At 65.4% G+C, this 110,390-nt stretch carries 114 protein-coding genes, 5 tRNA genes and 1 pseudogene (1 of these 120 running past the window's edge); 50 read left to right on the top strand and 70 right to left on the bottom strand.

What is annotated here, in order from left to right; translation table 11 throughout:
* On the top strand, positions 1-526 hold the 3' portion of the coding sequence (locus L8F96_RS00595) for an SDR family NAD(P)-dependent oxidoreductase (RefSeq protein WP_334654529.1). Its footprint begins 269 nt before the window's first position; only the last 526 of its 795 coding nucleotides appear in the window; its start codon lies off the left edge, out of view; its stop codon occupies positions 524-526.
* Between the two features lie 78 nt (positions 527-604).
* On the opposite strand, the gene L8F96_RS00590 is transcribed toward L8F96_RS00595, so the two are convergent.
* From L8F96_RS00590 to L8F96_RS00555, 8 genes are all read right to left on the bottom strand, one after another.
* Positions 605-2,449, bottom strand: coding sequence for a DUF885 domain-containing protein (locus L8F96_RS00590; RefSeq protein WP_334654527.1), 1,845 nt, complete (start codon positions 2,447-2,449; stop codon positions 605-607).
* A gap of 81 nt (positions 2,450-2,530) precedes the next feature.
* Entirely contained in the window at positions 2,531-3,460 is a 930-nt protein-coding gene (locus L8F96_RS00585) for an acyl-CoA thioesterase (RefSeq protein ID WP_334654525.1), read from the bottom strand.
* 134 nt (positions 3,461-3,594) lie between these two features.
* Positions 3,595-4,722 (bottom strand): acyl-CoA dehydrogenase family protein, encoded by a 1,128-nt coding sequence (locus L8F96_RS00580; protein ID WP_046410323.1) that lies wholly within the window; start codon positions 4,720-4,722, stop codon positions 3,595-3,597.
* Between the two features lie 137 nt (positions 4,723-4,859).
* Positions 4,860-6,044, bottom strand: coding sequence for an acyl-CoA dehydrogenase family protein (locus tag L8F96_RS00575; protein WP_046410324.1), 1,185 nt, complete (start codon positions 6,042-6,044; stop codon positions 4,860-4,862).
* Positions 6,041-6,445: a VOC family protein gene (locus L8F96_RS00570; RefSeq protein WP_334654521.1), complete on the bottom strand. Its 405-nt coding sequence runs from the start codon at positions 6,443-6,445 to the stop codon at positions 6,041-6,043. Before L8F96_RS00570 ends, L8F96_RS00575 begins: the two co-directional genes overlap by 4 nt.
* Positions 6,445-7,764, bottom strand: coding sequence for an amidase family protein (locus tag L8F96_RS00565; protein WP_145118885.1), 1,320 nt, complete (start codon positions 7,762-7,764; stop codon positions 6,445-6,447). Before L8F96_RS00565 ends, L8F96_RS00570 begins: the two co-directional genes overlap by 1 nt.
* Before the next feature lie 105 nt (positions 7,765-7,869).
* Positions 7,870-9,900 (bottom strand): 3-hydroxyacyl-CoA dehydrogenase NAD-binding domain-containing protein, encoded by a 2,031-nt coding sequence (locus tag L8F96_RS00560; protein ID WP_334654520.1) that lies wholly within the window; start codon positions 9,898-9,900, stop codon positions 7,870-7,872.
* Between the two features lie 61 nt (positions 9,901-9,961).
* Positions 9,962-11,185 (bottom strand): serine hydrolase domain-containing protein, encoded by a 1,224-nt coding sequence (locus tag L8F96_RS00555; protein WP_334654518.1) that lies wholly within the window; start codon positions 11,183-11,185, stop codon positions 9,962-9,964.
* Positions 11,186-11,299: 114 nt separating this feature from the next.
* Here L8F96_RS00555 and L8F96_RS00550 point away from each other — a divergent pair, with 114 nt between their 5' ends.
* The 6 genes from L8F96_RS00550 to L8F96_RS00525 all read left to right on the top strand — a co-directional run bounded on the left by L8F96_RS00550 (position 11,300) and on the right by L8F96_RS00525 (position 17,006).
* Positions 11,300-13,030 carry a class I adenylate-forming enzyme family protein gene (locus L8F96_RS00550; protein ID WP_334654516.1) on the top strand — a complete coding sequence of 577 codons (1,731 nt, stop codon included), beginning with the start codon at positions 11,300-11,302 and terminating at the stop codon, positions 13,028-13,030.
* A gap of 32 nt (positions 13,031-13,062) precedes the next feature.
* Positions 13,063-13,788: a Crp/Fnr family transcriptional regulator gene (locus tag L8F96_RS00545; protein ID WP_046410329.1), complete on the top strand. Its 726-nt coding sequence runs from the start codon at positions 13,063-13,065 to the stop codon at positions 13,786-13,788.
* A 134-nt stretch (positions 13,789-13,922) separates the two neighbouring features.
* Positions 13,923-15,164, top strand: a complete 1,242-nt coding sequence (locus L8F96_RS00540; protein ID WP_125944547.1) for an AI-2E family transporter — start codon at positions 13,923-13,925, stop codon at positions 15,162-15,164.
* Between the two features lie 24 nt (positions 15,165-15,188).
* A tRNA-Asp gene (locus L8F96_RS00535) sits at positions 15,189-15,265 on the top strand.
* 127 nt (positions 15,266-15,392) lie between these two features.
* A tRNA-Asp gene (locus tag L8F96_RS00530) sits at positions 15,393-15,469 on the top strand.
* A 187-nt stretch (positions 15,470-15,656) separates the two neighbouring features.
* Positions 15,657-17,006 (top strand): AmpG family muropeptide MFS transporter, encoded by a 1,350-nt coding sequence (locus tag L8F96_RS00525; RefSeq protein ID WP_125944548.1) that lies wholly within the window; start codon positions 15,657-15,659, stop codon positions 17,004-17,006.
* Between the two features lie 10 nt (positions 17,007-17,016).
* Here L8F96_RS00525 and L8F96_RS00520 read toward each other — a convergent pair whose 3' ends face one another.
* From L8F96_RS00520 to L8F96_RS00435, 18 genes are all read right to left on the bottom strand, one after another.
* Positions 17,017-17,463, bottom strand: a complete 447-nt coding sequence (locus L8F96_RS00520; RefSeq protein WP_334654511.1) for a DUF6628 family protein — start codon at positions 17,461-17,463, stop codon at positions 17,017-17,019.
* Between the two features lie 65 nt (positions 17,464-17,528).
* On the bottom strand, positions 17,529-18,872 hold the full coding sequence (locus tag L8F96_RS00515; protein ID WP_334654509.1) for a bifunctional folylpolyglutamate synthase/dihydrofolate synthase: 1,344 nt from the start codon (positions 18,870-18,872) through the stop codon (positions 17,529-17,531).
* Positions 18,873-18,986: 114 nt separating this feature from the next.
* Positions 18,987-19,847 carry an acetyl-CoA carboxylase, carboxyltransferase subunit beta gene (gene accD, locus L8F96_RS00510; protein ID WP_145118893.1) on the bottom strand — a complete coding sequence of 287 codons (861 nt, stop codon included), beginning with the start codon at positions 19,845-19,847 and terminating at the stop codon, positions 18,987-18,989.
* Positions 19,844-20,638 (bottom strand): tryptophan synthase subunit alpha, encoded by a 795-nt coding sequence (gene trpA / locus L8F96_RS00505; RefSeq protein ID WP_145118895.1) that lies wholly within the window; start codon positions 20,636-20,638, stop codon positions 19,844-19,846. Before trpA ends, accD begins: the two co-directional genes overlap by 4 nt.
* Positions 20,635-21,864 (bottom strand): tryptophan synthase subunit beta, encoded by a 1,230-nt coding sequence (trpB, locus tag L8F96_RS00500; RefSeq protein ID WP_145118897.1) that lies wholly within the window; start codon positions 21,862-21,864, stop codon positions 20,635-20,637. The genes trpA and trpB overlap by 4 nt, the downstream gene beginning before the upstream one ends.
* Positions 21,861-22,493, bottom strand: coding sequence for a phosphoribosylanthranilate isomerase (locus tag L8F96_RS00495; protein ID WP_334654504.1), 633 nt, complete (start codon positions 22,491-22,493; stop codon positions 21,861-21,863). The genes trpB and L8F96_RS00495 overlap by 4 nt, the downstream gene beginning before the upstream one ends.
* A 77-nt stretch (positions 22,494-22,570) precedes the next feature.
* A complete protein-coding gene (locus L8F96_RS00490; protein WP_145118901.1) occupies positions 22,571-22,921 on the bottom strand; it encodes a GFA family protein in 351 nt (116 codons plus the stop codon).
* 11 nt (positions 22,922-22,932) lie between these two features.
* Positions 22,933-23,607 (bottom strand): orotidine-5'-phosphate decarboxylase, encoded by a 675-nt coding sequence (gene pyrF / locus L8F96_RS00485; protein ID WP_334654502.1) that lies wholly within the window; start codon positions 23,605-23,607, stop codon positions 22,933-22,935.
* Positions 23,608-23,610: 3 nt separating this feature from the next.
* Entirely contained in the window at positions 23,611-23,961 is a 351-nt protein-coding gene (locus L8F96_RS00480; protein WP_046410340.1) for a lipopolysaccharide assembly protein LapA domain-containing protein, read from the bottom strand.
* A 55-nt stretch (positions 23,962-24,016) separates the two neighbouring features.
* Positions 24,017-26,302, bottom strand: coding sequence for a patatin-like protein (locus tag L8F96_RS00475; protein WP_334654499.1), 2,286 nt, complete (start codon positions 26,300-26,302; stop codon positions 24,017-24,019).
* Positions 26,299-26,997 (bottom strand): endonuclease/exonuclease/phosphatase family protein, encoded by a 699-nt coding sequence (locus tag L8F96_RS00470; RefSeq protein WP_046411687.1) that lies wholly within the window; start codon positions 26,995-26,997, stop codon positions 26,299-26,301. Before L8F96_RS00470 ends, L8F96_RS00475 begins: the two co-directional genes overlap by 4 nt.
* Before the next feature lie 45 nt (positions 26,998-27,042).
* Positions 27,043-27,118, bottom strand: a tRNA-Thr gene (locus L8F96_RS00465).
* An 18-nt stretch (positions 27,119-27,136) separates the two neighbouring features.
* Positions 27,137-27,985, bottom strand: a complete 849-nt coding sequence (locus tag L8F96_RS00460; protein ID WP_334655611.1) for a hypothetical protein — start codon at positions 27,983-27,985, stop codon at positions 27,137-27,139.
* A 31-nt stretch (positions 27,986-28,016) separates the two neighbouring features.
* Positions 28,017-29,492 (bottom strand): serine hydrolase domain-containing protein, encoded by a 1,476-nt coding sequence (locus L8F96_RS00455; protein ID WP_334654494.1) that lies wholly within the window; start codon positions 29,490-29,492, stop codon positions 28,017-28,019.
* A 42-nt stretch (positions 29,493-29,534) separates the two neighbouring features.
* Positions 29,535-30,848 carry a replication-associated recombination protein A gene (locus L8F96_RS00450; RefSeq protein ID WP_136451634.1) on the bottom strand — a complete coding sequence of 438 codons (1,314 nt, stop codon included), beginning with the start codon at positions 30,846-30,848 and terminating at the stop codon, positions 29,535-29,537.
* 162 nt (positions 30,849-31,010) lie between these two features.
* Entirely contained in the window at positions 31,011-31,622 is a 612-nt protein-coding gene (locus L8F96_RS00445; protein ID WP_125944557.1) for a septation protein A, read from the bottom strand.
* 74 nt (positions 31,623-31,696) lie between these two features.
* Complete coding sequence (ftsY, locus tag L8F96_RS00440; RefSeq protein ID WP_046410349.1) at positions 31,697-32,629, bottom strand: signal recognition particle-docking protein FtsY; 933 nt, start codon at positions 32,627-32,629, stop codon at positions 31,697-31,699.
* Positions 32,626-33,801: a MiaB/RimO family radical SAM methylthiotransferase gene (locus tag L8F96_RS00435; protein WP_145118913.1), complete on the bottom strand. Its 1,176-nt coding sequence runs from the start codon at positions 33,799-33,801 to the stop codon at positions 32,626-32,628. The genes ftsY and L8F96_RS00435 overlap by 4 nt, the downstream gene beginning before the upstream one ends.
* Between L8F96_RS00435 and L8F96_RS00430 the strand changes: the two genes are divergently transcribed.
* Positions 33,800-34,387, top strand: a complete 588-nt coding sequence (locus tag L8F96_RS00430; protein ID WP_334654488.1) for a DUF924 family protein — start codon at positions 33,800-33,802, stop codon at positions 34,385-34,387. The two genes, L8F96_RS00435 and L8F96_RS00430, sit on opposite strands and share 2 nt — an antisense overlap.
* Positions 34,388-34,405: 18 nt before the next feature.
* On the opposite strand, the gene L8F96_RS00425 is transcribed toward L8F96_RS00430, so the two are convergent.
* Genes L8F96_RS00425 through L8F96_RS00415 form a run of 3 tightly spaced genes read right to left on the bottom strand, consistent with a single transcriptional unit; the run spans position 34,406 to position 37,336 of the window.
* A complete protein-coding gene (locus L8F96_RS00425; protein WP_301090242.1) occupies positions 34,406-35,203 on the bottom strand; it encodes a crotonase/enoyl-CoA hydratase family protein in 798 nt (265 codons plus the stop codon).
* A 19-nt stretch (positions 35,204-35,222) separates the two neighbouring features.
* The gene (locus L8F96_RS00420; protein ID WP_145118917.1) at positions 35,223-36,374 is read right to left on the bottom strand and encodes an acyl-CoA dehydrogenase family protein; all 1,152 of its coding nucleotides are present in this window, start codon (positions 36,372-36,374) and stop codon (positions 35,223-35,225) included.
* Positions 36,371-37,336, bottom strand: a complete 966-nt coding sequence (locus tag L8F96_RS00415; RefSeq protein ID WP_334654486.1) for an acyl-CoA dehydrogenase family protein — start codon at positions 37,334-37,336, stop codon at positions 36,371-36,373. Before L8F96_RS00415 ends, L8F96_RS00420 begins: the two co-directional genes overlap by 4 nt.
* Positions 37,337-37,487: 151 nt before the next feature.
* Here L8F96_RS00415 and modA point away from each other — a divergent pair, with 151 nt between their 5' ends.
* The 3 genes from modA to L8F96_RS00400 are packed head-to-tail and all read left to right on the top strand — an operon-like array spanning position 37,488 to position 39,521.
* Positions 37,488-38,246, top strand: a complete 759-nt coding sequence (gene modA, locus L8F96_RS00410) for a molybdate ABC transporter substrate-binding protein (protein WP_417158916.1) — start codon at positions 37,488-37,490, stop codon at positions 38,244-38,246.
* Positions 38,243-38,929, top strand: coding sequence for a molybdate ABC transporter permease subunit (gene modB / locus L8F96_RS00405; RefSeq protein WP_334654484.1), 687 nt, complete (start codon positions 38,243-38,245; stop codon positions 38,927-38,929). The genes modA and modB overlap by 4 nt, the downstream gene beginning before the upstream one ends.
* Positions 38,919-39,521, top strand: coding sequence for an ATP-binding cassette domain-containing protein (locus L8F96_RS00400; protein WP_136451628.1), 603 nt, complete (start codon positions 38,919-38,921; stop codon positions 39,519-39,521). The genes modB and L8F96_RS00400 overlap by 11 nt, the downstream gene beginning before the upstream one ends.
* Here the strand turns inward: L8F96_RS00400 and L8F96_RS00395 are convergent.
* The 5 genes from L8F96_RS00395 to L8F96_RS00375 all read right to left on the bottom strand — a co-directional run bounded on the left by L8F96_RS00395 (position 39,508) and on the right by L8F96_RS00375 (position 46,436).
* The gene (locus L8F96_RS00395; RefSeq protein WP_334654480.1) at positions 39,508-40,137 is read right to left on the bottom strand and encodes a retropepsin-like aspartic protease family protein; all 630 of its coding nucleotides are present in this window, start codon (positions 40,135-40,137) and stop codon (positions 39,508-39,510) included. The two genes, L8F96_RS00400 and L8F96_RS00395, sit on opposite strands and share 14 nt — an antisense overlap.
* A 174-nt stretch (positions 40,138-40,311) precedes the next feature.
* Positions 40,312-40,860, bottom strand: a complete 549-nt coding sequence (rpsI, locus tag L8F96_RS00390; protein ID WP_082103079.1) for a 30S ribosomal protein S9 — start codon at positions 40,858-40,860, stop codon at positions 40,312-40,314.
* Complete coding sequence (rplM, locus tag L8F96_RS00385; protein ID WP_046410361.1) at positions 40,860-41,339, bottom strand: 50S ribosomal protein L13; 480 nt, start codon at positions 41,337-41,339, stop codon at positions 40,860-40,862. Before rplM ends, rpsI begins: the two co-directional genes overlap by 1 nt.
* A gap of 139 nt (positions 41,340-41,478) precedes the next feature.
* The gene (locus L8F96_RS00380; protein ID WP_334654477.1) at positions 41,479-43,965 is read right to left on the bottom strand and encodes a TonB-dependent receptor plug domain-containing protein; all 2,487 of its coding nucleotides are present in this window, start codon (positions 43,963-43,965) and stop codon (positions 41,479-41,481) included.
* A 194-nt stretch (positions 43,966-44,159) separates the two neighbouring features.
* On the bottom strand, positions 44,160-46,436 hold the full coding sequence (locus tag L8F96_RS00375) for an FdhF/YdeP family oxidoreductase (protein WP_334654475.1): 2,277 nt from the start codon (positions 46,434-46,436) through the stop codon (positions 44,160-44,162).
* Positions 46,437-46,562: 126 nt separating this feature from the next.
* On the opposite strand from L8F96_RS00375, the gene L8F96_RS00370 reads away from it, so the two are divergent.
* Entirely contained in the window at positions 46,563-47,216 is a 654-nt protein-coding gene (locus L8F96_RS00370) for a sulfite oxidase-like oxidoreductase (protein WP_334654473.1), read from the top strand.
* Between the two features lie 12 nt (positions 47,217-47,228).
* Here L8F96_RS00370 and L8F96_RS00365 read toward each other — a convergent pair whose 3' ends face one another.
* Positions 47,229-48,269, bottom strand: coding sequence for a COX15/CtaA family protein (locus L8F96_RS00365; RefSeq protein WP_186314009.1), 1,041 nt, complete (start codon positions 48,267-48,269; stop codon positions 47,229-47,231).
* A gap of 158 nt (positions 48,270-48,427) precedes the next feature.
* Here L8F96_RS00365 and L8F96_RS00360 point away from each other — a divergent pair, with 158 nt between their 5' ends.
* Entirely contained in the window at positions 48,428-48,817 is a 390-nt protein-coding gene (locus L8F96_RS00360; RefSeq protein ID WP_046411695.1) for a MerC domain-containing protein, read from the top strand.
* A gap of 15 nt (positions 48,818-48,832) precedes the next feature.
* Here the strand turns inward: L8F96_RS00360 and L8F96_RS00355 are convergent, their stop codons facing one another.
* Entirely contained in the window at positions 48,833-49,669 is an 837-nt protein-coding gene (locus L8F96_RS00355; RefSeq protein WP_334654472.1) for a class I SAM-dependent methyltransferase, read from the bottom strand.
* A 45-nt stretch (positions 49,670-49,714) separates the two neighbouring features.
* Here L8F96_RS00355 and L8F96_RS00350 point away from each other — a divergent pair.
* The 5 genes and pseudogenes from L8F96_RS00350 to L8F96_RS00330 all read left to right on the top strand — a co-directional run.
* Positions 49,715-49,906: pseudogene (locus L8F96_RS00350) on the top strand (double zinc ribbon domain-containing protein); the annotation flags it as partial.
* 75 nt (positions 49,907-49,981) lie between these two features.
* Positions 49,982-50,440, top strand: coding sequence for a ComF family protein (locus tag L8F96_RS00345; RefSeq protein ID WP_334655644.1), 459 nt, complete (start codon positions 49,982-49,984; stop codon positions 50,438-50,440).
* Between the two features lie 31 nt (positions 50,441-50,471).
* Positions 50,472-50,729, top strand: a complete 258-nt coding sequence (gene grxC / locus L8F96_RS00340; RefSeq protein ID WP_046410369.1) for a glutaredoxin 3 — start codon at positions 50,472-50,474, stop codon at positions 50,727-50,729.
* Positions 50,730-50,731: 2 nt separating this feature from the next.
* Positions 50,732-51,556 (top strand): carbon-nitrogen hydrolase family protein, encoded by an 825-nt coding sequence (locus tag L8F96_RS00335; RefSeq protein ID WP_125944572.1) that lies wholly within the window; start codon positions 50,732-50,734, stop codon positions 51,554-51,556.
* Positions 51,553-51,996, top strand: a complete 444-nt coding sequence (locus L8F96_RS00330) for a DUF1178 family protein (RefSeq protein ID WP_334654465.1) — start codon at positions 51,553-51,555, stop codon at positions 51,994-51,996. Before L8F96_RS00335 ends, L8F96_RS00330 begins: the two co-directional genes overlap by 4 nt.
* Positions 51,997-52,194: 198 nt before the next feature.
* On the opposite strand, the gene L8F96_RS18575 is transcribed toward L8F96_RS00330, so the two are convergent.
* The 3 genes from L8F96_RS18575 to L8F96_RS00320 form a co-directional block, all read right to left on the bottom strand.
* On the bottom strand, positions 52,195-52,530 hold the full coding sequence (locus tag L8F96_RS18575; RefSeq protein ID WP_417158935.1) for a tyrosine-type recombinase/integrase: 336 nt from the start codon (positions 52,528-52,530) through the stop codon (positions 52,195-52,197).
* Between the two features lie 22 nt (positions 52,531-52,552).
* The gene (locus L8F96_RS00325) at positions 52,553-53,287 is read right to left on the bottom strand and encodes a tyrosine-type recombinase/integrase (RefSeq protein ID WP_334654463.1); all 735 of its coding nucleotides are present in this window, start codon (positions 53,285-53,287) and stop codon (positions 52,553-52,555) included.
* A gap of 472 nt (positions 53,288-53,759) precedes the next feature.
* Positions 53,760-54,278, bottom strand: coding sequence for a hypothetical protein (locus tag L8F96_RS00320; RefSeq protein WP_334654461.1), 519 nt, complete (start codon positions 54,276-54,278; stop codon positions 53,760-53,762).
* 648 nt (positions 54,279-54,926) lie between these two features.
* Between L8F96_RS00320 and L8F96_RS00315 the strand changes: the two genes are divergently transcribed.
* Positions 54,927-55,895 carry a hypothetical protein gene (locus L8F96_RS00315; RefSeq protein ID WP_334654459.1) on the top strand — a complete coding sequence of 323 codons (969 nt, stop codon included), beginning with the start codon at positions 54,927-54,929 and terminating at the stop codon, positions 55,893-55,895.
* Between the two features lie 255 nt (positions 55,896-56,150).
* Here L8F96_RS00315 and L8F96_RS00310 read toward each other — a convergent pair whose 3' ends face one another.
* Entirely contained in the window at positions 56,151-56,264 is a 114-nt protein-coding gene (locus tag L8F96_RS00310) for an HIRAN domain-containing protein (protein ID WP_145118935.1), read from the bottom strand.
* A gap of 136 nt (positions 56,265-56,400) precedes the next feature.
* Here L8F96_RS00310 and L8F96_RS00305 point away from each other — a divergent pair, with 136 nt between their 5' ends.
* From L8F96_RS00305 to L8F96_RS00290, 4 genes are all read left to right on the top strand, one after another.
* Positions 56,401-56,670 carry a hypothetical protein gene (locus tag L8F96_RS00305; RefSeq protein ID WP_334654458.1) on the top strand — a complete coding sequence of 90 codons (270 nt, stop codon included), beginning with the start codon at positions 56,401-56,403 and terminating at the stop codon, positions 56,668-56,670.
* Positions 56,671-56,743: 73 nt separating this feature from the next.
* Positions 56,744-56,935, top strand: a complete 192-nt coding sequence (locus tag L8F96_RS00300) for a hypothetical protein (RefSeq protein WP_125946660.1) — start codon at positions 56,744-56,746, stop codon at positions 56,933-56,935.
* 562 nt (positions 56,936-57,497) lie between these two features.
* Positions 57,498-58,955, top strand: coding sequence for a sensor histidine kinase (locus tag L8F96_RS00295; protein ID WP_334654456.1), 1,458 nt, complete (start codon positions 57,498-57,500; stop codon positions 58,953-58,955).
* Complete coding sequence (locus L8F96_RS00290) at positions 58,921-59,541, top strand: response regulator transcription factor (protein WP_145118941.1); 621 nt, start codon at positions 58,921-58,923, stop codon at positions 59,539-59,541. Before L8F96_RS00295 ends, L8F96_RS00290 begins: the two co-directional genes overlap by 35 nt.
* On the opposite strand, the gene L8F96_RS00285 is transcribed toward L8F96_RS00290, so the two are convergent.
* The gene (locus L8F96_RS00285; RefSeq protein WP_334654453.1) at positions 59,509-60,297 is read right to left on the bottom strand and encodes an HWE histidine kinase domain-containing protein; all 789 of its coding nucleotides are present in this window, start codon (positions 60,295-60,297) and stop codon (positions 59,509-59,511) included. The two genes, L8F96_RS00290 and L8F96_RS00285, sit on opposite strands and share 33 nt — an antisense overlap.
* 648 nt (positions 60,298-60,945) lie before the next feature.
* Between L8F96_RS00285 and L8F96_RS00280 the strand changes: the two genes are divergently transcribed.
* The 3 genes from L8F96_RS00280 to L8F96_RS00270 are packed head-to-tail and all read left to right on the top strand — an operon-like array spanning position 60,946 to position 62,242.
* Positions 60,946-61,365: a hypothetical protein gene (locus L8F96_RS00280; RefSeq protein WP_334654451.1), complete on the top strand. Its 420-nt coding sequence runs from the start codon at positions 60,946-60,948 to the stop codon at positions 61,363-61,365.
* On the top strand, positions 61,353-61,523 hold the full coding sequence (locus L8F96_RS00275; protein ID WP_334654449.1) for a hypothetical protein: 171 nt from the start codon (positions 61,353-61,355) through the stop codon (positions 61,521-61,523). The genes L8F96_RS00280 and L8F96_RS00275 overlap by 13 nt, the downstream gene beginning before the upstream one ends.
* A gap of 53 nt (positions 61,524-61,576) precedes the next feature.
* Positions 61,577-62,242 (top strand): hypothetical protein, encoded by a 666-nt coding sequence (locus L8F96_RS00270; RefSeq protein ID WP_241212745.1) that lies wholly within the window; start codon positions 61,577-61,579, stop codon positions 62,240-62,242.
* A gap of 426 nt (positions 62,243-62,668) precedes the next feature.
* Here L8F96_RS00270 and L8F96_RS00265 read toward each other — a convergent pair whose 3' ends face one another.
* Positions 62,669-63,754, bottom strand: coding sequence for a hypothetical protein (locus L8F96_RS00265; protein WP_334654445.1), 1,086 nt, complete (start codon positions 63,752-63,754; stop codon positions 62,669-62,671).
* Positions 63,755-64,421: 667 nt separating this feature from the next.
* Between L8F96_RS00265 and L8F96_RS00260 the strand changes: the two genes are divergently transcribed.
* A tRNA-Arg gene (locus L8F96_RS00260) sits at positions 64,422-64,498 on the top strand.
* An 88-nt stretch (positions 64,499-64,586) separates the two neighbouring features.
* Here L8F96_RS00260 and L8F96_RS00255 read toward each other — a convergent pair.
* Positions 64,587-64,868 (bottom strand): SWIB/MDM2 domain-containing protein, encoded by a 282-nt coding sequence (locus L8F96_RS00255; RefSeq protein WP_046410374.1) that lies wholly within the window; start codon positions 64,866-64,868, stop codon positions 64,587-64,589.
* 217 nt (positions 64,869-65,085) lie between these two features.
* Between L8F96_RS00255 and fghA the strand changes: the two genes are divergently transcribed.
* Positions 65,086-65,919 carry an S-formylglutathione hydrolase gene (gene fghA, locus L8F96_RS00250; protein ID WP_334654439.1) on the top strand — a complete coding sequence of 278 codons (834 nt, stop codon included), beginning with the start codon at positions 65,086-65,088 and terminating at the stop codon, positions 65,917-65,919.
* A gap of 103 nt (positions 65,920-66,022) precedes the next feature.
* On the opposite strand, the gene L8F96_RS00245 is transcribed toward fghA, so the two are convergent.
* Entirely contained in the window at positions 66,023-69,055 is a 3,033-nt protein-coding gene (locus L8F96_RS00245) for a TonB-dependent receptor (protein ID WP_334654437.1), read from the bottom strand.
* A 253-nt stretch (positions 69,056-69,308) separates the two neighbouring features.
* Here L8F96_RS00245 and folE point away from each other — a divergent pair, with 253 nt between their 5' ends.
* The 3 genes from folE to L8F96_RS00230 are packed head-to-tail and all read left to right on the top strand — an operon-like array spanning position 69,309 to position 71,012.
* Positions 69,309-69,905, top strand: coding sequence for a GTP cyclohydrolase I FolE (gene folE, locus L8F96_RS00240; RefSeq protein ID WP_334654435.1), 597 nt, complete (start codon positions 69,309-69,311; stop codon positions 69,903-69,905).
* Positions 69,902-70,660, top strand: coding sequence for an SDR family oxidoreductase (locus L8F96_RS00235; protein WP_334654433.1), 759 nt, complete (start codon positions 69,902-69,904; stop codon positions 70,658-70,660). The genes folE and L8F96_RS00235 overlap by 4 nt, the downstream gene beginning before the upstream one ends.
* Complete coding sequence (locus tag L8F96_RS00230; protein WP_334654431.1) at positions 70,653-71,012, top strand: dihydroneopterin aldolase; 360 nt, start codon at positions 70,653-70,655, stop codon at positions 71,010-71,012. Before L8F96_RS00235 ends, L8F96_RS00230 begins: the two co-directional genes overlap by 8 nt.
* 11 nt (positions 71,013-71,023) lie before the next feature.
* Here the strand turns inward: L8F96_RS00230 and L8F96_RS00225 are convergent, their stop codons facing one another.
* Together L8F96_RS00225 and leuA are read right to left on the bottom strand one after the other, a co-directional pair.
* Positions 71,024-72,154 carry a hypothetical protein gene (locus L8F96_RS00225; protein ID WP_145118957.1) on the bottom strand — a complete coding sequence of 377 codons (1,131 nt, stop codon included), beginning with the start codon at positions 72,152-72,154 and terminating at the stop codon, positions 71,024-71,026.
* A gap of 88 nt (positions 72,155-72,242) precedes the next feature.
* A complete protein-coding gene (gene leuA, locus L8F96_RS00220; protein WP_334654429.1) occupies positions 72,243-73,901 on the bottom strand; it encodes a 2-isopropylmalate synthase in 1,659 nt (552 codons plus the stop codon).
* A gap of 311 nt (positions 73,902-74,212) precedes the next feature.
* On the opposite strand from leuA, the gene L8F96_RS00215 reads away from it, so the two are divergent.
* Positions 74,213-74,608, top strand: coding sequence for a BLUF domain-containing protein (locus L8F96_RS00215; protein WP_046410387.1), 396 nt, complete (start codon positions 74,213-74,215; stop codon positions 74,606-74,608).
* Positions 74,609-74,672: 64 nt separating this feature from the next.
* Here the strand turns inward: L8F96_RS00215 and L8F96_RS00210 are convergent, their stop codons facing one another.
* From L8F96_RS00210 to miaA, 6 genes are all read right to left on the bottom strand, one after another.
* Complete coding sequence (locus tag L8F96_RS00210; protein WP_046410388.1) at positions 74,673-75,317, bottom strand: YceI family protein; 645 nt, start codon at positions 75,315-75,317, stop codon at positions 74,673-74,675.
* A 100-nt stretch (positions 75,318-75,417) separates the two neighbouring features.
* A complete protein-coding gene (locus L8F96_RS00205; protein WP_334654426.1) occupies positions 75,418-76,173 on the bottom strand; it encodes a hypothetical protein in 756 nt (251 codons plus the stop codon).
* 77 nt (positions 76,174-76,250) lie between these two features.
* Entirely contained in the window at positions 76,251-77,270 is a 1,020-nt protein-coding gene (gene ilvC / locus L8F96_RS00200) for a ketol-acid reductoisomerase (protein ID WP_046410391.1), read from the bottom strand.
* An 85-nt stretch (positions 77,271-77,355) separates the two neighbouring features.
* Entirely contained in the window at positions 77,356-77,871 is a 516-nt protein-coding gene (ilvN, locus tag L8F96_RS00195; RefSeq protein WP_046410393.1) for an acetolactate synthase small subunit, read from the bottom strand.
* Between the two features lie 86 nt (positions 77,872-77,957).
* Complete coding sequence (locus L8F96_RS00190; protein ID WP_136451093.1) at positions 77,958-79,703, bottom strand: acetolactate synthase 3 large subunit; 1,746 nt, start codon at positions 79,701-79,703, stop codon at positions 77,958-77,960.
* 74 nt (positions 79,704-79,777) lie between these two features.
* Positions 79,778-80,704, bottom strand: a complete 927-nt coding sequence (gene miaA / locus L8F96_RS00185; RefSeq protein WP_296219100.1) for a tRNA (adenosine(37)-N6)-dimethylallyltransferase MiaA — start codon at positions 80,702-80,704, stop codon at positions 79,778-79,780.
* On the opposite strand from miaA, the gene serB reads away from it, so the two are divergent.
* Entirely contained in the window at positions 80,697-81,578 is an 882-nt protein-coding gene (serB, locus tag L8F96_RS00180) for a phosphoserine phosphatase SerB (protein WP_136451094.1), read from the top strand. The two genes, miaA and serB, sit on opposite strands and share 8 nt — an antisense overlap.
* Positions 81,579-81,653: 75 nt before the next feature.
* A complete protein-coding gene (locus L8F96_RS00175) occupies positions 81,654-82,853 on the top strand; it encodes a cation:proton antiporter (RefSeq protein ID WP_145118965.1) in 1,200 nt (399 codons plus the stop codon).
* Positions 82,854-82,916: 63 nt separating this feature from the next.
* Here the strand turns inward: L8F96_RS00175 and L8F96_RS00170 are convergent, their stop codons facing one another.
* On the bottom strand, positions 82,917-85,196 hold the full coding sequence (locus tag L8F96_RS00170) for a glycoside hydrolase family 3 N-terminal domain-containing protein (protein WP_334654414.1): 2,280 nt from the start codon (positions 85,194-85,196) through the stop codon (positions 82,917-82,919).
* Positions 85,197-85,341: 145 nt separating this feature from the next.
* Between L8F96_RS00170 and L8F96_RS00165 the strand changes: the two genes are divergently transcribed.
* The 3 genes from L8F96_RS00165 to L8F96_RS00155 all read left to right on the top strand — a co-directional run bounded on the left by L8F96_RS00165 (position 85,342) and on the right by L8F96_RS00155 (position 88,634).
* Positions 85,342-86,325 (top strand): LacI family DNA-binding transcriptional regulator, encoded by a 984-nt coding sequence (locus L8F96_RS00165; RefSeq protein WP_046410402.1) that lies wholly within the window; start codon positions 85,342-85,344, stop codon positions 86,323-86,325.
* A complete protein-coding gene (locus L8F96_RS00160; RefSeq protein WP_046410403.1) occupies positions 86,326-87,759 on the top strand; it encodes a glucoamylase family protein in 1,434 nt (477 codons plus the stop codon).
* A gap of 95 nt (positions 87,760-87,854) precedes the next feature.
* Complete coding sequence (locus L8F96_RS00155; protein ID WP_046411700.1) at positions 87,855-88,634, top strand: SDR family NAD(P)-dependent oxidoreductase; 780 nt, start codon at positions 87,855-87,857, stop codon at positions 88,632-88,634.
* A gap of 576 nt (positions 88,635-89,210) precedes the next feature.
* On the opposite strand, the gene L8F96_RS00150 is transcribed toward L8F96_RS00155, so the two are convergent.
* The 3 genes from L8F96_RS00150 to L8F96_RS00140 all read right to left on the bottom strand — a co-directional run bounded on the left by L8F96_RS00150 (position 89,211) and on the right by L8F96_RS00140 (position 93,615).
* Positions 89,211-89,642 (bottom strand): PaaI family thioesterase, encoded by a 432-nt coding sequence (locus L8F96_RS00150; protein WP_046410405.1) that lies wholly within the window; start codon positions 89,640-89,642, stop codon positions 89,211-89,213.
* Positions 89,643-89,754: 112 nt separating this feature from the next.
* Positions 89,755-91,518 carry a sensor domain-containing diguanylate cyclase gene (locus L8F96_RS00145; protein WP_334654408.1) on the bottom strand — a complete coding sequence of 588 codons (1,764 nt, stop codon included), beginning with the start codon at positions 91,516-91,518 and terminating at the stop codon, positions 89,755-89,757.
* A 51-nt stretch (positions 91,519-91,569) separates the two neighbouring features.
* On the bottom strand, positions 91,570-93,615 hold the full coding sequence (locus L8F96_RS00140) for an NAD(+) synthase (protein ID WP_334654406.1): 2,046 nt from the start codon (positions 93,613-93,615) through the stop codon (positions 91,570-91,572).
* A 78-nt stretch (positions 93,616-93,693) separates the two neighbouring features.
* Here L8F96_RS00140 and L8F96_RS00135 point away from each other — a divergent pair, with 78 nt between their 5' ends.
* A complete protein-coding gene (locus tag L8F96_RS00135; protein WP_334654405.1) occupies positions 93,694-96,243 on the top strand; it encodes a PAS domain-containing protein in 2,550 nt (849 codons plus the stop codon).
* Positions 96,244-96,254: 11 nt separating this feature from the next.
* The gene (locus L8F96_RS00130; protein WP_334654404.1) at positions 96,255-97,160 is read left to right on the top strand and encodes a fructose bisphosphate aldolase; all 906 of its coding nucleotides are present in this window, start codon (positions 96,255-96,257) and stop codon (positions 97,158-97,160) included.
* 165 nt (positions 97,161-97,325) lie between these two features.
* Here L8F96_RS00130 and L8F96_RS00125 read toward each other — a convergent pair.
* The 3 genes from L8F96_RS00125 to L8F96_RS00115 all read right to left on the bottom strand — a co-directional run bounded on the left by L8F96_RS00125 (position 97,326) and on the right by L8F96_RS00115 (position 98,183).
* Positions 97,326-97,399 (bottom strand) — tRNA-Gly (locus L8F96_RS00125).
* 121 nt (positions 97,400-97,520) lie between these two features.
* Complete coding sequence (locus L8F96_RS00120; protein ID WP_168770683.1) at positions 97,521-97,682, bottom strand: hypothetical protein; 162 nt, start codon at positions 97,680-97,682, stop codon at positions 97,521-97,523.
* Between the two features lie 81 nt (positions 97,683-97,763).
* Complete coding sequence (locus tag L8F96_RS00115) at positions 97,764-98,183, bottom strand: BLUF domain-containing protein (protein WP_145118979.1); 420 nt, start codon at positions 98,181-98,183, stop codon at positions 97,764-97,766.
* 118 nt (positions 98,184-98,301) lie between these two features.
* Between L8F96_RS00115 and L8F96_RS00110 the strand changes: the two genes are divergently transcribed.
* Complete coding sequence (locus L8F96_RS00110) at positions 98,302-99,039, top strand: Crp/Fnr family transcriptional regulator (protein WP_334654399.1); 738 nt, start codon at positions 98,302-98,304, stop codon at positions 99,037-99,039.
* An 82-nt stretch (positions 99,040-99,121) separates the two neighbouring features.
* On the opposite strand, the gene L8F96_RS00105 is transcribed toward L8F96_RS00110, so the two are convergent.
* The 8 genes from L8F96_RS00105 to L8F96_RS00070 form a co-directional block, all read right to left on the bottom strand.
* Entirely contained in the window at positions 99,122-99,415 is a 294-nt protein-coding gene (locus L8F96_RS00105) for a hypothetical protein (protein WP_334654398.1), read from the bottom strand.
* Positions 99,416-99,663: 248 nt separating this feature from the next.
* Positions 99,664-99,843 (bottom strand): helix-turn-helix transcriptional regulator, encoded by a 180-nt coding sequence (locus L8F96_RS00100; RefSeq protein ID WP_245995324.1) that lies wholly within the window; start codon positions 99,841-99,843, stop codon positions 99,664-99,666.
* 101 nt (positions 99,844-99,944) lie between these two features.
* The gene (locus L8F96_RS00095) at positions 99,945-100,748 is read right to left on the bottom strand and encodes a hypothetical protein (protein ID WP_334654394.1); all 804 of its coding nucleotides are present in this window, start codon (positions 100,746-100,748) and stop codon (positions 99,945-99,947) included.
* Between the two features lie 35 nt (positions 100,749-100,783).
* Entirely contained in the window at positions 100,784-101,050 is a 267-nt protein-coding gene (locus L8F96_RS00090; protein ID WP_301090204.1) for a DUF2312 domain-containing protein, read from the bottom strand.
* Positions 101,050-101,265 (bottom strand): hypothetical protein, encoded by a 216-nt coding sequence (locus L8F96_RS00085; protein ID WP_334654392.1) that lies wholly within the window; start codon positions 101,263-101,265, stop codon positions 101,050-101,052. The genes L8F96_RS00090 and L8F96_RS00085 overlap by 1 nt, the downstream gene beginning before the upstream one ends.
* The gene (locus tag L8F96_RS00080) at positions 101,262-101,447 is read right to left on the bottom strand and encodes a hypothetical protein (RefSeq protein ID WP_186313937.1); all 186 of its coding nucleotides are present in this window, start codon (positions 101,445-101,447) and stop codon (positions 101,262-101,264) included. Before L8F96_RS00080 ends, L8F96_RS00085 begins: the two co-directional genes overlap by 4 nt.
* On the bottom strand, positions 101,444-101,878 hold the full coding sequence (locus tag L8F96_RS00075) for a helix-turn-helix transcriptional regulator (protein WP_334654387.1): 435 nt from the start codon (positions 101,876-101,878) through the stop codon (positions 101,444-101,446). Before L8F96_RS00075 ends, L8F96_RS00080 begins: the two co-directional genes overlap by 4 nt.
* 114 nt (positions 101,879-101,992) lie before the next feature.
* The gene (locus L8F96_RS00070; RefSeq protein ID WP_334654386.1) at positions 101,993-102,484 is read right to left on the bottom strand and encodes a hypothetical protein; all 492 of its coding nucleotides are present in this window, start codon (positions 102,482-102,484) and stop codon (positions 101,993-101,995) included.
* A 325-nt stretch (positions 102,485-102,809) separates the two neighbouring features.
* Between L8F96_RS00070 and L8F96_RS00065 the strand changes: the two genes are divergently transcribed.
* A complete protein-coding gene (locus L8F96_RS00065) occupies positions 102,810-102,995 on the top strand; it encodes a hypothetical protein (protein WP_334654385.1) in 186 nt (61 codons plus the stop codon).
* 4 nt (positions 102,996-102,999) lie between these two features.
* On the opposite strand, the gene L8F96_RS00060 is transcribed toward L8F96_RS00065, so the two are convergent.
* Positions 103,000-103,380 (bottom strand): hypothetical protein, encoded by a 381-nt coding sequence (locus L8F96_RS00060; RefSeq protein WP_334654383.1) that lies wholly within the window; start codon positions 103,378-103,380, stop codon positions 103,000-103,002.
* On the bottom strand, positions 103,377-103,613 hold the full coding sequence (locus L8F96_RS00055; RefSeq protein WP_334654382.1) for a transcriptional regulator: 237 nt from the start codon (positions 103,611-103,613) through the stop codon (positions 103,377-103,379). Before L8F96_RS00055 ends, L8F96_RS00060 begins: the two co-directional genes overlap by 4 nt.
* Positions 103,614-103,698: 85 nt before the next feature.
* Between L8F96_RS00055 and L8F96_RS00050 the strand changes: the two genes are divergently transcribed.
* The 4 genes from L8F96_RS00050 to L8F96_RS00035 all read left to right on the top strand — a co-directional run bounded on the left by L8F96_RS00050 (position 103,699) and on the right by L8F96_RS00035 (position 105,854).
* Entirely contained in the window at positions 103,699-104,172 is a 474-nt protein-coding gene (locus L8F96_RS00050; RefSeq protein ID WP_334654381.1) for a helix-turn-helix domain-containing protein, read from the top strand.
* 236 nt (positions 104,173-104,408) lie between these two features.
* A complete protein-coding gene (locus L8F96_RS00045; RefSeq protein ID WP_301090198.1) occupies positions 104,409-104,609 on the top strand; it encodes a hypothetical protein in 201 nt (66 codons plus the stop codon).
* Between the two features lie 152 nt (positions 104,610-104,761).
* Complete coding sequence (locus tag L8F96_RS00040) at positions 104,762-105,442, top strand: Crp/Fnr family transcriptional regulator (protein WP_334654379.1); 681 nt, start codon at positions 104,762-104,764, stop codon at positions 105,440-105,442.
* A 7-nt stretch (positions 105,443-105,449) separates the two neighbouring features.
* A complete protein-coding gene (locus tag L8F96_RS00035; RefSeq protein WP_334654378.1) occupies positions 105,450-105,854 on the top strand; it encodes a hypothetical protein in 405 nt (134 codons plus the stop codon).
* 279 nt (positions 105,855-106,133) lie between these two features.
* Here the strand turns inward: L8F96_RS00035 and L8F96_RS00030 are convergent, their stop codons facing one another.
* The gene (locus tag L8F96_RS00030) at positions 106,134-106,520 is read right to left on the bottom strand and encodes a DNA translocase FtsK (protein WP_168770687.1); all 387 of its coding nucleotides are present in this window, start codon (positions 106,518-106,520) and stop codon (positions 106,134-106,136) included.
* 755 nt (positions 106,521-107,275) lie between these two features.
* Between L8F96_RS00030 and L8F96_RS00025 the strand changes: the two genes are divergently transcribed.
* The 5 genes from L8F96_RS00025 to L8F96_RS00005 form a co-directional block, all read left to right on the top strand.
* The gene (locus tag L8F96_RS00025; protein WP_334654377.1) at positions 107,276-107,695 is read left to right on the top strand and encodes a GNAT family N-acetyltransferase; all 420 of its coding nucleotides are present in this window, start codon (positions 107,276-107,278) and stop codon (positions 107,693-107,695) included.
* 178 nt (positions 107,696-107,873) lie between these two features.
* Positions 107,874-108,200, top strand: a complete 327-nt coding sequence (locus L8F96_RS00020) for a hypothetical protein (protein WP_334654375.1) — start codon at positions 107,874-107,876, stop codon at positions 108,198-108,200.
* Positions 108,193-108,537 (top strand): helix-turn-helix domain-containing protein, encoded by a 345-nt coding sequence (locus L8F96_RS00015; protein WP_334654374.1) that lies wholly within the window; start codon positions 108,193-108,195, stop codon positions 108,535-108,537. The genes L8F96_RS00020 and L8F96_RS00015 overlap by 8 nt, the downstream gene beginning before the upstream one ends.
* A gap of 68 nt (positions 108,538-108,605) precedes the next feature.
* Positions 108,606-109,535 (top strand): ImmA/IrrE family metallo-endopeptidase, encoded by a 930-nt coding sequence (locus tag L8F96_RS00010; protein ID WP_334655609.1) that lies wholly within the window; start codon positions 108,606-108,608, stop codon positions 109,533-109,535.
* Positions 109,513-110,390: thymidylate synthase family protein (locus L8F96_RS00005; RefSeq protein WP_334654373.1), on the top strand; the 878-nt coding region annotated here is incomplete at its 3' end. The genes L8F96_RS00010 and L8F96_RS00005, both read left to right, overlap by 23 nt.

The raw sequence follows: 110,390 nt of genomic DNA, 5'->3' as shown, positions 1-110,390 counted from the left end.
CTCGGGCGGGATGGCGAACATCTTCAATACCGACGTCAGCCTGTTTAGCGAGGTGCTGCGCGTCAACCTGATCGGACCGTTCCTGGCGATCAAGCATGGCGCCCCCCGCATTGCCGAGCGGGGAGGCGGCGCGATCATCCTGACGGCAAGCGTGGCCGGTATTCGCTCGGGCGCGGGGTCGCCGGCATATTCCGCGTCCAAGGCGGGCGTCATCAACCTCGCACAGGTTTCGGCACAGCAGCTGTCGGGATCCAACGTTCGCGTCAACGCGATCTGCCCCGGCCTGACCGAGACCGGCATGACGCAATCGGTGTTCGATTATGCGCGTGAGGCAGGCAAGATCGATCGCGTGGGCCGCCTCAATCCGCTGCGACGCGGCGCGCAGCCGGAGGAACTGGCCAAGGTGGCGCTGTTCCTTGCCTCGGATGATGCAAGCTATGTCAACGGGCAGGCGGTGGCGGTGGATGGCGGGCTGTCGTCCAGCCATCCGGTGACCAAGCAGGAATATGGGCGCACCAGCGCCTGAGCGAGCAGGTTCCAGCGCCTCCGGAAGCGGTTGAACCACGTCTCCGGAGACGCTGCGGACCAGCAAACTGCTGATCGATCAGGCCGGTACGGTCTTACACCAGCGGTCGACCACCTTGCCGAGTACGCCGAGCGGCATCCCGCCGGCCTGAACCACCGCATCATTGAAGCCACGTACGTCGAAGCGCGGGCCGAGCTTCTGCCTGGCGGCGTCGCGCAGGCGGTTGATCTCATTGTGGCCGGTCTTGTAGCCCAGCGCCTGACCCGGCCACACGCAATAACGGTTGATCTCTGACCGTGCCCGGCTCTCGGTATAGCCGGTCGCCGCCATCAGCCAGCGTACCGCCTGATCGACTGACCAGCGTTTATGATGCAGGCCGGTGTCGACCACCAGGCGCGCGGCGCGGAAGTTCATCGACTGCAGATAGCCGATCCTACCGAGGGGATCGTCGTCATAATAGCCAAGCTCCGCTCCGATCTGCTCGGCATACAGGCCCCAGCCTTCGGAATAGGCGTTGAAGGCGAGCAGCGTTCGGATCAGCGGCAGGTCAAAGGTATATTCGCCCTGCCAGATGTGCCCCGGGATGCCTTCGTGGAATGTGAGCGTAGCAAGTTCGAAGCGCGGCCAGTTCGCGGTATCGCGCAGGTTGATGTAGTAGATGCCGGGCGTCGAGCCATCCAGCGCGCCGGGGCCGGCGTAGCCGTTGGGCGCGCCATTCTCGATCGCTGGCGGCACCCGCTTGATGACCAGATTGCCGCGGACGAGCTTGCCGAAGGCCTGCGGCAGACCCGGGCGGAGGCGGTCGACCACAGTGTTGAGATAGGCGAGAAGCTCGGCACGGCCCGCGTCGTTGTTCGCGAACAGGAGGTCCGGGCGCTTGCCGAGCGCGGCGAGCCGCTCCCCGGGCGTGCCCTGGGTTAGCCCCTGTGCGCGGAGCAACGGGTCCAGCTCGGCAGCGTAGGCGCGGCACTGCTCGAGGCCGGATGCATGGATCTCGTCCGGCGTGCGCTTCGTCGTAGTGGCGGCCTCGGCGAGCCATGCGTAGCGATTCTCCGCGTCGGGCATCCGCCACATGCCGCCATCCTCCGGTGCGCGCGAGCGGAACGAGGCCAGCGTGTCGGCCTGCTGTACGAGGGCGGGCGCGATCCGGCGGTCGACGATGGCGGTGGCGCGGGTGGTCCAGTCGCCGGTCAGGCCCGCCTTGGCGACCTTGTCGGCGAAGGTGCGGATCATCCCCTGTTCGGCCGCAGGCTGCGCGGCGCCGGCGCGCAATTGCGCGGCCGTAATGTCGTTGAAGGGGGCCGGCAGCAGAACGTTCTGGCCCGCATCGGCCTGTATCCGGCGCGTTTCGGCCTCGAGCTGACCGGCATAGGCCTCCAGCCGCGCAAGGTATGCCTCGGCATCCGCGCGACTTGCGACCTGATGCTTGTTCTCGAGCAAATCCGGCGTGTCGACGAACGCGCCATTGCCCTGAGTCACCACATAGGGAGTCGAACGATAGTTGTTGTTCGACAGAAAGGCCATGTCGCCGACTGGCATCCGCTGCCAGCCGTCGAGCGCGATCTCATGCGCCGCGATCACGGTTTCGACATGGGTTGCGACGGCCGGCGTCAGGGCGGTGCGATCGATCCGCTGCAGGCGGGCGAGCCGCTGCGCGGCGTCGCTGCGACGGGCGGCTTCCGCATCGGCGCTGCGATCAGTGAGCCTGGCCTTCAGCGCCAGCCGCTTGCCCTGGTCGAGCCCGAGATACGCCGCGCCGTCGGGATAGGCGGTGAGAAGTGCGTCGGCCTGCTGATCGAGCAGCGCGAGGGCAGCCGCGTCAGCGTCCGCCACTGGGGCCTGCGCCAGCGCCGGCGGGGCGAGGGCGGTGCTCGCGGCAAGCGCGGCGGTGCCGAAGAGAAAATCGCGGCGATCGATGGTCATGGATGGATCCTGGAGGACAGGAGGGTGTGCCCCTCAACCAGCATGCGGGCGGGAGCAGAAGCAGGAAGCGGCCATCAGCCGCTATTCGGCGCGGGGCGTGCGCTGGCGGATCAGCCCTTCCTGCGCCACCGTTGCGACGAGGCGGCCATCCTGGGTGAAGACCTGCCCGCGGTTCATGCCGCGCGCGTGGCCAGCCCAGGGGCTGTCGGTGGCGTAGAGCAGCCATTCGTCGGCGCGAAAATCCTCGTGCAGCCAGATCGAGTGATCGAGACTGGCGCTCTGGAACCCGGGGGTCGTCCAGTTGACGCCGTGCGGCAGCATGCAGGTGCCGAGCAGCGCCATATCCGACGCATAGGACAGCACCGCTCGGTGCATCGCGGGATCATCCCCGATTGGCGCGATGACCCGGAACCAGCTGTGCTGGATCGGTTCGCTGGGGATGGGATTGAACCATTTGCGCGGAAACACCGGCCGCATCTCGATCGGGCGCGGGCGGGTGACCATGCGCCGCTGCTTTTCGGGGAGGTGCACGGCGTCGCGGGCGCGAAGCTCCGCCTCGGTCGGCAACGATTCCGGCGGCGGCACGTCGGGCATCGCATCCTGATGATGGAAGCCTTCCTCCGGCACCTGCAGCGAGCAGGCAAGGTTGAGGATCGGAGCGCCGCGCTGCATCGCGATGACGCGGCGGGTGGCGAAGCTGCGCCCTTCGAAGTCGCGCACGACGCGGTAGACGATGGGGAAATTTTCGTCGCCCGGCCGCATGAAATAGGCGTGGAGCGAATGGGCGATCTTGGGCGCATCGGTCGAGCGCTGCGCGGCCTGGAGCGCCTGCGCGATTACCTGACCACCGAAGACGCGGCCCACGCCGCCCTTGGACCGGCGGCCACGGTAGAGATCGGTATCGATCTCCTCGACGTCGAGCAGGTCGACGAGATCGGCGGCGAGCGATTCAGGCGTAGGAGTGGGCCGGGTATCGGTAGGGGGAGGCGTGCTGTCGGAGGTGTCGCTCATCTATTCCAATCCCTGGGCCTGAAACGACAGGGCCAAGGACGGTCGCGCCACGTGGAAGTGCCACCATGCGTCGCCGATTGCCTTGCCCCCCGGATGTCGTTCCCCTCCCTCCTGCTGGAAGGAGGGGAAAAGCGTCAATAGCCGGCCGCGCGCGCGAGGCGATCGGCGTGGAAGTTCGCGTCGCCGAACAGTTCGGCCAGGACGCGCTGGCGCTTCATGTAGAAGCCGATGTCATATTCATCGGTCATGCCGATGCCGCCGTGCATCTGAATGCCCTCCTGCACGCTGAGCATCGTGGCGAGGCCGGTCATCGCCTTGGCGACCGAGACGGCAGCGTCCGCCTTCTCATCACCGGCGTCGAGCAGCTGCTGTGCCTTCAGCACGGCGGCGCGGGCCACTTCCATCTCGCTGTAGAGATGCGATGCGCGGTGCTGCAGCGCCTGGAAGCTGCCGATCAGCACGCCGAACTGCTTGCGCTCCTTGAGGTAGTTCACCGTCATGTCCATCGCGCCAGCGCCGACACCGAGCATTTCGGCAGCGGCAGCCGCACGGCCCGCGCGCAGCAGGCGATCGAGCGGCGTGCGGCCGGCGTCAACCTCGCCGATCACGGCGTCGGCATCGACCTCGACACCGTCGAACTCGATCCGCGCCGCGAGGCTGGCGTCGGTCAGACGCTCGGCCTTGGCGGTCATGCCAGCGGCATCCTTGGGCACGGCGAACAGCGTGACGCCGTCCTGATCATCGGCCGAGCCGGCCGTGCGCGCGGCGACGATCACCACGTCAGCAACATGGCCGTGGTGGACGAACTGCTTGGCGCCGGTGAGCTTGAAGCCGTTGCCGGCGCGCTCCGCCTTCATGGCAACCGACGAGCGGTGCTTCGCGCCTTCGTCGATCGCGAGCGCGGCAACCGTCTCACCAGCGAGAATGCCGGGGAACCAGCGATCCGCGTGCGGCGTGCCCTTCATCGCCTCGACCGCGGCGACGGCGGTCTGAAGGAAGGGCGAGGGCGACAGGTTGCGACCGATTTCTTCGAGCACGACGCCCGCCTCGACATGGCCGAGGCCAAGGCCGCCCTGTGCCTCGTCGATGAGGATGCCGGTGAAGCCCATGTCGGCGAACTGCTTCCACAGGTCGCGCGAGAAGCCGGTCTGGTCATTGTCGTCGCGCAGCTTGCGCATGTGACTGACGGGGGCGGAATCGGCCACGAAATCGCGCGCGGTGTCGCGCAGCATGGTCTGATCTTCGTTCAGGAAAAGAGGCATCGTTCGTCCCTATTACGCCCCGGCGCGCATGAGCGCCGGAGGAGGTGGGAAGCGGCGGCAGGCCCGTGGCCGCGCCACCCGCTTCCCGTAGATGGTCTGGCGAGCGCGCCCTTCCCGCGAGGGGAAGGGCGACCCGATCACGCGCCCGGCAGCTCCAGGATGCGCTTCGAGATGATGTTGAGCTGCACCTCGCTGGTGCCGCCCTCGATCGAGTTCGCCTTGGTGCGCAGCCAGTCGCGTGCCGGCGCACCGCCGCGCGACCGCTCGCTTTCCCATTCCAGATTGTCCGAGCCGCCCGAGGCCATCAGCAGTTCGTGGCGCGCCTTGTTCAGCTCCGTGCCGTAATATTTCATCATCGACGGCTGGGCGGGGTGCGCGCGACCGGCCTTTAGCTCGTCAATGAAGCGTTCGGACTGGGCGGCGAACGCCTTGGAGCGGACCTCGAACTCGGCGATCTTGGCGCGCAGCAGCGGATCAGCGAGGCGACCGTCATGATCGAGGCCGATGGTGGCGATCGCGCCCTCGATCAGCGGGTTCCTGCCACCGCCGCCGAGGCCCATGTTCGAGATCATCTCACGCTCATGGCCGAGCAGGTATTTCGCGACGTCCCAGCCCTTGTTGAGCTCTCCGACGAGGTTCTCCTTCGGCACCTTCACATTGTCGAAGAAGGTTTCGCAGAAGGGCGAATAGCCGCTGATCAAGAGGATCGGCTTGGTCGAGACGCCGGGCGTCTGCATGTCGAACAGGACGAAGCTGATGCCCTTGTGCTTGTTCGTCTTGTCGGTGCGCACGAGGCAGAAGATCCAGTCCGCGTAATTCGCGTAGCTGGTCCAGATCTTCTGGCCGTTGATGAGGAAGTGATCGCCCTTGTCCTCCGCCGAGGTGGCGAGGCTGGCGAGGTCGGACCCGGCGTTCGGCTCCGAATAGCCCTGGCACCAGCGGATCTCGCCGCGCGCGATCTTGGGCAGATGCTCCTTCTTCTGCTCCTCGGTGCCGTATTTCAGCAGCGCCGGTCCGAGCATCGAAATGCCGAAGGAGGACAGCGGGTTGCGCGCACGGATGCGGGCCATTTCCTCGCGCAGGATCTTGGTTTCGGCCGCCGAGAGGCCGCCGCCGCCATATTCCTTGGGCCAATCGGGCACGGTCCAGCCCTTGGCACCCATGGCGTCCATCCATTGCTTCTGCGCCGGGGTCATGGCGCTTTGGTCGCGGCCACCCCAGACGCTGTCTTTCTCGCTGCGGATCGGCTCGCGCATCTCGGGCGGGCAATTCGCCTCGAGCCACGCGCGCGTCTCGGCGCGGAACTGATCAAGATCGGTCATTCGCTTGCTCCTTCGCGGGTCTTCTCGCGCAGATATTGGATGAGTTCGATGGTGTGGCCTTCCGGATCATCGAGGAAGGCGATGCGCATGCCGGGGAGATCCTCCGGCGGGCGAACGGCAGTGGCACCGGCGGCGATCGCGCGTTCCCAGGCGGCCTGGATGTCGCGGGTCGACAGGCCGAGCGGCCCGTGATTGTCCCCGCGCACCAGCGCGCGGCCGTCGGTGTGATGATAGAGGACGAGGGTGAAGGGATCGTCCGGGAGGCCGATCAGCACCTCTTCCATCCCCGGAAGCGCGATGCGATTGCGCTCCGTGAAGCCGAACGCTTGCGCATAGAAGGTGAGCGCGCGCGGCAGATCCTGCGCGACGAACTTGGTGAAGAGGATGCGGCCGACGGTCATTATGCGGCCCCCGCCGCATCGTGGATGTCGCGCGCCGCGGCGATGGCGGTACGGTCGGCGTAGAGGTCCGCGATCACCTGGACGCCGATCGGCAGCCCGTCCGCATCCTTGCCGATCGGCACGCTGGTGGCGGGCAGCATCGGGAAGGTGGCGAGGCCGGGGAAGACGAACTGGTGGAAGAATTGCGTGTCCTCGCCGTCGATCGAGAGGCGGCGGGTGGCGAGCGGTGTGGGATCGTGCGGGAAGGCCGTCATGCCCACCGTGGGCGCGATCACCGCATCGTAGCGTTCGAACAGACGGCGCCACTGGCGCTGGTTGCGGGCCTGCTCGTCATGGAGGTGAAGCCAGGGTTCGAGCTCGGGCGCGGCCTGCCCCTCGGGACGCGGGGCGCGGCGCGACATGGCGATGTTGAGCATCTGCCAATAGCCGGCGTGCTGGCGTTCGAGATCGGGGAGGAGATCGCTGCTGGTGTCGACGGTGGCGCCGGTTTCCCGCAGCGCGTTTGCGACCCGTTCGAGTGCGGCGATGATCGATTGCTGCACCTTTGCCATCGGATGGCTGGTGAGGAGCAGGAAGCGCCATTTGTCACCGTGGCGGCGGGCAGGGGCGAGCGGGTGATCGGCGACGATGTCGAGCGCGGTTTCGAGATCGTCGGCATCGCGCGCCATCGGACCGAGCACCGACAGGACGGTGCGCGCCCCGTCGGTGCCGGGCATGTAGTGGCCCTCCGTGGGGATGACACCCCAGGTGGTCTTGTGCCCCCAGACGCCGTTGAAGGCGGCGGGCACGCGGATCGAGCCGCCGATGTCGGAGCCGAATTCGAGCGGGACCATGCCGGCGGCGAGCGCGACGGCCGACCCGCCGGACGAGCCGCCCGCGACCCGATCAGGGTTCACCGCATTGTTGGTGCGGCCATAGACGGGATTGTCGGACTGTAGATCCGACAGGGCGGGGGGAACGTTGGTCTTGCCCAGGATGATCGCGCCCGCCGCCTTCAGCCGGCGGACGGTGATGGCGTCTTCCGCCGCAGTGAAATCGCGATGCTCGGCAAAGCCGAAGGTCGTCGGCAGGCCGGCGACGTCATAGCTTTCCTTGATCGTCATCGGCACGCCGAGGAGCGGGCCGTCGAACCCTTGCGCGATGCGCGCGTCGAGCTCGGCCGCCGCGGCGCGGGCGCGATCGAAATCACGCACCACGACGGCGTTGAGCGGGCCGTCGCGCTCCTCGATCCGGGCGATCGCCGCCTCGGTTTCCGCCAGCGCGGTGGTGGCGCGAGAGCGGACCGCGGCGGCGGTTTGCAAAGCGGTGCGTTCAGTCATCGGCCCGTGCTCCTGTGCCCGCCTGCCCGCCGCGCGTGGCAACGCCGGCCCCGGAAGGGGAGCGGCGGCACCACGGCGCGACGGGCAGGGCGGGGCACGTTTCGGTCACTTCAGCGCAGCGCCCGTCTCGGCTGCGGTCTTGAGGCTCTCGGCGACCTTGAAGCCATGCTTTTCAAGGCCTTCGACGATCTTCTTCAGGCCGACTTCATTCTGCGCCCAGAACATCGGGCCGCCGCGATAGACCGGCCAGCCATAGCCCATGATCCAGACCACATCCACGTCGCTCGCGCGCTGCGCCTTGCCCTCTTCGAGGATCAGCGCGCCTTCGTTGACCATCGTGTAGAGCGTGCGCTCGACGATCTCCTGATCGGTGATCTCGCGCTTGGGCAGGTTCGACTTGGCGCGGAACTCCTCGATGATCTCGAGCGCGCGCGGGCTGGGCGTGGCGTTACGCTTCTCGTCGTAATCGTAATAGCCGGCGCCCTTCTTCTGGCCCCAGCGACCCTCGGCGGCGAGCGCGTCGCGGATGCTTTCGATCCGGGTCGGATCGCGATGCCAGCCGATGTCGACGCCGGCGAGATCGGCCATCTGGAACGGGCCCATCGGCATGCCGAATTCGACATGGACCTTGTCGATCTGCTGCGGCGTCGCGCCTTCCATGAGGAGCTTGTTCGCCTCGATCTGACGCGGGCTGAGCATGCGGTTGCCGATGAAGCCGTGGCAGACGCCGGCGACGACGGCGACCTTCTTGATTTTCTTGGCCAGCGCCATGACGGTGGCGAGCACGTCCTTCGCCGTCTTTTCGCCGCGCACCACTTCGAGCAGGCGCATGACGTTGGCCGGCGAGAAGAAGTGCATGCCGACCACGTCCTCGGGACGCTTCGTCACCGCGGCGATCTCGTCGACGTCGAGGTAGCTGGTGTTGGTGGCGAGGATCGCGCCGGGCTTGGCGATGGCGTCGAGCTTGGTGAACAGCTCCTTCTTGACGTCCATATTCTCATACACCGCCTCGATGATGAGATCGCAGTCGGCGAGATCCTCGAGCTTCAGCGTCGGGGTGAGGAGGCCCATCGCCTTCTCCGGCGCGTCGGGCTTGATCCGGCCCTTGGCGGCCGATGCCTCGTAATTCTTGCGCATCACGCCGGTACCGCGGTCGAGCGCTTCCTGCTGCATCTCGACGATGGTGACCGGGATGCCGGCCGACAGGAAGTTCATCGAAATGCCGCCGCCCATCGTGCCGGCGCCGATCACGCCGACCTTGTTGATCGGGCGAAGCGGGGTCTTGGGATCGACGTCGTCGATCTTGGCGGCCTGACGCTCGGCGAAGAACAGGTGGCGCTGCGCCGCGGACTGCGTGCCGGTCATCAGCTTCATGAACTGTTCGCGCTCGAACTTCATGCCCTCATCGAAGGGAAGCTCGCTGGCGGCGACGACGCAGGCGATGTTGGCGGCCGGCGCGTCGAAGCCGCGCATGCGGCGGCCGTGCTTCTTCTTGAACTCCTCGACTGCCTCGGGATCGGGGGCGACCGTCTTGTCGCGGACGCGCGGGATCGGCTTCTTGTCGGCGATCTCGCGGGCGAAGGCGATCGCGTCCGCTTCCAGCGAGTCCTCACCGACGACGCGGTCGACCAGGCCGACCTCGGCCGCCTTCTTGGCCGGGATCGGATCGCCGATCGCGACCATCTCCAGCGCGGCCTTCACGCCGACGATGCGCGGCAGGCGCTGCGTGCCGCCGGCGCCGGGGAGCAGCCCGAGCTTCACCTCAGGAAGGCCCATCACCGCCGAGGGGACGGCAACGCGATAGTGGCAGGCGAGCGCGACTTCGCAGCCGCCGCCTAGCGCGGTGCCGTGGATTGCCGCGACGATCGGCTTCTCGCTCGAATCCATCATGTCGATGACTTCGTGGAGCGACGCGCCCTTGGGCGGCTTGCCGAATTCGGTGATGTCAGCGCCGGCGAAGAAAGTCTTGCCGTCGCAGCGGATCACCATCGCCTTGATCGCGGGATCGTTGATCCCCTGGCTGACGCCTTCCTTCAGCCCGTCGCGCACGGCCGCGCCGAGCGCGTTCACCGGCGGCGAATCGGAGATGATGACAAGAACGTCGTCGTGGCGTTCGAAGCGGACGGGGGAGGTCATTGTGCGTTGGTCTCCAAAAACAGGATGGTCGTTTGGCCGGCGGACTGGCCGGAAGGGTTCGTTACTTGAGCGCCGAGTAGATCATCGTCTTGAGCTCGCGCCGGATGGGATAGATCATGCTGGGCGACAGCTGGGTCATGAAGACCATGGTCAGCCGCTCGACCGGATCGATGAAGAAGGCGGTGGAGAACATGCCACCCCAATAATATTCGCCGACGCTGCCCGGCATCATCGAGCGCGCGGTGTCGATCGTGACTGCGAAGCCGAGGCCAAAGCCGGTGCCGGCATTCTGCGTCTCGCTGAACAGCGAGCGCGACATCAACGAGAGGTCCGCGCCATTGGGCAGATGGTTCTGCGTCATCAGGTCGATCGTTTTGCGACCCAGGATGCGCACCCCGTCGAGCGTCCCGCCGTTGAGGCACATCTGACAGAAACGCTGGTAATCGAGCGCGGTGGAGACGAGCCCGCCGCCGCCCGAAACGAGCGTGAACGGCGTCGACCACATGCTTTCCTCGGCGCGGTCGAACATCACGCGGCCCTTGCCGGGCACCAAGGTATAGCAATCGACCAGACGATCGAGCTTTTCCGAAGGAACGGTGAAGCCGGTGTCGTTCATGCCCAGCGGCTTGAAGATGCGCTGTTCGAAGAACTGCGGCAGCGACATGCCCGACACGCGCTGCACCACCGCGCCGAGCACGTCGGTGGAGACGGAATAGTTCCAGCTGGTCCCGGGCGAGAATTCGAGCGGCAGCTTGCCGAGTTCAGCAACAAAGCCGTCGAGATCGTAATTGCCGTGCCAGTTCTCCAGCTTCAGCTCGCGATGCGCGGCATCGATGTTGGAGCGGTTCTGGAAGCCGTAGGTGAGACCCGAGGTGTGCCGCAGCAGATCGACCATCCGCATCGGTTCTTCGGTCGGGCGGGTCATGAAGGGGACGCCTGCGCCACCACCGGCATAGACGCCCAGCTTCTTGAATTCGGGAAGGACGTGATGGACCGGCGTGTCGAGTGCGACCTTGCATTCCTCCACCAGCATCATGAACGCTACCGAGGTGATCGGTTTCGTCATCGAGGCGATACGGAACAGGCTGCCTTCGTCGATCTGCTTCGCGCCACCCTCTCGCGCCGCCCCCTGCGACGAGAAATGCACGATTTCGCCGTCGCGCGACACGAGCAGCTGGGTGTTCGGGAACTCACCCGAATCGAGGTACCGTTCCTTCAGGAAGGTATCGATCATGCCCAGCCGCTGGCTGTCGAAGCCGTGCTTCTCGGGTGACGCGATCTTCATGGCCCCTCCATACCCCTGTTTCTAATTCTCCTCTCCCTATCGCTTGAGCAGGGCGGGAATCAATCCTAACGTCGCGCAATACCGAAGCGAATTTTACCGTGGGAGAAATTTGTCGTGGCAACGCAACCTCTGGCCGCATCCTGGCCCGCCGTCTCGATCAAAGAGGCAGAGGCGTTGCTGACCGCGCCGGGCACGAAGTTCGAGATGGAAACCGTCACGATCCACGGCATTCCGACGCGGGTGTGGAAGAATGCGCCGCCCCACATGGCCGCGCTGGTGGCGGTATCGCGCGGGCATGGCGAGCGGCTGGCAACGATCTACGAGGATGAGCGCGTCAGCTATGATGCGCAGCACCGCGCCATCGTCGCGCTGGCCGCCGATCTGGCGGCGGGCGGGGTGCGCAAGGGCGACCGGGTGGCGATCGCAATGCGCAACCTGCCCGAATGGATCGTGGCCTTTTTCGCAACCACGGTGCTGGGCGCGATAGCGGTGCCGCTCAACGCGTGGTGGACGGGCGAGGAACTGGTCTATGGCCTGACGGACTCGGGCGCCAAGGTGCTGATCGCCGACGACGAGCGCTGGGAACGTGTGGCGGACCTGCGCGCAGATTATCCCGGCGTTACGCGCATCCTGGTCAGCCGCGCGGCCCAGCCGCTGGAGGGGGCCGAGCGGCTGGAGGACATCATCGGTACGCCGCATGACTGGGCGGCGCTACCGGCGGGTGATCTACCCGATGCCGGCTTGGTACCCGAGGATGAGGCGACCATCCTCTACACCAGCGGCACGACGGGGAAGCCCAAGGGCGCGCTGGGCACGCACCGCAACTTCATGACCAACATCCTGTCGACCGGCTATGCGATGGCGCGCACGGTCCTGCGCCGCGGCGATCCGCTGCCAGAACCGACCCCCAAGGTGGCGTTGACGGTAATCCCGCTGTTCCACGCGACGGCGCTGTCATCCGGACTGATGGGAGCCGTGGCCGCCGGCCATACGATCATTTACATGCGCAAGTTCGAGCCGATCCGCGCGATGGAGATCATCGAGCGCGAAAAGGTGAATTCGACCGGCGGCGTCCCGACGATCGCCTGGCAGTTGCTCGAGCATCCCGAGCGGCACCGCTACGACCTCTCCAGCCTGGAGACGATCGGCTATGGCGGCGCGCCGTCCGCGCCCGAGCTGGTGCGCAAGATCGCCGGCGAGCTAAAGTCGGCGCCCGGCAACGGCTGGGGCATGACCGAAACGACCGCGACGGTGACGACCCATTCGGGTGAGGATTATCTGCAGCGCCCCGAAAGCTGCGGCCCTGCCGTGGCGGTCGCTGACCTGAAGGTGACCGATGCCGAGGGGCGCGAGTTGCCGCCGGGCGAGGTCGGCGAATTGTGGGCGCGGGGGCCGATGATCGTGAAGGGCTATTGGAACAAGCCGGAAGCGACGGCGGCGACCTTCGTCGATGGCTGGGTCCGGACCGGCGACCTCGCGCGGCTTGACGAGGAGGGGTTCTGCTTCATCGTTGACCGCGCCAAGGACATGGTGATCCGCGGCGGCGAGAACATTTATTCGAGCGAGGTGGAGAACGTCCTCTACGATCATCCGGCGGTCACCGATTGCGCGCTGATCGGAATCCCGCACCGCACGCTGGGCGAGGAGCCAGCGGCCGTCGTTCACCTCGCCCCCGGCATGCAGGCGAGCGAGGCGGAGCTGCAGCAATGGGTGCGCGAGCGGCTGGCGGCGTTCAAGGTGCCGGTGGCGATCCATTTCTGTGACGAGATGCTGCCGCGAAACGCCAATGGCAAAATTCTGAAGCGCGACCTGAAAAGCTACTTTGAGGATCGTGTCGCCGCCTGAAGCGTTGCGACCTCGCAACAAAGGGGTATGCAGTGCACACCAAGGATTTTCTGCGTGGCCGGCGCCGCAACGAATTGAGCGCCGACGAACTCGCTGCCCTGGAAAGTGCGGTGGAGCGCGTGGAGCGGTATCCGGCGCGCAAGGTGGTTTCGCGGCGCGGGGAGCGCATGCGGTACAGCACGCTCCTGATCGAGGGGCACATGTGCCGCTTCATGGATGCACGCGACGGGTATCGCCAGCTGCTGTCCTATCAGGTGCCGGGCGATTTTGTCGATCTGCACGGCTACCCGACACGCTGCATCGATCATGACGTGGCGACGATCACCGAGGCGACCGTCGCGCTGGTCCCGCACGAGCGGATCGACGCGATCATGGCGGAACGGCCGCATCTCGGCTTCCTCTTGTGGTTCAGCACGATGCTGGACGCGGCGGCGCATCGTGAGTGGATCTTCCGCATCGGGCGCCTCGACGCCGCCGGGCGGCTCGCGCACTTCATCTGCGAGGCCTATTGCCGCCTTGCCGCGGTCGGACGGGTCCAGGACCAGAGCTTCGACCTTCCATTGACGCAGCAGGACCTGGGCGAGGCGGTCGGGCTGACCAGCGTCCACGTCAATCGCGTGGTGCGACGGTTGCGCGAGGAGGGCTTGGCCGTCGTGGCGCGGGGGCGGGTGCAGATACTCGACATGACGCGGCTGGCGCGGCTGGGCGAGTTCGAGCCGGATTATCTCTACCTCGAGGACGGCCCTTGGGTGAACTAGTGGGGTGTCGCGGGACAATTTGCGGCGACGCGCTCACCCCCATCGCGCTCAATGGTCATTGCCGCAGGTGACCGTTATGGCGAGGCACCGGCAAGCGCGGCGCATTGTCTCGCTTCCTACCAGAGTCGATCGTCATGGCTGATCCCGTTTCCGGTTTCCCGGCGCCCTCGATCGTGCAGGACCAGCCAGCGCCGGCCGCGGCGCCGGCGCCGGAGGACCCGCGCGTCGCCCTCAGGCGCGATCGCTTGCTGGCGGCGTTGACGCTGACCGCAGGTTTCGGGCTGGTGGTGGGGTTGCCCTTTGCGCTGAAGGCGGGGGCCGAGTTCTTCATGCCGACCGCAGTGGCGCTGGTCGTCTCCGTCGCGCTCATCCCGCTGCTGGAGTGGATCGAGGCGCGGCGCGTGCCACCACCGATTGCGGCGCTGTTCTGCGTCCTGCTGTTTTTGGTGGCGGCGAACATCGCGCTGGCGGCGATCGTGGTGCCGGCGATCGACTTCTTCCAGCTGCTGCCCACGCGCATCGATCGCATCCAGAAGAATCTGGAGCCGCTGCTGGACCTGTATTCGAACCTGGAGCGCTATGCGAACCGGACGCTGCAGCGGCTGGCGACGAGCAATGTGCGGCAATCGCCCACGGCCGCGGTGGCGCCGCCCAGCTCGATCCTGGAACTGGCGGCGACCTCGGCGCCCGCGGTCATCATCCAGGTGCTGTATGCCGTCCTGGTGACGTTCTTTTTCCTGTCGGGGTGGACGCGAATCCGCCAGCGGCTGATCACCAATCGCGAAAGCTTTGGCGGCGCGATGGCGACCGCGCGGGTCATCCAGCAGGTGGTGGACGACGTGTCGAGCTATCTGGGCACGATCACCGCGATCAACATCGTGTTGGGCCTCATCACGGCAGGCGCGCTTCATCTGCTCGGCATGCCCTTCCCGTTGATGTGGGGCGGGATCGTCGCGCTGTTCAACTACATCCCTTATTTCGGACCGGTGATCGCGGCGCTGCTGGTCGCCATTGGCGGCCTGATGACCTTTCGCGACGTTGGCACCGCGATGGCGGCGCCGGCGATCATGTATGGCCTGCACCTGATCGAGGCGAACGTCGTCACGCCGCTGGTCGTCGGCCATCGCCTGACCATCAACCCGGTGCTGATCCTCGTCTCGCTGAGCTTCTGGGGATGGGTGTGGGGCACCGTCGGCGCGCTGCTGGCCGTGCCGCTGCTGATCATCATCCAGACGATCCTCAAGGGTGCGGGCAAGCCAGACATCGCAGGCTTCCTCTTTGAACATGGTACATTGGTGCGCCAGCCGCAGAACGGAGTGCGGACGAGCGAAAAAAGTGACGCCGCAGTCGTTGACAGTCCCGCGCCCGTGGCATAGTGGCGCGCCTCCACGCTGATCCAAGCGGGTGTAGCTCAGTTGGTTAGAGTGCCGGCCTGTCACGCCGGAGGGCGCGGGTTCGAGCCCCGTCACTCGCGCCACTCCCTTGCGGAGTTGGTGCAGATCAGTGGGAACTCCGACGACGTTGTCGTTCGTGTGCCGGTTTTTCGGCACCATGGGGTAAGTGCCTCGGGATCGCTCATCGGGCGATGATCGGGGCAGATAAGAGCGGGTGTAGCTCAGTTGGTTAGAGCGCCGGCCTGTCACGCCGGAGGTCGCGGGTTCGAGCCCCGTCACTCGCGCCACCCCATCCCGGGGTGGCGTTTTGTTTTCGATCTTCCTGAAACACCGATCATGGAGCTCTCGCGAGCCGCCAGACACGTCGTTTCGCGCCTGACGCACCGTCTGGCGCGCGCACCGATCCGGCAGGATGACGAGTGCGCGCTGATCGGCTAGTCCGCCTGGCAATGCGGGGCGGGAGGTAAGGCGTAGATGACCGAAACGGTGGCGCGACGCGGCTTTGTCGCGGCAATGAAGCCCTATTTGCGACCACGTCCGGCCGCTGCCTTCCTGCTGGGCATATCCAGCGGCTTTCCGCTGACGCTGCTGCTGGGCACGATGACGTTCTGGCTAGCGAAGGTCGGGATCGACAAGAAGACGATTGGTTTCGCCGTCGGGCTGACCACCCCCTATACGCTGAAATTCCTCTGGGCCCCGCTGATCGATCGCGTCCGCCTGCCGATCCTGACCGGATGGTTCGGCCAGCGCCGGGCATGGCTGTTCGTGGTTCAGGCATTGCTCTTCGCGTCGGTCTGGATGCTGGGCGCGAGCCAGCCCGAACTGCACATCGGCACTTTCGCCTTTTGGGCCATCGTCACCGCGTTCCTGTCGGCGACGCAGGATATCGTCATCGACGCCTATCGCATCGAGATCCTGCCGGACGACGAACTGGCGCACGGCACCGCGGCGAACCAGTTCGGTTATCGCACCGGCAATTTCATCGCCGGCGTGGGGACGATCGCCGTCGCCTCCAGCGAGGGCCTGGGGCTTGGCTGGGCGCTCGGCTATGGACTGACGTCGCTGTGCGTGCTGCCCGGCGCGCTGGCCGCGCTGTGGATCGGCCGCGGGTTGCATGACCAGGTGGTACAGCGCGGCGGGCGCGGCTGGTTCAACGACACGGTGGTCAGCCCCTTCCGCGAATTCTTCCGCCGGCGCGGTGCGCTGCTAATCCTGATGTTCGTGCTGGTCTACAAGCTGGGCGATGCGATGGGGCAGGGCATGCTCAACCCGATGATCGTCGAACTTGGCTTTTCAGACAAGGAGTTCCTGGCGATCAACAAGGTCGTCGGGCTGTGGGGATTGCTGATCGGCACGGCGATTGGCGCACCGTTTCTGGCGTGGCTCGGCATGGGGCGGGCGCTGTTCGTATCGGGCGTGCTGATGATGCTGTCCAACGCGACCTTCGCAATCCTTGCCGCCAAGGGACATTCGCCCACCTGGCTGTTCATCGCGGTGGCGACGGAACAGGTGACGAGCGGCATCGGCCTGACGGTGTTTGCTACCTATCTGTCGGGTCTGGCCAACGTCGCCTACACCGCGACCCAGTTCGCGCTGCTGACCTCCTTCGCGGTGGTCGGGCGTACGTGGCTGTCGACGCCATCGGGCTATGTCGCGGAGGCGTTTGGCTGGGTCGGGTTCTGGATCGTGACGATGATCGTCGCGCTGCCGGGACTGGTGCTGTTGTGGGTTCTGTGGAAGCGCGGCTTCGTGGTCGATACGGCACGGCAGGAGGTTTCCGAAGAGCCGGAGGTCGCCGCAGCCGGGGCATCGCAGCCGGGCTGACCATTGCTCATCAACAGGTGATCGGTCGCCCTTCGTCAGCGAAGGCAGCGGCGACCACCGCTGCGCTGGCGAGGATGCCGTCGACGCGGCGGATGCCGAGCAGGTCAGCCAGCAGGAGGCGGGCATTGTCCGGGTAACGCTCGACGCGCGCGAGGACGTGCATCAGCGCGCTCTCGGCATGGGTCATGCGCGAGCAGCAGCAATGCGTGATGGAGATCGGCCCAGCGGCGGAGGTGGCCAAATCCGCCATCAGCGCGCGCACCAGCATCAGCGGACGGCGAAAGCGTTCGCCGAAGGCGGTGAACATGGCGTGCGCGGCGCGGGCATCCGCGAGGCCGTTCGCCCCCATGCGGCGGATCGCGAACAGCACCAACCGGGCGTTCTCACATGCGGGCAGCGTGTGCGGCAGGACCGACAGGCGCTCTGTGACTGATGACGGCGGTACGGACATGGACATGCTGGCGACTCCTCTGTCGCACTTGTCTATAATCCGCTATTGCAAGTCAATCGCAACTCAAGGCGTCATTGCGGCGCTTCGTCGTTCGCCTCCAGGACGGTGCCAGCGAGATAAAGCGAGCCGGCAATCAGCATGCGGTCCGCGACGGGCAGGTCTGCAGCAACGCGAAAGGCATGCCGGATATCGTTAGCCACAAGGCCGGTTGTGGCCCCTAGTGCCGTTGCCTGCCTAGCGAGGGCGGCGGGGTCGTGGCAGGCGTGCCCCGGGACCGGCAGCGCAATGATGCTGACCGACCGCGCCATGCCGATCATGTGCCGAAGGATCGCGCCAGCATCCTTGTTTGCCAGAACACCCAGGATGATGGTGGTCGCCGCCTTATGGGGCCAGTCCGTAGCGATGGCAGCGGCGGCCGATTCGTTGTGCGCGCCGTCCAGCCACACGCCATCGGTGGGCTGACGAGGAAGAAGGTCGAGCAACGGGCCATGTTCCAGTCGCTGCATCCGCGCCGGCCAGCGCGCTGCGCGGATCCCGGCGGCGAGCGCGGCTTGCGGAATGTCGATCAATGATTGGTGGCGCAGCATGGCGACGGCGAGCGCGGCATTGTCGCACTGATGCTGGCCGGCGAGCGTCGGCAGTGGCAGCTGCAGCACGCCTTGTGCGTCCCGATAGAGGATGGCGAAGCCGTCGTGGGTTGCCTGCCATTTGTCGGCTCGCGCCGCCAACGGTGCGCCGCGGCTGGCAGCGACACTTGCGATCGCCTCAGCAGCGATTGGCGGGTAATGCTGCGTCACCAATGGCACGTCGGGCTTGGCGATGCCGGCCTTCTCGAACGCGATGCGGGCTATCGGCTCGATCGGTGTGCCCGCCTCTTCGGCGAGCAGGAACGCCTCGTGATCAATCCCGAGGCCGGCGATGCCGCAGACAAGCGGGTGGATGACGTTGGTTGCGTCGAGCCGGCCACCGAGGCCCACCTCGATGATGCAGGCGTCGGCCGGAGAACGGGAGAATTGCAGGAAGGCCGCGGCGGTCGTCACCTCGAAGAAGCTGGCGCCGACATCGCCGGCACGATCGAGCACTTCGGCCAGCAGCGGTGCCAATGTCGCGTCGTCGATCAGCCGCCCGGCGACCCGAATCCGTTCGTTGAAGCGGACCAGATGGGGGCTGGAATAGACGTGGACGCACTTTCCCGCGGCCTCCAGCGCGGCGCGAAGAAAGGCGCAGGTCGACCCCTTGCCGTTGGTGCCAGCGACATGGAACGTGGGCGGCAGGTGGAGGTGCGGGTTGCCGAGCCGCGCCAAAAGCTCGGTGATTCGCGACAGGCCGAGCACATCCGCCCCGGGCGACAGCGACCACAGCCGGTCGAGCTGCAATTGTACGGCCGGGTCGCGGGAATGTGCGTGATCGGGCATCGTCGTTCCGCCTTCGGCGTCGCTGAATGAACCGCGCGACACGGGCCGAGCAGCCAATGACGCCGGGCCGGCATGGCCGCCGCGCCGGTGGCGCGAGCGGCAATGGCGGAACGATCAGGCGGCCTGCCGCTCCGCGCAGAGGTAGCCGATGATCGTGGCGAGGCGATCGCGCAGTTCCTTGCGATGCACGACCATGTCGATCAGCCCGTGTTCGAGGTAATATTCGCTGGTCTGGAAATCGTCCGGCAGCTTTTCACGAATGGTATTCTCGATCACGCGGCGGCCGGTGAAGGCGAGCGTCGCGCGCGGCTCGGCGATGTGCACGTCGCCCAGCATCGCATAGGCGGCCATCACGCCGCCAGACGTCGGATCGGTGAGCACGACGATATAGGGCAGCCCCGCATCGTGGAGCATCTGGATCGCCACCGTGCTGCGCGGCATCTGCATGAGGCTAAGGATGCCTTCCTGCATGCGCGCGCCGCCGCTGGCAGTGAAGACGACATAGGGCGCCTTGTCGGCGATCGCCGTCTCGACACCCTGGATGAACGCCTCACCCACGGCCTGGCCCATTGAGCCGCCCATGAAGGCGAAATCCTGCACGCCGATCACGACGGGGCGACCATGGATGGTGCCGCGCGCGTTGAGGAAGGCGTCCTGCTCGCCCGTGTCGGCCCGCGCCGTCTTGAGACGATCGACGTATCGCTTGGAATCGCGGAACTTCAGCGGATCCTCCGGCGCCGGCGGCGGGGCGAGCACGTCTGCGCTGCCCTCGTCCAGCAGCTGCTTGAACCGTGCCGACGGGCCGATGCGGCCATGGTGGTCGCAGCTGGGGCAGACCGACAGGTTCTCCTCGAACTCCTTGGTGAACACCATCGTCCCGCATCCCTTGCACTTGTGCCAGAGATTGTCGGGGGTCTCTTTCGTTGCCGGAACAACGAAGGACAAAGCGTTACGAACGCTGGACAACCAGCTCATGCAAATTCCTTCCGTGCGGCGCGGATCGCCACCGCCAAAGTCTCAACATAGGTGCGGATCGCCGCCGGCGCATCAGCGTCGAAGCGTTCGACCAGTTCCACGATCGCGGAGCCGACGACGACGCCATCAGCAACGCGGGCGATAGCCTTCGCCTGATCCGGCGTGCGCACGCCGAAGCCGACCGCGATCGGCAGATCAGTCGCGCGTTTCAGCCGCGCAACGGATTCCTCGATCGACGCCTGGGCGGCCTGCTGCAATCCGGTGATCCCTGCCACCGACACATAATAGACGAAGCCGGAGGCGCCTTCCAGAACGGTGGGGAGCCGCGCATCGTCGGTGGTGGGCGTCGCCAGCCTGACGAGGTCGATCCCGGCGCTGCGCAGCGCCGGTCCGAGTGCGTCGTCCTCTTCCGGCGGAACGTCGACGCAGATCACGCCGTCGACCCCGGCGTCGCGCGCTGCGGCGGCGAACCAGTCAGCGCCGCGGCGGAGCATCGGATTGGCGTAACCCATCAGCACCAGCGGTACGTCCGGGTGCCGGTCACGAAAATCCTTTGCAATCTGCAGGATGGAAGCGGTTGTTGTGCCGCTCCCAAGGCTGCGGATGTTGGCCGCCTGGATCGCAGGGCCGTCCGCCATCGGATCGGTGAAGGGCATGCCAAGTTCGATGACGTCGGCACCGCCGGCCACCAGCGCGTCGAGCACGGCCGGCGTATCGCCGTCGCCGGCGGTGATGAAGGTGACCAGCGCGGCACGGTCGTTCGGGAAAGCCGCCGTCAGACGCGCGCTCATATTGCCACCCCCAATGCATGGGCGACGGTGAAGATGTCCTTGTCGCCGCGCCCGCAGAGATTGGCGAGGATGATCTGATCGTCGCGCATTTCCCGTGCCTTGCGCGCTACTGCTGCAATCGCATGGGATGGCTCCAGCGCGGGGATGATTCCCTCCGTCCGGCATAGAAGCTGGAAGGCGTCGAGCGCCTCCTCATCGGTGACGGCGGTATAGTCGACGCGGCCGATGTCCTTCAGCCAGGCGTGCTCGGGCCCGATGCCGGGATAGTCGAGCCCGGCCGAGATCGAATGGGCCTCGGCAATTTGGCCGTCCTCGTCCTGGAGCAAATAGGTCTTGTTGCCGTGGAGGATGCCCGGAAAACCACCCGCAAGGCTGGCGGCGTGCTTCTTTTCCAGCCCCTCGCCAGCTGCCTCGACCCCGAGCATGCCGACCTCGGCATCATCGAGGAACGGGTGGAACAGGCCAATGGCATTGGACCCTCCGCCGATCGCGGCGACCAGCAGGTCGGGCAGGCGGCTGGTGCGTGCCAGCATCTGCGCCCGCGCCTCACGCCCAATGACGCTCTGGAAGTCGCGGACGAGCTCGGGATAGGGATGCGGGCCGGCCGCGGTGCCGATGATGTAGAAGGTGTCGTGGATGTTCGCGACCCAGTCGCGCATCGCTTCGTTCATCGCATCCTTGAGCGTGTTCGCCCCCGACATGACGGCGCGGACCTCAGCCCCCAGCAGCTTCATCCGGAACACGTTCGGCTGCTGCCGCTCGACGTCCTTGGCGCCCATGTAGATGACGCAGGGCAGGCCGAAGCGGGCGCAGACCGTGGCGGTCGCAACGCCGTGCTGGCCGGCACCGGTCTCCGCAATGATGCGCGTCTTGCCCATCCGGATGGCGAGCAGGATCTGACCAATACAATTGTTAATCTTGTGCGCGCCGGTATGGTTCAGCTCGTCGCGCTTGAACCAGATCTGCGCGCCCATGCCAGGGTCCGCATTCTCGCGCAGCGCGTCCGTCAGGCGTTCCGCATAATAAAGCGGGGAGGGGCGTCCGACATAATGCTCCAGCAGGTCGTCGAACTGCGCCTGGAACGCCGGATCTCCCTTTGCGGCGCGATATTCCCGCTCCAGCTCAAGGATCAGCGGCATCAGCGTCTCGGCAACATAACGGCCGCCATAGTCGCCGAAGTGACCGCGATCGTCGGGCTGAGCACGGAAGGTGTTTGGTGCATTCATGATGCGGCGACCGCTTGCAGGAACGCGGCTATCTTGTCCACGTTCTTCACGCCCGGGGCGGTTTCGAGGCCGGAGGAAGCGTCGACCAGCGCCGCGCCGGTGCGGCGTGCCGCCTCCGCGACGTTGCTGGCATCGAGCCCGCCCGAAAGCGCCCATGCGGTCGGATGACGAAAGCCGTCGAGCAACGCCCAGTCGAACCGGACACCCATGCCGCCGGGCAGTGCGCCCTCGGGCGTCTTGGCGTCGTAGAGGATCCGGTCGGCAGCACCCGCCAGCGATCGCGCCGATTCGAGATCGCCCCGGGTCTTCACGGGGAGGGCGGCCCATGTCTCCAGCCCGGTTGCCGTGCGAAGCTGCGCAATGCGTTGCGGCGAGGTCTTGTGAAGCTGGATGATCGTTAGTCGCGCCGCCGTCACCGCGCCCGCGACGAGATCATCGTCGGGATCGACGAACACGCCGACACGCGCCACGTGAGACGGCACGCGGGCGGCGAGCGCCCCGGCGTGCTCAAAGGCGAGATGACGCGGCGACGGGGGATAGAATACGAAGCCGAGGTGGCTTGCGCCCCCTGCGACGGACGCATCGAGCGCCTGGATCGTGGATAGCCCGCATATCTTGGCGGTGGTCATTGCATCTCCGGCAGGAACGCGATGAAGGGAAGATGGCGCGGGAATGACATCCCGCAAGCCACGGAAAAGCCTAGGGATCAGAAGCGTGCGCCGTCGATCTTTTCGATGGCGAGGCTATCGAGGTCGATTGACGGTACGCATCGCAGGTTGACCGCCGTCGTGCGAACGCCGCCCGGCCCCGTCCCCTCGGCATGCGTTTCGCAGCCACAAACCGCGCAGAATTGGTGCCGGATCACATGTTTGTTGAAGAAATAGGAGGTCAGGCGATCCGCGCCGGCCGTGACCGTGAAGGTCTCGGCGGGCAGGAACGCGAGAAGGAAGCCCTTTCGCCGGCAATGCGAGCAGTTGCAGCTCATCGCACCGACCGGCGGATCGGCATTAACGTGGAACGTCACCGCCCCGCAGTGACAGCTGCCTTCGAAAGCCATGACATTGCCTCCTACAGCGTCGCGCCGATCGCACGCGCGGCGGAATCCGGATCCTCGGCCTGGGTGATCGGGCGCCCGATCACCAAAATCGATGCGCCGTTATCGAGAGCCTGTCGCGGCGTCACCACGCGCTTCTGATCGCCGACGACCGCATCGGCGGGGCGCACGCCGGGCACGACGAAGAAGCCGTCCGGCCATGACTGATGCGCGGCCTTCACCTCCTCGCCGGAGCATACGATGCCATCGACGCCGGATCGCTGGGCAAGCTCCGTCAGGCGCAGGACCTGATCGTGCGCCGAACCGTGGATGCCGGTAGCGGCGAGATCGCGCTGGTCGAGGCTGGTGAGCATGGTAACGGCAACGACCTTCGTACCCGCGGGCGCGGCCGCCTTGGCATCCTCCAGCATCGCCTGCCCGCCAGCCGCGTGCACCGTGATGATCGCCGGTTCGAGCGCACGCAGCGCCTGGATCGCCTTGGCGACGGTGTTAGGGATGTCGTGAAACTTGAGATCAAGGAAGATCGGCAGCCCGAGTTCCGCCATCTCCTTCACGCCGTGTCGGCCGTTGCCCGCGAAGAATTCCAGCCCGAGCTTGATCCCGCCGACATGGTGGCGAACGTTGGCGGCAAGCGCCTTGGCGCGGTCAAGATCGGGCGTGTCCAGTGCCACGAAGATGGGATTGGACATGGTTCAGATGGCCTCCGGCGGGAAATCTGTGGAAGAGGATGGGGCGGGCGCAGCCATGGCCGGCGCAGGCGCGGCCGCGGCAGGCCGGGGATCGGCAAGCGGCAGCGCCCGAAGGTCGGCAATGGTCCGCTCCGCGGCGGACAGCCGCTGACGCAGGCGCCAGCGCAGCGCTCGCTGGTACAGGAAGGTCGGCAGGAACCCGGCGAGGAACGTGACCAGCAACAGGATGGGAAGGTTCACCTCCGCCATCAGGTTACCGAACAGCGACACCGACACCCATTTCCAATTGCCGAAGGTGAATACCGCAGCGGCGAAGGCGACCAAGGCCCAGAACAGGATTTTCAGGAACTGCATGTACAAGGCTCCGGCATGGCGCGACGCTATTACGCCGGCGCCGTTTTGGCCAGCCTCAGCCTATTTCGCGGCGCAGATCGGCGATGAGGCCGCCGGCCGTGAGGAGGCGCGGTTCCTCTTCATCAAGGATCGCCAAAAAGGCCGATCGCTTTGCGGCGGCGACCGTGCCCGGGCGGAGGCGGGCGGTGGCGGGCAGCGCGGACACGATGATGTCGATCATCCGCTCCGCGCCGTGCAGCCGGCCCCAGAGGTAATCATTCTCGCGGTAGCTGCGGCTGAAGAAGGCGCCGAAATTGCTGAACTGGATCCCCTTCAGCGTGGCCTCCGCACCGCCCTGGCGAATCGCGGTGCAATCATCGGGTGAGATGCGGTCGACCTTGACCGGATCGAACTCGTCCAGCCCCTCACCCTGAAGCAGCGGGAGGGTGGCGAGGTCGACATAAGGAAAGCCGAGATAGTGGAGAAGCAGGGTGCGGCGCAGCTGACGGGGAAGCTGCGCCAGCGCCTCGGCGACCCGTTCGTCCGTTTCATGATCGAGCCGGGTCAGGTCGAGAGAGGCGGCGAGATCGTCGAGCAGCGGGGATGCGTCCCCGCGCAGGCTGCGCACCGCGCCCCGCAGGGCACCATGCGCCTCGGGCGCCTTGCGGTGGAGATAGGCGCCGAGCGAATCGTAAATGGCGGTGCGCACGGGCGCCAGGACTGCCTCATCATGCTCCGCCTCCAGCTCGACCAACCGCCGCGCCAGCAAGCGCAGGCGGCGGATGCGAAAGCCGATGTCGAAGGTGCGCAGGAAATCGATCGACGCAGCGCTGGAGGCATCGGAAGGGGCCGCCTCGTCATAGCCGCGCGCATGCAGCGCGGCCTCGATCCGGCTGCGTATCCGCTGCCAGCGGTGTGGCCCAGGCTCGTCACCCGCGGCATAGAGCAAGGCCGTCATCGTCTCGATCACGCCGGCGATCTTGAGGTGCGCATAGCCGGCATAGCTGAAGCCGGCCCGCTCCGCCGCTGCGATCTGCGCACGCCGGCGCCATACGACGAGACGCGCTGCGGTTGGCCGGTCCAGGAAGAACGTGCGCCCGAACAAGGCCTCGACCGCTGCCTCGATTTCCGGCCGCACGGCATCGGTGATGGTGCGCATCCGGGCGATGCGCCGCGAGCGGGCGGCGAGCGCCTCCAGATTGTCCCGGATCGGCTGCTTTCGGGGCAGCTCGCTGATCGCGCCGAGGATCGTCTGGAAGAAGCCGGGTGGGCCTTCCGCCGGGCCGGTGAGCCTGAACTTCATGCCGGGCGACGGATCAATATACACGAACCGGCGGTCCACCTCGCGCCGCGCGGGGCGGGCATCGAGTGCGTCGATCGCCGGACGGAACGGGGCATTCGCGAGGACCGAGCCGTCGATCAGCACCGCGGTATCCAGCGCGTTGGCGGCGGCCTGACGCGGCAGCACCCGCGTGAGAAACGCCCGGCGCCCGGGCCAGCGATCCTTGCGGTCGGCGAGCACCTGATCAAGCTCGGCCACGGTGAAGGCGGGAAAAGCGCCGGGAAAGCTTGAGGTGGCCCGCGCGGCGAAGGCAAGCTCGGGTGCGGCGGCCAAGGTCTCGATCGCATGGCCGTGATCGCTGAACGACAGCACCACGCGATGCTCGGTCTCCACTACCTCCGGCGGGGAGTGGAGCTGCAGCCGTTCGGGATGGCCGTTGAAGTCGGTGACGGTCACGAACAGGTCGAGCGGCTGGCCCTCGGGCAGCAGGCGGGGGCCGCGCGGGCCGGATTCCATCGCCGCAAAGGCATCCAGCAGCATGCCGGTGAAGCCGGGGCCATCAAACGGCGGCTCGAACCAGCGCGAGCGGACGAAGTGCGACAGCTTTGCCCGCACCTCCTCGCGTGTTTGTTCGTCGAGATCGTCCAGTCCGTCGACACCGCGCCCGGCCGCCATCCAGGCGATCGGCAGCGCCCAAGCCTTGGAGAAGCGCGAGACCGGCGCAGCGGCCGGCGCGATCAGTGCCTCCACATCGGCATTGTCGAGCCACAGGTCCGTCAGCGGGTCGAGCGATTGCCCGGCGCTGAGTGCCTGCGCGAGGAAAATGCCGTTGATCCCGCCGGCGCTGGCGCCTGCGATGATATCCGGCAGGATCCGCAGACGGATGCCGGTGGAGCCGGCGATCTCCGCCAGCAGCCCCTGGTAGACGCCGGCGGAACGATCCAGCGATTCCCCCGACTGGCTCGCCCGGCTCGCGCGCGCGACGTGCCAGATCTCCTTGGTGATGCCGTGCATGTACACGGCAAGGCTGATCCCGCCGTAGCAGACGAGCGCCAGCCGTAATTCCGAATCACGAATCATGCGGCTTCGACGTCAGCCCAGATCGGCAGATGATCGCTGGCCTTGCGGGCGGCGGCGCTGCTGTGCACCCCGCAATCCATCACCTTCACGTCGCTTGATACCATGATCCTGTCCAGCCGCCCGATCGGACGCGTGGCATGGTAGCTGGGGCCGGTTTCGGCAAATACGAAATCGCGCCCGAAATCGCGGAGGCACCCGCCGGCGCGGGTCCATTCGTTCAGGTCACCCATCATCACGGTGGGCAATTGCTCGCTGCTGGCTGCCACATGGCTGAGGATTGCCGCGGCCTGCTTGCGCCGCCAGAGCCCCGACAGGTCGAGGTGCATGCCGACGCAGCGCCACACCCCGCCCTTGGCCAGCCGCACCTCGGTCACGATCGCGCCGCGCGGTTCGAGTGCGGGGAGGTGGATGACCTCGCAATCGACCACCTGCGATGACTTGCGAACGAGGAAGGCGTTGCCGTGCCAGCCCATCGATCCGGCCCGAACTCCGAAATCGACCGCCTTCCAGTCGCTATGCTCGTCCAGAAGATGCGGGGTGATCACCGCTGCCCGCGCGCCAAACCGCCGGTCCGCCTCTTGCAGGGCAATGACGTCCGCATCCAGTTCGTGCAGGACCTCCAGCACGCGTTCCGGGTTGCGGCGCCGGTCGGTGCCGATCGCCTTGCGCATGTTATAGCTTGCGATGCGGATCATTGCGTTCGTGGAACGCCCCTCCACCAGCGAGGTTGCGTCGGGAAATGGTGCCGGTTGCAGGGATCGAACCCGCGACCTTCGGTTTACAAAACCGCTGCTCTACCAGCTGAGCTAAACCGGCGTGTCGGCGCTCCATGCGTCAGGTGACGCCGAAGGTCCAGCCTTCGGTTTGCCGAACCTGAGCGTCGAGCCCGGGCGGGACCCACAAGTCGGCTCGGTCTGCATTGGCGCGCAGCCAGGCGGCGGCCAGGATCGCGTCGGTCGAGTGATCGTCATACTGCGTCAGCGGTTCATGCGGGCGGCTGCCAAGGTGCCCGAGTGCATCGTCCAATGAGACTGCATCGCGTAGCTTGCTTCGGCCGCGTGGCAGGCCGGCCGCGCGCGCCGCCATGGCGGTGTAGATCTCCACCAGTACCGCCCCCTCATCAGGTTTTGAGTCGAACGGCCAGATCGCCAGCGCTCCGTCCAGATGGTGGAGCATCCTCATTCCCGCGAAGCTCGCCTTGGCGACCTGCGCCGCACCGATCGCATCATAGACCGTGGTCGGCTTGGTCGATCGATCGCCGACCATCTCGCACGTGCGCCAGTGGAGGAACTGCGCCTTCGGCCCGTCAGCCGCGCCGAGATAAAAGTGTCGGCCCCGCCGTGCTTCCAGGAAGGAGGCCGCCCCCAAATCCTCGTCGCTGCTTTGTTCGTCGACATAGGCCCACAGCGCGCGGGCCGTTTCGGTCCGGGTTTCGCCCGGCAGATGCGCGCCTCGGGCGAGGAAGGGTGCGGAGAAGCTGCAATCGATCCCGACCAGCAGTGGTTCGTGCGCATGATCGCGCAGCCAGGCGCAGACCTCCGTTCGCGACCACCAGCGGCCAGGCGGGGAGACGAGACGCGGCGCCTCCTCGCCGGCGTGGCAGAGCGCAACGGCGATCCCCTTGTGGCGAGACCCCTTCGCCCCAGACCAGTCGATCGCCGCGAACTGACGAAAATGGGTCAGCGCCGCCGCCCCCGAACGGTACAGACGCCCATCATTTCAGGTTCCGGATCACGTCAGCGGTAAAGCGGGCGATGTCGAAACGGGCGTTGGTGGGGTCCTCACCGCGGCGGACGATCACCAGCTTCTCCGACGGGACCACCATCACGTACTGCCCGCGATTGCCCTGCGCTGAATAGCTGCCTGCGGGTAGGCCCTGCGCCGGTCCGAACAGCCACATGGTGGCGCCATAGCCGGGGCCATCGGCGGGCTGCGGGCCGCTGGCTGTCGTCATGTAGCGCATCCAGCCGTCCGGCAGCAGGCGCTTGCCCTGCCAGACGCCGTCCTGCAGCCAGAACTGCCCCAACCGCGCAAGGTCGCGAGCGGTGGTATAGACCTGGCTGGAGAGGATCAGATTGCCTTGCCAATCGGTCCCGGCCGTCGTGTGTTTCATGCCGAGGGGGGTGAACAGCTGCGACGGCCAGGCGGCGTAGCGCGTATCATTGTTCATCGCGGCGCGGATAGCGCGCGCCGCCAGCATGATGTCGTTGTTGGCATAGCGGAAGCGCGTGCCCGGCTTCACCTCCAGCGGCCAGCCGGTCGCCTGTTCGGTGACGGTGGTGCCGCCGAAATAGATCGCATCGGTGCGATTGCCGTAATGATCGGAATGGAGACCCGACGACATGCGAAGGAGCTGGTCCAGCGTGATCGCGCGGCGCGGATCGGCGGGGTGGCTCCATTCGGGAATAGGCGCGGGCTTGCGCGGGTCGATCTTCAGTTCCCGCACCGCCATGCCGGCCAATGTGCCCGCAATACTCTTCGCCACCGACCAGGTGCGGTTGGAAGTGAACGGGCCGAAGCCGTCCGCGTAACGCTCCGCCACGATTCGCCCATCGTGCAGCACGACGACCCCGACCGTCTCGCCCTTGTAGGTGCTGCGGTCGAAGGCACGAGCGACGGTCTGTGCCAGCGCGGGGCGTGGGCGCGGCGCGATGCCCGAGTCGCCGAGCGGCCACGGCCGTGAGTCCCCCGGCAGTGGCAGCGAGGCGGCGAGCGGTGTTGCCGGCCACGGCGCAACGACGCGGCCGATCGGCTGGAGGACGCAGCCGGTGCGCGGCGACCAATCCGCGCGCCGTGGGGGCAGATCGGTGGCGAAGGCAACCTGAACACTGCGGTTGGGACGGTCGATCGTGGCGCGCAGGCGCGGGAGCAGCGGCTGATATTCCGGGTAGATCCCGCGGAGCTCGAGCGCCTCGACCTGCGCCTCCGTCCGGCCGGCGGCGATCACCCCTTCGCACAGTGCAAGCGCCTTGTAGCCCGCCGCAATCGCCTCCTGATAGGCGGTGGAGGTTTGCGCGCCGATGACCTGAGCGCCGGCGGTGGTTGGCGCAGCCGATGCGATCGTCGCCCCGATCAGCGCGGCGACTATGCCGTGGGTGCGCGCCCGCTTGCCGCAGGCTGCGCCGGCGGTGAGCCGCCGTGCTTGTGCAGTCGACCTGAACCTGTTCCCGACGTCACCCCTGATGCCCACGTGCGACTTCCTCCACCTGTTTCAGCATCGCTATTAGGCGCATCAACGATCGTCTGTCTCGCCCCGGGAGCGACGCGCCTGCCAGAACGCCAGCCGCTTGCGTACGTCGCGCTCAAACCCGCGTTCATTGGGGCGATAGAGCGGCTCGCGCGGCCCGGCGGCAATCTCGTCCGGGAAGAACTCCTGGCCCGAAAAGGCATCGGGCTGATCGTGATCGTAGCGGTAGCCCGCGCCATAGCCGTGCTCCTTCATCAGCGCGGTCGGCGCGTTCAGGATGTGCTTGGGCGGGGGGAGCGAACCAGTACGGCGCGCAAGATCGGTGGCGCGGCCAAAGGCGAGGTAGGAAGCGTTCGATTTCGGCGCGGTCGCGACGTAATTGATCGCTTGCGCCAGGAACAGCCGCCCCTCGGGCCAGCCAATCCTTTCAAACGCCTGCCACGCCGTCAGCACCTGCACCAGCGCCTGGGGATCCGCCATGCCGACATCCTCGGAGGCGGCGCAGGCAAGGCGGCGGAACAGCACCGCCGGATCCTCGCCGCCGTTGGTCATCCGCGCCGCCCAGTAGAGTGCAGCATCCGCGTCGCTGCCGCGCAGGCTTTTGTGGAAGCAGCTGAGCAGATTGTAATGTTCTTCCTGCCCCTTGTCGTAGAGCGGTGCGCGGCGAAGCGCGAAGGCGGCGAGGGCGGCCGGATCCAGCTGCTCCTTCTCATCCAATGTGAGAAGATCCTCGCAAATGCCCAGCATGTAGCGCGCATCTCCGTCGGCCATGTCGACCAGCACGTCGCGCGCCGCAGCATCGAGCGGCAGGGCGCGTCCGATCAGCCGCTCCGCACGCGCCAGCACCTGCGACAGCGCTGGCGTGTCGAGGCGATTGAGCGTCAGCACCTTGGCACGGGAAAGAAGCGCGGAGACGAGGCTGAAGCTCGGGTTCTCGGTCGTCGCGCCGATCAGGACGAAGGTGCCGTCCTCGATCGCCGGCAGCATCGCGTCCTGCACCGGGCGCGAAAAGCGGTGAAGCTCATCGATGAAAACCGCCGTCGACCGTCCGCTGATCGCACGCAGATCAGCGGCGGCCGCGATCGCCTTTCGGAGGTCAACGATCCCTGTCGACACCGCAGACAGCTGGATGAACTCATAGCCCGTCTCACGCGCGATCAGGCGGGCGATGGTGGTCTTGCCGACACCGGGCGGCCCCCACAGGACGAAAGAGGACAACCGCTTCGCCTGCACCATGCGCCCGAGCGGCGCGGTCGGCGCCAGCAGATGATCCTGGCCGATGACGTCGGACAGCCGCGCAGGACGAAGCTCCTCTGCCAGGGGCTTGCGGACCGTCGTCTGAAACAGCGAGTCGGTCACTGGCGGGCCGTCCCGCGCAAAGACACTGCGGCGGCGTTCAGGCTGTGCGGGGGAGGGCCGTCAACCGGCCGGTAAGATGCGGGCATCAGCGCAAGATAGGCGCGCTACAGCGACTTCCTACCCTGCCGCAACAAGCCCTGGCCTGGTCACCACCCGCGTCCCTCATTCCTGCGGCGGGATCGTGTCGGGAATGTTGCCCGCCTGCAGCCCGTGACGCATCAGCATCGGCACGTTGGCGATGGCAAAGATCATGGTCAGCGGGATCGCGCCCCACAGCTTGAAGCCGACCCAGAAATCCGTGCTGGTCGACCGCCAGACCGCCTCGTTCAGCACGGCCATGAACAGGAAGAAGATCACCCAGTTGCGGGTCAGCTTGCGCCATCCGTCCGCCGTCAGCCCCGGATAGGCGCTTTCCAGCAGAAGCTGCAGCAGCGGGCGGCCGGTGGCGAGCCCGAAGCCGAGCACGGCGGCGAAGATCGCATAGACGAACGTCGGCTTCATCTTGATGAAGCGTTCGTCCTGGAACCAGATCGTCAGGCCGCCGAACACGATCACCAGCGCGCCGGAGATCAGCAGCATCGGCGGAATGTGGCGCGTCTTCCACCACGAAATGCCGAGCGCCACCGCCATGGCGATCATGAACGCGGCGGTCGCCGCGAGAATGCGTGCAATCGCGGGCCCGGGCGCAAGGAAATTGACCGCGAAAAAGACGATCAACGGCCCGTAATCGAGCGCGAGCCGCAGGCCCGAGGTGTTTTTGGTTTCGGTACTCACCAGTTACTCCGCTGGTCGGGCCGCCCGGGAACGAGCGGCCGCGGCTCAACAATTGGTCTGACGCGAACGGTCGATCAGCGTGCTTGATCCACGCCCGCGATGATCCGGCTGACTTCATGCGCGTCGAACGGGCGCAGGTCGTTCATCGACTCGCCGACGCCAATCGCGTGGATCGGCAGGCCATAACGTTCTGCTGCTGCCACCAGAACGCCGCCGCGCGCGGTGCCGTCCAGCTTGGTCATCACCAGCCCGGTGACGCCCGCGACTTCCTTGAACACCTCGATCTGGCTCAGCGCATTCTGGCCGGTGGTGGCGTCGAGCACCAGCACCACGTCGTGCGGAGAGGCCGGGTTGATGCGGCCAAGCACGCGGCGGATTTTGGCCAGTTCGTCCATCAGCTCGCGCTTGTTCTGCAGCCGTCCCGCGGTGTCGACGATCAGTACGTCGATGCCCGTCTCGGTGGCTTTCTTCACTGCGTCCCACACCACGCCGGCCGCGTCGCCGCCCTCCGGACCGGTCACGATCGGCACGCCGATCCGCTCCGCCCAGGTCGCGAGCTGGCCGATCGCCGCGGCGCGGAACGTGTCGCCTGCCGCGAGCATCACGCCATAATCCTGCTCCATGAACAGGTGCGCAAGCTTTGCGATGGTGGTGGTCTTTCCCGATCCGTTCACGCCGATCACCAGTACCACCTGCGGCCGCGGAAAAGCGTCGATCTCCAGTGGCTTGGCGACCTTTTCTAGAACCTTTTCGACCTCCTCGGCGACGACGAGGCGGATGCCCAGTTCCTCCATGTTCCGCTCATAGCTGCCCTCGGCAAGCCGGGCGCGGATGCGGGCGGCGGTTTCCGGGCCGAGATCCGACGCGATCAGCGCCTCTTCGATCTCGTCCAGCGTCGCATCGTCCAGCCGGGCCGTTCCCAGTCCGGCAAGGTTGCCGACCAGCCGGTCTGACGTACGGCGAAATCCGCCCAGGAGCTTGTCGTGCCAGGATCGGTTGTCGGTCATGCAGGAATTCCGATGAGATGATCGTCGGCGGCAGCAGTGATCCGCACGGTCGCGATATCACCGATGGTCGCCATCGGGTGGGGCAAGCGTACCTCGGCGAAGGCGGGCGTGTGGCCGCGATCGCCGGGTTTCTCGATAACAATCTGCTGGTCACTGCCGACCAGCGTGGCGAGCCACCCGGCGCGGCGGGTCGCGGCAGCCTCACGCAGGCGTGCGGCACGCTCGCGGGCGACGCCCGGCGCCACCTGGGGCATGCGGGCTGCCGGGGTGCGATCGCGGGGTGAGAAAGGGAAGATATGCGCGTGAACGATGTCGCAATCGGCCAGCAGGCGCAGCGTATTGGCCGCGGCTTCCTCGCTCTCGGTCGGGAAACCGGCGATCAGGTCCGCGCCGATTGCGATCGCGCGCTTCGCCTTCAGCCGGGCCACCATCGCGACGGCTTGCGCTCGTGAATGACGGCGCTTCATCCGCTTCAAAGTCAGATCGTCACCGGCCTGGAGCGAAAGATGGAGGTGCGGCATCACGCGCTCCTCGCTGGTCACCAGATCGAAGAGGTGATCGTCGATCTCGATCGTGTCGAGCGAGGAAAGGCGAAGGCGGGGCAACCGCGGCACACCCGTCAGGATCGCCTCCACCAGCGTGCCGAGGCCGTCGGCGTAGCTGGTAAGGTCGACCCCGGTCAGCACCACCTCGCGCGCGCCATCCTCGACCAGGGCGGCGACGCGCGCGACCACCTGGCCCACGGGCTCCGACCGGCTCGGGCCGCGACCGAGCGGGATGGCGCAGAAGGTGCAGGAATGATCACAGCCGTTCTGCACCCCGACAAAGGCGCGGGCATGGCGGCGGGTGGGTCGGTGGTTGGGAAAGCCGCCCCACGTCGCGGGGAGGAGCTTGGCCGCGTTCGGTACGACGCGATCCACCTCCGGCATCGCGGCGAAGGCGGCCGTATCCATGTCGGATGCACAGCCCGTCACCACGATCTCCGCCGCCGGGCGATCGCGACGCGCGCGGCGCACCGCGACGCGGGTCTGGCGAACGGCCTCGTTTGTCACGCCGCAGCCATTAATCACCACCATATCTCGCGAGCCGGCGAGCGCGCGGATCGTTTCGCTCTCGGCAAGGTTCAATCGACAGCCCAGGGTAATCACGTCGGGCGAACGGGAGGCGAGCATGGCTGGCGATCTAGGGATACATTCGCGGTTAGTCCACGATGAGGCGCGCGCGGTGCTCGACTTCTGGTTCGCGCTGCCGATGGAGCGCCAGTTCAAGCGCGACCCGGAGCTCGATGAGGAGATCAGAACGCGGTTCCGCGCGCTGCGTGACCAAGTCTATGCCAGCGGCGCGGCCGGATGGCGCGACGGGCCGGACGAGTTGCTCGCCGCGATCATCCTTCTCGACCAGTTTTCCCGCAACATCTACCGCGATTCGCCGCGTGCCTATGAGGCTGATGATCTGGCGGTGGAACTGACGCTGCTGGCCATCTCCAATGGCTGGGAAGCCCGCTATGTCGAGGAAGAGCGCGCCTTTCTCTACATGCCGCTGATGCATGCCGAGGATCTGCTGCTGCAGCGCCTGTCAGTGGAGAAATTCACCGCGCTGGGCGGACCGAACGTGCCATTCGCGATCGGCCATCGCGACGTGGTGGAGCGTTTTGGCCGCTTTCCGACGCGCAATGCTGCGCTCGGCCGTGACAGCACGGCCGAGGAGCGCGAGTATCTGATGGCGCCCGACGACGGCACCGGACTACCAAAGGGCTGAAGGCGCGGCCGCCGGGCGTCAGCGGCCGGAGAACACCGGGTCACGTTTCTCCAGCAGCGCGGCCACGCCCTCGCGATGGTCGTCGGTCGCATGGCTGACGGCCTGTGCGGTCGATGCCGAATCGAGTGCCTGATCGTAGCTGCTCGTCTGCCCCTGCCGCAGCAGCGACTTCGTCAGGCGCAGCGAATGGGGCGGGAGCGCAGCGATACGGCCCGCAAGCGCCAGCGCCTCATCCATCAGGCTGTCATGCGGCACGACCCGGCTGACCAGGCCCCAGTCGGCTGCGGTCGCGGCATCGATGACGTCGCCGGTGAAGAACAGCTCGGCCGCCCGGCTCATCCCGATCGCGCGCGGCAGCAGCCATGATCCGCCGTCGCCCGGTACCAGCCCGAGTTTCAGGAAGGTGACGCCAAATTTTGCCTTGTCCGACGCGATGCGGATGTCCGCCATGCATGCCACGTCGCAGCCAAGCCCGATCGCGGCGCCATTCACCGCGGCGATCACCGGCATGTCGAGCGAGAAGAGCGCACGGGCGATACGATGGATGTTGCGCTGATAATGGCTGCGGATCGGCAGTCCGCCGCCGGAGAAGGGGCCCTCCGGATCGGCCATTTTCTTGATATCGCCGCCAGCCGAGAAGGCGCGGCCCTCGCCGGTCAGGATCACGCAGCGGATCGAGAGGTCAGCGTTCAGCGCGTCGCAGGCGGCGCGAACCGCCTCGCCATCGCCATCGGCGCCAAGCGCGTTCATCGCGTCTGGCCGGTTAAGGCGGAGGATCGCGATCGGGCCGCGGATCTCGGTGGTAACGACGGTCATGGTGTTCTCCGAATTGGTCTCAGCGCAGCCCGAGCCCGCGCGCGATGATGCCGCGCAGGATCTCGCGTGTTCCGCCGCGCAGGGAAAAGCTGGGTGAATTCATCGTGATATGTGCCAGAACGGCGACGAAGTCTGATGTCGATGCAGCGTCCGGTTCGGCATCGACGAGGCTGCGCGCGATATCCGGCAGCTCCTGTTCGAATGTCGCCCCCAGATCCTTGACGATCGCTGCATGAGTGCCCGGGTTCTCGCCTGCCTCCAGCATCACGGCGACGCCCCGCGACAGGCGACGCAGCGTGATGAGATGCGCGCTGAGGCGGCCGAGGGCGAGCTGCGCCGCCTCGCCGGTCGCATCCTGAAGCACACCCACCAGTTCGATCAGCAATTGCATCGAGGACAGGAACCGCTCGGGCCCGCTGCGCTCAAACGCGAGCTCGCTCATGACCTGTTCCCAGCCGGCGCCTTCGGTACCGATCAGCGCGGTGGCGGGAAGGAAGGCATCCTCGAAATGCACCTCGTTGAAATGATGCTGCCCGGCAAGGTCGATGATCGGACGGATCGTGATCCCTTCGGTGGTGCGCAGATCGACGAGCAGCTGGCTGGTGCCGGCCTGGCGATCGGCCGGGGTGCCGCTCGTCCGGCAGAACAGGATCATGTAATCGGCGTCGTGCGCACCCGTCGTCCACAGCTTCGTGCCGGTGACGCGCCACCCACCATCGGCGGGCACGGCGCGCGTACGGGTCGCGGCCAGGTCTGACCCGGAATCAGGCTCGCTCATGCCGATGCAGAACACCGTCTCGCCCGCCGCGATGCCCGGTAGGATGGTCTGCTTCTGCTCCTCCGTCCCATATTTGAGGAGGCTGGGGCCGCTCTGGCGGTCGGCGATCCAGTGCGCCGCGACCGGCGCCCCGGCAGCCAGCGTCTCCTCGACGACGACATAGCGTTCAAAGGCGCTGCGCTCGTGACCGCCATATTGCTTTGGCCAGGTCATGCCGAGCCAGCCGCGCTGGCCCAGCTTGCGGCTGAAATCGCGATCGAAGCCGTTCCAGCTGTCCGCACGGGCGAGCGGCGTACGGGTGGCGAGCTCGTCAGCGAGGAACGCGCGTACCTCTTCTCGAAGCGCCTCGGCTGCCTCGTGGCGGGCGGGTGAGGGAAAGTGCAGGGTCGTCATGCTGCCACCACCATCGGCCAATATCCGTCACGTCCCGCGCCGAGCGCGCGCTTGCCCAGCGCCAGCGTCCATTGTCGCTGCGTCCCATATTCATCCCGCCACGCCCAAAGCGCGGTGGTGTAGCGGTGCAGCACGTGTTCGCGGGTGAAGCCGATCGCCCCGTGCAGCTGATGCGCGATCGCGCTGGCCTTGCTCGCTGCCTCGCCGATGCGCGCGCGGGCTACCGCGACCGCGAAGGTGATGTCGCCGCCAGCCACATACGCATCGGCGGCCTGATCGGCGGCGGCAGATGCCGCGGCGACCTCGCCCGCCAGTTTCGCCAGTTCCTGCTGGATCGCCTGGAACTTGGCGAGCGGGCGGCCGAACTGGACGCGCGTGGTCACGTGATCAACGGTCAGCTCGAGGACGCGATCAAGCGCGCCCGCCATCTGCAGCGCGCGTGCGAGTGCGGCCCAGGCAAGCAGCGTCCCGGCGGGGAAAGGCGCTGACGGTCCCTCGGCCAGATCGAGCAGGTCGCGCGGTGCGCCAGCGATATTCTTGCCCTCTCGTGTCACGCGTGGCGAGGAGGCGCGGTGAAGCTGGCCCGCTTCGGTCGCCACGACGGTCTGGACGAAACGGCCCCAGGGAACGGGGGTTTGCGGATCGGCCGCGAGGCCGATCGCCCCGTCGCCGAGCGGCAAGCCCGCCGCGGCGAGCGCGGCATTGGCGATCATCGTTTCGGCCAGCGGCAGCGCAAGGGCGTGCGTGCCGGTCAGTCGCACCAGCGCCAGTGCTTCCGCCGTGGGGACGCCGAAGCCGCCATGGTCCTCGGGCACGAGGGCGAGCGGCAGGCCGCTTTCCTCGATCGTCTCCCACGCGGCGGCGGGCCACTCGCCGCTCGTTGCCGCTTGCTCGATCGCCTCGGCATGGGTGGTAAACAGCCGCTCGGCGGTGTCGGCGAGCATCGTTCCGATCTCGCTCATGCGTGTCGCCTGTGCCGGTCCTGCATGTGCATGGCCGCTCCTCTCCGTTATCCTGATGTCGCTAGGACAAGCGGCCAGCGCTTGTCCACCTGACAGTCCTGCTGGTCGGCGGCAAACTCCGTGGTAAGAGCGCGCGGCCGGGGGGAATGCGATGCGCCTGTGGTCATTGTTTTTCATGCTGTTCGCGTTGCTGGGGCGACCCGCGGCGGCGCAGGCGCGTGGGCCGCTGGTCCTCGCGGCGGCCAGCATGCAGGAGGCGCTGGGCGAGGCGGCGGACCGATGGGCTGCCAGTGGCCACCCGCGCCCGGTGCTGTCCTTCGCTGCATCCTCTGCGCTCGCACGGCAGATCGGCGCCGGCGCCCCAGCCGATCTGTTCGTATCCGCGGATGACCGCTGGATGGAGTGGCTCGCCGAAAAGGGGCGGCTGGTGCCCGGCACCCGCGCGGTCCTTGCCGGCAACCGGCTGGTCGTCGTTGCCGCGCCCGGACGCGGGCAGGAACTTGGCGGCATGCGGGGGCGCGCTCTCGGCACCTTGCTGGCGGCGGGCCCATTCGCCATGGGCGATCCAGCCGCAGTGCCTGCCGGCCGCTACGGCAAGACGGCCCTCGAGCGGCTGGGCGCGTGGCCGATGGTCGCGCGCCGCGTCGTTCGCGGGGAAAGCGTGCGCGCCGCACTGTCGCTGGTGGAGCGTGGCGCTGCGCCCTATGGCATCGTCTATGCCACCGACGCCCGGATCGCGCCGCGGCTGCGCATCGTCGGCCGCTTTCCCGCCGGCAGTCATCCGCCGATCCATTACCCGCTCGCGCGGCTCTCCAGCGCGCGGCACCCGGACGCCGAGGGCTTCCGCCGGTTCCTGCTGTCACCCGCCGGTCAGTCGATCCTGGTGCGGCACGGCTTCACCCGCCCATGACGGAGGAGATCGCCACCGTCGTGCGCCTGTCGCTGCTGGTCGGCGGGGTGGCGACGATGGGCATGCTGCCGATCGCCTTTGCGCTGGCCTGGCTTCTCGCGCGCACCGACTTTCCGGGCAAGGTGATCCTCGACGGGATCATTCATCTGCCGCTGGTGGTGCCGCCGGTGGTCACCGGCTGGGTCCTGCTGCTGGTCTTTGCTCCGGGCGGGCCGATCGGGGGCCCGTTGGAGCGATGGTTCGGGGTCAGCGTGATCTTCCGCTGGACCGGGGCGGCGATCGCTGCGGGGATCATGGCGCTGCCGCTGATGGTGCGCGCAATGCGTCTGTCGATCGAGGCGGTGGACCAGCGGCTCGAGCAAGCGGCGCGGACGCTGGGGGCAGGGCGGTGGCGCGCCTTTGCCACCATCACGCTGCCGCTCGCGCTGCCCGGGATCCTCGCGGGCGTGGTGCTCGGCTTTGCGCGGTCGCTGGGGGAGTTCGGGGCGACGATCACCTTCGTCTCCAACGTGCCGGGCGAAACGCAGACGCTGCCGCTGGCGATCTATGCCGCGCTTCAGCAGCCGGGCGGCGAAGTGATCGTGTGGCGACTGGCGGCAATCTCCGTCGGTCTCAGCCTGGCGGCGCTAGTGGTGTCGGAGGCGGTGGCGCGGCGGCAGGGACGGCGGCTCCATGTCCTTTGACATCGACCTGACCGTCCGGCGCGGTGAGCGGGTGATCGGCACCGCGTTCCGCTCCGACGCACGAAGCACCGTCCTCGTCGGTCCGTCGGGCGCGGGAAAGACCAGCGTACTGATGATGATCGCCGGGCTGCTCGTGCCGAGCGTCGGCCATGTCAGGGTCGGTGGCCGCACTTTGTACGATGCGGCCGCGCGGATCGACGTGCCGCCGCATCGCCGCCGCGCCGGCGTGGTTTTTCAGGAGCCGCGGCTGTTTCCGCATCTCTCCGTGCGCCGGAACCTCCTCTACGGGGCGAGCGACGCGTTAGCGCTGCCCCGGATCGCCGCGACGCTGGAGGTCGAGCCGCTGCTGGAGCGCTGGCCGCGCAGCCTGTCAGGCGGCGAGGCGCGGCGCGTGGCGATTGGGCGTGCGCTGCTGAGTGCCCCGGATTTCCTGCTGCTCGACGAACCGCTCGCCTCGCTCGATCGTGCGCGGCGCGAGGAGGCGATGCAGGAGATCGAGCGGCTGCGCGATGATCTGCGCCTGCCGATGTTGATCGTAACGCACGACCCAGAGGAGGCCGAGCGCCTCGGTCAGCACATCATCCGGATGTAACCGGCTGCGGATTGTTGGGGACCAGCACGAGCGTGCGACCCTCGACCCGCCAGGATTTCAGCCGCGACAGGAAGTTCATGCCCAGCACGTCCGTCTCCCCGAAGGCGGGCGACACGACGACGGGCACGTCACGCGCGACGATGTTGCCGAGCGACAATTCGCCGATCGTCGCTGTCTGGGCGCGGATCGTGCCATTGGCGGTTCGCAGCAGCATCGGGAACATCGCGTCACGCACATCGAGGCCCGCGGCATTTGCCGTATCCAGCGAAAGCGCGGTCACCGTCGCTCCGCTGTCCACCAGCATACGCCGCTTCACCCCGCCGAAGCTGACATTGGCCCAGAAATGCCCGTCTGGGCTCATCCGGATGCGGGTCTCGGCGCCCTCCACCTGCTGCCCCGACAGGTCCAGCACCTCGGCGACACGGCCGAGATAGGGATCGAAGCGTTCGCGCTCGCCCAGGACGAATACCAGCGCGCCGATCAGCGCCACCCACATGGCAAGACTGACGAGGCGGCCGATCACCGGCAGGCGTCGCAGGAAGCCTGCGATCACGACGAGAGCGAAAAGGCCAAGGATCAGCGGATAATGGGGAGCCAGATCGGCAAGTGCGTCCATCGCACCCATATAGGATCACCGCGCCCGCATGCGATGCAGGTCTCGCGCGATTTTCCTCGGCGTGATGGCCCAGCCCGAAACACGACAAAAAAGGGCAGCTCCTTGCGGAGCTGCCCCTTTGTGCAGCCAGTGGCCAGCAGCGGACCGGCAAGACCGGCGACGCTGCAATAAGCCTTAGCGCTTCGAGAACTGGAAGCTGCGGCGTGCCTTGGCGCGGCCGTACTTCTTACGCTCGACGGTACGGCTGTCGCGGGTCAGGAAGCCCGCTGCCTTCACCGGGGCGCGCAACGCCGGCTCGTACTTGGTGATCGCCTGGCTGATGCCGTGCTTCACCGCGCCGGCCTGACCCGAAAGGCCGCCGCCCTTGACGGTGCAGATCACGTCATACTGACCTTCGCGCTCGGTGATGCCGAACACCTGATTGATAACGAGGCGCAGCGTCGGACGTGCGAAATACACTTCCTGATCACGACCGTTGATCGTGATCTTGCCCGAACCCGGCTTCAGCCACACGCGGGCAACCGCGTCCTTACGACGGCCGGTGGCATAGGCGCGACCGTATTTGTCGAGTTCCTGCGCACGCAGCGGGGCGCGCTGCGACGGCTCGTCGATCTTGCCTTCAAGATAGGCCTCGGCCTTCTCTTCTGCAGCAGCGACGGCGGTTTCGCGCTGCTCGCTGAGCGCGGCGCCGAGATCGGCGAGGGACTGGCGATTGTCGGACATTATGCGCCCACCTTGTTCTTGCGGCTCATGCCGGCGATGTCGAGGACCTCGGGGTTCTGCGCTTCGTGCGGGTGCTCAGCGCCCTTGAAGATGCGCAGGTTGCGCATCTGCTGACGGCCCAGCGGGCCGCGCGGGATCATGCGCTCAACAGCCTTTTCGAGCACGCGCTCGGGGAAGCGGCCTTCCAGCACCTTTGCGGCGGTGACGCCCTTGATGCCGCCGGCATAACCGGTGTGCTTGTAATAGACCTTGTCGGCCAGCTTGTTGCCGGTGAAGCGCACCTTGTCGGCGTTGATCACGATGACATTGTCACCGCAATCTACGTGCGGGGTGAACGACGGCTTGTGCTTGCCGCGCAGGACGTTGGCGATCACGACCGCTGCACGACCGACCACCAGGTCGGTGGCATCGACGATGTGCCACTTCTTTTCCACCTCTGCGGGCTTGGCCGCCTTGGTGGTCTTCATCAGCGCCTTCATGGGCTTGGACCTTTGCAAGAAACAGATACGCCACCCCGTCAAGGGGCGGCGTGACAGTGAGGGCATTGGACAAAGGCCTGCTGAAAGTCAACGATTCAGCGGCTTTCCTGACGGGTAAAATGATACCGGCATCCTGATCCTAGAAGAACAGCTTGCGGAAACTCAGCCTCACCGACCGGCCGAGCGGGTCGAGCAACGCCGGCTGGTAACCGATCGGAACGGCGCCCGCAGCATCACGTACGTCGAGCCGCTGGTTGAAGAGATTGTTGACTGACAGGGTGACGCGCGAGCCTTGGAAGAACGGCGCCTTCTGCACCAGCGCGCGCTGCTGGCCGAGATCCGCGAAGACACGCAGATTGGCGGTGAAGAGCGCGCCGAAGCTGAGATCCTCGGGCGAGGGGGCGCCGTTGGGGTTGGCGAGCAGGGTCGTGCCCTCCTGCCACGTGCCGTTCAGCCGGACGCCGATGCCGTGCCGGTTGTATCCGGCGTTGAACTCCACCTGGTGCCGCGGCTGGCCGCCCCGCGCACCGATGGCCGAACCGCTCAACAGGTCGAGTTCGGGCAGACCGGGCCGGATCAGGATCGTGTCCTCGAGGCGCCAGGTGTGGAACACGCTGAGCTGCACGCGGCCCTGGCGTGCGCCGCCGAACCCGCCGCGGCCAAAGCCACCACCGCCACGTCCGGCAAAGCCGCCCGGTCCGCGATCGCCCGCGGAGCGCACGCCCGTCTGGCTCGCCTCGCCGCCAGCCGGACTGGCGCCCGCCCCGGAACGCCCCCGCTCGCGAAAGGCGGCGCGGCGTTCCGCAATCTGTTCGGCGGTCAGCGGCTGGCCGTCAGGGCCGGTCGGCGGCGGCGCCTCCAGCGTCTCGGTCCAGTTGAAGCCCCAACGGATCTGCCGGCTGCGGCTGCGATCGAAGTTCACGGGCCGCGCGTCGATGCTGATCAGCGTGCCGGCCGCGTCACGATCGAACCGGCCGGGGAAGGCCGCCTCGATTTCCGGCGTCGCGGTCGGAAAGCTTGCGATCGGATTGTCGATGCGGCTGTCGGTGTAATTGGCAAGCAGCGTCAGGTTGGTGTCGCTGATCGGCTTCACCGTCAGGCCCAGCTTCAGCACGCGGCGCTGGTCGGCCGCAAGGTTCGGATTGCCGCCGGTGATGGTGGTCGCATCCACCGTCTGGCCGGTCACCAGGTCGAATACGCGGACGTTGGGCGTGACGATCAACGGATTGCCGAGCTGCTGGATCGTCGGCGCACCCTGCTCATGCGCGACCGAGCCGATCAGGCGCACGGCCTCGACCGGTCGCCAGTTGAAGCCATAGCCGACCGATCCGAGCGTGCCAAAATCCGACAGCTGATCGACCCCGCCGTTGATCGTCGCCGACAGGGCGCCGATGGGGCCGTTGCGGAATAGCGGAATGTCGATGTTCGCCTGGGCCGAACCCTGGTCGCGCGACAGGTCGGTCGCAGTCACGATGCCGGCCCGGCGCGATCCGCCGCTGATGTCGCGCAGGGTGAAGCCAGCCTTCAGCGTGGTCGTCACCGCGCCGGCGGGAAGATCGAACAGGCTGCCGCTGAGCGTCCCTTCGGTCTCGATCGTTTGCGCTACCGACTCCGCCCGGTCGCGGCGGGTGCCGCTGCCCGGGCCGCCGTCGCGATCGGTGAGGGTTGTCGACCAGTCGCGCGTATAGCCGCCGTTTAGCGACCAGCGCCATTGATCAAGGTCGCCGTTCAGGGCGTAATTGAGCACGCCGGTGCGGGTGCGCCCCTCGCGCAGCAGCCGCTGGCCGTCTGACGACGTACCAAGGCCGGCGCGGGTATCAGCGCCTTCCAGCTCACCGCTGATCGTGGCCGATACATTGCCGAAAATGGTCTGGTTGTACGTCGCGTTCAGCTTCGCTGCGTCGCTGGCCGATAGCAACGTGCGGTTCGGATCGGCCTCCGCCAGGTTGCGCTGCGTTTCGAACAGCGGGTTGCTGTGGGCATATTCGCCATCGACGCTGAAGCGGTTGCCGTTGCCCAGGCGAAGGTAGTTGAGCGTCGCCTCATGTACCTGACGCCCGCCATCGCTGGCAAAGCCGGTATCCGCCTCCGCCGTCACCGCATTGAAGCGGCGCCGCAGGACGATGTTCACCACCTTCTGATCGGGGCGATAGCCGTATTTCAGCGCGACTTCCTCCGGCAGGATGTCGACGCGCTGGATCGCCTCTGGAGGCAGGCCGCGGATCTCGCGGAAGCCGCTGATCCGGCGGCCGCCCAGCAGGACCACGGGGGCGCCGGCGCCGCGGCCCTGGATGCTGCCGGTGAGCGGGGCAAGCTCCTCCAGCAATTCGCCGATGTTGCTGGCACCATAAGCGCGAATGTCGCGGCCGCTCAGCACCACTTCGGGCTTGATGTCACCGATCACCGATCCGCGCGGCTGGCGGCTGCCGGTGACGATGATGTCATCCTCAAGCTCGAGTTCAGCCTCAGCTTCCTCCACCGACTGCGGCTCGCCCTGCAGGGGGATGGCCGTCTCGGATTCGGCCGTCTGGGATTCGGCCGGTGGCAATTCGCCCACCTGGACCGGCGTGGCAGTGGCAGGGACGGTCATTGCGGCGAGAGAAGCGGGCAGCAGCAGGATCGACAAGGACAGGCTCCGGAACCGACGTGGGATGATCACGTCCTACGGCGGGGTTGTGGGGGAAATGTCGCGGCGGCACCGGAAAATCGTCGCAAATTGTACCCGTGCGATTGGACGCGGGTTGGCTTGCGGGACAAACCGGTGCTGGACGCGCAGCGCATAACGCGCCGACGCGACAGCGGATAGAGGGCGCGCCCCGCTCAGGTCACGATGCGAACGGGCACGCCCTTCGAGGCCGGGGTCTTGGATGCCTCGTCATGGTACCACAGCGGCACCAGCGGATTGGTTTCGGGGTAATAAGCGCCGATGCACCCGCGCGGCAGCAGATAGGGCGTGACGGTCAGGCCATCGACCTGACGATGCTCCCCATCATCGGCATCGCTGGCGAGGCTGACCACCTGGCCCTCTGCCAGGCCGGCAGCCGCGATATCGTCCGGATGCATCAGCACGACATCGCGCGTGCCCTCGATCCCGCGAAGGCGGTCGGAATAGCCGTAGATGGTGGTGTTGAACTGATCGTTCGAGCGCAGCGTCATCAACCGCCAGCGCCCTTCCTTGTCGCCAAGGCCGAGCGCGGAGAGCGAGGTGGGAACGGTGAATTCCGCCTTGCCGCTTTCCGTCTTCCAGATCCGTTCGCGCGCCGCATTGCCCTTGTAGAAACCGCCCGGCGTGAAGACGCGCGCGTTGAAATCGGCGAACATCTCCGGATAGCTTTCCTCGATCAGGTCGCGGATCAGGCCGTAATCGGCGGTCCAGTCGTCCCACCGCGCCTTCGGATTGGGCGGCAGCGTCGCCTTGGCCATGCCGCAGACGATCGCGACTTCGGATTTCAGATGGTCGCTGGCCGGGTGACCATTGCCCTGCGATCCATGGATGCACGACAACGAATCCTCCATCGTCACTGCCTGCGCGCCGGTCACTTGCATGTCGCGTTCCGACCGGCCGAGGCACGGCAGGAGATAAGCGACCTCGCCGTTGATCAGGTGGCTTCGGTTGAGCTTGGTGGCGATCTGGACCGTGAGGCGCATCGATTGCCACGCCTGCTCCATCTTCACCTGTTCCGGGATGGCGCGTACGAAATTGCCGCCGAGGCCGATAAAGGCCTTCACCTCGCCGGAAATGATCTTCTCGCAGGCATCGACGGTGTTGAGGCCCGTGTCGCGGGGCGGGTCGAACGCGAATTGCTCGGCCATGCGGTCGAGCGGGACGAGTTCGGGCTTTTCGGAGATGCCGACTGTGCGCTGTCCCTGCACGTTGCTGTGACCGCGGATCGGCGAGATGCCGGCGCCTTCGCGTCCGATGCTGCCTTTCAGCAAGGCAAGATCGACGAGCGTGGTCAAATTGTCGGAGCCGTGCACGTGCTGCGTCAGCCCCATGCCGTACATGAAGATGGTGCGTTCGGCCGCAATATAGACGTCGGCGGCCTTTTCGAGATCGGCCCGGGCCAAACCGCTTTCGCGTTCGATCTCCTCCCACGACAATTGCTCGGCATGGGCCTTCACCGTCTCGAACCCGGTCGTGTGCTGTGCGAGGAAATCGACGTCCAGGACATGGCGCTTGTCCTCGCGCCAGCGCCGTTCCGCGGTGGAGAGGACGTGTTTGATCATGCCCATGATCGCCGCAATGTCGCCGCCCGCCTTTACCTGCAGGTAGAGCGAGGAGATTTCCGTCTCCTTGCCGGTGAGCATTTCGACCGGGCTTTGCGGGTTCTTGAACCGTTCCAGCCCCGTCTCGCGGATCGGGTTGAAGGTGACGATCTGCACCCCGCGCTTCACCGCCTCCTGCAGGGGATGGAGTAGCCGGGGCGCATTTGATCCCGTGTTATGGCCGAAGAAGAAGATCGCGTCGCATTTCTCGAGATCCTCGAGGACGCAGGTGCCGACGGGTGATCCGATCGCCTTCTTGAGCGCCACCGACGTGGTCTCATGGCACATGTTCGAACTGTCGGGCAGGTTGTTGTGCCCGTACATGCGCGCGAACAGGGCGTAGAGGTAGCTTGTCTCAAGGCTGGCGCGGCCCGAGGCGTAGAAGACGGTGCTTTTCGGGTCGAGCCGCTTCAACTCCGTGCCGATCGCGGCAAACGCCTCATCCCAGGCACAGGGGACATATTTGTCGGTCGCGCGATCGTAGCGCATCGGGTGGGTGAGGCGGCCCTGATGCTCCAGATCATAGTCCTTCCAGTCGCGCAGCTCGGTCACGGTATGTTGCGCGAAGAACTCGGGCGTGCAGCGGCGGGATGTCATCTCCCACAAGGTCGCCTTCGCGCCATTCTCGCAGAATTCGAACGGGTGGGGGTGCTTCGGCTTCCCCCAAGCGCAGGACACGCACATGAAGCCGCCGGGCTTGTTCTGCCGCCGCAGGGTGTCTAGCGCGGCGGGCGTCGGCCGTTCACGCGCGAGCACTTCGGTCATGCCGCGTACCGAGCCCCATCCGCCGGCGGCGCCCGAATAGTGAACCGTATCCTTTTCGTCAGCCACCCAGGATCCTTTCGCGCGACAGCCGTTCATGGCTGACAACGCGAGGGGCGCTGTTTGGATCACCGGCGTGGGCACTATATGCAGGGAACGGGCATATGCAGGCGGGGGCGCAGGAGGATCGAAGCCGTGGCGGACGACGCATTGCCTGACGACACCAAGCTGACCCGAACCAAGCAGCGCTGGGCCAACGAGGGCAAGTTCATCACCGGCGCAGCGCGCGGCGCGGATGAGCGCCTGCCGCCCGGCCAGCATCTGGTGCGCGACTGGCCGGTGCTGGACCTGGAGCGCCAGCCCGATGTGTCGACCGATCGATGGCGGCTGACGATCAAGGGGCTGGTCGCCCGTCCGGTATCGCTCGACTGGTCCGCGTTCATGGCCTTGCCTCAGACCGAGCGGCGGAGTGACATCCACTGCGTCACAACCTGGTCGCGCTACGACAATGATTGGGCGGGCGTCGCGACCCGCACGCTGCTCGACCTGGTCGAGCCGCGCGACGAAGCCGCCTTTGTCGTGCTGCACGGTTATGACGGCTATACGACCAACGTCCCGCTGGCCGATTTCGCCGCAGAGGACGCGCTGATCGCGCGCGAATGGCAGGGAAAGCCGCTGACGCGCGAGCATGGGGGACCAGCTCGGTTGGTGATCCCCCATCTCTATTTCTGGAAAAGCGCCAAGTGGATCAGCGGGATCGAACTATTGGGTGCCGATCGCCCAGGCTTCTGGGAAGTGAACGGTTATCACCGACGCGGTGATCCCTGGGAGGAGGAGCGCTATAGCTGAGCTGCGCCGCGCTTAGGCGCGACGCCGCCCCAGCGTGTGCCCGGCGGCGACCACGGCGATCAGCAGGATCGCGGCGTTCACCTGATGCGCAACCGCGATGGTGAGGTCGACACCGGTGAGCAGCGTGGCGATTCCCAGCAGGATCTGAAGGCTGGTCAGCAGGATGACCGCGCCCCAGGCATTCACCGCGCCGCGCCGCCGTGCCGCAAAGGCGAGCCAGATCACGGCGGCGGCCGCGGCGAAGGCGAACCAGCGATGGACGAACTGGACCACGATGGGATTGTCGACGAGGTTGCGCCACGCCGGCTCCAGCATCGGCGTACCGGCCGGGAAGAAGCTGTCGCCCATCAGCGGCCAGGTGCTGAACGCATAGCCGGCGTTGAGCCCCGCGGTGAAGGCGCCAATGAAGATCTGGATGCCCAGGAGCAGCATCGCGACCGCGGCGAGCGGTTTCAGCCCTGCGGGCCTCGCCAGCGGATCGCGCGCGAGATCGCGCAGGTCCAGTGCGGTCCATACCACGCCGCCCAGGATGACAAGGGCGGCCGAAAGGTGAACTGCGAGGCGGACGTGGCTGACATCAGTTCGCACCGACAGGCCCGATGCGACCATCCACCAGCCGATTGCCCCCTGCAGGCCACCCAGCGCGAGCAGTGCGAGGAGGCGCGGGCCATAGCCGCGCGGGATCTGCCGCTTGATCGCGAACCACAGCAGGGGAAGCGCAAAGGCCAGCCCAATAACGCGGCCGAGCAGGCGATGGACATATTCCCAGAAGAAGATCTGCTTGAACCCGTCCAGCGTCATGCCGCGGTTGATCTCCTGGTATTCCGGGATGCGCTGATAATGGCGGAATTCCGCCATCCACTGCGCCTCGTTCAGCGGGGGAATGGTCCCGCTGATCGGCTTCCACTGCGTGATCGACAGCCCCGATTCGGTCAGACGCGTGATGCCTCCGACGGCAACCATGACAACGATGAGGGCGGCGACGACATAAAGCCATCGCGCCAAGGCGAGTGGCCGCGGCGAAACGCGAAAGCCAGGGCTGGGCTTGAGCATGCAGCCATCTAGAAGCGCGGCGTCGTTGCCGCAATGGCGTACACCCGCCATCGCACTCATCCCCCGTCGCTTGGCGGAGGTGCCAAGTACGCGACCTGGCGTGTTTATTGACGATGTGATGTTGTAACCTGTCCGGCGTGGCGCTACATGCGTCGGCGATGGCAACAATGTCTCATCCCGCCAGCACCGCTCGACTGGATCGCCTGGCGATCATCGTGTCGGGGCTATGCGTCGTTCACTGCATCGCCAGCGCGGTGTTGATCGCGATGCTGTCTGCCGTCGGCGGGATGATGGTGGACCCGATTTTTCACGAGGTCGGATTGATGCTGGCGATCGTGCTGGGTGCCATCGGTCTGGGCCGCGGCGCGTTGCAGCATGGGAACCTATGGCCGATCGGCGTTGGCTCGCTTGGCCTTGGCATCATGGCCGGCGCGTTGTCGCTGCCGCATGACGCCGGGCTGGTCCATACCGGTGAGGCATTCTGGACCATCGTCGGTGTCGCGCTGCTCGCTCTGGGGCACGACTTGAACCGCCGCGCCGACGCCTGACCGCGAGGGCGGCGCTCAGCCGGGCGGGCGAAGCGTCGCTGCCAGTGATGCCGTTGCGCTCCCCCGCCGTGCCGGCTGCGGCTGATCGGGGGAGGGAGCCCAGCCGGTCAGGAAGATGATCTCGAACCGCTCCGCCGTACGTCCGTCGGCATCGGCCAGATCGGCAAAGGCAGCTGCGCTGCGTGCCACCGTCGCGGCTCCCAGCGGCTGACGATCGATCAGCAGGTTAGTGCCCGCCATGCCGCGCAGATCGTCGAACAGCCGTCCGACATTGCCGTAGCGCACGCGCAGCGGCTCGGCATCCGCCACCGGAAGGGCGAAGCCGGCACGCATCAGCAGGTCGCCCGCGGACCGCACGTCGATCTGCGGATGAAAGCGGGCGACTGGTCGCTCGGCTTCTGCGGATCGCATCGCTGAACGCAACGTCGCCAGCGAGCCAGCACCGAGAAACGCACCAAGGAACAGGCCATCCGGGCGCAGGATTCGCCGGATCAGCGACAGCGCGCCCGGCACGTCGTTGACCTGATCGAGCACGCCGGCCGAGACGACCAGATCGAACGAATGATCGGCAAACGGCAAGCGATCCTCATCGGCCTGCACGCCGCCCGCCTGACGGGCAAAGCCATGGCCGGCGTCCAGCCGGGCGATCCGGGCGCCAGCGGGTGGCTGGAAGCTTCCATCGAAACTGCCGAGATCGAGGACGTCGTGAAAGGACCGCTTCACGCTCGCGAGCCGCTCGTGGATGCCGTCGAGCATGGCGGCGCGGACGAAACCGTGTGCGGCAAAACGCGGGGCGATGCGGTCGCGCCGCGAGCGGCGGGCCTTGCGGTCGAATATCTCAGGAGCCGTCATGGCGCGGCTTGTGCGCCCGGCGGCGGCGCGCGACAAGCGGGGACGATGCTCGCCAAGTTGCTTCAGCCAGTGATTTCGCTGGCTCTGCCCCCACGATGCGCGGGATGCGGCGCGATTGCCGATGACGATCATCGCTTCTGCGCAACATGCTGGGGATCGCTGCGCTTCCTCGGCCCGCCATGGTGCGCGGCCTGTCACGCGCCGCTGAGCTATGAACCGGCGCCCGGCACATGGTGTGCTCCTTGCCTCCAGGCGCCGCCGCGGCATGGCGGGATAGACGCCGCCGTCGCGTATGGGGAGGTCGCGCGCGCCGTGGCGCTGCGCCTCAAATATGGCGGGCGGGCTGCTTTCGCCGAGACGGCGGCGCGATTGATGGCGCGCCACTTGGCTGCCGACGTCGACTTGCTGGTGCCTGTTCCTCTTCACCGCTGGCGGCTTTGGTCGCGCGGATACAATCAGGCCGGCCTGATCGCGACTGCCGTGGCGCGGCTGAGCGGCGTCCGGGTCGATGCGCAGGCGTTGGTCCGCCATCGCGCGACTCAGGCATTGCGTGGCGCCAGTGGTGCCGAGCGGCGGCGCGTCGTGCGGGGGGCGTTCGCGGTACCGCCCGGCGCGCGGGCAAGGCTGGCGGGCAAGCGGATCGTGCTGATCGATGACGTCTATACCAGCGGCGCAACGACCGACGCCTGTATCGCAGCGCTTCGATCCGCCGGTGCGGCGCACGTCGCGGTGCTATGCTGGGCCCGCGTGCTCAGCGATCGCGATGATTGACAATTGCGCAGCGCATCCACACGTCACTCTCATGGCCCGTGTTGAAATCTACACCAAGGCGTGGTGCCCTTATTGTGTCCGCGCGAAGCAGCTTCTTGCCAGCAAGGGCGTCGAGCCGACCGAATATGACATCACTCTCGGCGGCGAGCAGCGCGTCGAGATGATCGATCGCGCCGGAGGCCGGACGACCGTGCCGCAGATCTTCATCGATGGGCGCCACATCGGCGGCTCCGACGATCTTGCCGCGCTTGATCGGGCAGGGAAGCTCGACCCGCTTCTCGCACCCTGACGATGCGCGCCGCCATCCTGCAGATGACGAGCGGGATCGATCCCGCCGCTAATGCCCGTACGCTGACCGACGCGATCGATGAGGCAACCCGAGGCGGGGCGGCAATGCTCTTCACACCCGAGATGTCGGGGCTGATCGATCGCAACCGGGACCGTGCCGCCGGTGTGATTACGGCGGAAGACGATGATCGGGTATTGGGGAGCGTTCGCGACGCAGCGGTCCGCACGGGGCTTTGGGTGCATCTTGGCAGTCTGGCGGTGCGCCGCGAGGACGGGCGGCTGGTGAACCGCGCCTTCGTGATCGACGGCAATGGGACGGTGCGGGCGCGCTATGACAAGCTGCACCTGTTCGACGTGGATCTGCCCACCGGCGAAAGCTGGCGCGAATCGGCGGCCTATGTCGGCGGCGACGCCGCCGTGGTGGTGGCGACGCCGCTCGGTAACCTCGGTCTTTCGATCTGTTACGACGTACGCTTCCCTAGCCTCTATCAACGGCTGAGCGATGCGGGCGCGACGCTGATCGCGGTGCCCGCCGCCTTCACCCGCCCCACGGGCGCGGCGCATTGGCAGGTGCTGCTGCAGGCCCGCGCTATCGAGAACGCTGCCTTCGTCATCGCCGCCGCCCAGACCGGGCGGCATGAGGACGGACGCGAAACCTATGGCCATTCGCTGGCGATCGGCCCGTGGGGGGAGGTGCTGTGCGATATGGGCGAGCAGCCTGGCCTGGCGCTGGTCGATATCGATGCGGAGAAGGTTTCCGAGGTGCGCGGACGTATCCCGGTCACCATGCATCGCCGCGACATTCCGCCGGTCCGGGTGGTGCCATGATCGTTTTCGATTTGCAATGCGGCACAGGGCATGTGTTCGAAGCGTGGTTCAATTCATCGGATGCCTATGCCGAGCAGCGTGAGCGCAAGCTGATCGCCTGTCCGATGTGCGGCGACACTGGTGTGGACAAGGCGGTAATGGCGCCCAATGTCGCGCCCAAGGGAAACAGCCGCTCCGTGGCGGCAGCCCCGGCGAACGTGCCGGACAAGGTGAAGGCCGCGCTCAAGGCACTGGCCGAGGCGCAGCGCCAGGCGCTCGAGGGATCGCGCTGGGTCGGCGACCGCTTCGCCACGGAAGCACGTGCGATGCATGCCGGCGACCAGCCCGACGAGGCGATCTACGGCCAGACCACGCTGGCCGAAGCAAAGGCGCTGGTCGACGAAGGGGTGCCGATCGCCCCGTTGCCGCTGCCGGTCGTGCCACCCGAAAAGGCGAACTGAGCCGCGTCGCTCGCGTTCAATCAGGGCCCGAGGGTAAGTGAAGGGATCGGCAATAGCGCCTAGTTGACCCGCCTCCACGGCGGCCGTAGCAGGGCGGTCATTGCCCCCGTAGCTCAGTAGGATAGAGCGACGGTTTCCTAACCCCGCGTTGGGGCAGGGAAGAGGCGGCAAAAACCCAGCTTTTCTGCCGGTTTTTTGCTAGTCTGTGTTGCCAAACCGTCGCCTGTGTGCCCTCTTTTGTGCCACCCCCGTCTGGGCGCGTGCGGCCTGTTCGGGCGTCAGGTAGGCGAGATAGATCTCGGTGGTCTTGACGCTGCTGTGCCCCAGCTCCCGCGATAAATCGTAGAATCCGCCTTTGCCCTCCCGCAGGTATTCCACTGCGAACAGGTGCCGGAGGTGGTGGAAGCTGAAGCGGCGGTAGGGGATGCACGCTTTGGCGGCGCGCTTTTCGGCGCGCGCCGTGTAGTCCGCGAAGTTCGAGGCGACGTTGCGGTAGCGGCTCGCAACGGGACGACCGTCGGCGTCTTCCTCCAGGTGGTAGAAGACATACGGACATTTAAGCTGGCGGGTGGCGCTGAATGATCGCGACGGCCTCGGCCGATAAGGTGACAGTGCGCATGCGGTTGCGCTTCCCGATGACGGTCGCGTGTCGGTTGGCCAGATCGAGCATTGTGTGTTCGAGGCCGGCGATTTCTTCCTCACGCATCCCGGTTTCTCGAGCGAGCAACATCACGTCGCCAAAGCGGGTGCGCTGCCGGCCGATCGTCAGGTCAATGTCGCTCTGGGTGGGGAGCTCGATCGGGTCGCGACGCTCCTGCAGACGCTTGCGTGGGTAGGCGCGGGCTGCGTTCTCATCCACCCAGCCTTCTTCGATCGCGTGATCGAGAACGCTGGAGATCGCCGTCAGATCGCGGCGGATGGTGGCGTTGGTAACGTGCTGCGCCTTGCGGCCCTTCACCAGCTCCGCGTCGATCTGATGGACCTCAAACGGGTCGAGGCACTGTCGGCATTCATTCAGGCTGACGGTATAGCGAAGGACGGTCTTGGGGCTGATCGCTTTTGCCCGCACGTCGGCTTCCATGGCCTCAGTCCAGGAGACGAAGGCCTGCACCCAGTTCATAGGGCCGGCGATGCCGTAGTGCGCCTGGTTCTCGATCTCTTCGCGTCGGGCCTTCAGGCGTTTTTCCGCCACTTTCTCAGAGCGTGTTCGTAAGCTTTCTCGGTCCTCGCCGCCGTTAACCTCGAAACGCGCCCAGAGGATTCCGCCCCGCTCGTAGATATTCTTCGGCATTGATGCTTCTTCGCCCCATTGACGCGGGTCGACCATCGCTTGAGATCGATCACCACGAACAGTCATCGCCCGGACGGTTTCGAGGCGCCGGGAATCGCGCCAAGGGATGCTAGATTCTGAAGGGTTCTGTAGGAAAGCCCGGTTATGTTCCGCGCTTCCGCGATACCGCACCGATTTGGCGAGGACGTAATTCGGCCGGATCTCGGGTCGGACCCGCAATCGAGCCGCAAAGGATCATTGTTCGTGCTTTCGAGTAGGAAATTGAAGGTCGGGCCGAGGCGTTGATCCGGTCGCCGGTCAGCGATTTTCCCTCATGCTGGCGAGCAGCATGGCGACGGTGACGGGGAGGCAGAGGATCGCCAGGATGATGATAGCGGCGATCTTCAGCCGCCTCATGTGGGCGGTATCGGTGGTCATGCTGCAGCTCCGAGGCTGACAGTTGAGCGGGCGGCGCGATCGTCATGTCCGCGAGCTAGCGGGCGGACGGGTGCCGGTCCTCCCACCAGAGCAGCGCGTCGACGCAGTCGGCGAGGGCGCGCAGGCGATCGTGGGCGGGATCCTCATCTGCGGCGGTACGGGTGCGGATCGCCATGGCGCCGAGCGCCTCGATCCGCTCACGCTTGAAGGCGCCGCCTCGATCGGGATCGGCGATCCAGTCGGGCGCCGGCTCGATCGCGGCGATCGCTGCCCACTCGGCCGCGATGGCGTTGCTGATCCGCAGCGCGCGATCTGCCGCAGCCTGGTTGATCTTGCCGGCCGCGATCAGATCGGGATAGCCGACGACACGTTGCTGGTGGAGGTAACCGGTCTCCTGGATCGCCTCGACCATCTTGATCGACGTCCACGGCAGCTGCATCAGCCGGTCGGTCTGGAACTGGTCGCCGGTCCACTGCGCGCCGGGCGCAAGCTGGTGCAGGATTATCTCGTGTTCGGGAACGCCTTCGTCGAAGTGCGGCGCAACCGGCTGGGCGACCCGCTGCGCCTGGTGCATTCGATGGCGCGCTACACGCGGCGCGGCGTGGAGGAGGGGGCGTTCTGGTGGGTGCCTGGCGGCAAGGACGCCGTGGCGTTCCCGGCCGGCAGCGTGGTGCAAGGGAGCGCTCCTTCCTTCGCAGCGCGAAGACCTGAAAGGTCGAGGAAGCGCCGCGCCTTTCCACACTGCCCTTTACTCATCGGCGGAACAAGTAGGTCGGCAGACGCGGCTCAAGACTTCGCCTGACGGGCTATAAGCGTGTGAGCAAAGTCGCAGAGAAGAACACAAGGAGCGACGGTAACGTAGGCCCTTCGCCGAGCCCAACAAGTTGAGCCCGGTTGCTGCTGATATGAGCTTACTAGAGGGGGGATAATGGCGGGGGCTATCAAGCAATTCACGGGGCCGCGTTATGGTCGCGGGCTCAAGTTGACTGCGAGCAGCATTGTACTAGCGCTTCTATCCGCTTGCGGCGGGGAAGAGGGGAGTTCGGATGACGGTATTGTCACTGTGCCCGCCCCTCCCCCGGCCCCTACACCGTCACCTACGCCAACTCCAACTCCGACACCTGTAGCGACCGGACAGGTTGCATCAGTCGATCTTGGTTCCATCCCTGCTGGGGCGAATGACCTAGTCACCAACTTCAAGGTCACCAACAGCGGCCTCTATATGGCGGTCAACTACGATGACGAAACGAAGCCTGACGCCATTCTGAAGTTGCGCGGGACGCCAGCATTCAGCGACGCGTGGTACAGCACGATACCCAACAACACCGCAAACGGGTCTGTTAGCGATTACGCACCGGTCAACGTCTATTCGGAGAGCCGTTCTGAGCTAACATTCTATTGGGCGGGCAGAGATTTCACCGGAGATGGGGTCGAGCGGTGGGGGTTGCACACTGTCAACGGGAACGGCGTCTCGACTGTCGCGGAAGAGCGAAGCTTCGGATCATACGGCATCAAACTCGTAGCATCCGGAGCACGGAATGGGGTCGTAGCGTCGCGTCCGTGGATACTCTGGTATCAGCCCAGCACGGTCGGGAACAGCGGTTACAGCATCTACCAGGACGACGGCGCTTACACGAAAGCGAACTCGATTTCTGACCGTTTTAGTACTCCGGCGACTCCTCCCTTGCCAGGGGACGGGTCCGCGATCTTCTCGCATCCGAGTAATCCGGAGCTGTTTGTTGTCTCGGACAACAAGCTGTTCCTGTATGGCGCGGACAAGCTAATCAGAAGCTGGACACTTCCGACAGGGGGCGTTGCGACTGACATGATGTGGTCCGGAGACGCGCTCTACTTTGGCTTCGCCGGGAAGGTTTATAAAACAGACGGGACAACCCTTCGGTCGATCGCTGATGTCAATACGACCGGTTTTGCGGTGGAAGGCGGATTTTGCATAACTGGAGGTGAGATGTTCTTGCCGACGGGTGAGGCAATCAACCTGCTCAGCAACACACGCAGGAACTGGATCAAGAAGGGGCAGCTGTCGTCAGCGCAGGCCAGTGCCGTGCAGCAACTTGAGCTTGCCGCACTGTCTTCAAGGGTTTTCTGCTCAAGCTATGCAACAGGCACGACGCTGTACCTCGTGTCACCAGCTACCCGGTCGGTCCGTGTCGTGACGCCAGTCCCGCGTTGATGCGGCTGAGCGGTCAGGGTGCCCTTAGGCCATCGCCCACCTCTCGATTGGTTCGTCGTTCCAATCGTCGCCGGCTGGATCCTGATTGAGCCAATCATCCTCGTTCGGTACCGCTTCCTTGGGGCGCGGTGCCGGCAGGGTGGGCGGCCCGCCCCCGAAGCGCACGCGAATCATCGCGGTGTGCTCCCCGCAGTCCTGAAACACGCCTGATGCTCCAGGCCAGCGCGGATTTTGGTGCCAATCCACAGGCATCATTCACTCGACAGAGCCGATCTGGATGCCGCGCGCGCTGAACACCGCGACAGCTGCCGGATCGTGCTCGTTGGTCGGTTTGGGCACCAGATGCACCGGCTCGCCTGGCTCGCACATGGCCAGCTCGAAGCGGCGGTTGCTCTGGTCGATGTTGAGTTAATTGATGCCGACGAGGGCAAGGCTGAACTCTTTCACTCGGCCCCCCCCCCCCCCGATAGAACAAATGAGAAACGCCCGTTAATTGAAGGGGGTGATGATTCGCAACCGAATCGAGGATGGCTTGAAGATCAAGGACCCGTGCGAGCGGCTTCCTGCGCTTGCCGCGCAGTACCGCGTTACGCTTACCGACCTGTCTCGCATCATCGGTCAGCGCCCGCGCTACCTTCATCGTTTCGTGTGCGATGGCGTGCCGACGGATCTGGACGACGAGGCGCACGACACGCTGGGCCGCTTCTTCGGCGTGCCGACATATCAGCTGGGCGGCGTGGATCCGCGGTGGGCGAAGTTCAGGGTAGCGAAGTGAGGCTGGTTAATCACGACGAGCTGGTCAACCGTATCCAGGCAGCGATCCGCACTTGGCCGAATAGCGTGCTGGCTTGACCGATCACCGGCACGACGAGCAGTTGCGCGCTCGCGTGCATGGGGCCGCGGTGATCGGCGAAAGCCTGAAGCGGCTGGAGATACTGGCGGATAGCCCCGAGCCTCCGACATTCCGCTATGCGGCCATCGATGGTGGCAGCGGCGTGCCGGTTCAGGCCGATGTGGGGCCGACTGATCGATCGGTCTAGCGCTGCGCCGCTCGAATGGGGCGGTGCGGGGAAGATGTTGCGTCTGCAAGTGGGCCGATAGCCGGCCGCTTGGATCAAAGGACGGCTGTCGTCCCAATGCCAGCCGTTCATCATCCCGGAAGCGGCCACTAGAATCAACCAGTGGACGAAACACCAGGCGCGCTTGTCGAGTAGATTTCGAACTCAGCTTCGGACGGTTAACATAAACTGGTGCGCCGGACAGCCGACGACGGTGGCTCCCTGGAGGAAGACCAATACCGAGCGAACCGTCAATTAATCCTACAAACACCTACCAGCTGGCGATACTCAGCCGTTTGTCTTTCATACGCTGCGAGTCTGAAGTGGACTCGCGTGGGTTTCGAGCGAGCCTAATCTGCTGAGCAGATTGCAGCGCAGCCTTAGAAATCGCACGTCACGCTGCCATGCGTCGGAGGTGCCTCCGCCGCATCTAGCGCTTCAGGGGAAAGGTTCGCCTGGCAAAGATCTAGTCGTTTAGGCCCATTCCGGACCTTACTTGACACGCAACTATAAGAGCGCAGTCTGCTACAACAGAGGAGCAGAGATGCATCGATTCTGGGCGATGATCGATGATGAGCAAGCGCGGCCTCGCAGAGGCTCCGGGATCGTCATTGCATCACTCGCAGGGATCGCTGCAGTGGCAACAGCAAAAGCTGCTCGGCATTACATCGGTGTAGACCTACCGTTCATGTTTTGCGTGGCCGCTGCCCTCGCTACGGCGATCCATTACGGTGCGCTCGCCTCTTTGACGGCATCTTTGACAGGCTTGGGACTGACCATCGTTCTGGCACCAGCCGCTGATCCGCTGGTCACCATCCACAACGCCGTCGGAGCGGCAGTGTTCTGCGTGTGCATAGCGCTGTTTGGTGGAGCGTTGCTGCGATACAGCGCGCGCGAGAGAAGGTTTGCTGCCATCGCTCGGAGGCGCGAGCGCGTGCTGCAGGGAATGTTCGTCGGATCGCCGGCGATCACGCTCATCATCGACGAGAACGATCAAGTCGTTGCCGCGAATGAGGCCGCCGGCCGTTTGTTCGAGCAGCCATCCTCTGCGTTGATAGGGAGGGGGATCGCAGCGTTGATCGGCGAGGGTCTTAGGTCGAGCCGCCGACGACTAACGATCGGCATCGGCGGTCGCGACCGGCATCTGCGGGTCACCGCGACCCGCATGACTTTGGCGGGTCGTCACTTCCAGACAATTCACATCGGTGATGAAACGGAAGTCACCGAAGCGCACGAGCAATTGGCGAGCACGCAACGCGAATTGTATCAAATCGCGCGGGCGACGGCACTAGGTCAGTTGGGTTCATCTATCGCGCATGAACTGAACCAGCCGCTTGCATCGGTTGCGAACTATTCCGGTGTCGCTCGCGCCCTGCTCACCGCTGCCGATCCCGACATATCGGCCGTTCGACAGGTACTGGATGACACCTTGGATCAGGTCTTCCGGGCAGGGCAAGTGTTGAAGCGATTGCGGGAGTTTGTCCGCCGTCGCGCGTTCGATCGGATAGACGTAGACGCTGCAGAGGTAGTCGGCGACGCTGTTCGGCTTGGATTGCTAGCGGTGAAGGAGGTCAATGCCGAACTGACAGTCGAGGTGGCTCCCGTGAACCGAACAATCTGCGTCGACGTCGTCCAACTTCAGCAGGTCATCCTCAATCTGATGATCAATGCTGTAGATGCTGTCAGGAGCCAGCCGGTGCGTCGGATCGCGGTGCGTGTCTGGGAAGACGGTGAAACACTGTTTTGTGCGGTCAGCGACAATGGACCTGGCATCCCGTCGAGCTTGCGAACGACTGTATTCGAGCCGTTCCGCTCCTCCAAGGAACAGGGGATCGGTATCGGATTGGCGATATGTCGCACGATCGTGGAAGCGCATGCAGAAAAGATCTGGTGCGATACGGATCCGGTGCTGGGGGGCGCGCGCTTTGCGTTCAGCCTACCTTTATCGAACAGCAGGGAGGCGGAGGATGTCGATCGAGCTTCCGGTCTACATAATCGATGACGAACCCGAGGTATGCCGCTCTTTGGCGCTGCTGATGGCCGCGGGCGGCATTCCGGCGCGGTCGTTCGGCAACGCCGATCTGTTCCTTGATCTGGTCCATCATCTGGCACCGGGTATCGTCATCTGCGATGTCGTAATGCCGGGTACGTCGGGGATCGAGTTGTTGCAGTCGATGCGCAGCAACGGCAGGCAAGACCCGGTCATTTTGATCGCGGGACATGCCGACATACCGATCGTGGTGGCCGCAATGCAGGCGGGCGCGACAAACTTCCTGGAAAAGCCGTTCGATCCGGATGTGATCATCGACGCCGTCGCGCTGGCGCGGCAATCCTTGAACCGCGCATCGGTTAACGACAGCTTGGCCGACCGCCTTTCGCCTCGTGAGCGGCAAGTTCTGGAACTGGTAATTGGCGGCGCTACTAGCAAAGAAGCAGCGCGGCACCTGGGGATCAGCCCCCGCACCGTTGAGACATATCGGACCAAATTGCTGGAGAAGACCGGTGCGCGCAGCACCGCTCATCTCGTGAAAATCGGTCTCGAGGCGGGGCTCGGGTCAGAGCGCCATTCGAATGTCGGAAGCGCATAGCTCAAGCGAGAAGTCGTAGCTCAATCCCATCGGTTCCAGGCGAAGAACGCTGTTCAACCGACGGTTTACGCTAGGCAGATCCCGTAATATCCTCATGCCGAAGCCGCTGCGTATCGTGCGCGGAGGTGCTGGTCCGCCGCGCTCACGCCAGCTGATCTGCAGCACGTCCCTATTTTTTGCATTGCGGACGATCGACCATCGCAGATCGACATGCCCCGTCGTGAAACTGAGAGCACCGTGGCGAACGGCATTGGCGGCCAATTCATGGGCCACGATTGCCACCAAATGCGCCCAGCGCGCAGCAAGCTCGATCTCCGCACCCTGCAGCGTGATCTGCGGTCGGGAGGGATTGTCCAATCGCGAGGTCACTTTCTTCAGCACGACGCCTAAGTTGCACATGTCGCCGTCAATCTCACAACCGGTACGTGCCACCAGGTCGAGGCTTTGCAGGCGGTCGATGAAGTTGGACACCGCGGGCTGTCGGGCGAGGGGGGCGAGTGATTGATGGGCTAGAGAGACTACTAGAGCGACTAAATTACGAGCCCGATGTTGCGCCTCATGCAGCAGTAGAAGGTCGGTCGTAGCACTGTCGTTCGTAGGTATGAGCAGAGTAGCGTGCTTACTATGATCGATAAGGACCCGAATCCGAATATCTGCTTGACTCGTCGTTCGATTGTCACTGCGCTCCGCGCCAGGAGGCCATAGTAGATTGCTGTCATTCGCAATTACAGCACACTCCGATGGCAAGTCTCTCATATCGATAATTATCGACCCATGATCCCTAGGAAGTGACACGATTCGCCTCCGAATGAATGAAGCTGTGCAGCAAAGTACGTCCCACATTATCACTGCCTACAGCGCAGCGGCCATTACGTGGTTTTTCGGAACACAAGTACAGTCCTTCGGTAATCGTTCGGAGTTTTAGACCAGCCGCCTCCAGGGTAGAGATCTGCTCAGGAGGTGCGGTGGCGATGCAAGTCGTAACCAGTTGCTTTATTTGGACGAATGGCAGGCGATCGGACAATCGTGCTTCCGCTGCTCGACTATTAAAGCCTCTCTGTCCCCGAGTGGCCGTCGAGCGGGTCTCTGAGGACTGGGCGCGATCATCTCCCCGGAAAGCCACCGTAACCGGTTACTCGAGGATCAGGTCACGGCGGGCACCAGGATCGGCTCTGCCCTCAGACGGTGTCCATCTGCGACGGCTGCTGCCGCGTCGCGGATGGCGCTGTCCCCCTTCGCAGGCAGGTCGCGGATGCCTGCCCGAACTCGCCGATAGTCTTTCGTCGACGAGCCTCACTTCATCCGCCGGTGCGGGATGGCCAACCCTGCAGCGAGAACGGCCGTGCGATGGAGTTTCCTTCGCGCGAACCCTTCGCCCGGAAGGGCGGAAACAGGAGACGAGCGATGAAGAAAGCAATCTGTGGAGCAGTTTCAGCCCTGGCACTTGCCGCGGCGGCACCGGCGCTTGCGCAATCGTCGGGTACCGTCACTGGCGGTGTCGGCGTCGGCGCAGGCCTGGGTGGCTTCACCAACGGCGCGATCGATACCACTTCCGTGAGTGGCACCAACTCTCAGTCGATCAGCATTGATATGGATCGCGACATGTCTGCCGCCTCAGGCAGCGGCTTCGGCGGCTCGATGGATATCAACTCGGTGCCGGGCGGCTCGAGCTTCGCTGTCGTGGGCGGCGTCGGAACTGCTGGAACGTCGATCAACGCTAACGTCGACGGGCTGAACAATGGCAGCATCACCAGCACCAGTTTCAACGGTGCGCTTTATGGCGGCCTCACCGGCGGCATGCCGCACTCGACATGCAGGTTGTAAACTTCGGGCAAAGCAGCGCCGACTTCAAGCTGACCTCGGCGTTCGACGCGAATTATACGGACGAGTTCGCAGCTAGCCAGCTCGACTGGACAGCTGCCGGCGCGGTGGGCGCGGTCGGGTTCGGCTTCGGCTCACTTGGCTGGGACATCGACAACTGACCGCTTTTCCGGGGCGGCGCTCGCCGCTCCGGATCTTTCAAGGGAGATCGACCATGAAAGCCTACGCGCGAGCGGTAATCGCCTTAGCCGTCGTTGTACCGGTGCCCGCACTGGCGCAGCAGATGGAGGCGCAGACCAACAGCACAGTGAACGTGATGGCCATTACCGGGCCTCAAACGCAGGTGCCGGTCCGCCAAGAGGTTGTCTATGACGGGCACACGTGGACAACGCCGAGTGCGCAAGGCAGCTACTTCGGTGGCGCGAATCCCTGCCTCATTGGAACTGGCGGTGGCGCCGCAGGTGGGCCAATTGCGTTCAATCTGAACATCGGCAGAAGTGACGAAGGCTGTCAGCGTCGGTCCGATGCGGCGGCCTGGCATGCCATGGGCTTCGACAATGTCGCGATCGCTCGTATGTGCCAGGACGTGAAGAGCGCGGACGCCTTCTTCGCTGCGACAGGACAGGCCTGCCCCGGCGCCGCGCCCGGTCGCTACAAGATGCCCGACGGGTCTGCCGCACCAAGCGCATCCCTGGTTGCGACCAGCCGCTCGATCCCGAACAATCCGAATGCCGGGCCGATCGACTTGACCAACCCAATTGTTCAGTCCGCCATACGGGCGGAAGCGCAAAGGATGCTGCGAAACACTCCTATGCCCTCGGTAGACCCAAGCGCCTCCCGCGTTCCGACAACAGGCTCAACCAGTAGCGTTTCGAGGTAAGCTCGAGAGAGCTAATGCAGCTCCTATGCACGCTTAGCCCTTTGTTTTCCGGGGACGGCGGCTGCATGATCGGAGCGAAAATCACTTCGCTGGGCGTGGGTACTTTCGGGACGCCGGACCGATTGCCATTCATTAGCAGCCGTGGTTGCGCTACCTTAAAGAACCGCCGGTTTAGAGATCGGCAGGGACCGGAGCAAACGACCGTTATTGGGCGCGTTGCAGTCGTCGAGCTCCCACCTACCGGGGTGGCGGTCGCACCCCTGTAGACCCAAGAGCCGCGCTATTCCCCCCGCCTCGCCGCAGGCTTTTTGGGTGGCCTTTGGTGCAATCGGCACTCCTCATGCGCCAGAAGGGGCGACAGGCGCGGTTTGCGCCGTCCGGCGCGCCTACGGATTGATGCGCCCGCGAAGGCTCTGAGGCGGCGCGCTACTGATCGGCTAGCGAGAAGATGTTGTTGTCCATCAGGTTGCGGCAGGTTCCGCTCTCGAATGTGAGATCGAAGTGCTTTCGCCGCTTGCCTTGGTGCAGATCCTGCAGTCTCAACACCCTCTCAACCTCGCCGAACTTTTGAACCATCTTATGCTCGATCGCAGCGGCGTCTTGGTTCGAAATATTGTAGGCAGTCGCAAAGACCCGACGTGCACCAGATCCCTCCCCAGGATCCAACAGGTCCATGTTCTGCGCTAAGAACCCGAAACCCAGAAAGACAAGCGTCTCGGCTTCCCTGACCAAGGTCCGGATCGCGGCGGTCGTGCCTTCATCGGCAGACTCTGTGTAGGTTTTTATTCCTAGCGCTACCTGCTCAAGATCTACCCCGTCGCCTCCTCCGAACGGTACCGTTGAATTTTCGCCATTTCGCTTGAATAAGTCGCCCACCGATCCGTATGCGTGAACTATCGTAGCTCGGCCTATCGCCTGCTGTGCCGAGGCTTGATCTACCGCGAAATACTGCACGACCATCCGGTAAAGGAATAGTTCAAGGCATCGATCGTAGTTGAAGACGATGAAAGAGACGTTGTCGAACAGCTTATCGATATCGTCGGCGCGGTGCCCGGATGTCAGGATTCTGGCAAGGGGAATGTACCAACTCGCGGTCAGTCCCTTACTGTCGATCGCGCCGGCCTGGTCAACGTTGCTCCTGCGAAGATAGCTGTGGCGCTCGGCTTCTAGGATCGCCTGTGTGATGGCGAGCTTGCCGAGGAGCACGGTGTGATCATCGTCCTGCTGCGAATTGAGATAGGTGTCGATAGATCGGGCGTACGGTAGTGCAGTGACGATCTTCTTCGCGGCTTCGCGATATCGCGCCATCGGTGCAGCCCAACCGTGCCCATGATCGCGCGTCATTTGTGCGACCAGCGCTTGGAGGATGGGTTCGTTGCCGAACCCATGGGCGTTCCGGTTCGGCGCTAGAGCTTGCATTATTTTCGTCATTAGCTGGTCGCCGGCCGGTAAATTGAGCTCACAACTCGCGCCGGCTCCGACCACAATGACCGTTCGTTCTTGGAACAACACGCCCCCCTGTTCAGGCGGCCTCAGTCGCCGGCAGCCAAGCGTAGAATATGGGACACGGGCGGGAAAGCGGCTACCTCGGTAATGTGGGCTGAAAACTTCTTCTTAGGTTTTGAAAAATCGGGATTTAATAATTACCCGGAAGAGGTAACATTGCGGTTACCCGTCCGGGCGCGGACGGTTATCCCATTGTTTTCGCGAGGGTTTGCTATTTTTAAAGTTACTTGAAAAAGGAGGTAATCAGGTAACCGCTATATTACCCCAGACGTTACCTCAAAAATGGCGGAAAACCGTGGGGGTACCGATGTTACCTCTCTCCCGCGTACACCTAAGAATATTGGGCCAAGCCGTGAATAGTATCGTCGCTTCCGCCCTGCTGAGGCGTAGAACGCCTCAGCGACGCTGGGTCGATCAATCGGCCGAAATCGAGCGCCCGAGCTTCGACCAGCACGCATCAAACGCTGTGCCCTTTTTGTGCCACTTGCCTGGAACTCGACCTCGGGTGCTTGATGATACCGAAGGTGCAGGACACGCCGCGCGTAAAGAGACGGCGCCATCATAGCGGGAACAGAATGTGCCCCCGTTGTGCCACCCTAAACCGTGGCTTGTCGCGTGTTTCGGGTGTTCGGGATTGACCAGGAAAAGCCAGAAACCTAGGGAATCCGCCATCGCCCCCGTAGCTCAGCAGGATAGAGCGACGGTTTCCTAAACCGCAGGTCGTGAGTTCGAATCTCGCCGGGGGCACCAATGCCGCGCCGGCTATATCCTCACGTGAGGAACCGAGTGTGGGGGAGAGCGGACGCCGCCCCTATGCGACGCCCGCTCATCCGTTCGATCAGGCCTTTACGTGGGCCGAGATGTACTTGTTCATCTCGAACATCGTGACCTTGTCCTTGCCGAAGACCTTCTGGAGCTTCTCGTCGGCCAGGATCTCGCGCTTGTTCTCGGGATTCTGCAGGTTGTTGGACTTGATATATTCCCACACCTTGCTGATCACCTCGCTGCGCGGCAGCTTGTCGGTGCCGACGATTGCGCCGAGTTCGGGCGAGGGCTGGACAGGCGCATGAATGCCGCCGGTCTTGGGCTTGCCCTCCTCAGTCTTGGTCTTCGTAGCCATTGAATTCCTTCCTGTTGCGCCGGTCAGCCGGCATCTAGCGGAATCACGCCGTTGCGCAGGCGTGACAGCCTTCTTGCGCTGCCCGCGCGCGCTTGTCACGCCCTTGTGTGAAGGCTGTGTGAACATGGCGCCCTAGTGTTAGCTCAATGGGATAGCCCAGCAGTGGCCGTATCGCGGCGGAGCGGCTAGTTCGCGGCGAACAATGACGAGAGGCAAGATGGAAACGATCAGCCAGAACAAGGCCTATGGCGGCGTCCAGGGCGTGTATCGCCACCGCTCCGCGACGACCGGTACGGACATGACATTCTCCGTCTATGTCCCGCCTCATGAGGAAGGCGCGCGGTTACCGGTGCTCTGGTATCTGTCGGGGCTGACGTGCACGCATGCCAATGTCACCGACAAGGGCGAGTATCGCCGGGCCTGCGCCGAACACGGCATCATCTTCGTCGCGCCGGACACCAGCCCGCGGGGCGACAACGTGCCCGATGACGATGCTTGGGACTTCGGTCAGGGGGCCGGTTTCTATGTCGATGCGACGCGGGATCCGTGGTCGGCGAACTTCCGGATGCGCAGTTATGTCGAGGATGAACTGCCGGCGTTGATCGCGCGTGAATTCGCGGTCGCGGACATGTCGCGGCAGGGGATCACGGGCCACTCGATGGGCGGGCACGGCGCGCTCACCATCGCGCTGCGAAATCCCGGCCGCTTCCGCAGCGTCTCCGCCTTTGCGCCGATCGTCTCGCCGCTGAACTGCCCGTGGGGAGAGAAGGCGCTCGGCGGCTATCTGGGCTCCGATCGCGCGGCATGGATGCCGTATGATGCCTGCGCCCTGATTGCCGACGGCGCTCGCCTCGACGCGCTGCTGGTTGATCAGGGCGATGCTGACGCCTTTCTTCGCGAGCAGTTGAAGCCCGAGTTGCTCCAGCAGGCGTGCGAGGCCGCGGGCATCCCGCTGACGCTGAGGATGCAGCGGGGCTACGACCACAGTTACTACTTCATCGCTACCTTCATGGCCGACCATATCGCCTGGGCGGCAGAGCGGCTGCGCTGACGGGGTTTGGTCACAAGGAAGACGGCGGGCCGTCGCCGACCCGCCGTCTGGTGATCTTCATGTGGATGATGAGGGGCCGCGCAGAAGCCGGCCCCTCTTTCGATCAGAAGCGGAAACCCGCACCGATGCCGTAGCGGCGCGGTTCCAGGGTGAAGATGTTGGTGAACAGGCCCGACGACTGATCGGTCAGGTACAGGCCGGTCGTGGCATTGTTGTCGAAGATGTTCTGGATGAAGCCGCGAACATACCAGCGGTCATCCATGCCGTTCAGCTGGATCTGGGCATTTGCCTGTTCATAGCCCTGGATCCGGTTGACGCGGCCGTTGAAGATGTTGCCGTAGCTCTCCCCGGTGTAGGTCAGGTCGAAGCGCGGGACGAGGTTCATGCCGTTCGAGAATTCGAACGTTTTCTGGATGCCGGCGGAGAACTTCGCGATCGGCGCCTGCGGCAGCGAATTGCCCTTGATGCTGACGCCGACGCCGTCGACCACCTGGATCAGATTGCCCGGGTTGAGCGGGCTGGTCGGGCCTGCCAGCGTCTGCAGCGTGTTGCAGAGGCTGAACGCACCGCTGGGCGCGCCAACATTGGCATCGACCGGGTAGGGCGACGGACCCCGCAGGCCGTTGGCGGCGGTGAGACCGGCGGTCGTGTTGATCACATTGTTAGCGGCGGAGACAAAGGCTTCGGCAGCGGCAGCGGTGGGACCGCGCACGACGCAGTTGAACGCGCCGCCGATGTCCTTGATGATCACCGAGTTGCGATCGCCGCCCGACGGATCGCGCTGGTTGATGAACAGCCCTTCCTCCTGGACGCTGGTCTTCAGGTAGCTCGCGCCCAGGTTGATCGCCCAGTCACGCGCCGGCCGGATGATCGCTTCCGCCTCGACGCCCCAGATGTTGGCGTCGATATTGTCGTTGATCGACGAGCGGGCAACGATGCGGCTCAGCTGCAGGTTCTTGTACTGATAGTAGAAGCCGGTGACGTTCAGCGTCAGCTGGCCATTGCCGAAGGTATTCTTCGAGCCGATTTCGAAGGCGTTCACGATTTCCGGTTCGAACGCGTCGGGGATGGTCAGGCCAGGGACCTGAACCGCCGGATTGAAGCCGCCGGACTTATAGCCTCGCGAATAGGAGGCATAGACCAGGTTGTTGGGCGTGAACTGGTAATCCAGCACGGCGCGGCCGGTGAACTCGTCGAACGTGCGATTGCGCCGCTGGAACGGCTGGATCCCGGGGGTAACCGGATCCGCGTCATAGGTGCCGTAATAGGGCGAGTCGAACGCGCTGCCCGTCTGCGTGTACGGCGTCAGGAAGCTCGCGAGCGTGCTGCGCGCCCGGAGCGACTTGTTGTCGTTGTTGTAGCGCAGGCCAAGCGTCAGCTTCAGCTGGTCGGTGAAGTCGAAATAGGTTTCACCAAAGATGCCGTAGGACTTCAGCTTGAACTCGGGCGTCGCGTTCAGGAAGAATGGCGTCGCCGAAAAGGACGGCGGCACGCCAGCGCCGGCTTGCGCGAGACTCTGTAGCGATCCGAGAACGCCGGCGACATAATCAATGGGGAAGGCATTAACGTAATAATCGCCATTGGTAAGCTTGTTCTGGACGTAGATACCGCCCAGCAGGAAGTTGAACATCCCGTCGAAGTCGCTGGAGATGATCGCTTCCGCCGACCATGCCTTCGTCTTCTGCGTCGACCGGTCGAACGCAAGCGGCGTATCGGCGCAGCGCTTGAACCCGCCATAGGAGCCCAGCCCGTTCGCCACCGCTTCGGAGGTGCAGAGGGAGGAGCCGACGCCATTGGGGATCAGCGCATTGGCGATCGGGCGGAAATAGGGCGCGAGCGTTGGGCTGGCAGCAAAAGCAGACAGCGCAGTGAGGCCCGGGATAATGCCCTGCGAGTTGCCGACGCCCAGCGTATAGTCCTGGCTCGAGTCGACGCTGGTCTCATGGTAGAAACCGGTCAATTGCGCGCGGATCGGCCCGAAATTATGCTCGAGGCGACCCTGGATTTGCAATTCGTCGGTGAAGTAGGTCGGGTTGACCGCCGAGGCGACCTTCCGGACGTCGGGTGAGTCGAGGTAGCCGGCATAGGCATCCGGGCCGTACAGGCTGTTCAGGCCGAGCAGCGAGGCGTCGATGCCGGCGGCACGGAACGCGCCGAACGTGATCCCCAGGAACTCACGCGAGCCCAGCGTTCCGGTGAAGCTGGCGTTGGTGTTGCTGCGCTGAAAGTCGAGGCGCCCGTTGAGGCAGCCCAGCGTACCGGTCGGATCGCGCTGGCACTGCTGCTTCTGAATGCGCAGGCGATCATCCTTTTCGCGGAAGTAATAACCCATCAGGTCCAGCGTGGTGTCGACCGAAGGCTCCCAGCGGAACGAACCGCGGATCGCGTACATGTCACGCCCGTCGATGCGCGTGTCGTTGTAGAGATTCTCGGTATAGCCGTCGCGCTTCAGGTAGAAGCCGGCGAGGCGAACGGCCGCCGTGTCACCCAGCGGCACGTTGATCATGCCCTTCAGCCGGATCGAATCGTAATTGCCATATTCGGCGTCGCCGCTGGCCGAGAATTTGTCGGTCCGCGGCTTGGCCGTGATGAAGTTGACCACGCCAGACGTCGCGCTGCGGCCGAACAGCGTGCCCTGGGGACCGCGAAGCACCTCGACTCGCTCGAGATCGAAATATTCCGTTTCGAATATGCGGGTCGCGAACAGCGGCGTGCCATTGATATGGACGGCCGTCGCCGCATCGCACGAAATGCCGACGCACAGATCGCCGATGCCGCGGATCGTGAAGCTGGAGCCGGTGAAATTGCCCTTGGAGAAGGTCACGTTGGGCAGGGTCAACTGGAGATCGGAAGCGTTGTCGATCTGCTGTGCCTGCAGCGTCTCGGCCGAGAAGGCGGACACCGCGATCGGCACGTCCTGCAACGTCTGTGCTTGGCGTTGCGCCGTGACGACGATATCCGATCCCCAGCCGGCTTCCTGGGCCGCGGGGGAGAAGCCCGTCGAGCCGGGTGCCTGCTGGGCAGGCGCGGGCTGGGCCGGTGCAGGGTCGGCGGACGTTGTCTGCCCGAAGGCGGTAGAAGGAAGCATCGCAAGCAACGCGACGGCTGAGGCAGAAAGCAGATCGATCTTGCGCATTGACATCCTCTCCTGGATCCGCCGCCGGCTTTTTTGCCGATCTGCGGTGTGCAATTTGCAGGAAGGAAGGTAGCGCCATAACAATTCTTACGTCAAACGGATTTGCGGCTCTTATTTGCTTGTCTGATGGCGTTTGTGTCTGAAATGAAACAGTAGCTGATGTGAACTTTTGCTTCGTTGCAGCATGGCTCACATTGCATTGCACAAGGGTTTGTCTTTGATGAGCGTTAAAGGTTCACCGGAAGATGGTGATATGATTGGCGAAGACGGCAAGATCGCCGTGCCGGAGCATGTCGCAAGTGCAATACGCACGCTGATCGAATGGGCGGGGGACGATCCCTCCCGAGAGGGGCTGGTCGACACGCCGAAGCGCGTCGCACGCGCCTGGCGGGAATATTGCGCCGGCTATGCCGAGGATCCGGCGCATCACCTCTCTCGAATTTTCGAGGAAGTGGGTGGCTATGATGAGATCGTCCTTCTGAAGGATATCCCGTTCCAGTCGCATTGCGAGCATCACATGGCGCCCATCCTCGGCCGCGCGCACATCGCCTACCTGCCGCGCAACCATGTCGTTGGTATCTCGAAGCTTGCGCGGGTCCTTCACGCTTATGCCCGGCGCCTGCAGGTGCAGGAGCGTCTCACTGCTGAAGTTGCCGACTGCATCTGGAACGGCCTGAAGCCTCAAGGCGTCGCGGTCGTCATCGAGGCGAGCCACGCGTGCATGACCGCGCGCGGCGTGCGAACGCCGGGCGTGTCGATGGTGACCAGCCGGATGATGGGCGTGTTCCGCGACGATGAACGCAGTCGCAAGGAGGTGCTGGCGCTGATGGGCATGCAGGGGCGCACGTGAGCCGCACTGTTCTCGTCACGGGCGGAGCACGGCGGCTGGGGGCCGCGATCTGCCGCGCCTGTGCCGATGCGGGGTGGCGCGTCGTCATCCACTATGGCTCGTCCGAGCAGGACGCCGTGAAGCTCGCGGCGGAGATCGATGGCGTCGTGGTGAGTGGTGATCTGGCACGCACGGATAAGATACATGCGCTCTTCGACCGCGCGTTAGCCGCCGCAGGCGGCCCGATCTATGCCCTGGTGAACAGTGCGTCACGGTTCGAGGAGGATCGCGCACGGGCGATCGATCCGCGCCTCGCGGCAGAGCTGTACGCGATCAATTGCACGGCGCCTGCGATGCTGTCAGCGGCGCTGGCGGCGCAGCCGGGCTTGGCAGAAGGTGCGGTGGTCAATTTGCTGGATCAGAAGCTCGCCAATCCCAACCCGGATTTCTTCTCTTACTCGTTGACCAAATATGCGCTCGCCGGTGCGACCGAGATGATGTCGATGGCGCTGGCGCCGCGCATCCGGGTCAATGCCGTGGCACCCGGTTTGACGCTCCCGAGCGCTGACCAGACGGCGGCGGAGTTCGACCAGGTTTCGCGCGAGAATCTGCTGCGGCGACCAGTGGGCGCGGAGCAGGTGGCGGCAGCGGTCGCGTGGTTGCTCGATGCGCCGAACATCACCGGACAGACCGTCTATGTCGACAGCGGCCAGCGCTTCCTGAAGCGTGACCGGGACGTGATGTTTGCGACCCGCGAGGAGGCGCTGCGTGGCTGATTATTCGATCATCCTCGACCGGCTGGATGTCGCCATGCGCCTCGGCATCCACCCGCATGAAATGGAGCCGCAGCGGGTACGCCTGTCGGTCGAGATGACGGTCCGTTATTCGCATCCGCCGTCCGCCGACGCGATCGACGAAGTGATGGATTATGACTTCGTTCGCACGGGAATTCAGGAGCTTGCGGCTGGACCAGGCTTTGCGTTGCAGGAAACGCTGGTGGAGGCGATCGCCGCCATGTGCCTCGCCGACGCGCGCGTACAGCGGGTGCGGGTGCGGTCGATGAAGCTCGACGTCTACCCGGATGCGCGCGTCGGGTGCGAGGTGGTGCGGGACCGCGTCGGCCGCTAGCCGGGTCCGATTTAACTGGCGGGCCGCGGCTTTGCGTCGGGGCTGGTGAGGTCGACGATCTCGAACCCGTTGGTCGCCATGCGTCGGCGCACCAGGCTGCCGATCGGGGTGGTATAGTCCGATCGGCGGGTGAACCGCTCGATCCGGTAGGTGCCTTCTTCCGGCACGCTCGTCGCGGGAATGGGGGAGTAACGGCGGCCTTCCACCTGAGACACAATGGCCGCAGCCCAACGGCTGCCGGGCGAGGCCTGGAGAACTTCGGCCTCGGCGGTGCGGCCGTCGGCCTTCACCCAGAAACCGATGTCGGCCCATTGCACGGCGTCCTGTTCGCTGGCGGTGCGCGGAATGGGATCGATGAACCCCTGCGCGCGTGAGAGGGAATTCGCATCCGAACTGGCGACCAAATTGTACGGTGGTTCCCAGACCAGCAACTGCCGGTCGCCGGGCGCACCGCCGACCTGATCGGCTATGTCGCCCGTCTTGGCGCGATCGGTGTATACCGCCTCGGCGCGCACCCGCATCACGGTCAACAGTTTCCGCACTTCGGGATCAGCCGCCACCGGCAGCGCCTCAAGCGCGCTGATCCGTCGTAGTGCGACCGCCTTCTTGCCGACGCCCATGTCGAGCGCCGCGAGCCGCAAGCCCGCCAGCACGGCAGCGCGATCCTCACCGCGGCGGCGCGCCTCCGCCTCGGCGGCGCGATAGGCGTTCTGCGCGCGGCGATAATCGCGCAGCTTCATCCACATGTCGCCCAGCGTGATCGAGGATAAGACGACGGCATTGTCGTCGGCGGGAAGATGATCCCGCAGCACCCGCACCTGATCGGCCACCGCCGAGCGATAGGTGTCGCGATCGCCCTCATGGATCGCGACGGTGGCATAAGCCTCGTACAAGGCGGCGACCGGGCGGGGATCGGACCCCGCCTTGTCCTTGTTGCGGGCAACCGCCGCAGCAAGCAGCCGCTTCGCCTTCAGATATTCGCCGTCGCGAAACTGCGATTCGGCAAGTGCGATGGTCGCGGTCGCGTCACGCAGGGGCGTGCAATTGCCCCTGGCACAATCCGCCTGCGCCTCAACCAGTCGTTTCCCCTTGATCACGATATCGGCCGTTGCGGCCTGAAGCATCAGCAGCAAGGTGAACATGGCGTCTCTCCTTCGATCCGCAGCATGATCCTTTTGCGTGACTGGTCAAGTCACGCCGTCATCATTGCGGATCGAGGAAAGTTGTTGATCAGGCGCGGTTTGCGGCGCTCAGCACGGCGCGAACACTGGCGGTCGCGACATCGGTATCGATGCCCACGCCCCAGACGACGCGGCCGTCGGCGGTGCGGCATTCAAGATAGGCCGCTGCCTGCGCGCCCGCGCCATGGCCGATCGCGTGCTCGGTATAATCGACCACGTCGAGCGCCGGCCCGGTCGTGTCCGCCAGCGCGGCGATCACGCCGGAGATGAGGCCGTTGCCGCGACCGGAGAGCGAGCGTTCCTCGCCGTCGATCGCAACGCGGCCAACGAAGCGGCGATCGCCGACGCTGCCTGTCTCATCATAATCACGCAGCACGAAGCGGTCCTTGTCGCCCGGCAGGTACGTGCGCTCGAACGCGCCCCAGATGTCGGCGGCGTTCAGTTCGCGGCTCGTCTCGTCGGCCAACGCCTGGACGTGGCGGCTGAAATCGGCCTGCAGCCGCTTGGGCAGCTTTAGCCCCTTGTCCTGTTCGATCACCCAGGCGACGCCGCCCTTGCCCGATTGCGAATTGACGCGGATCACGGCTTCGTAGCTGCGGCCGAGATCGGCCGGGTCGATCGGCAGATAGGGCACTTCCCAGAAATCGTCGTTGCGCGCCTGCTGCACGGAGAAGCCCTTCTTGATCGCGTCCTGGTGGCTGCCGGAGAAGGCAGTGAAGACGAGGTCGCCGGCATAGGGCGTGCGCGGGTGGACCGGGATGTTAGTGGCATATTCCACCGTCTTCACGATCCCGTCGATGTCGCTGAGATCCAGCTTCGGATCGACGCCCTGGGTGTACATGTTGAGCGCGACCGTCACGAGATCGCAATTGCCGGTACGCTCGCCATTGCCCAGCAGGCAGCCCTCGACGCGGTCCGCGCCGGCCATCAGCCCAAGCTCCGCCGCGGCGACGCCGGTGCCGCGATCGTTATGCGTGTGGAGGCTGATCACCACCGCCTCGCGGTTCGGGATGTGGCGACCGAAATATTCGATCTGGTCGGCATAGACGTTGGGCGTTGCACATTCGACCGTCGCCGGCAGGTTGAGGATGATCGGGCGCTCAGCGGTCGGCTGAAGCACGTCCATCACCGCGGCGCACACCTCGATGCTGAAATCGACCTCGGCGGTGGAGAAGGTTTCCGGGCTATATTCGAAATGCCAGTCGACGTTGGGCTGCTTGGCCGCTTCGTCGCGCAGCACCTTCGCGCCCTCGATCGCGATCGCCTTCACTTCCTCGCGGCTCATGCCGAACACGATGCGGCGCCACGCGGGGCTGACGGCGTTGTAGAGGTGGACGATCGCGGAATGCGCGCCCTCAAGGCTCTGGAAGCTCGTCTCGATCAGGTCGCGGCGCGACTGGGTCAGCACCTGGATCTTCACGTCCTCGGGTATGCGATCCTGCCGGATCAGGCCGGAGATGAAATCGAACTCGGTCGCGCCGGCGGAGGGGAAGCCGACCTCGATCTCCTTCAGACCGACCTTCACCAGCAGGTCGAAGAAGCGGGTCTTCTTCTCCGCATCCATCGGATCGATCAGCGCCTGGTTGCCGTCGCGAAGATCGGTCGACAGCCAGCGCGGCGCACGGCTGATGACCTTCGACGGCCAGGTGCGGTCGGGGATGTCGATGGTCGGGAAGGGGCGGTATTTGGTCGATGGATCGCGCAACATGGATCGGCTCTCTTCGCTTGAAGGGGCAGTTTCGGCTCTTCTGGTGCCCTTAGGCGCTTCGCGTGCGGCCCGAGGGCGCACGGCGTGGATCGCGCCTAAGGGCGCGTAAGTCGCAGAAGGAGGCCGAGATCACGGATCATCGCCGTCCGGTTGCCGCATCTTGGCCGGCTTGTCCACCCGCTGATCAATTCATCCTCGACGCGTGCGGGCTGCGCCGAGCCGCTGGCAGGACAGAGCGGCGGCGAACTTTGACGCTTTCGTAATGCCTTGATGGATAGAAGGAGGGCTGTCGGGAAAGACAAGGGATCAGTGTGAGACAGCTTCTTTATATCAGTTCGGCCACTCCCGACGCGGCCGTTGATGTGGGCATCATCCTCTCCGCCTCCATGCGCAACAATCGGCGCGACGGTGTGACAGGGCTGTTGTGGACCGACGAACGCCGGTTCCTGCAGGTTTTGGAGGGTGAGAGTGGCGCAGTTCAGGCGGTGTTCGACCGGATCAGCCGCGACCCGCGCCACCGCGGCATCGTGGTGCTGCACGACCGCGCGATCGCGGTGCGTGAATTCGGCAGCTGGGACATGGCGCGGCGCGGGCGGAACGATACTGCTGATGCCTTTGATACGCGGATGCGGCACCATCTGGCCGCCGCCTCACCGACCGTACGCGGCACGTTCGAGGGGCTGATCGCGGCGCGGCGCGCCGCCTGACGGGCAATGAAAAGGCGGCGTCGGCGGGGCGAGCCCCCGCGGCGACGCCCCCCGAAACCCTTGCTTACTTCTGGAAGGCGGCGGTGATCTTCAGCTTCACCTCGTCACCGACCATCGGAATACCATAGCCGATGTTGAACTCGCTGCGGCGCAGCGCGCCGGTCGCGGTGAAGCCGACATTCTCCTTGCCGCCCATCTGCGCCGGCGCCTTGCCCGCGCCGTAGAAGCTGGCGTCGAGTACCACCGGGCGGGTCACGCCGTTCAGCGTCAGATTGCCCTCGATCCGTGCCTTCTCGCCATTGGGCGTGACGCGGGTGGAGACGAAGCGCGCCGGGGCGGGTGCCGCGCCGAAGAAGTCGGCCGGCTTGCCCGCTTCACCCGGCTTCAGCATGTGCTTGGTAAGGCCAGCGCTGGCGGTGGTCACTTCGGCGATCGGGATGGTGACGTCGACCTTCGACGCCGCCGGGTTCTTCGGATCGAGCGTCAGCGTGCCGGTGATGTTGCCGAACAGGCCGAAATAGGGCGAGAAGCCGAGGTGATCGACCGTCCACTGCACCAAGGTGTGGCCGGCATCGGCGGTGTAGGTGCCGCCGGTGACGGCCGAAATGTTCTTCTGGCCCGGGATGGTCGGCGCCGGCGACTGCTGCTGCGCGGCGTACACCGAGCCCGTCAAAAGAGCAGAGAAAATGAATGCATGTGCGATGCGCATGTGAAAACCTCCCGGAAACGACCCAAGCCTTGAAAGCCAGAACGCTCGGGCGCGGAAAAGGTCCGCGTCCGAAACGACCCGTTTCACTTATTTTCGCGCATCACTTATTTTCGATGCCGACCACGATATCGAACTTGATCCGCACCCAGGCGCCGACCATCGGCTTTCCATTGACGCGCGGCGGGCGCACCAGGAACTGCCATGATGCGCGTCGCAGCCCGCGCGCGATGCCGGAGCCCGGCGTTTCGCCCATTTCGCGGCAATCCTCCACGCGATTGCGCCCGACGGTGCGGCAGGCGATGATGCCCCAGCCGCTTTCCTGGCGCGCCGGCATGAAGGGCGAAAGCTCCGCCTTAGTCGGCTCACGCACCCATTCGGCGGCGTAGAGTGTCTCGCCGTTCGGGCCGCCCCCGGCGCCCCCTTCGGATCCGCCGCCCGATGCCGCGCCTTCGCCCGCGCCGCCGCCGCTTGGCGCCGGTGCGCTCTCGATGCGGCCGATGTCGGCGGAGGCGTAATCGGCGCGCGACAGCTTGATCACGCCCGGAAGCTCGATCGGCGGTGGTGGGACCGGCGGCGGGGGCTGCGTGACCGGGGGCGTCGGCGCGCGTTGCGGCGTCGCCTTGGGACGCTGTTGCGCACGTTGCTCTGCCGCCTGCGGGGCGGGGCCGGGCGAGCTGACGTCAAAGGTGGACAGGATGCTGCCGTCGCCCGGCGGGCGGCCTGGCCAGGCACCCATGCGGATCAGCACCAGCACCAGCAGCGCCACCAGCAGCAGCGCGAGGCCTGACGACACGAGCCGCGCACGCCAGGTCGGCTGGGCGCGGTACGTCGCATGAGTGGTGGACGCTCCCCGCATCGCCCGCCGCCTAATCGGTTGCGGCGGCGGGAACAATGCAGATGTGGCGGCCGATCAGCGCCGGCCGCCAGTGAGGCTCAGTTCTTTTCCTTGTCGACCAGCTTGTTCGCGCCGATCCACGGCATCATTGCGCGCAGCTCGGCACCGGTCTTCTCGATCGGATGCGCTTCGGCCGCCTTGCGCGCGGCCTTCAGCTCGGGCTGGCCGGCGCGGTTGTCGAGGACGAAGTTCTTGACGAAGCGGCCCGACTGGATGTCCGCGAGGACTCGCTTCATTTCCTTCTTCGTTTCGTCGGTGATGATCCGCGGGCCGGTGGTGATGTCGCCATATTCGGCCGTGTTGCTGATCGAATAGCGCATGTTCGCGATGCCGCCCTCATACAGCAGGTCGACGATCAGCTTGGTTTCGTGGAGGCACTCGAAATAGGCCATCTCGGGGGCGTAGCCCGCCTCGACCAGCGTCTCGAACCCGGCCTGGATCAGGTGAGTGATGCCGCCGCACAGCACGGCCTGCTCACCGAACAGGTCGGTCTCGCACTCTTCCTTGAAGTTCGTCTCGATGATGCCCGAACGGCCGCCGCCGACGCCGCTGGCATAAGCGAGCGCGATGTCATGCGCGTTGCCGCTCGCGTCCTGATGGATCGCGATGAGGCAGGGGACGCCGCCGCCCTTCACATATTCGCTGCGCACCGTGTGGCCCGGGCCCTTGGGCGCGATCATGATGACGTCGATGTCGGCGGGTGCCTCGATCAGGCCGAAGTGGATGTTGAGGCCGTGCGCGAAGGCGAGCGCGCTGCCGGGCTTCATATTGCCCTTCAGGTCATTCTCCCAGATCGCCGCCTGATGCTCGTCCGGCGCCAGGATCATGAGGATGTCGGCCCAGCCGGCGGCTTCCTTGTTCGACAGCACCTTGAAACCGGCGGCCTCGACCTTCTTCGCGGTCGCGGAGCCTTCACGGAGCGCGATCGCCACGTCCTTGACCCCGCTGTCGCGCAGGTTCTGCGCATGGGCATGGCCCTGCGAGCCATAGCCGACGATGGCGATCTTCTTGGAAGAGATCAGGTTCAGGTCAGCGTCGCGATCGTAATAGACACGCATTGGTAGATACTCCCTTGCTCGTGCGTCCCGGCGCCAAGGCCGGGGCCCGGCGGGCGGCCGGGCGAAACGGTTGGTTGGTGAAAAGTCAGGCGGCCTCGTTGCCGCGGCCGATCGCGACGATGCCGGTGCGGGCGACCTCGATCAGGCCGACCTCGCTCATCAGCTCGACGAACTTGTCGATCTTCTCGATCCCGCCGGTCACTTCGAACACGAAGCTGGAGGTGGTCGCATCGACCACGCGGGCGCGATAGACATCGGCGAGGCGAAGCGCCTCGATCCGGTGGTCGCCCACGCCGCGCACCTTCACCAGCGCCAGCTCGCGTTCGACATGCGCGCCCTCGGCGGTCAGGTCGCGCACCTTGTGGACCGGCACCAGCCGGTCGAGCTGCGCCACGATCTGCTCCAGCATCGGCTTGCTGGCCGACGTGACGATGGTGATCCGGCTGACCGCCTTGTCGGCGGTGATCTCGCTCACCGTCAGGCTTTCGATATTATAGCCGCGCGCGGTGAAGAGGCCGGCGATCCGCGCCAGGATGCCCGGTTCGTTGTCGACGATGACGGCGAGCGTATGGCGCTCCGCAGTTTCGGATTTGATATGCATCGTAGGTCTCGCGCCTCTCCCGCGGGCAGGAGAGGTTAGGGGAGGAAAAGTGTCGGACGGCTTCGATCGGCCGGACGGGCCGGCGCTCAGACGAGCGCCTTGGCCTCGTCGTCCATCGTTCCCGACACTTCGTTCGCCTGCAGGATCATGTCCGTATGGGCGGCGCCGCTGGGGATCATCGGGAAGCAATTGGCGAGCTTCGCCACCATGCAATCCACCATCACCGGGCCATCATGCGCGAGCATGTCGGCGATCCCCTGATCCAGCTGGTCGGGATGCTCGATACGGATGCCCTTCCAGCCATAAGCCTCGGCCAGCTTCACGAAATCGGGCAGCGAATCCGAATAGCTTTCGGCATAGCGGCTCTCATAGGTGAGCTCCTGCCATTGGCGGACCATCCCCATATATTCGTTGTTGAGGATGAAGACCTTCACCGGGAGGCGATATTGCGTCGCCGTCGCCAGTTCCTGGATGTTCATCTGGATCGAGGCTTCGCCTGCGATATCGATGACCAGCGCATTGGGGTTGCCCAGCTGCGCACCGATTGCCGCCGGAAGCCCATAGCCCATCGTGCCGAGCCCGCCGGACGTCAGCCACTTGTTCGGTTTTTCAAAGCCGAAATGCTGCGCGGCCCACATCTGGTGCTGGCCGACCTCGGTGGTGATGATCGGATCGCGTTGATGGGTCGCCTCCCACAGCGAACGGATCGCGCGCTGCGGCATGATGACCGCATCATCCTTGGGGAAGTTCAGGCATTGCACCGCACGCCAGCCCGAGATGCGCCGCCACCATTCGGCCGTGTCGGGCTTGGGATGTTGGCGCCCCTTCCACACGCGGATCATGTCCTCCATCGCATGGCCGGCGTCGGCAACGATGCCCAGGTCGATGCGCACCGTCTTGTTGATGCTCGACCGATCGATATCGATGTGGACCTTGCGGCTGTTGGGCGAAAAGGCGTCGAGCCGGCCCGTCACACGGTCGTCGAACCGCGCGCCGATCGCGACGATCAGGTCCGCCTGGTTCATCGCCATGTTCGCCTCATAGGTGCCGTGCATGCCCAGCATGCCCAGGAACTGCGGCGAGGTGGCGGGAAAGGCGCCAAGCCCCATCAGCGTCGAGGTGACCGGCGCGCCGGTGATCCGCGCCAGCTCGCGCAGCAGCTGCGACGCCCCCGGGCCGGAGTTGATCACGCCGCCGCCGGTGTAGAGGATCGGGCGCTCCGCTGCGGCGAGCATGTCGACGACCTGCTCGATCCCGCTGCGCTCCGCCTTCAGCGCGGGACGATAGGTCTTGTGCTGGATCGGGCCGGGCTTCGTATAGCTGGCGGTCGCGACCTGCACGTCCTTGGGGATGTCGACCACCACCGGGCCGGGGCGGCCGGACGTGGCGATATGGAACGCCTCGTGGATTACCTCGCCCAGGCGCGCGGGGTCCTTCACCAGATAATTGTGCTTGGTGCAGTGGCGCGTGATGCCGACGGTATCCGCCTCCTGGAAGGCGTCCGATCCGATCAATGCGGTCGGCACCTGGCCGGTGATGACCACCATCGGGATCGAATCCAGCAGCGCGTCGGTGATACCGGTGACGGCATTGGTCGCGCCCGGGCCCGAGGTGACGAGCACCACGCCCGGCTTGCCGGTGGAACGGGCATAGCCCTCCGCCGCATGGGTCGCCGCCTGTTCGTGGCGTACAAGAATGTGACGAATTCGCTTGGACCGGAAAAGGGCGTCGTAAATCGGTAGGACCGCGCCGCCAGGATAGCCGAAGATGACCTCCACGCCGAGATCGCACAGCGCCTCGACCAGGATGTCTGCTCCGCTTTTCTCAGTCACGTTGAAATTCCTTTCTCTACTATACGCACCCGGCTGGATGGGTCGGGCGGCGCTACGGTCGCAAAAGTTGCGCGTCAAGGCTCCGTCTTGAAATAATATTCCAGATTGATCGTATCGCTGTTGTTTATGCGTGGCCAGTCCGCCGGCGGCTGGTGCCTAAACCAGGTATATTGCCGCTTGGCATAGCGGCGGGTGGCGAGCGCGGTCCGCGCCTCCGCTTCATCGCGCGACAGGTCGCCGGCGAGCATCGCTGCAATGTCCTCCACCCCGATCGCCCGGCGGACAGGCGCGCCGGGATCGACGTCGCTGCGGGCGAGCAGCGCCGCGACCTCCTCGACCGCCCCGCCATCGAACATCGCGCTCAGCCGGGCGTCGATCCGCTGGTTGAGCAGGTCGCGATCGGGCAGCACGATCAGCGGGGCGAGCGTGACGGCGTCGCCGATCCCGCCGCTGCGCGCGGCCTGCCACCCGGCCAGCGGTCGACCGGTCGAGCGCACCACCTCCAGCGCGCGGGCGATGCGCGCCGTGTCGCCGGGCGCGAGCCGGTCGGCCGCGGCGGGATCGCGTGATTGCAGCTCGCCATAGGCGATCGCCACGGGCATCGCGCGGATCTCCTCCCGGATCGCAGGATCAATCTCCGGCACGGGCGCGATGCCGTCGAGCAGCGTGCGAATGTAGAGCCCCGTGCCGCCTGTCAGGATCGGCAGGCGGCCGCTGCCATGCGCCTCCGCGATCACCGCGCGCGCATCCTGCGCCCAGCGGACCGCCGACCAGCCTTCCGCGCCGTCAACATAGCCGTAGAGGCGATGCTCGGCGCGGCGCTCGTCCTCCGGTGAGGGGCGCGCGGTGATGATCGACAGGTCGCGATACACCTGGCTCGCATCGGCGTTGATGATGACGCCGCCGGTGCGTTCGGCGAGCGCGAGCGCCAGCGATGACTTGCCGCTGGCCGTCGGCCCTGCAATGAGCGCCAGCGTCGGAAGGGAGTGCCGTTTGTTCACCGCAACGCTGATAGCAGCAGGGCGCCTGTCGCCCCAGACCCTCACGGACGCCGTCGCGCGCCTGACGGACGCCGGATGTGCGCCCGGGACGCCCGAATGGCTGGACGAGGGTGACGCGGCGGACATTGCGATCACCGCCGACCCGGCTGCCGCACGCACCGCGCTGGAGGGTGCAGCTGACGGCGTCGATGTCGTCGTTCAGCCAGCGGCGGGTCGCGAGAAGCGGCTGCTGGTCGCGGACATGGACTCGACCATGATCACCGTCGAATGCATCGACGAGCTCGCGGATTACGCCGGGCTGAAGCCGCAGATTGCCGAGATTACAGAGGCGGCAATGCGCGGCGAGCTGGATTTCGCCGCGGCGCTGGACGCGCGCGTGGCGCTGCTGCGCGGGCTGGATGCGAGCGCGATCGACCGCTGCCGCGCGGAACGCGTGCGGCTGATGCCCGGCGCGGTCGCGCTGGTGCGCACGATGCGCGCACGCGGCGCGACGACGATCCTGGTGTCGGGTGGGTTCACCGCCTTTGCCGAGCCGGTCGGCGCCGAGATCGGATTCGACCGCGTGATCGCCAACAAGCTGCTCGTCGCGGAGGGCGCGCTGACCGGGAAGGTGGCGACGCCGATCGTCGATTCCGGTACCAAGGAACGCACGCTGCGCGAGGCGCGCGCCGCGATGGACCTTCCCGAGGCGGCGACCCTGGCGGTCGGCGATGGGGCCAATGACCTCGCCATGATCGGGATCGCCGGGCTGGGCGTCGCCTATCGCGCCAAGCCGATCGTCGCGGCGGCGGCGGCGGCGCGGATCGACCATAATGATCTGACCGCGTTGCTCTGGGCGCAGGGCATCCGCCGGCGCGACTGGATCACTGCCTGATCGGCCAAGCCACTGTGCGCCCTTGCGGAATAACACGGCCGGTTCGATAGCGCGGCCTTCCCTGGGGGGCGGGTGATGACGACGACCGAACTGTTCCTGGTGGCGATGCTGATCGTCTTCAGCGCGCCCTATCTGCTGTGGCGGGTCGCCCGCACCGATTATTACGCGCCGCTGGTGGTGGTGCAGATCATCGGCGGCGTCCTGCTCGGGCCCGGGATCCTCGGCGCGCTTTTCCCCGCCTGGCATGCCAGCGTGTTCAACCCTGAGGTCATCACCGCGCTGAACGGCATCGCCTGGTGGGCGGTGATGCTGTTCGTCTTCGTCGCCGGTGTCGAGCTGGACCTTGGCGCGGCCTGGCAGCATCGCCGCGAGACGCTGGTTACCGCGTCCTGCGCGCTGTTCGTGCCGCTGGCGATCGGTTGCGGCGCGGCGCTGCTGCTGCTTGGCTGGCGTGACGGCTGGGCCGGCGCGGAGGGCGCACGATGGCAGGTGGTGCTGGGCATCGGCATGGCCTGCGCCGTCACTGCGCTGCCGATCCTGGTGCTGCTGCTGGAGAAGATGGCGGTGCTTCGCCACCCGCTCGGCCAGCGCATCCTGCGCTATGCCAGCCTCGATGATATCGCGATCTGGGGCGTGCTGGCGCTGATCCTGCTCGATTGGGAGCGGGTCGGGCGGCAGGCGGGTTTCCTGCTGCTGTTTCCGGTCGCCGCGACGCTGGTCAGGATGGTGATGCGGCGGCTGGCGGAGCCCGATCGCTGGTACGCCAGCCTGATCTGGCTGGCCGCCTGCGGGCTCGCCGCCGATTGGGCCGGGCTGCATTATATGGTCGGTGCGTTTCTGGCCGGGGCGATCATCGACGCGCGCTGGTTCGATCAGGCGCGGATGGACCAGTTTCGTGCGACGCTGCTGCTGGCGGTGATGCCGGTCTTCTTCCTCTCCACCGGGCTGCGGACGGACTGGTCGATGGGCGGGGTTGCGGTGCTGGGCGGCGCGCTGGTGCTGCTGGCGGCGTCCGTTGCCGGGAAGCTGGCCGGGGTTCAGCTTGCCGGGCGGATCCTGAAATGGCCGCGCGGGGAGGCGGGACTGATCGGGTGGCTGCTGCAGACCAAGGCGCTGATCATGATCATCTTCGCCAACATCCTGCTCGACCGCGCGATCATCAGCGCGGAGACGTTCACCGCGCTGCTGCTGATGGCGGTGCTGAGCACGATGCTGACGACGCCAATGGTCGCGCCGCGGCTGCGGCGCATGGGGATCAGGCCGCCCGCCGGCTGATCGCCGGTCGTGCCAGCCATCGCCCACGGGCGGTGGCTGGCGGGTGGTAGCTGGCGGATGGGGTCAGGCGAGCAGCTCGAACTGCCCGTGCACGCCCTCTGCCTGCGCGGACGGCGCGATCCACAGGTCAAAGGTGCCGGGCTCGACCGTCGGTTTCAGGTCGACGCCGATGAACTCCAGATCCGGCCGCCGCAGCGTGAAGGTCACGACCTCGCTGGCGCCGGGGGCGAGCGCGATTTTGCGGAATGCCTTCAGCTGGCGAACCGGGCGCGTCGTGCTGCCGATGCGATCGCGGATATAGAGCTGCACCACTTCTTCGGCGCTACGCTGGCCCTTGTTGGTGATCGTGGCGGAGACAGTCAGCGCACCGTTGCCCGCCATCGTCGCGGGCAGGTTCAGCCCCGAATAGGTGATGTCGCCATAGGTGAGCCCGTGGCCGAACGGATAAAGCGCGGTGTTTGGCGCGGTGCGGTAGGTCGCGCGATAGGGCGCAACGGCGTCACCGCCCGGTCGACCGGTCGGCTTGTGATCGTAATAATAAGGCTGCTGCCCGGATTCATGCGGGAAGCTGACCGGCAGGCGGCCCGACGGGCTATAGGCGCCGAACAGCACGTCGGCGATCGCCCGGCCGCTTTCGGAGCCTAGGAACCAGGTGACGAGGATCGCCGGCGCATCCTTCACCGCACCCTGCAGCGCCAGCGCGCGGCCGTTCTTCAGCAGGACGACGACGGGCTTGCCGGTTTTCGCCACCGCCTCGGCCAGTGCCTGCTGCGCCGCGGGGACGACGATGTCGGTCCGCGACTGTGCCTCGCCCGACATATTCTCCGCCTCGCCGATCGCGAGCAGCACGACGTCGGCGGCATTGGCGGCGGCGACCGCGGCCTCGATCCCGCCGGGCAGCGGCTCGTCCACCTTCGACCCGGCTGTCACGGTGACGTTGGACGCGCCAATCACCTCGCGCACACCCTGTGCCAGGTCGATCGACTGGGCATTGTCGCCATAGATCACCCAGGGGCCGTTCAGGTCATGCTTGCCGTCCGCAAACGGGCCGATGATCGCGACCTTCTGGCCGGTGCGGGGCAGGGGCAGCAGACTGCCTTCGTTCTTCAGCAGCACGATCGACTTGCGCGCCGCGTCACGCGCGATGGCGAGGTGGCTTCTGGTGCGCGTGCGTGCCTGTTCGCGCTTCGCGTCGATGCGGCGGAACGGATCGTCGAACAGGCCCAGCCGATGCTTCACCGCCAGCACCCGGCGCACCGCCTGGTCCAGCCGCTCCACCGGGACCAGTCCGTCACGCACCAGCCCGGGAAGGAAGCGGGCGTAATTGTTGCTCTGCATCGACATGTCGACGCCGGCCATGAACGCGATCCGCGCCGCGTCGCGCGAATCCTTGGCAAAGCCGTGCGCGATCATCTCCTCGTCGCCGGTGTAATCCCCGACGACGATCCCCTCGAAGCCCCATTCCTGGCGCAGCAGCGTGTCGAGCAGCCACGGATTGCCATGCGCCGGCACGCCCGAAATCTCGTTGAAGGACGCCATGGCGCTCAGCGCGCCGGCATCGAACCCGGCCTTGTAGGGCGGCAGGTATACCTCGCGCAGCGTGCGTTCGGACACGTCCACGGTATTATAGTCGAGCCCGCCTTCCGCCGCGCCATAAGCGGCGAAATGCTTGACGCACGCCATCATCGCGTCCTGCGCGGTGAGATCCCGCCCCTGGAAGCCCTTCACCCGCGCCGCGGCGAACAGCATGCCGAGCCGGACGTCCTCGCCCGCCCCCTCCATCGTGCGGCCCCATCGCTGGTCGCGCGAAATGTCGACCATCGGGCAGAAGGTCCAGTCGAGCCCGGCCGCGGTCGCTTCCACCGCGGCGATCCGCGCAGTCTGTTCGGCAAGTGCGGGATCGAAGCTCGCCGCCTCGGCCAGCGGCACGGGGAAGATGGTGCGATAGCCGTGGATGATGTCGGCGGCGAAGATCAGCGGGATCTTCAGCCGCGATTCGCGCATCACCGCGCGCTGCATGCGCTGCGCCATCCGCGCGCCATTGCCGTTGAAGACGCCGGTGATCTTTCCCGCGACGGCATCCGCTAGCTGCGTCTCGAAGGTGGTGGTGCCGGTCGACGGCGGGTTCAGCGCGGTGGCGATCCCGCCCGCCCAGGCCGCAACCATGAGGTCGAGCTGTCCGGCCTTTTCCTCGATCGTCATGCGCGGCAGCAATGCGTCGACCGCTGCCGGAATCGTCAGGTTGGGGGATTGCAGCAATGCGCGCGCCGGGCTTGCCGCCCATGCCATGATTGCACCCGCTCCGCCCAGCGCGGCGCGCCGCGACACCCGATGATCGACCATTTTCCTCCCCTTCACGGCGCAAAGCAGCACGTGGTCAAAATGAGAACGTTCACAATTGCGCTCGGACGTGGATTGCCGTTGACGCCTTTGTAACCGGTTACGTAGACGGCTCGGCCATCAGGTTGCAAGTTTGAGGGGGCGAGCAATGGCCGGAGCCACGATCCGCGACGTCGCGCGGCGGGCCGAAGTATCGGTGGCGTCGGTGTCGCGCGCGCTGAACAACCTTGCCAATGTTCACCCGGACACACGGGCTCGTGTCCTCGCCGCGGCGAAGGAGCTTGGCTATGTCCCGCATGCCGGCGCCCGCAGCCTGAGCCTGGCGCGCACCCATGCGATCGGCGTGGTCCTGCCCGATCTTCATGGCGAGTTTTTCTCCGAACTGGTCCGCGGGCTTGATCGCGAGGCGAGCGCGCGCGGCTACCATCTGCTGCTGTCCAACATCCATGCCGATCACGATCATGCGACCAAGGCGCTGCGCACGATGCACGGGCGGGTCGATGGTCTCGTCGTGATGGCGCCCTATGCCGGCTCGGTCGCGATCGAGGATCTTCTGCCGCCCACGCTGCCGACGGTGATGATCAACACGCCGCGCGCACACGATGGGGTAAGCCTGCGGATCGACAATCGGGCCGGCGCAGAGGCGATGGCGCGGCATCTCGCGGCGCTCGGCCGCAAACGGATCGTGCATATCACCGGGCCTGATGGGAACACCGACGCGCAGGAGCGGTTGGACGGTTTCCGTGCCGCTTTGCCAAAGGACATCGATCTTGTTGTCGTTCCCGGCGATTTCACCGAACCGTCGGGCGAGGCCGCGATCGCGCGTCTGCACGATGACGGGGTCGCCTTTGACGCCGTTTTTGCGGGCAATGACCTGATGGCCGTGGGTGTGCTTCGGGCGCTGCACCAGACCGGCCGCGCGGTGCCGCAGGATGTCGCCGTGTGCGGCTTCGACGACGTGCCGCTTGCAGGCTATCTGTCGCTCACCACCATTCGCGTGCACATGACCGCAGTCGGTGCGCGCGCGGCGGCGCGGCTGATCGATGCGCTGGAGGGTTGCGACACGGGCGCAGCCGATGAATGGATCACCCCCGAGCTGGTCGTGCGGGCCACCACGGTAACGGAGTCGTGAATGCTTGATCGTCGCCTGTTTCTCGCGAACGCGTCTCTCGGGCTCGCGGGGATGGTGGCGGGGTGCAAGGATCCGGCGGTACCGCTCAGCATCGGCGCCGCGGCGCCCGCGCTGCCTCTGCCGGATTTCTATGCCGAGATCGAATATCGCACCTTTCGCTATTTCCGCGACACGGTGAACCCGCTGAACGGGCTGGTGCCCGAACGCTGGCCATCGCCCAGCGCGGGGAGCATCGCGGCGGTCGGCTGCGCGCTGACGATCTGGCCGATCGCGGTCGCGCGCGGCTGGATCAAGCGAGACCTGGCGCGGGACCTAACGCTGGCGACGCTGCGCTTCTTCGACAGCGCGCCTCAAGGCGACGACGCCGAGGGGATGAGCGGCAACCGCGGCTTCTTCTATCGCATGCTCGACATGAAGACCGGCGTGCGGCGCGGCAAGGCGGAGATTTCCAGCGTCGACCATGCCCTGCTCAACATGGGGATGCTGTTCGCCGCTGGCTGGTGGACCGGGGACACGCCGGAGGAGCAGGAAATCCGGCGGCTCGGCGTCGACATCGCGGATCGCGCCGAATGGCTGTGGATGCAGAATGGCGGCACCGCGATTGCACGCGCGTGGCGGCCCGAAAGCGGCTTCGGCAAGGAAGGCGTCGAGGGCTATGGCAATGGCATGGCGGCGGTGCTGCTGTCGCTGGGTTCAGGCCGGCACCCGGCGGAGGATGGCGCGTGGGAGGCATGGTGCGCGCCGTACGTGCGCTACTGGCGCGGCGAGGGCGAAACGCGTCACCTCGCTTATGGTCCGCTGACCGGCCATCAGCACAGCCATATGTGGATCGACTTCCGCGGGATTCGCGACACGGTGATGCGCGGCGCGGGGTTCGATTATCATGAGAACAGCCGCCGCGCGACCTACGCCAACCGCGCGTATTGCATCAGCAACCCGATGAAATGGGACGGCTATTCCGCCGACCTGTGGGGAATTGCCGAAAGCGAGGGGCCGGGCGCGTTCAGCCTGCCGTTCAAGGGCGAGAAGCGCACCTTCTACGGCTATGGCCCGCGCGGTCCGCTCGATCAGCCCGGCGAGCGCGACGACGGGACGATCGCGGCGACCGCGGCGCTCGGCAGCCTGCCATTCGCGTCGGAAATCGTGATCCCCGCCGCACGCGCGCTGACGGCGGTGCCGGGGCTTTACCGCGAATATGGCCTGCTCGGCGGGTACAATCGCAGCTTCCGCTACACCGACCAAAAGGTCACGACCGGCAACGTCAGCGCCGAAAACGGCTGGATGGCGCGCGACTATCTGGCGCTGGGGCAGGCGCCGGTCATCATCCAGGCCGGCAATTACCGCGACGAATTCGTCTGGAAGGTGATGCGCAAGTCGCCCGTGCTTCGGCGCGGGCTCCAGCGCGCCGGGTTCACCGGCGGATGGCTGAAGTAGCCGCAGCGACGTTCAACCGCTCCGCCATTTCCCGTAACGCTGTCGCAAAAGCGATTCGGCAACGACCATTCCAATAACGGCAGGGGAGAAGGATGATGCGGGCTATACCAGCGGTAACCGCGCGGCTCGACGGGGCAGGGGCAATCGTGACCGGCGCCGGCAGCGGCATGGGGCGCGCCACCGCCGTCCTGCTCGCGCGTGCGGGCGCAAAGGTGGCGGTCACCGACGTGACGCTCGACAATGCCAAGGCGGTCGCTGACGAGATTGTGGCGGAGGGGCTGTCGGCGCAGCCCTGGTCATGCGACGTGGCGGATCCCGCCGCGATCTCCCGCGTGGTGGAGGAAAGCGCAGCCGCCTTTGGCGACCTCTCCATCATCGTCAACAATGCGGGCATCTCCGCCAACCTGTCGATCGACGACCCCGATTATGAGGCGCAATGGGACCGGCACCTCGCCATTCTGCTGACCGCGCAGCAGCGGATGATCCGCGCGGCGCTGCCGCACCTGCGCAAGGCGGCGAACCCGCGCATCGTCAACATCGCCTCGACCGAGGGGCTGGGCGCGACGGCGGGGTTCAGCGCCTATTCCGCCGCCAAGGCCGGCGTCATCGGCTTGACGCGTAGCCTGGCGGTGGAGCTGGGCAAGTCCGGCATCACGGTCAATTGCATCTGCCCCGGCCCGATCGAGACGGGCATGACGCAGGGCATCCCCGACGAGGCGAAGCAGGTCTATGCCGCCCGCCGCACCGCGCTGCGCCGCTATGGCCTGCCCGAGGAAGTGGCGTTCATGACCGCCAGCCTGTGCGCGCCCGCGGCCAGCTTCGTCACCGGGGCGATAATTCCGGTGGATGGCGGCCTGATGGCGCGCAACGCCTGAGCGCCGCGCCGACGGGGCGGCGGCCTGATGGCGCGCAACGCCTGAGCGCCGCGCCGACGGGGCGGCGGCCTGATGGCGCGCAACGCCTGAGCGCCGCGCCGACGGGGCGGCGGCCTGATGGCGCGCAACGCCTGAGCGCCGCGCCGACGGGGCGGCGGCCTGATGGCGCGCAACGCCTGAGCGCCGCGCCGACGGGGCGGCGGCCTGATGGCGCGCAACGCCTGAGCGCCGCGCCGACGGGGCGGCGGCCTGATGGCGCGCAACGCCTGAGCGCCGCGCCGACGGGGCGGCGGCCTGATGGCGCGCAACGCCTGAGCGCCGCGCCGACGGGGCGGCGGCCTGATGGCGCGCAACGCCTGAGCGCCGCGCCGACGGGGCGGCGGCCTGATGGCGCGCAACGCCTGAGCGCCGCGCCGACGGGGCGGCGGCCTGATGGCGCGCAACGCCTGAGCGCCGCGCCGACGGGGCGGCGGCCTGATGGCGCGCAACGCCTGAGCGCCGCGCCGACGGGGCGGCGGCCTGATGGCGCGCAACGCCTGAGCGCCGCGCCGACGGGGCGGCGGCGGGGAGGGCGGGTCAGCCGACCGCCTTCTTCGCCGCCTGCTCCACCCGCTCGCGCGAGGCAAGCATCAGGGTCGAACTGGCCTTGGCGAGCACCTTGCCGCTGGCATCCGTCAGCCGCCCTTCGAAGAAGCAGGTGCTGCGCCCGCGCCGCTCGACCCAGCCTTCGGCCACGACCAGGCCGGGGCGTGCAGGGGCGAAGAAACTGACTTTCAGTTCCAGCGTCATCGGCGACACATCCGGTCCGCCCATAGCGATCGCGGCGTGCGCCATCGCCGCATCGATCCATCCGGTGACGAACCCGCCCTGCACGACACCGCCCGAATGGCACATGTGCGTGCCCGCCTGATATTCCAGCGTCGCGCGGCCTTCGGGGTTCATCTCGACCACCCGCACCAGCCCCAAAGTGCGGCTCAATTCGTGGATCGATGGATCCTGATCAGCCATGCGCCTCGCTCTCCTGCTCGTTCTTGTGTCTTCGCCCACCGTGTCGAGCGATGCGGCCGGACGCAAGCGCGCACCTCAGCCACCAACCCGGGTGGCACGGGCAGACGGCGGATCAGGCGGCGGTCGCCAGGCGATCGCGCCCGCTGTTCTTCGCGCGGTAGAGGGCGCGATCGGCGTTGCGCAGCACGTCGCTTGCCGTCTGATGCCCGCGATACGTCGCCACGCCGCCGCTGACGGTAATGCCGATGACATTGTCATCCACGCGCACCCGCGCATCGCCGATCGCGCGCCGCACACGATCGCACACCAGATGCGCCTGGTTGATCGTCGCGTCGGGCAGGATGATCGCGAACTCCTCACCCCCCAGCCGCGCGATAATGTCCTGGTCGCGAATGCTCGACCGCGCCAGCGTGGCGAAGCGGCGCAGCACCTCGTCACCCGCGGCATGGCCGTAGGTATCGTTGACCTGCTTGAAATGGTCGAGGTCGAGCAGCGCGACGCAGCCGCCCGCGCCTGACGCCAGCCGCTTCTCCAGTTCCTCGTCCAGTCCCCGCCGGTTGATCAGCCCGGTCAGCGGGTCGGTCAGCGCGGCGCGGGCGAGCCGCTCCTCCGCCGCCTTGCGGTGGGTCACGTCGCGCACGGAGCAGACGATGCCTGTCACCGTCCCCGCGGGATCGATGACGGCGCGGCTGTGCGTTTCATACCAGCGGTCCTCGCCCTCGCGCGTCTTACCACGGAACTCCTGGACGCCGATCATCTCGGGATCGTCCATGATCTGGCGGAACAGCGTTTGCGCCCGCGCAAGATCGTCGGCTTTCAGTAGCGCGCTGACCGGCTTGCCGATCAGTGTTTCCGGATCGCGCCCGTTGACCTGCCGGATCGAGGCGGAGACGAATTGCAGCCGGCCATGGCGATCGATGTTGACGACGATGTCGGTCGAATTCTCGGTGAGGATGCGATAGCGCGCCTCGCTCTCGCTCAGCCGCCGGAACAGCCGTGCGCGCTGTTGAAGCTCCGCCGTGGCGGGCAGGATCGTCAGCATCGTGCAGGCGATATAGAGCTGCAGGAACTGCATGCGCGCGCCCAGCGGCGCATCGCTCAGCGCCACCGGACCATGGCCGTTCAGCGTGGCAAAGCCGCCGATCAGCGTCAGGATCACGATCGACGCCGCGGAGGACAGCGCTCCGCCACGAAACGTTGCCAGCACGACGGGGAGCATCGGCAGGAACAGCAACGGCGCCGTGCTTTGCACGAATGTGATCGCGCTCACCACGGCGACCAGCGCCAGCAGCGCCCCCATTTCGAGCAGCTTGCGCCCCTTCATCCGCTGGACCATCCGGGCGGCCTGGCCGTCCATGCACAGCATGAAGATCGGCATGAACGCCAGCGTGCCCAGCGCGTGGCCGTTATACCAGTGAAGGGCGTTGCCAAGGAACGGTTCGCCCAGGGTGGCGGAGACCGTCACTCCCGCCAGCACTGCGGTCAGCAAGGGCGCGGCGATCCCGTTCGCCGCGATGAAAACGATCAGCCAGCGGTGTGAATTGAGCACTTCCTCACGATGAACCAGCCGCCGCAGAAAGGTCGCGCCGATCGCGCTTTCCAGCATGTTGATCGTCGCCAGCGGAACGACGGTCGCGCCGCCGAAACCCCAGATCGCCGAGGTTGCGACGGAGGCAGCGAAGCACGCCGCGATCGGCGGGCCCCATTCTCGCGCGGGAAGCACCGTCAGACGCGCAGTCAACAGCGCCGTCGCAATCCACAGGAATGCAACGCCGCCATCGAATCGCGTGAGCGCAAGCGTCCCCGCCGCCAGAATGAAGTAGCCGCAGCCCAGGCGCAAAGCCTGCGCCCAGCGCGACGTCCGATCATTCTCCATGTGCAGCAGGTATCAGCAGTGGGTAAACGGCGCGTTGCCGCAAGGGGGCGATCACGGGCCGTTGGCGGCCAGTTCGGCAAGCCAGGCGTTGGCGGTGCCGTCGGACGGCGCGCGCCAGTCGCCCCGCGGCGACACAGAGCCGCCGGCAGATACCTTGGGCGAATTGGGCAGCGCCGATCGCTTGAACTGGCTGGTGGTGAAGAAACGCACCAGGAACCGCTCCAGCCACAGCTTGACGGTGGCGAGGTCATAGCTGGTGCGCGCTTCCTCGGGATAGCCGATCGGCCAGCGCCCTGCGTCCACATCGCGCCACGCATGCCATGCCAGGAACGCGATCTTCGACGGCGAAAGCCCGTGGCGCAGCACGTAATGCGCGAAGAAATCGTTCAACGCATAGGGGCCGATCTTGTCCTCCGTGCTCTGCATCGCGCCGCTTTCGTCGGCGGGTACCAGCTCGGGCGAGATCTCCTGCGCCAGGATCGCTTCCAGCACGGCATCGGTTTCCGCATCATATTGATCGGTCGCGATGCACCAGCGGATCAGGAACTGGATCAGCGTCTTGGGCACGCCGGCGTTGACGCCGTAATGGCTCATATGGTCGCCGACGCCATAGGTGCACCAGCCAAGCGCCAGCTCGCTCAAGTCACCGGTGCCGACCACCAGCCCGTTGCGCTGGTTTGCAAGGCGGAACAGGTAATCGGTGCGAAGCCCGGCCTGCACATTCTCGAACGTGACGTCATAGACCGGCTCGCCGCGGCCGAACGGATGACCCATCCCTTCCAGCATGGTGCGCGCCGCTGGCCGGATGTCGATCTCCTCCGCGGTGATCCCCAGCGCGCGCATCAGCCGCCAGGCATTGCCCTTGGTCCCCTCGCTGGTCGCGAAGCCGGGCATGGTGAACCCCAGGATGTCCGTGCGCGGTCGCCCCAGCCGGTCCATCGCCTTCGCCGCGACGATCAGCGCATGGGTCGAATCAAGGCCGCCGGAAACGCCGATCACCAGCTTCTCGACCCCGGTCGCGGCGACCCGCTTCAGCAGCCCCTCGACCTGGATGTTGAAGGCCTCGTAGCAATCCTCGTCCAGCCGTGCCGGTGTATCCGGCACGAAGGGGAAGCGGCGGATCGCGCGCTGCAGCCCGACATCGGCAAAGTCTGGGCGGCGATCGAACAGGATGCGGCGGAAGCGCTTCTCCGGATGGCCGGAGAAGGTCGCGGCGTCGCCAAAGGTGCCGTTGCGCATCCGCTCCTGAATCAGCCGCTCCGCGTCGATGTCTGCGATGACGAGTTCGGGCTCGAGCGCAAAGCGCGTCGATTCAGCCAGCGGTTCCCCCAGTTCGTGGATCGTACCCTGGCCGTCCCAGGCGAGGTCGGTCGTGCTTTCGCCCGGCCCCGCGGCGGAATAGACATAGGCGCAGATCGCCCGCGCCGATTGCGAAGCGGACAGCATCGCCCGCTCACGCGACTTGCCGATCACGACGTTGGACGCCGAAAGGTTGCAGCAGATCAGCGCCCCGGCCAGCGCGCCCGCGGTCGAGGGCGGGGTCGGCGACCAATAATCCTCGCAGATTTCGGCATGGAAAATGAAGTGCGGCAGATCGGCCGCGGCGAAGATCAGGTCGGTGCCGAACGGCACGTCCTGTTCGCCGACCATGATCGTCTCGCCAGTGATCCCCGCGCCGCTCGCGAACCAGCGTTTCTCGTAATATTCGCGGTAATTGGGCAGGAACGTCTTGGGCACGACGCCCAGGATCCGCCCGCGCCCGATCGCGACGGCGCAATTGTACAGGCGGCCATTGCGCGGCAGCGCTGCGCCGACGAGCAGGGTCGGGGCCAGATCCTCGGTCGCCTTCGTCACCGCTTGCAACGCCTCGACGGTCGCCAGCTGCTGCGCCGTCTGCAGGTGAAGATCGTCGATCGCGTAGGAGGTGATGCTCAGCTCCGGAAACACGACCAGGTCGACCGCCTCGTCATGCGCGCGGCGGGCGAGCGCGATCGTCGCTGCCGCATTTGCCGCCGCATCGCCGACGCTGGCGATCGGCGTGGCGGCCGCCACGCGGAGCATCCGGTGGTGGTGTATCGAAGTGAACCGTGTCTGCATCTGATACCCGTATCTTTCCTGACGCTATCCGCGATTGATCTACTTTGCCCCGGCGCCGCGCTGGGTTACGCAGCTATCATGGATGATCCACCGTCCAACAACGGTCGTCTTGCCGCTTTGTTCGCAGCTGGCGGGCAGATGGGCCAGCTTGTCAACGCCCATGACTGGAGCCAATCTCCGCTGGGGCCGCCGGAACAATGGCCGGAGACCCTGGTGACGGTGGCCAGCACGATCTTCGCCGCAGGTGCCGAGATCGTGCTGTTCTGGGGCCCGGATTATTGCGCGATCTATAACGATGCCTATGCCCCGACGATCGGCGACAAGCATCCACGCGCACTCGGCCGTCCGGCGCGTGAGGCGTGGACCGAGCTGTGGGCTGACCTGGAACCGCTGCTGCGCCACGTGCACGATACGGGCGAAACCTACACCGCGCGCGACCGGCCCTTTTATATCGAGCGCGCCGGCTACGGCGAGGAGGTGTATTTCAACGTCTCCTATTCCGCCGTTCGCCTGTCCGACGGTTCGATCGGCGGCGTGCTGTGCATCGTGTCGGAAACGACGCAGCAGGTGCGCGCGGCGCGTGCCCTGATGGCCGATCGCGAACGCCTGGCGCAGATGTTCGATCACGCGCCCAGTTTCATGTCGGTGCTGCGGGAGCCCGGGCACATCACCGAACTGGCCAATGCGTCCTACCTCCAGTTGGTCGGAGAGCGCGAAGTGATCGGCCGCCCCCTGCATGAGGCGCTGCCCGATGTGGCGCGGCAGGGGTTCATCGACATCCTCGACAATGTCGTCGCGACGGGCGAGCCGTTCCGCGGCGAGAACCTTCACGTACGGCTGCAACGTACGCCGGACGGGCCGGCGGAAAACCGCATCCTCGATTTCGTGTTTCAGCCGATCGCCGACGCCAAGGGCCGGGTCGCCGGGGTGTTCGTCGAGGGTATCGACGTTACCGAGCGCGAACGCCGCGCCGACGCGCTGCGCGAAAGCGAGGTGCGGTTCCGCGCCCTGGCGGACAGCCTGCCCGCGCTGGTGTGGATCAACGACGCGGAGGGGCAGGTGGTCTTTGCCAGCCAGGCGTTTGGCACCATGCTGGGCGTCACTGCCGATGACCTGCAGGAAAAGGGCTGGGGCTGCATCGTCCATCCCGATGACATGGCCGCCTTCGTCAAGACTGGCCGCCGCCATCTGCTCCAGCCGGCGCGTTTCTCCCGCGACGTGCGTCTGCGCACCGCCGACGGCACCGATCGCTGGTTCCATATCGAGGCGCGCCCACGCAAGCTGGGCGACACGTTCGAGGGTTATGTCGGCTGCGGCATCGACGTGACCGAGGCGCATCTCGCCGGCGAGGCGCTCGAACATCGGGTGGAGGAGCGGACCGCCGCGCTCACCGAGCAGATCGCGGAGCGCGAGCAGGTCGAGGCGCGGCTCGCGCAGATGCAGCGACTGGAGGCGATCGGACAGCTCACCTCCGGCATCGCGCATGATTTCAACAACCTGCTGACCGTCGTGCTCGGCAACGTGGCGATGATCGAACGAACCTTCGACAAGATCGGCGTGGACGACAAGACGCGTCAGCGGCTCGCCCACGTGCGCACTGCGGCGGAGCGGGGCGCGAAGCTGACCGGGCAATTGCTGGCCTTCTCGCGCCGTCAGCGGCTGGAATCGCGCGTCGTCTCACTGAACGAGGTGGTGAGCGGGATGCAGGGCCTGCTTGAAAGCACGCTCGGCGGCGGCGTCGCGATCGAGACCGATCTGATGCCGGGCCTGTGGCCGGGGCTGGTCGATCCGACGCAGATCGAACTCATCATCCTCAATCTCGCGATCAACGCGCGCGATGCGATGGCGGTGGGCGGCACGCTGACCGTCGCAACCCGCAACGTCACGCTCGGCCCGCCGTCGCGCAGCGAGGAGCCGGCGGCCGGCGATTACGTCGCTGTCTCGGTGTCGGACACCGGCAGCGGGATGACGCCCGAGGTGCTGGCCAAGGTGTTCGAGCCATTCTTCACCACCAAGGAGGTCGGCAAGGGATCGGGGCTCGGCCTGCCGCAGGTGTTCGGCTTTGCCAAGCAATCGGGCGGCGGTGTCCGGATCGACAGCACGCCCGGCGTGGGGACCACCGTCAGCGTCTTTCTGCCGCGTGCCGCCGCGCTGGTCGAACCGGTTGCGGTCGCCGCCGAGAAGGTGGGGGAAGTGGCCGACATCGTCGGGCGCATGGTGCTGGTGCTCGACGATGATGATGCGGTGCGGAGCGTCACGGCGGAGGAGCTGCGCGAGGCCGGATGCTCCGTGCTGGAGGCGGCATCGGGCGCGATCGCGCTCGGCATGATCGGCGATGCCGGCGCGATTGACGCGGTCGTTGCGGATTTCGCGATGCCGGGCATGAACGGCGCTGATTTCGCTGCGCGCGTCCTCGAACGCCGGCCGGACCTGCCGATCGTGTTCGTCACCGGTTATGCCGATCTCGCGGCACTCGCGCATGTGCCGGAGGAGAATATCGTGCAAAAGCCGTTCGGACCCGGCGTCATCGCCGATCGGCTGCGGGCGCTGCTCGCCGACGCCCCGGCGATCGCGACTGGTCAAAACAGCGGATCGTCCATATTGAGCCGGCGCAACGAAAACCTGTGAGGGGACTGTCCATGACGCCTGCCGAGATGACCGCCAAGATCGCTGACGGGGAGGGCTTCATCGCCGCTCTCGACCAGTCCGGCGGCTCCACGCCCAAGGCGCTGAAGGGCTATGGCATCGAAGAGGGCGCCTGGTCGAACGAAGAGGAAATGTTCGGCCTGATCCACCAGATGCGCAGCCGCATCATCACCTCGCCCGCCTTCACCGGCGACAAGGTGATCGGCGCGATCCTGTTCGAGCGCACCATGGATGGCGAGGCCGGCGGCCAGCCGGTGCCGCAGGCGCTGCAGGACCGCGGCGTCGTGCCGTTCCTGAAGATCGACAAGGGCCTGGAGGACGAGGCGAACGGCGTTCAGCTGATGAAGCCGATGCCGGGCCTCGATGCGCTGCTCGACCGCGCGGTGAAGCTCGGCATCTTCGGCACCAAGGAGCGTTCGGTCATCAACCTCGCCAATCGCGCGGGGATCGCCGCGGTCGTCGCGCAGCAGTTCGAGGTGGCGCAGCAGGTGCTCAGCCACGGCCTGATGCCGATCATCGAGCCGGAAGTGAACATTAAGAGCCCGGAACGTGCCGAGGCCGATCAGATCCTGCTCGAGGAACTGACAAAGGCGCTCGACGCGATGCCGGGCGACGCCAAGGTCATGCTGAAGCTGTCGCTGCCGACCAAGCCGAACCTGTTCCTGCCGCTGGTGAAGCACCCGCGCGTCCTGCGCGTCGTCGCGCTGTCCGGCGGGTTCAAGCGTCCCGAGGCCTGTGTCGAGCTTGCCAAGAACGAAGGCGTCATCGCCAGCTTCAGCCGCGCGCTGCTCGAGGATCTGCGCCACGGCATGACCGATGCGGAGTTCAACAAGGCGCTGGGCGACGCGATCGACGAGATCTGGACCGCCTCCGCGCGCAAGACGCCACAAGCGGCCTGATCCTCCGCTCGGCTGAAAGGTCGAACCGAAAGGCACGTGAATGGCGGTCGACGATCACATCGTCGGCCGCCTGCTTGCGCAGCGTCTCTACGCGTTCCGGCACAATCCCATGACGGCGCACGAATAGCTGGCTGTCGCCGTTTGCCGCGATAATGAGGAAAGGGGTGGAGCGGGTAACGGGAATCGAACCCGTGTATTCAGCTTGGAAGGCTGCTGCACTACCATTGTGCTATACCCGCCCGGTCAGTGATCCTGACGTGGCAGCGACCCGTCCATGCAGGACGTCCGCCGTGCCGCTGCGTTACCGCGCGGTCTTCACCCGGTCAACCGATCTGAAACGCCCGCCGTGCGTCGCCCGGATTAGCCATTGCGCGTCGCCGGCGCGACCGGATCGGGCGTGCGATCCTTGGTCTTCTTGCTGCTCAGGTTCATGCCAAGGAAGATCACGATCCAGATCGCCGCGACCAGCCCGGCAACGATGACGGCCAGCCTGGCACGTCGAGAAGACGAGTGTTTGGACATGCCCGGGTCAACGCGGGCCGCGCGCCGAAGAGCCACCCATTGTGCCTGACACAGGTTAGCCGCGTCCCAGTGAGTCGCGGATCAATCCTCGAACGAGGCGAATTGCAGCATCAGGGCGATCAGGTCCCCCGGTGCGAAGGGGGACCCATTCCCCGCGGCCAGCGCCAGCACGGGGGCGATCTGCGCCTCGACCAGCGTGCGCGGCCCGGCATACGCCATCGTCCAGCGGGCAAAGCGCCGCCGCACCAGCGTCTCCGTATCGATCACCGTCAGGTCGGTGTGCCGTGGATCGGCCCTGATGCTCTCCATCAACGTCATCACCGCCGCTCCGGGCCCCTCCAGCACCTGCGCGAAATGCGTCTCGACGAACATCAGCGCGCCGGTCACCTCCAGCGCCACATTGCGTCGACGCGATACCGCGACGATGTCCGCCACACGGCCCTCTTCTTGGGGGAGCCTGAGGCAGCTTTTGCTGACGTAAAGCAGGGAATATATCGCCATGGCGCGATCCCTAACGTAGGTTGGTGCTTCTGCGCACCACGTTTGGATATTGCCCCGCACGGCGCCGGGCGTATCGGCGGGCGCCGTGCGTCAGCAGCGTAGCAGAAGGACGATTTCCATGGGTCAGGCCAACCCACCATCGCCGCTCGCTCCGTTCATCGCCAAGCTGGAGCGGCGATGCCCGCTCGACGCCGACGATCGTGAAGCTCTGCTGGCACTGACCACGTCCGTCCAGCGCCACGACGCGGGACGCTACGTGGTCCGGGCGGGGGAGCAGAATCTGTCGTTCATGGTGCTGCTGTCGGGCTATGTTCACCGCCACCGGGTGCTGGCCAATGGCTCGCGGCAGATCGTCGCCGTCCACCTCGCGGGCGATCTCCTCATCTTGCCGCACACCGCGATGCGCCGCACCACGGAGAGCCTTCAGGCGCTGACCCCGGTCAAGGTCGCCGAGGTCGCCGCCGCATCGATGATAGCTTTGTCGCGGGAGCGGCCGGCGATCGCGGAGGCGCTGCTGCTCGAAAGCATCGCCGACGCATCGATCTTCCGTGAATGGGTGATCAATCTCGGCCGACGCGATGCGCGCACGCGCACCGCGCATCTGTTGTGTGAGCTTGGCACGCGCAGCGCGGAGAGCGATCTGGGCAATCGCACCACCTTTCGCCTGCCGCTGACGCAGGAGCAGCTCGCCGACGTGCTCGGGCTCACCTCGGTCCATGTGAATCGCACGCTTCGGGGGATGAAGAGCAGCGGGCTGATCGATTACGGCAACGGCTGGGTGTCGGTGCCCGACTGGACGAGGCTGCGCAAGGAAGCCGATTTCGACGACGGCTATCTATGCGTGGACCCTGCCTGATCGCGGCACGGCGAGGCGAGGGCGCCAGACCGCCGATGCGCCAACCACCGGCGTGCGTCCGACAGCAGGCGGCATCGCTCGATCAGGATTTGCGCGGGTCGTGTCGCGAGCGCGTCGGCGGCGTCGCCTCGATATGGTCGAGCCGCGCGAGCAGATTGTCGAAGTCCTTCACGTCCTCGACCGCAAACACCCGATTGAAGCCCTCGCCCAATACGCGCAGGTCACGTTCGGTCAGCAGGCCGACGGCGATGATGCGATCATGAGGCATTGTGACAGAACGCTTGGCAAACCATTCGTTCCGCACCGCGGTGTAAAGTGGGGGCGGAAAAATCCGAAAAGTTGAAAGGTGTTGCGGCAAGGTCGCGGCCGACGCCATCGTCCGCCGACGCGCTTACATCAGTAGCGGATCGTCGCCGCACCGCGCCCGTCGTTCAGGTCGGAATGGAATGTTGGAACCTGGTAAAGGCCGCCGGGTCCAGCCATCTTCCCCACGGCGAAACCGCCGGGGAGAAATGGTGGAAGGGACTGCTAGCGGAATGGCGAGCATAACGCGCTGACTTTCTTGGAGATTAGATGTTGGTGCCGCGGGCGGTGCCCCCGCCGGTGCCCCTGAGGTCAGTGGGGTCAGGGGGTCTCGGGCGGAGACGCCAGTCGGCCTTTGAGCCACGACTCGACATCCGCCTCCCACCAGCCGCTACTCCGCCGGGTCAGTTGGTGCTGCCGCGGGAAGTCGCGATTTGCGATGAGCCGATAGATCGTCGCGCGGCTGAGCCCCGTGCTGGCGATCACGTCATTGATCCGCATGAAGCGTCCCATTGAAGCCTGTCGGCCATCTCGCTTTGCTGCGGCCAGGTTCATGCTGCCGGGTCGGTTTGCGCCTTCTTGCTGCGCTGCATCACGGCCGCTCACAGAAGGCCACTCCCGACACCGCCCAGCGTGCGCGCCGGTTCGGGCCGGCGCATTGGCCGAACCTCGATCAGCCCGGCACCAGCCGCCACGGCGGCAAGCTGTTCTTCGAAGGTTCGCTGCCGACCCTTAGGACGCGGTGGGATCATCGCGTTGGGTAGGGGCGCGGCAATGGTGCGGACCATGGGGCGGAACGACGGATCCTCCGCGGGCGCGCGCTCCAAAGCTGCCGGCTGTTCGGGCGCCGCCGGAGGAGGGGGCTCGGGCGGGGGCACGACAATGGCGTCTGCGACCTTGAGCAGATCCTCCGGCACGATCGCGCGCAGCTTGTCGCCCAACAGGGGAAGGAAACGCGCGATCGTGAGTGGACGCGGAGCCTTTGCCCTCGAGAGATTTCCCGCCGTGGTGGGGGAGGCGCCCGCGCTCACCACGAAGTCCACGATCGACACGCCCTGCTGTTCAGCGGCCTCGCGGATCAACTCTGCCATCTTCGGCCCGAGGTTATTGATGGTCGCGAGCTTCGCGGCGTGTTCCGGCCGGTCGCGCCAGTGCTTCGCCGCGGATGCCGGCGCGCGGGTGCGGCGGCCCGTCGCCACGATCGTCACCTGGCGCGAGGACGAGTAGCGATCGACCTTGATCAAGCCGCGCTTCTCCAAGCGGTGTAAGGTCGAATTCGGTGCGCCGCTGGATCGGGCGCCGAGAAGTTTGGCGAGCCGACTGTTCGTCGGGCAGGGCTCATGGCGGTTCGCGGCTCGTGTCAGCGCCTGCAGCACGAGCGCTTCGGCGGCCGCGCCCGCGATCATCGTCGGGGCTGCGCGGCGAGGTTTATCTTGCGTCATCACAGCATCCCCAGCGCTTGCATGTAGGTTTCGAGGATCGCTTCCTCTTCCTGGAATTCCTCCCGCTTCTTCTTGCGGATCGACATGATCTTCTTGATCGCCTTCGGGTCGTACCCGCGGCTTTTGGCCTCGGCGAAGACATCCTTGATGTCGTCCGCGATGCCTTTCTTCTCTTCCTCAAGGCGCTCGGCGCGCTCGATCAGGAGCCGCAGCTCGTCGGCGGCGACCTGGCCGCCGCCCATGCCCTCTCCACGTTCCTCGGCCATCATCCGATCCCCAGCAGCGCGAGGATGCCGGCGCGGTTGAGCGCGACGCCGAGCACCTGGCCGAAAATGCCGGCGCCGATGGTAGTCACGGTGGCAAGCGCGAAGACGTAGAGTCCGCTGGGCTGATCGCCCGCGTTGTTGCAGTCGTGGCAGTCACAGCGGATCGGATGGATGTCGAGCGGCTGCGCGAAATCCAGCGGACGTTGGAAGCTCATGGTTGGCACTCCCGGTTGGCAATGAGGTGGTCGGCGGCGAAGGCTGCGAGCAGCAACGCGACCAGGACGATGGTTGTGGGGACGACGTCGGTCGGCCGGCTGGCGACGGCGATCACCACACCCGACGCGAGCGTGGCGGCGGCTAGAGCGACGCGGATGCGGATCAGCGTGGCGCGCGTCATGCCGCGGCGCCGTCGAGAGGGTGGTCGCAGGCGGTGCAGAGATCCTGACCGTTGACCCACGCGCAGGCTTCGTTTCCGCGCACGCAGGGCAAGCGCCAGCTGCACGCGCAGATGCGGCAGATCCTCGGTGTCAGCGCCACATCGCGCTCCCCCCGCGCGATCGCCGCCAGAGCGGCCAGCACGTGCAGGTCCAGCCGGAACACACGGGCGAGTTGCTCGATCGTGTTTGGGGATACGGGGACCAGGTCAGCCTCGATTCGCTCCAGCCACTCGACCCGGTCCTGCTCCGGCACATGCGGGATCGTGCCGATCCGCGCGGCCACATCAGCAAGCTCGAGCCGCGTCGTGCGGCGGCGGACCTTCAGGTACAGGCCGGGCGTGAAGTCGACCGTGCGTGTCCAGCTGGGACCCTCGATATTGGTCATGATCATTGGCGGCATCCGGGCAGCACGAAGCCGCTCCGCGAAGCACAGGGCGACGCAGGCGGCGGCGTGTGAGGAAAAGTTTGGTGTTGGTGGCTGCGGTGTGGCGCGGCCCTTCAGGATTTAGGGCGGCGCGGTCGGCGGCTTCGTGCGGCGCTTCTTGCGCAGCCGCTTCACCGTGTTGGCCGCGGTGTTCAGCGCGGCGAGGCCTTCCTCGGCCTCGCGCTCGGCCGCCGCGATCTGCTCGTCGGTGGCGCCGGGTAGCGCCGCGATGATCAGCGCGCTTTCGGCCTGGCCGACTTCCCTGATCGCATTGGCCGTGACGTGCGCCAGTTCATGCTGATCCGCGAACTGATCGGACAGCGCCTGGTCGAGCAGCGCCTCATAAGCGTCGAACAGCGGCGCGCCATGGCCGCCGGCGGAGCGGAACGCGACGTCCAGCGCGATGGCGCAGGGAAGGGGGATCGCGTCTTGCTTCTCCGGGTCGCCCCAGGCGCGGATCGTGTGAGCTTGGCGACCCGCGGCCTTCGCCATGTCGTCCCATCCACCCGGCAGGTGGCCGGCGATGCGAGCCAATGCGGCGTCGATCGACAGGGGAGCGCGTAGCTTCGTCATTGTGTGATGCCCCGAAAGCCGGTGGTGAATTGGTGGGTACGCGCGGCGAGCGCTCCGCCAAAAGACGACGCCGGCAACACTACGCCGACGCCGCCTCTCGGGAGTTCACTCGAATGCAGCAGACGATTGGGGCCACGATCGCTGTGGGGAGGGTTCAGGACCAACAGCGTCGCGTCTCGGCCGGTCTGCCAGCGGCCAAGCAGGAAATTGGGTTCGGGGGGAAGAAGGGGCGCACTGGTCATCCGACCGCGCCTTCCGGGGAGCGGCTTGATGCCGCTCCCCGTCCGGCTACGGTGTTGGTTCGAACAACCACCGGAGCTGACACATGGCGGATAAGCTTTCGACCGACGCGATCGCGATCGTCGCGTCCAATCTTACAGTTGCGCACTTTTCCACTGGCACCGTTCGCATCGACGAAAGCGATGTCGTCGGCAGCGTCCTTAACGTCTATTGGACGTATTGCGGCGAACTCGAGGAACAGAAGTCCCAGGACGGTGCGCGCGATAGATGATGCTTCACGCATCATCGCCACCGTCGATATAAGCCATTACCTGTTCGGCCAAACGGATGAGGTTGGCCGCGGTCGTAGCGTTGGGGCTGATAGAAGCCGCAGCTTCCAGAGCATCGACCGCTTGGAACGACCGAGGTTGGTTAATCACCCACTCGCCGAATGCACGGGCATGTTCGAGGGTATCTTCCGGAGAAAGCGCCGGTTGAATACCCGCGGCGATCTGCAGGCACCGGAGCCGGACTGCGATGCGATCAAGTCCGGCCGAGTGGAGGCGCCCGAACTCGAGCGCGTGCTGGGTCCCGTGAATACGCCTGATCTCCTGAATGGAGGCGTTGGGATCACCGCCTTCGTCGGTCACGGCCCGTCGAAATGCGAGGTCGCTCACGCTGCTGCCTCTCTGGTTGGCTCTGGGCCGTACACATCAGGGCGCAGGAGGTGACGGCTGATGCCGGTCGCCTCCTCCACCTTCAGCACTGACTCGGGGGGGACCTTGTCAGCCATAAGCCACTCGCGGATCGTTGACTGGCGCTTGCCCACCAGCCGACCGAAAGCCGACTGCGAGCCAGCCTCACGAACTGCTCGTGCCAGATCGGTATCGAGATCGTGCTCAAGGGCCATGCTCCTGCCTAACGAAATCGCGTTAGCTGCGTCAATAGGCAAATCGTACTAGGTGGCTAACGGTGCATCGTTACAACCTGCCGCCATGACCCTCGGCATGCGCATTGAAGAGCGACGTAAGCAGATCGGCCTGTCTCAGGCCGAACTCGCAAGACGTGTCGGGATACGACAAAGCACTATGAACTCGCTTATCAGGGGCGACTCACGAACAAGCAGGTCACTCCTCAAAATTGCGCGCGAGCTGCAAACCACGGCAGCATACCTTACAGGTGAGACGGATGATCCCGACGAGGGAGCGCCGCCGCCGCCGCCAGCGCCGCCCTACCAAGCCATCACCCTGCAGGTCCTGTTGCCAGGCGAGGCCGCGCTGGCACAAATGTTCGAGGGCCTGCTGATGGCGATGGATCGGGATCTGCCGCTGGACGAACAAGCTCGGCTGCTCGCGCAGCGGCTGCCCACCGGCCTGTCGCAGCTGCGAGATCTGATGCCCGCGCTTCCGAGGCCGGCCGCCGCCAAGCCGCAACCATCCCGGCCCACGCCTGCTCGCGCACCGCGGTAACAACCGCACATTTAACTTCGCACGGGACACATGCTTCCCGGCATGCCGAGGTTGACCGAAAAACGACTTCACTCATTGAACTATCCTGCTGCCGAAGGGCGGCGGATGTATCGAGTAAAATCAACAAGATAGGATTAGTTTCGCGCATCTTTGCGCAGGTAAGCAGAAGAGCCATCTTGATCTTTATCAAGGCCAAGAGACGGGTGATATGGTATGCGACTCGGCAGGAGGTTGCCATGTCCCGCGATGACAGAGCTTATTTCCAGGTTCGTGCCGAGGCCGAGCTGAAAATGGCGCAAGCCGCGCAAAACCCGGAGGCTTCGCGAGCGCATTACACCCTTGCCGGACATTATCTCGATCGGGCATTTGGGGGTACAGAGGGCCGTCCGCCGCTAATGACACAGATCAGGACCAAGCTGCAGCGTTTCAGATACTAACGTCTACTTAGGCCAGGACACTGCAAGCTGCCAGCCAGGGATGATTCTTGTTGGGAAAATTTTCTGATACGTCATTCCGCGCATTTTCTGACCCATTTTGATTTACCCTCCCTCGGCATCGTGGCAAGGTCGGGCCGATGTTGATCCGGCGGATGAGGCTGTTGTCAGAGCTGACACCCGACGAAGTGGCGGCAGTCCAGGCTATCCACGTCGACACAGTGTTCACCCGGCTCGGTCGTGCTATCTTTAAAGAAGGCGCCGCGTCGAACCGACTCTACGTCGTGCTCGACGGGTGGGCAGCGAAGGCTGCTCTAAGGGTGAATGGATCCCGACGTATAACTTCTATTCTACTTCGGGGCGATTTTTGCGGCGTACATGCGATCTCTGGATCGAAGTTTGAGCATGATCTGATTGCGCTTACCGATTGCAAAATCGGTTGGATCTCAGGGGAGGTGATGGCCGACCTTGCCGCCCGTTATCCTGGTATAAACACCGCTCTTTGGCGTGCGTCGCTGGTCGAGGCCGCGACGCTTCGGAAATGGCTGCTAACATCGGATGATGCTTACCATGCAGTGGCCCACCTTCTTTGCGAACTGGTCACGCGAGGGAGGGAGATCGGCCTAGCCACGAACAATAACATGTCCTTGCCGATCACCCAGGAACAGATCGGAGACGCGCTCAGCCTAACCTCTGTACACGTTAACCGCATTGTCCGGCGCATGCGACAAGAGGGGCTGATCGCGATAACAAACAAGACCTTGTGGATCATGGATGAAGAGGAGCTGCAGCGAGCCGGGCAGTTCGATCCAAGCTATTTATGTCCGTGGGAGTAATAGGGCGATGCTCGCGGCAACAAAACCGCTTGCCGGCCAACTCGCCGTTCTGATTGAGGACGACCCGTTCCTTGCCAACTACGTTGGGGAGGCCGTCGTAAGTGCGGGGGCGCAGATTATCGGGCCGGCGCGAAACCCTGGCGAAGGTGCGCTGTTGATCCAGCGGCTCAGGGTGAAACCGAACGCGGTATTGGTGAGTGCGACGGTGCTGGGCATGGAGGAAACCGGGCTCGCCGAAGCGCTGGTCCGTCTTGATGCTCCCGTGCTGCTCATGAAGAAGGATCACCGTGGTCGGGATCCCTCATTCCCTTGTGCAGCCGTTCTGACCCTTCCGTTCGCCGCTCACCAGGTCGTCGATAGAATGTCAAAGGTGGGAAACCTGACCCCTCGCCAGATTTTAGCGGAAAGGTGATTTCACAAACATGGTCCGCCTCAGCGATGTTTACGGCGGAGGCAACCTCCGCAGCAGCGATGAGGCCGACTTTGGCGCTAATAAGCGCCGACTGCGCGTCAGGTCCATTGATGAAGCGGCGAGATCCGAGACGCTGCCGCCGAGCTGATGCCCGAGCGAAAGCTCGTGCAGAACTCAGCATTGGCGGAGACGCGGTATGGTTCGGCGCATCCTGATACGCGAAAGCTGAAACAGAAACTCAAGCGAATTGATGCCGGCTGACTATGCTCGTGCACACCATCAAATGTCACGCGACTGAAGCACAGGGCGCCGGCCATCCTCTGCCGGCGCACCAACGACGCCGGCTAACTCCATCCTCTCGACATACCTTGCCGCTTCATTGAAACCTATGCTTAAGCCTCGCTGGATCGCCGAAACGGAGGCGTTCTGATGATGTACCACGAACGCCACTGCTTCGTCGTAACGATCAGGCTGAGGGACATCGGCAGGACGGCGCCAACCTTCGAGTAGCTGTCGCATCAAAGCCACACATTGAAGCAATACTAGCGCCCGACTCTCCAGCGGCGGCGCCTCCGCAACGTCGGCTTCAAGCGCCTTATCTAAGAGCTCCAATGCTCGGTCTTCACAGCGATGAAGAGCGTCGATGGGGTCACCCTTGATCAGCATCTTATCGCCCGCTCCCATGTCGCTGACTTAAACGCGAATACCCTACGGGTTCCCGCGGCGTGTCGCGAGATTCAATGCCATGTCGAGCATAAGCGTTCCGCAATCGATCGAAAATCATTTCATCGCGTGCAGTTAAGAAGACGAAACTAGCTTCGCGCTTCTTCTACCGGGTCAGTAGCGGAATGAGTCGATCTTTATCGAGGCAAAGAGACGGAGTAATATGAATGTCGACTCGGTCGGAGGTCACAATGCCCCGCGATGATAGAGCGTATTTTTGTGCTCGTGCGGAAGCCGAGCTGAAGATGGCGCAAGCGGCCCGAAACCCTGAGGCAACGCGAGCGCATTACACCCTTGCTGGGCATTATCTCGATCGCGCTCACGGTGGCGACGAGCGGAGCCAATCTGCTCTGCTTCACAACCCGCGGGTGGCTGCGACTTCAACTAAGCGGGAACGGCAGTCCGACGCTGCACACGGTGATGAGGGTCCTCGGCGGGCTCGGGTTACAGCTCGAGGCGAAGGCGAAGGTGGTGTCCGGCCTGGGCATTGATCCGCAAGCTAAGCAACACCGCGCGCCTGAGCACGCTTGAGGGTATTGGGTGGGTATTGTCGGCCAGGCAGGCCGCAAAACCCTCGCAATTCCACGCCTGCAACGCGGCCGCGACGGAGGTAACCTCCGCGTCGATCCAGAGGGAGTCTCTGCCGGGACGGAAGACGGGCGCGTTGTGCGCTGTATCTATCGAGGTATGGTCGCGCCATGTCGCTGCGCGTAACCGTTCCTGACAAACCCTCCGACGCACACCAAGACCTAGTCTTGGCGCTGCTACACGCCCACAATGTGAGCCGGGCCGGTGATCCGCGCATTAAGCCAGTGGCCGTCCTGCTGACGGACGAAGACGGAGCCCACGTGGGCGGGCTATGGGGGCAGTGCGCCTATAATTGGCTGTTTGTGGAGCTGATCGCCATTCCCGAGGAGCATCGCGGCCACAACCATGGAACGGCGCTCATGGAGCAAGCCGAGGCCATTGCGCGGGCCAACGACTGTATCGGGGTTTGGTTAGATACCTTCGAGTTCCAAGCACGTGGCTTCTACGAAAAGCTGGGCTACGAGGTTTTCGGCGCGATCGACGATCATCCTGCGGGCCAAAAGCGGTTCTTCCTCAGCAAACGATTGTAGGGCGGATCTCGTTCAGGTCTCAGCGGCGGAGGGTACCTCAGCGTCTGAGAAGGGCAAACGGTAAGTCGCTTCAGAGCACGCCGCAGCGTTTGTGGCGGAGCCGTTTTGCGCTTCCGAACGACGTTGAGCGCGTTGCATAAAAGCGAGCCTTACGTCATTCTCTCTGCTAGGAGGCGCCATGGCTAATCAGAACTTCAACGCCCCATCCGCCGCGTTCCCTCGCGCGGAAGTGGAGGCAGCCTTGGACGAATGGTGGGAGACGGAGCAACAGGATGCTTCACTGCCCGCCGATGCCTCGTCGGATGATATAATGACGCCAGCGGTGGAGATCGATTCACATCGGGCGGTGCGCGCGTTGATCGTCCTTCAAGAGGTGGTCAAATTCGAGATTCCCGAGACCGTCATCGCAGAGGGCGGATACGATGATTTCGCTGAGATGCGGAGGGTGCTGATCCCCGCCCTTGAAGCCTTGTTTGAAGAGAAGCGGGAAAAGCAAAATGCCTAGCCCCATCGACTTGCGCATCGCAGCCAGAATTCACGACGCTCGCGTGTATCTAGAGCTGTCGGTTGATGAATTTGCCGCCATGTTGAACAGTCAAGTTGAGGAGGTGCAAGCTATTGAAGCCGGCCAGGTCGCGGTGACCGGCGGCATGCTCACCCAAATCGCAAGGTGTCTCGGCCGAAGCCTGGAGTTTTTCACGGCCGACGTGCCACCAGGTGCTGCTGACGATCGGACAGCTTTCCTCGCGCGAGCAGCCGAGACGCTTTCGGACAGAGACATGGGGGAACTCCAGCGCTTTGCTACCTATCTACGGACACGGGCAGAGGGCGCTGCGGCTTGAACCCTGCCGTTCGGCAGGCTCGTCTACGCGGCGCACGGGAGGCCGAGCGCCTCCTGTCGCTGTTGGAGGTGCGCGAAAGGCTGCCTGCAACGAACGAACGCGTTGACGTCTACGGAGCACTAGCCTGGCTCGACGTCAGAGTGATATTCAAACCCCTGGAAGGCCTCATCGGCGCTTACGTCCGAGGAGACACGCCAGGGATAATGATCAGTACTAGGCGACCACCATCCGTCCAACGTTTCACGGCCGCCCACGAGCTGGGGCATGCAGTGATGGATCATGCTCCGAGTCTCGACAGTCCCGGCGTTCTTAGTAACGCGGCGAGCGGACGACCGCGCCCCTTGATCCACGGCTTTGCTTCTTATCTTCAGGAAGTCGAGGCGGATGCGTTTGCTGGAGGATTTCTGCTGCCGCCCTGGCTCATCACACGACATGCGAGGCGCCAGAATTGGACAAGAGAGCACCTGCAGACGCCTGAAGTAGTCTATCAATTGTCCCTGCGCTGCGGCGCAAGCTTTCAAGCGGTTGCTTGGGCTCTTGAACGCAACCGCTTCATTTCTCCCGCTGATCGAACCGCGCTGCTCAAGACCAAGCCACGCGATCTAAAGGCGCGCTTGGGACATGGGGCGCGCGTCGCGGACACGCGAAACGATGCTTGGTGGTTTAGTGCTAATGACGCTGGTTTAGACTTCGAGCTTGTGGTTGGCGACACCATCAATCTAGAACGTGTTTGCGAGGCCACGTGGGAGGAAGTTATAGCGCTCGAGGATTTTCTTACGCCCGTAAGGACGGGATTCGACGAAGAAAGTCAGCAATCCGCTTGCTTCCTTGTCTCGCGGCGTGGCGCTGCTTCTCTTCACCTCCAAGGCTCCAGCGCGCCTACAAGGAACTCGACAGTGGGCTTTGTGGCGTTCGATCGGGAAAGCGGACTCTCCCGAGCTAATCGGGCGCGGTTGGCCTCTGCAGCAGGACAAGGTGGAGTTGATTGTGGGGCCTGAACGTTTAGGAGGCTCACTGCTCCTGCCAGATAGTACCACACCAGCAGAGGCGTGGGTTAACGCCGTGGAGGCATTGTCTCAGCGGCGGGGACATGCCTACAATCTGATATATTCGGTGACCAAACCATCATCGCAAACCTCTCAAGACATAACGACCGTGCGCGGGTTCAATGCTTTTGCACGCATGAACGGGCTTCACTCCACTGAAACGGTAGCGAACACTATATTCCCGTTGGATACGTACCGTAGCCAAGGAGTAGAGCTATACTCATTCTACCTCCTCCATGTTTTGCCCAAGGTTAGGAAACAATGGGGCACTTATTTCGAACGACTGATCCAGCGGCGTAACGACGACGGGTCGATCATGACGCGGCAGGGCGTGGCGCTGAACCCGCTGGCTCTTCTTATCGAAAAGCTTCGAAAACGTGTTGAGGCGGGTGGGACCACTACGCATTATGAACTGTCGCTCTCCGAGCTCGAGTACGAAGTGCCGACCTATGACCCTTTACGCGATGGTGCCTACCAAGTGGGAGGCCCATGCCTCAGCCACTTGTCCTGGAAAGTGGACCGCAACGGGCGGATCAGGTTAACCGCGTTCTATCGATCACATTGGTACGTCGCACGTGCGCTCGGCAATCTGATTGGCTTGGCGCGTCTTCAGACTTTCGTCGCGCGATCAGTGGGCGCTGATGCTGGCCCTCTCACCATAATCGCGTCGGAGGCAGTTCTTGATCTTTCCGGCCGGGGGCGATCTGCCGGCGCCACCCGCGCGATGCTGAAGGAAGTGACCATCGGCTACGATAACAATCAAAGGAGTGAGCTGCCCCCTTCTGAGTGGTCCATCGACTATGACAG

The sequence above is a fragment of the Sphingomonas panaciterrae genome (assembly GCF_036890205.1).
Taxonomy (GTDB): domain Bacteria; phylum Pseudomonadota; class Alphaproteobacteria; order Sphingomonadales; family Sphingomonadaceae; genus Sphingomonas; species Sphingomonas panaciterrae.
This window is presented reverse-complemented; position numbering and strand designations above follow the sequence as displayed.

What these genes read in the sequence shown, in the direction of transcription:
- L8F96_RS00020 (WP_334654375.1), top strand. Translation starts at nt 107,874, where the DNA reads ATGGCTAATCAGAACTTCAACGCCCCATCCGCCGCGTTCCCTCGCGCG.
- L8F96_RS00115 (WP_145118979.1), bottom strand. Translation starts at nt 98,183, where the DNA reads ATGGCGATATATTCCCTGCTTTACGTCAGCAAAAGCTGCCTCAGGCTC.
- L8F96_RS00030 (WP_168770687.1), bottom strand. Translation starts at nt 106,520, where the DNA reads ATGCTGATCAAGGGTGACCCCATCGACGCTCTTCATCGCTGTGAAGAC.
- L8F96_RS00290 (WP_145118941.1), top strand. Translation starts at nt 58,921, where the DNA reads ATGTCGATCGAGCTTCCGGTCTACATAATCGATGACGAACCCGAGGTA.
- L8F96_RS00590 (WP_334654527.1), bottom strand. Translation starts at nt 2,449, where the DNA reads ATGACCATCGATCGCCGCGATTTTCTCTTCGGCACCGCCGCGCTTGCC.
- L8F96_RS00165 (WP_046410402.1), top strand. Translation starts at nt 85,342, where the DNA reads ATGGCCGGAGCCACGATCCGCGACGTCGCGCGGCGGGCCGAAGTATCG.
- L8F96_RS00135 (WP_334654405.1), top strand. Translation starts at nt 93,694, where the DNA reads ATGGATGATCCACCGTCCAACAACGGTCGTCTTGCCGCTTTGTTCGCA.
- L8F96_RS00275 (WP_334654449.1), top strand. Translation starts at nt 61,353, where the DNA reads ATGCAGGTTGTAAACTTCGGGCAAAGCAGCGCCGACTTCAAGCTGACC.
- L8F96_RS00305 (WP_334654458.1), top strand. Translation starts at nt 56,401, where the DNA reads ATGATTCGCAACCGAATCGAGGATGGCTTGAAGATCAAGGACCCGTGC.
- L8F96_RS00155 (WP_046411700.1), top strand. Translation starts at nt 87,855, where the DNA reads ATGCGGGCTATACCAGCGGTAACCGCGCGGCTCGACGGGGCAGGGGCA.
- L8F96_RS00555 (WP_334654518.1), bottom strand. Translation starts at nt 11,185, where the DNA reads ATGAAGATCGCGTCACCCGAGAAGCACGGCTTCGACAGCCAGCGGCTG.
- L8F96_RS00495 (WP_334654504.1), bottom strand. Translation starts at nt 22,493, where the DNA reads ATGACCACCGCCAAGATATGCGGGCTATCCACGATCCAGGCGCTCGAT.
- L8F96_RS00540 (WP_125944547.1), top strand. Translation starts at nt 13,923, where the DNA reads ATGGCTGATCCCGTTTCCGGTTTCCCGGCGCCCTCGATCGTGCAGGAC.
- accD (WP_145118893.1), bottom strand. Translation starts at nt 19,847, where the DNA reads ATGAGCTGGTTGTCCAGCGTTCGTAACGCTTTGTCCTTCGTTGTTCCG.
- L8F96_RS00580 (WP_046410323.1), bottom strand. Translation starts at nt 4,722, where the DNA reads ATGCCTCTTTTCCTGAACGAAGATCAGACCATGCTGCGCGACACCGCG.
- L8F96_RS00575 (WP_046410324.1), bottom strand. Translation starts at nt 6,044, where the DNA reads ATGACCGATCTTGATCAGTTCCGCGCCGAGACGCGCGCGTGGCTCGAG.
- L8F96_RS00425 (WP_301090242.1), bottom strand. Translation starts at nt 35,203, where the DNA reads ATGACCGTCGTTACCACCGAGATCCGCGGCCCGATCGCGATCCTCCGC.
- L8F96_RS00145 (WP_334654408.1), bottom strand. Translation starts at nt 91,518, where the DNA reads ATGGAGAATGATCGGACGTCGCGCTGGGCGCAGGCTTTGCGCCTGGGC.
- L8F96_RS00470 (WP_046411687.1), bottom strand. Translation starts at nt 26,997, where the DNA reads ATGATCCGCATCGCAAGCTATAACATGCGCAAGGCGATCGGCACCGAC.
- L8F96_RS00245 (WP_334654437.1), bottom strand. Translation starts at nt 69,055, where the DNA reads ATGCGCAAGATCGATCTGCTTTCTGCCTCAGCCGTCGCGTTGCTTGCG.
- L8F96_RS00045 (WP_301090198.1), top strand. Translation starts at nt 104,409, where the DNA reads ATGTCCCGCGATGACAGAGCTTATTTCCAGGTTCGTGCCGAGGCCGAG.
- L8F96_RS00355 (WP_334654472.1), bottom strand. Translation starts at nt 49,669, where the DNA reads ATGACGGCTCCTGAGATATTCGACCGCAAGGCCCGCCGCTCGCGGCGC.
- L8F96_RS00175 (WP_145118965.1), top strand. Translation starts at nt 81,654, where the DNA reads ATGACGACGACCGAACTGTTCCTGGTGGCGATGCTGATCGTCTTCAGC.
- L8F96_RS00080 (WP_186313937.1), bottom strand. Translation starts at nt 101,447, where the DNA reads ATGACGCGCGCCACGCTGATCCGCATCCGCGTCGCTCTAGCCGCCGCC.
- L8F96_RS00130 (WP_334654404.1), top strand. Translation starts at nt 96,255, where the DNA reads ATGACGCCTGCCGAGATGACCGCCAAGATCGCTGACGGGGAGGGCTTC.
- L8F96_RS00170 (WP_334654414.1), bottom strand. Translation starts at nt 85,196, where the DNA reads ATGGTCGATCATCGGGTGTCGCGGCGCGCCGCGCTGGGCGGAGCGGGT.
- L8F96_RS00430 (WP_334654488.1), top strand. Translation starts at nt 33,800, where the DNA reads ATGGCTGGCGATCTAGGGATACATTCGCGGTTAGTCCACGATGAGGCG.
- L8F96_RS00105 (WP_334654398.1), bottom strand. Translation starts at nt 99,415, where the DNA reads ATGGCGTCGGCCGCGACCTTGCCGCAACACCTTTCAACTTTTCGGATT.
- L8F96_RS00515 (WP_334654509.1), bottom strand. Translation starts at nt 18,872, where the DNA reads ATGCCCGATCACGCACATTCCCGCGACCCGGCCGTACAATTGCAGCTC.
- grxC (WP_046410369.1), top strand. Translation starts at nt 50,472, where the DNA reads ATGGCCCGTGTTGAAATCTACACCAAGGCGTGGTGCCCTTATTGTGTC.
- L8F96_RS00085 (WP_334654392.1), bottom strand. Translation starts at nt 101,265, where the DNA reads ATGAGCTTCCAACGTCCGCTGGATTTCGCGCAGCCGCTCGACATCCAT.
- ilvC (WP_046410391.1), bottom strand. Translation starts at nt 77,270, where the DNA reads ATGCGTGTCTATTACGATCGCGACGCTGACCTGAACCTGATCTCTTCC.
- fghA (WP_334654439.1), top strand. Translation starts at nt 65,086, where the DNA reads ATGGAAACGATCAGCCAGAACAAGGCCTATGGCGGCGTCCAGGGCGTG.
- trpB (WP_145118897.1), bottom strand. Translation starts at nt 21,864, where the DNA reads ATGAATGCACCAAACACCTTCCGTGCTCAGCCCGACGATCGCGGTCAC.
- L8F96_RS00415 (WP_334654486.1), bottom strand. Translation starts at nt 37,336, where the DNA reads ATGAGCGAGATCGGAACGATGCTCGCCGACACCGCCGAGCGGCTGTTT.
- L8F96_RS00140 (WP_334654406.1), bottom strand. Translation starts at nt 93,615, where the DNA reads ATGCAGACACGGTTCACTTCGATACACCACCACCGGATGCTCCGCGTG.
- L8F96_RS00095 (WP_334654394.1), bottom strand. Translation starts at nt 100,748, where the DNA reads ATGATCGCGGGCGCGGCCGCCGAAGCGCTCGTGCTGCAGGCGCTGACA.
- L8F96_RS00435 (WP_145118913.1), bottom strand. Translation starts at nt 33,801, where the DNA reads ATGCTCGCCTCCCGTTCGCCCGACGTGATTACCCTGGGCTGTCGATTG.
- L8F96_RS00570 (WP_334654521.1), bottom strand. Translation starts at nt 6,445, where the DNA reads ATGACCGTCGGCCGCATCCTCTTCACCAAGTTCGTCGCGCAGGATCTG.
- L8F96_RS00205 (WP_334654426.1), bottom strand. Translation starts at nt 76,173, where the DNA reads ATGCGGGGAGCGTCCACCACTCATGCGACGTACCGCGCCCAGCCGACC.
- modB (WP_334654484.1), top strand. Translation starts at nt 38,243, where the DNA reads ATGACGGAGGAGATCGCCACCGTCGTGCGCCTGTCGCTGCTGGTCGGC.
- L8F96_RS00225 (WP_145118957.1), bottom strand. Translation starts at nt 72,154, where the DNA reads ATGTTCACCTTGCTGCTGATGCTTCAGGCCGCAACGGCCGATATCGTG.
- folE (WP_334654435.1), top strand. Translation starts at nt 69,309, where the DNA reads ATGATTGGCGAAGACGGCAAGATCGCCGTGCCGGAGCATGTCGCAAGT.
- ilvN (WP_046410393.1), bottom strand. Translation starts at nt 77,871, where the DNA reads ATGCATATCAAATCCGAAACTGCGGAGCGCCATACGCTCGCCGTCATC.
- L8F96_RS00480 (WP_046410340.1), bottom strand. Translation starts at nt 23,961, where the DNA reads ATGCAGTTCCTGAAAATCCTGTTCTGGGCCTTGGTCGCCTTCGCCGCT.
- L8F96_RS00395 (WP_334654480.1), bottom strand. Translation starts at nt 40,137, where the DNA reads ATGGACGCACTTGCCGATCTGGCTCCCCATTATCCGCTGATCCTTGGC.
- L8F96_RS00400 (WP_136451628.1), top strand. Translation starts at nt 38,919, where the DNA reads ATGTCCTTTGACATCGACCTGACCGTCCGGCGCGGTGAGCGGGTGATC.
- rplM (WP_046410361.1), bottom strand. Translation starts at nt 41,339, where the DNA reads ATGAAGGCGCTGATGAAGACCACCAAGGCGGCCAAGCCCGCAGAGGTG.
- L8F96_RS00520 (WP_334654511.1), bottom strand. Translation starts at nt 17,463, where the DNA reads ATGTCCATGTCCGTACCGCCGTCATCAGTCACAGAGCGCCTGTCGGTC.
- L8F96_RS00560 (WP_334654520.1), bottom strand. Translation starts at nt 9,900, where the DNA reads ATGACCTCCCCCGTCCGCTTCGAACGCCACGACGACGTTCTTGTCATC.
- L8F96_RS00315 (WP_334654459.1), top strand. Translation starts at nt 54,927, where the DNA reads ATGGCGGTCAACTACGATGACGAAACGAAGCCTGACGCCATTCTGAAG.
- L8F96_RS00210 (WP_046410388.1), bottom strand. Translation starts at nt 75,317, where the DNA reads ATGCGCATCGCACATGCATTCATTTTCTCTGCTCTTTTGACGGGCTCG.
- L8F96_RS00285 (WP_334654453.1), bottom strand. Translation starts at nt 60,297, where the DNA reads ATGAGAGACTTGCCATCGGAGTGTGCTGTAATTGCGAATGACAGCAAT.
- L8F96_RS00565 (WP_145118885.1), bottom strand. Translation starts at nt 7,764, where the DNA reads ATGACTGAACGCACCGCTTTGCAAACCGCCGCCGCGGTCCGCTCTCGC.
- L8F96_RS00120 (WP_168770683.1), bottom strand. Translation starts at nt 97,682, where the DNA reads ATGTCCAAACACTCGTCTTCTCGACGTGCCAGGCTGGCCGTCATCGTT.
- L8F96_RS00420 (WP_145118917.1), bottom strand. Translation starts at nt 36,374, where the DNA reads ATGACGACCCTGCACTTTCCCTCACCCGCCCGCCACGAGGCAGCCGAG.
- L8F96_RS00525 (WP_125944548.1), top strand. Translation starts at nt 15,657, where the DNA reads ATGACCGAAACGGTGGCGCGACGCGGCTTTGTCGCGGCAATGAAGCCC.
- L8F96_RS00070 (WP_334654386.1), bottom strand. Translation starts at nt 102,484, where the DNA reads ATGACGAAGCTACGCGCTCCCCTGTCGATCGACGCCGCATTGGCTCGC.
- rpsI (WP_082103079.1), bottom strand. Translation starts at nt 40,860, where the DNA reads ATGTCCGACAATCGCCAGTCCCTCGCCGATCTCGGCGCCGCGCTCAGC.
- L8F96_RS00270 (WP_241212745.1), top strand. Translation starts at nt 61,577, where the DNA reads ATGAAAGCCTACGCGCGAGCGGTAATCGCCTTAGCCGTCGTTGTACCG.
- L8F96_RS00310 (WP_145118935.1), bottom strand. Translation starts at nt 56,264, where the DNA reads ATGTGCGAGCCAGGCGAGCCGGTGCATCTGGTGCCCAAACCGACCAAC.
- L8F96_RS00090 (WP_301090204.1), bottom strand. Translation starts at nt 101,050, where the DNA reads ATGGCCGAGGAACGTGGAGAGGGCATGGGCGGCGGCCAGGTCGCCGCC.
- L8F96_RS00320 (WP_334654461.1), bottom strand. Translation starts at nt 54,278, where the DNA reads ATGCACCAGGCGCAGCGGGTCGCCCAGCCGGTTGCGCCGCACTTCGAC.
- pyrF (WP_334654502.1), bottom strand. Translation starts at nt 23,607, where the DNA reads ATGTCCAATCCCATCTTCGTGGCACTGGACACGCCCGATCTTGACCGC.
- L8F96_RS00255 (WP_046410374.1), bottom strand. Translation starts at nt 64,868, where the DNA reads ATGGCTACGAAGACCAAGACTGAGGAGGGCAAGCCCAAGACCGGCGGC.
- L8F96_RS00160 (WP_046410403.1), top strand. Translation starts at nt 86,326, where the DNA reads ATGCTTGATCGTCGCCTGTTTCTCGCGAACGCGTCTCTCGGGCTCGCG.
- modA (WP_417158916.1), top strand. Translation starts at nt 37,488, where the DNA reads ATGCGCCTGTGGTCATTGTTTTTCATGCTGTTCGCGTTGCTGGGGCGA.
- L8F96_RS00490 (WP_145118901.1), bottom strand. Translation starts at nt 22,921, where the DNA reads ATGGCTTTCGAAGGCAGCTGTCACTGCGGGGCGGTGACGTTCCACGTT.
- L8F96_RS00110 (WP_334654399.1), top strand. Translation starts at nt 98,302, where the DNA reads ATGGGTCAGGCCAACCCACCATCGCCGCTCGCTCCGTTCATCGCCAAG.
- L8F96_RS00325 (WP_334654463.1), bottom strand. Translation starts at nt 53,287, where the DNA reads ATGCCGAAGAATATCTACGAGCGGGGCGGAATCCTCTGGGCGCGTTTC.
- L8F96_RS00035 (WP_334654378.1), top strand. Translation starts at nt 105,450, where the DNA reads ATGCTCGCGGCAACAAAACCGCTTGCCGGCCAACTCGCCGTTCTGATT.
- L8F96_RS00330 (WP_334654465.1), top strand. Translation starts at nt 51,553, where the DNA reads ATGATCGTTTTCGATTTGCAATGCGGCACAGGGCATGTGTTCGAAGCG.
- L8F96_RS00365 (WP_186314009.1), bottom strand. Translation starts at nt 48,269, where the DNA reads ATGCTCAAGCCCAGCCCTGGCTTTCGCGTTTCGCCGCGGCCACTCGCC.
- L8F96_RS00100 (WP_245995324.1), bottom strand. Translation starts at nt 99,843, where the DNA reads ATGCGGATCAATGACGTGATCGCCAGCACGGGGCTCAGCCGCGCGACG.
- L8F96_RS00280 (WP_334654451.1), top strand. Translation starts at nt 60,946, where the DNA reads ATGAAGAAAGCAATCTGTGGAGCAGTTTCAGCCCTGGCACTTGCCGCG.
- L8F96_RS00055 (WP_334654382.1), bottom strand. Translation starts at nt 103,613, where the DNA reads ATGGCCCTTGAGCACGATCTCGATACCGATCTGGCACGAGCAGTTCGT.
- L8F96_RS00050 (WP_334654381.1), top strand. Translation starts at nt 103,699, where the DNA reads ATGACCCTCGGCATGCGCATTGAAGAGCGACGTAAGCAGATCGGCCTG.
- ftsY (WP_046410349.1), bottom strand. Translation starts at nt 32,629, where the DNA reads ATGACCGACAACCGATCCTGGCACGACAAGCTCCTGGGCGGATTTCGC.
- L8F96_RS00065 (WP_334654385.1), top strand. Translation starts at nt 102,810, where the DNA reads ATGGCGGATAAGCTTTCGACCGACGCGATCGCGATCGTCGCGTCCAAT.
- trpA (WP_145118895.1), bottom strand. Translation starts at nt 20,638, where the DNA reads ATGAGCGCGCGTCTGACGGCGGCTTTCCCGAACGACCGTGCCGCGCTG.
- L8F96_RS00025 (WP_334654377.1), top strand. Translation starts at nt 107,276, where the DNA reads ATGTCGCTGCGCGTAACCGTTCCTGACAAACCCTCCGACGCACACCAA.
- L8F96_RS00360 (WP_046411695.1), top strand. Translation starts at nt 48,428, where the DNA reads ATGGCAACAATGTCTCATCCCGCCAGCACCGCTCGACTGGATCGCCTG.
- L8F96_RS00040 (WP_334654379.1), top strand. Translation starts at nt 104,762, where the DNA reads ATGAGGCTGTTGTCAGAGCTGACACCCGACGAAGTGGCGGCAGTCCAG.
- L8F96_RS00015 (WP_334654374.1), top strand. Translation starts at nt 108,193, where the DNA reads ATGCCTAGCCCCATCGACTTGCGCATCGCAGCCAGAATTCACGACGCT.
- L8F96_RS00150 (WP_046410405.1), bottom strand. Translation starts at nt 89,642, where the DNA reads ATGGCTGATCAGGATCCATCGATCCACGAATTGAGCCGCACTTTGGGG.
- L8F96_RS00295 (WP_334654456.1), top strand. Translation starts at nt 57,498, where the DNA reads ATGCATCGATTCTGGGCGATGATCGATGATGAGCAAGCGCGGCCTCGC.
- leuA (WP_334654429.1), bottom strand. Translation starts at nt 73,901, where the DNA reads ATGTTGCGCGATCCATCGACCAAATACCGCCCCTTCCCGACCATCGAC.
- L8F96_RS00475 (WP_334654499.1), bottom strand. Translation starts at nt 26,302, where the DNA reads ATGATTCGTGATTCGGAATTACGGCTGGCGCTCGTCTGCTACGGCGGG.
- L8F96_RS00075 (WP_334654387.1), bottom strand. Translation starts at nt 101,878, where the DNA reads ATGATCATGACCAATATCGAGGGTCCCAGCTGGACACGCACGGTCGAC.
- L8F96_RS00335 (WP_125944572.1), top strand. Translation starts at nt 50,732, where the DNA reads ATGCGCGCCGCCATCCTGCAGATGACGAGCGGGATCGATCCCGCCGCT.
- L8F96_RS00585 (WP_334654525.1), bottom strand. Translation starts at nt 3,460, where the DNA reads ATGAGCGACACCTCCGACAGCACGCCTCCCCCTACCGATACCCGGCCC.